General features: G+C 72.2%; 82 protein-coding genes, 1 tRNA gene and 6 pseudogenes (1 of these 89 running past the window's edge). 51 read left to right on the top strand and 38 right to left on the bottom strand.

The genetic code is table 11. The features are described 5' to 3' along the window. The 6 genes from ACWEFJ_RS02740 to ACWEFJ_RS02715 form a co-directional block, all read right to left on the bottom strand. Window positions 1-1,308: the 5' portion of a VWA domain-containing protein gene (locus ACWEFJ_RS02740; RefSeq protein WP_449712706.1), read on the bottom strand. Its footprint begins 99 nt before the window's first position; the window shows 1,308 of its 1,407 coding nt (coding positions 1-1,308); its start codon is at window positions 1,306-1,308; its stop codon lies beyond the left edge, outside the window. 29 nt (window positions 1,309-1,337) lie between these two features. Next, window positions 1,338-3,464: a tetratricopeptide repeat protein gene (locus ACWEFJ_RS02735; RefSeq protein ID WP_449712705.1), complete on the bottom strand. Its 2,127-nt coding sequence runs from the start codon at window positions 3,462-3,464 to the stop codon at window positions 1,338-1,340. Window positions 3,465-3,628: 164 nt separating this feature from the next. Next, window positions 3,629-5,248, bottom strand: coding sequence for a trypsin-like peptidase domain-containing protein (locus ACWEFJ_RS02730; RefSeq protein ID WP_449712704.1), 1,620 nt, complete (start codon window positions 5,246-5,248; stop codon window positions 3,629-3,631). Window positions 5,249-5,588: 340 nt separating this feature from the next. After that, on the bottom strand, window positions 5,589-7,418 hold the full coding sequence (locus ACWEFJ_RS02725) for a non-ribosomal peptide synthetase (RefSeq protein ID WP_449712703.1): 1,830 nt from the start codon (window positions 7,416-7,418) through the stop codon (window positions 5,589-5,591). Further along, window positions 7,415-8,698 (bottom strand): condensation domain-containing protein, encoded by a 1,284-nt coding sequence (locus ACWEFJ_RS02720; RefSeq protein WP_449712702.1) that lies wholly within the window; start codon window positions 8,696-8,698, stop codon window positions 7,415-7,417. The genes ACWEFJ_RS02725 and ACWEFJ_RS02720 overlap by 4 nt, the downstream gene beginning before the upstream one ends. A 33-nt stretch (window positions 8,699-8,731) precedes the next feature. Then, a complete protein-coding gene (locus tag ACWEFJ_RS02715; protein ID WP_378087285.1) occupies window positions 8,732-9,238 on the bottom strand; it encodes an FBP domain-containing protein in 507 nt (168 codons plus the stop codon). Between the two features lie 326 nt (window positions 9,239-9,564). Here ACWEFJ_RS02715 and ACWEFJ_RS02710 point away from each other — a divergent pair, with 326 nt between their 5' ends. From ACWEFJ_RS02710 to ACWEFJ_RS02650, 13 genes are read left to right on the top strand one after another with little or no spacing between them, the layout of a single operon-like run. Then, entirely contained in the window at window positions 9,565-11,418 is a 1,854-nt protein-coding gene (locus ACWEFJ_RS02710) for a non-ribosomal peptide synthetase (RefSeq protein WP_449712701.1), read from the top strand. Between the two features lie 14 nt (window positions 11,419-11,432). Next, the gene (locus ACWEFJ_RS02705) at window positions 11,433-11,678 is read left to right on the top strand and encodes an MbtH family protein (protein WP_378087281.1); all 246 of its coding nucleotides are present in this window, start codon (window positions 11,433-11,435) and stop codon (window positions 11,676-11,678) included. Beyond that, window positions 11,675-13,135: an argininosuccinate lyase gene (locus ACWEFJ_RS02700; RefSeq protein ID WP_378087279.1), complete on the top strand. Its 1,461-nt coding sequence runs from the start codon at window positions 11,675-11,677 to the stop codon at window positions 13,133-13,135. Before ACWEFJ_RS02705 ends, ACWEFJ_RS02700 begins: the two co-directional genes overlap by 4 nt. A 26-nt stretch (window positions 13,136-13,161) precedes the next feature. After that, window positions 13,162-15,438 carry a pyridoxal-phosphate dependent enzyme gene (locus ACWEFJ_RS02695; protein ID WP_449712700.1) on the top strand — a complete coding sequence of 759 codons (2,277 nt, stop codon included), beginning with the start codon at window positions 13,162-13,164 and terminating at the stop codon, window positions 15,436-15,438. Then, window positions 15,435-16,475 carry a GntG family PLP-dependent aldolase gene (locus ACWEFJ_RS02690; protein ID WP_378087275.1) on the top strand — a complete coding sequence of 347 codons (1,041 nt, stop codon included), beginning with the start codon at window positions 15,435-15,437 and terminating at the stop codon, window positions 16,473-16,475. Before ACWEFJ_RS02695 ends, ACWEFJ_RS02690 begins: the two co-directional genes overlap by 4 nt. Then, window positions 16,472-21,835, top strand: coding sequence for an amino acid adenylation domain-containing protein (locus ACWEFJ_RS02685; protein WP_449712699.1), 5,364 nt, complete (start codon window positions 16,472-16,474; stop codon window positions 21,833-21,835). Before ACWEFJ_RS02690 ends, ACWEFJ_RS02685 begins: the two co-directional genes overlap by 4 nt. Beyond that, window positions 21,832-22,731, top strand: coding sequence for a GHMP family kinase ATP-binding protein (locus tag ACWEFJ_RS02680; protein ID WP_378087271.1), 900 nt, complete (start codon window positions 21,832-21,834; stop codon window positions 22,729-22,731). The genes ACWEFJ_RS02685 and ACWEFJ_RS02680 overlap by 4 nt, the downstream gene beginning before the upstream one ends. Further along, window positions 22,731-23,414, top strand: coding sequence for a hypothetical protein (locus tag ACWEFJ_RS02675; protein ID WP_449712698.1), 684 nt, complete (start codon window positions 22,731-22,733; stop codon window positions 23,412-23,414). Before ACWEFJ_RS02680 ends, ACWEFJ_RS02675 begins: the two co-directional genes overlap by 1 nt. 28 nt (window positions 23,415-23,442) lie before the next feature. Continuing rightward, window positions 23,443-25,137 carry an amino acid adenylation domain-containing protein gene (locus tag ACWEFJ_RS02670; RefSeq protein WP_449712697.1) on the top strand — a complete coding sequence of 565 codons (1,695 nt, stop codon included), beginning with the start codon at window positions 23,443-23,445 and terminating at the stop codon, window positions 25,135-25,137. After that, entirely contained in the window at window positions 25,134-26,420 is a 1,287-nt protein-coding gene (locus ACWEFJ_RS02665; RefSeq protein ID WP_378087266.1) for a cytochrome P450, read from the top strand. The genes ACWEFJ_RS02670 and ACWEFJ_RS02665 overlap by 4 nt, the downstream gene beginning before the upstream one ends. Continuing rightward, entirely contained in the window at window positions 26,395-27,183 is a 789-nt protein-coding gene (locus tag ACWEFJ_RS02660; protein ID WP_449712696.1) for a thioesterase II family protein, read from the top strand. The genes ACWEFJ_RS02665 and ACWEFJ_RS02660 overlap by 26 nt, the downstream gene beginning before the upstream one ends. Next, window positions 27,165-29,114, top strand: coding sequence for a carbamoyltransferase C-terminal domain-containing protein (locus ACWEFJ_RS02655; RefSeq protein ID WP_378087262.1), 1,950 nt, complete (start codon window positions 27,165-27,167; stop codon window positions 29,112-29,114). Before ACWEFJ_RS02660 ends, ACWEFJ_RS02655 begins: the two co-directional genes overlap by 19 nt. Further along, window positions 29,114-30,397, top strand: coding sequence for an MFS transporter (locus ACWEFJ_RS02650; RefSeq protein ID WP_378087260.1), 1,284 nt, complete (start codon window positions 29,114-29,116; stop codon window positions 30,395-30,397). The genes ACWEFJ_RS02655 and ACWEFJ_RS02650 overlap by 1 nt, the downstream gene beginning before the upstream one ends. A 57-nt stretch (window positions 30,398-30,454) precedes the next feature. Here ACWEFJ_RS02650 and ACWEFJ_RS02645 read toward each other — a convergent pair whose 3' ends face one another. From ACWEFJ_RS02645 to ACWEFJ_RS02630, 4 genes are read right to left on the bottom strand one after another with little or no spacing between them, the layout of a single operon-like run. Beyond that, a complete protein-coding gene (locus ACWEFJ_RS02645; protein WP_378087258.1) occupies window positions 30,455-31,993 on the bottom strand; it encodes an AMP-binding protein in 1,539 nt (512 codons plus the stop codon). After that, on the bottom strand, window positions 31,990-32,649 hold the full coding sequence (locus ACWEFJ_RS02640) for an FMN-binding negative transcriptional regulator (protein WP_378087256.1): 660 nt from the start codon (window positions 32,647-32,649) through the stop codon (window positions 31,990-31,992). The genes ACWEFJ_RS02645 and ACWEFJ_RS02640 overlap by 4 nt, the downstream gene beginning before the upstream one ends. A gap of 10 nt (window positions 32,650-32,659) precedes the next feature. Then, window positions 32,660-33,928 carry a lysine N(6)-hydroxylase/L-ornithine N(5)-oxygenase family protein gene (locus ACWEFJ_RS02635; protein WP_449712695.1) on the bottom strand — a complete coding sequence of 423 codons (1,269 nt, stop codon included), beginning with the start codon at window positions 33,926-33,928 and terminating at the stop codon, window positions 32,660-32,662. A gap of 25 nt (window positions 33,929-33,953) precedes the next feature. Further along, window positions 33,954-35,135 carry an NAD(P)/FAD-dependent oxidoreductase gene (locus ACWEFJ_RS02630; RefSeq protein ID WP_378087252.1) on the bottom strand — a complete coding sequence of 394 codons (1,182 nt, stop codon included), beginning with the start codon at window positions 35,133-35,135 and terminating at the stop codon, window positions 33,954-33,956. Between the two features lie 454 nt (window positions 35,136-35,589). Here ACWEFJ_RS02630 and ACWEFJ_RS02625 point away from each other — a divergent pair, with 454 nt between their 5' ends. Both ACWEFJ_RS02625 and blsG read left to right on the top strand, forming a co-directional pair. Next, entirely contained in the window at window positions 35,590-40,629 is a 5,040-nt protein-coding gene (locus ACWEFJ_RS02625; protein WP_449712694.1) for an amino acid adenylation domain-containing protein, read from the top strand. 14 nt (window positions 40,630-40,643) lie between these two features. After that, window positions 40,644-41,792 carry an arginine 2,3-aminomutase gene (blsG, locus tag ACWEFJ_RS02620; protein ID WP_449712693.1) on the top strand — a complete coding sequence of 383 codons (1,149 nt, stop codon included), beginning with the start codon at window positions 40,644-40,646 and terminating at the stop codon, window positions 41,790-41,792. Window positions 41,793-42,180: 388 nt separating this feature from the next. Here blsG and ACWEFJ_RS02615 read toward each other — a convergent pair whose 3' ends face one another. The 4 genes from ACWEFJ_RS02615 to ACWEFJ_RS02600 form a co-directional block, all read right to left on the bottom strand. After that, window positions 42,181-42,405: a hypothetical protein gene (locus tag ACWEFJ_RS02615; RefSeq protein WP_378087245.1), complete on the bottom strand. Its 225-nt coding sequence runs from the start codon at window positions 42,403-42,405 to the stop codon at window positions 42,181-42,183. Between the two features lie 4 nt (window positions 42,406-42,409). Beyond that, complete coding sequence (locus ACWEFJ_RS02610; RefSeq protein ID WP_449712692.1) at window positions 42,410-42,622, bottom strand: hypothetical protein; 213 nt, start codon at window positions 42,620-42,622, stop codon at window positions 42,410-42,412. A 255-nt stretch (window positions 42,623-42,877) separates the two neighbouring features. Next, window positions 42,878-43,606: a class I SAM-dependent methyltransferase gene (locus tag ACWEFJ_RS02605; protein WP_449712691.1), complete on the bottom strand. Its 729-nt coding sequence runs from the start codon at window positions 43,604-43,606 to the stop codon at window positions 42,878-42,880. Then, window positions 43,603-44,823: a riboflavin synthase gene (locus tag ACWEFJ_RS02600; RefSeq protein ID WP_449712690.1), complete on the bottom strand. Its 1,221-nt coding sequence runs from the start codon at window positions 44,821-44,823 to the stop codon at window positions 43,603-43,605. The genes ACWEFJ_RS02605 and ACWEFJ_RS02600 overlap by 4 nt, the downstream gene beginning before the upstream one ends. A 425-nt stretch (window positions 44,824-45,248) precedes the next feature. Between ACWEFJ_RS02600 and ACWEFJ_RS02595 the strand changes: the two genes are divergently transcribed. Further along, window positions 45,249-45,977 carry a hypothetical protein gene (locus ACWEFJ_RS02595; RefSeq protein WP_449712689.1) on the top strand — a complete coding sequence of 243 codons (729 nt, stop codon included), beginning with the start codon at window positions 45,249-45,251 and terminating at the stop codon, window positions 45,975-45,977. A gap of 172 nt (window positions 45,978-46,149) precedes the next feature. On the opposite strand, the gene ACWEFJ_RS02590 is transcribed toward ACWEFJ_RS02595, so the two are convergent. After that, on the bottom strand, window positions 46,150-47,310 hold the full coding sequence (locus tag ACWEFJ_RS02590) for a S1 family peptidase (protein ID WP_449712688.1): 1,161 nt from the start codon (window positions 47,308-47,310) through the stop codon (window positions 46,150-46,152). A gap of 287 nt (window positions 47,311-47,597) precedes the next feature. Beyond that, window positions 47,598-49,565 (bottom strand): tetratricopeptide repeat protein, encoded by a 1,968-nt coding sequence (locus ACWEFJ_RS02585; protein ID WP_449712687.1) that lies wholly within the window; start codon window positions 49,563-49,565, stop codon window positions 47,598-47,600. A gap of 690 nt (window positions 49,566-50,255) precedes the next feature. Between ACWEFJ_RS02585 and ACWEFJ_RS02580 the strand changes: the two genes are divergently transcribed. Beyond that, window positions 50,256-52,079 carry a DEAD/DEAH box helicase gene (locus ACWEFJ_RS02580; RefSeq protein ID WP_449712686.1) on the top strand — a complete coding sequence of 608 codons (1,824 nt, stop codon included), beginning with the start codon at window positions 50,256-50,258 and terminating at the stop codon, window positions 52,077-52,079. 310 nt (window positions 52,080-52,389) lie between these two features. Here ACWEFJ_RS02580 and ACWEFJ_RS02575 read toward each other — a convergent pair whose 3' ends face one another. Both ACWEFJ_RS02575 and ACWEFJ_RS02570 read right to left on the bottom strand, forming a co-directional pair. Continuing rightward, complete coding sequence (locus ACWEFJ_RS02575; RefSeq protein WP_449712685.1) at window positions 52,390-52,872, bottom strand: hypothetical protein; 483 nt, start codon at window positions 52,870-52,872, stop codon at window positions 52,390-52,392. 48 nt (window positions 52,873-52,920) lie between these two features. Beyond that, window positions 52,921-53,970 (bottom strand): hypothetical protein, encoded by a 1,050-nt coding sequence (locus ACWEFJ_RS02570; RefSeq protein ID WP_449712684.1) that lies wholly within the window; start codon window positions 53,968-53,970, stop codon window positions 52,921-52,923. Window positions 53,971-54,498: 528 nt separating this feature from the next. Here ACWEFJ_RS02570 and ACWEFJ_RS02565 point away from each other — a divergent pair. The 6 genes and pseudogenes from ACWEFJ_RS02565 to ACWEFJ_RS02540 all read left to right on the top strand — a co-directional run bounded on the left by ACWEFJ_RS02565 (window position 54,499) and on the right by ACWEFJ_RS02540 (window position 59,349). After that, window positions 54,499-55,197, top strand: a complete 699-nt coding sequence (locus ACWEFJ_RS02565; protein ID WP_449712683.1) for a hypothetical protein — start codon at window positions 54,499-54,501, stop codon at window positions 55,195-55,197. A gap of 34 nt (window positions 55,198-55,231) precedes the next feature. Then, window positions 55,232-56,116, top strand: a pseudogene (locus ACWEFJ_RS02560) (RICIN domain-containing protein); the annotation flags it as partial. A gap of 350 nt (window positions 56,117-56,466) precedes the next feature. Further along, entirely contained in the window at window positions 56,467-57,099 is a 633-nt protein-coding gene (locus ACWEFJ_RS02555) for an FG-GAP repeat domain-containing protein (RefSeq protein WP_449712682.1), read from the top strand. A gap of 101 nt (window positions 57,100-57,200) precedes the next feature. Beyond that, window positions 57,201-58,691 (top strand): NHL domain-containing protein, encoded by a 1,491-nt coding sequence (locus ACWEFJ_RS02550; protein ID WP_449712681.1) that lies wholly within the window; start codon window positions 57,201-57,203, stop codon window positions 58,689-58,691. Next, on the top strand, window positions 58,670-59,056 hold the full coding sequence (locus tag ACWEFJ_RS02545; RefSeq protein ID WP_449712680.1) for a hypothetical protein: 387 nt from the start codon (window positions 58,670-58,672) through the stop codon (window positions 59,054-59,056). Before ACWEFJ_RS02550 ends, ACWEFJ_RS02545 begins: the two co-directional genes overlap by 22 nt. Then, a complete protein-coding gene (locus tag ACWEFJ_RS02540) occupies window positions 59,053-59,349 on the top strand; it encodes a helix-turn-helix domain-containing protein (protein WP_449712679.1) in 297 nt (98 codons plus the stop codon). The genes ACWEFJ_RS02545 and ACWEFJ_RS02540 overlap by 4 nt, the downstream gene beginning before the upstream one ends. Window positions 59,350-59,458: 109 nt before the next feature. Here the strand turns inward: ACWEFJ_RS02540 and ACWEFJ_RS02535 are convergent, their stop codons facing one another. Next, complete coding sequence (locus ACWEFJ_RS02535) at window positions 59,459-60,688, bottom strand: hypothetical protein (RefSeq protein ID WP_449712678.1); 1,230 nt, start codon at window positions 60,686-60,688, stop codon at window positions 59,459-59,461. A gap of 584 nt (window positions 60,689-61,272) precedes the next feature. Here ACWEFJ_RS02535 and ACWEFJ_RS02530 point away from each other — a divergent pair. The 4 genes and pseudogenes from ACWEFJ_RS02530 to ACWEFJ_RS02515 form a co-directional block, all read left to right on the top strand. After that, window positions 61,273-62,577 carry a hypothetical protein gene (locus ACWEFJ_RS02530; RefSeq protein ID WP_449712677.1) on the top strand — a complete coding sequence of 435 codons (1,305 nt, stop codon included), beginning with the start codon at window positions 61,273-61,275 and terminating at the stop codon, window positions 62,575-62,577. A gap of 28 nt (window positions 62,578-62,605) precedes the next feature. Further along, window positions 62,606-62,779, top strand: coding sequence for a hypothetical protein (locus ACWEFJ_RS02525; RefSeq protein WP_378095140.1), 174 nt, complete (start codon window positions 62,606-62,608; stop codon window positions 62,777-62,779). 365 nt (window positions 62,780-63,144) lie between these two features. Continuing rightward, entirely contained in the window at window positions 63,145-63,297 is a 153-nt protein-coding gene (locus tag ACWEFJ_RS02520; RefSeq protein ID WP_449712676.1) for a DUF6307 family protein, read from the top strand. 356 nt (window positions 63,298-63,653) lie between these two features. Further along, window positions 63,654-63,926, top strand: a pseudogene (locus ACWEFJ_RS02515) (DDE-type integrase/transposase/recombinase); the annotation flags it as partial. A 437-nt stretch (window positions 63,927-64,363) separates the two neighbouring features. Here the strand turns inward: ACWEFJ_RS02515 and ACWEFJ_RS02510 are convergent. Both ACWEFJ_RS02510 and ACWEFJ_RS02505 read right to left on the bottom strand, forming a co-directional pair. Continuing rightward, the gene (locus ACWEFJ_RS02510; protein WP_378095162.1) at window positions 64,364-64,555 is read right to left on the bottom strand and encodes a DUF397 domain-containing protein; all 192 of its coding nucleotides are present in this window, start codon (window positions 64,553-64,555) and stop codon (window positions 64,364-64,366) included. A gap of 173 nt (window positions 64,556-64,728) precedes the next feature. Then, window positions 64,729-65,571, bottom strand: coding sequence for a helix-turn-helix domain-containing protein (locus ACWEFJ_RS02505; protein ID WP_449712799.1), 843 nt, complete (start codon window positions 65,569-65,571; stop codon window positions 64,729-64,731). Between the two features lie 175 nt (window positions 65,572-65,746). On the opposite strand from ACWEFJ_RS02505, the gene ACWEFJ_RS02500 reads away from it, so the two are divergent. Continuing rightward, on the top strand, window positions 65,747-67,390 hold the full coding sequence (locus tag ACWEFJ_RS02500) for a hypothetical protein (protein ID WP_449712675.1): 1,644 nt from the start codon (window positions 65,747-65,749) through the stop codon (window positions 67,388-67,390). A 2-nt stretch (window positions 67,391-67,392) separates the two neighbouring features. Here ACWEFJ_RS02500 and ACWEFJ_RS02495 read toward each other — a convergent pair whose 3' ends face one another. After that, the gene (locus tag ACWEFJ_RS02495; protein ID WP_449712674.1) at window positions 67,393-69,483 is read right to left on the bottom strand and encodes an NB-ARC domain-containing protein; all 2,091 of its coding nucleotides are present in this window, start codon (window positions 69,481-69,483) and stop codon (window positions 67,393-67,395) included. Window positions 69,484-70,361: 878 nt separating this feature from the next. On the opposite strand from ACWEFJ_RS02495, the gene ACWEFJ_RS02490 reads away from it, so the two are divergent. Further along, window positions 70,362-70,754: a hypothetical protein gene (locus tag ACWEFJ_RS02490; RefSeq protein ID WP_449712673.1), complete on the top strand. Its 393-nt coding sequence runs from the start codon at window positions 70,362-70,364 to the stop codon at window positions 70,752-70,754. A 3-nt stretch (window positions 70,755-70,757) separates the two neighbouring features. Here the strand turns inward: ACWEFJ_RS02490 and ACWEFJ_RS02485 are convergent, their stop codons facing one another. Next, on the bottom strand, window positions 70,758-73,310 hold the full coding sequence (locus tag ACWEFJ_RS02485; protein ID WP_449712672.1) for an ATP-binding protein: 2,553 nt from the start codon (window positions 73,308-73,310) through the stop codon (window positions 70,758-70,760). Window positions 73,311-73,988: 678 nt separating this feature from the next. On the opposite strand from ACWEFJ_RS02485, the pseudogene ACWEFJ_RS02480 reads away from it, so the two are divergent. Next, a pseudogene (locus ACWEFJ_RS02480) lies at window positions 73,989-74,316 on the top strand (transposase); the annotation flags it as partial. A 387-nt stretch (window positions 74,317-74,703) separates the two neighbouring features. Here ACWEFJ_RS02480 and ACWEFJ_RS02475 read toward each other — a convergent pair. The 4 genes and pseudogenes from ACWEFJ_RS02475 to ACWEFJ_RS02460 all read right to left on the bottom strand — a co-directional run. Next, a pseudogene (locus tag ACWEFJ_RS02475) lies at window positions 74,704-74,997 on the bottom strand (HNH endonuclease); the annotation flags it as partial. A gap of 486 nt (window positions 74,998-75,483) precedes the next feature. Next, window positions 75,484-75,798, bottom strand: coding sequence for a DUF6247 family protein (locus ACWEFJ_RS02470; RefSeq protein ID WP_449712671.1), 315 nt, complete (start codon window positions 75,796-75,798; stop codon window positions 75,484-75,486). 192 nt (window positions 75,799-75,990) lie between these two features. After that, window positions 75,991-77,583 (bottom strand): 5,6-dimethylbenzimidazole synthase, encoded by a 1,593-nt coding sequence (gene bluB, locus ACWEFJ_RS02465; protein WP_449712798.1) that lies wholly within the window; start codon window positions 77,581-77,583, stop codon window positions 75,991-75,993. A gap of 506 nt (window positions 77,584-78,089) precedes the next feature. Next, entirely contained in the window at window positions 78,090-78,641 is a 552-nt protein-coding gene (locus ACWEFJ_RS02460) for a hypothetical protein (RefSeq protein WP_449712670.1), read from the bottom strand. A gap of 667 nt (window positions 78,642-79,308) precedes the next feature. On the opposite strand from ACWEFJ_RS02460, the pseudogene ACWEFJ_RS02455 reads away from it, so the two are divergent. The 5 genes and pseudogenes from ACWEFJ_RS02455 to ACWEFJ_RS02435 form a co-directional block, all read left to right on the top strand. Continuing rightward, a pseudogene (locus ACWEFJ_RS02455) lies at window positions 79,309-79,491 on the top strand (transposase); the annotation flags it as partial. 50 nt (window positions 79,492-79,541) lie between these two features. Then, on the top strand, window positions 79,542-79,856 hold the full coding sequence (locus tag ACWEFJ_RS02450; protein WP_449712800.1) for a hypothetical protein: 315 nt from the start codon (window positions 79,542-79,544) through the stop codon (window positions 79,854-79,856). A 106-nt stretch (window positions 79,857-79,962) separates the two neighbouring features. Continuing rightward, window positions 79,963-80,265 carry a hypothetical protein gene (locus ACWEFJ_RS02445; RefSeq protein ID WP_449712669.1) on the top strand — a complete coding sequence of 101 codons (303 nt, stop codon included), beginning with the start codon at window positions 79,963-79,965 and terminating at the stop codon, window positions 80,263-80,265. After that, window positions 80,243-80,578 (top strand): hypothetical protein, encoded by a 336-nt coding sequence (locus ACWEFJ_RS02440; RefSeq protein ID WP_449712668.1) that lies wholly within the window; start codon window positions 80,243-80,245, stop codon window positions 80,576-80,578. The genes ACWEFJ_RS02445 and ACWEFJ_RS02440 overlap by 23 nt, the downstream gene beginning before the upstream one ends. Further along, on the top strand, window positions 80,568-81,125 hold the full coding sequence (locus ACWEFJ_RS02435) for a hypothetical protein (protein ID WP_449712667.1): 558 nt from the start codon (window positions 80,568-80,570) through the stop codon (window positions 81,123-81,125). The genes ACWEFJ_RS02440 and ACWEFJ_RS02435 overlap by 11 nt, the downstream gene beginning before the upstream one ends. A 233-nt stretch (window positions 81,126-81,358) precedes the next feature. Here ACWEFJ_RS02435 and ACWEFJ_RS02430 read toward each other — a convergent pair whose 3' ends face one another. Beyond that, window positions 81,359-81,742 (bottom strand): helix-turn-helix domain-containing protein, encoded by a 384-nt coding sequence (locus tag ACWEFJ_RS02430; protein WP_449712666.1) that lies wholly within the window; start codon window positions 81,740-81,742, stop codon window positions 81,359-81,361. A gap of 167 nt (window positions 81,743-81,909) precedes the next feature. Between ACWEFJ_RS02430 and ACWEFJ_RS02425 the strand changes: the two genes are divergently transcribed. The 6 genes and pseudogenes from ACWEFJ_RS02425 (at window position 81,910) to ACWEFJ_RS02400 (ending at window position 87,344) form a co-directional block, all read left to right on the top strand. Beyond that, the gene (locus ACWEFJ_RS02425; protein WP_449712665.1) at window positions 81,910-82,104 is read left to right on the top strand and encodes a helix-turn-helix domain-containing protein; all 195 of its coding nucleotides are present in this window, start codon (window positions 81,910-81,912) and stop codon (window positions 82,102-82,104) included. Beyond that, a complete protein-coding gene (locus tag ACWEFJ_RS02420) occupies window positions 82,101-82,430 on the top strand; it encodes a WhiB family transcriptional regulator (RefSeq protein ID WP_449712664.1) in 330 nt (109 codons plus the stop codon). The genes ACWEFJ_RS02425 and ACWEFJ_RS02420 overlap by 4 nt, the downstream gene beginning before the upstream one ends. Then, window positions 82,427-82,753 (top strand): annotated as a pseudogene (locus ACWEFJ_RS02415) (hypothetical protein); the annotation flags it as partial. The gene ACWEFJ_RS02420 and the pseudogene ACWEFJ_RS02415, both read left to right, overlap by 4 nt. Before the next feature lie 2 nt (window positions 82,754-82,755). Beyond that, complete coding sequence (locus tag ACWEFJ_RS02410) at window positions 82,756-83,484, top strand: hypothetical protein (RefSeq protein WP_449712663.1); 729 nt, start codon at window positions 82,756-82,758, stop codon at window positions 83,482-83,484. Beyond that, window positions 83,379-85,445, top strand: coding sequence for a cell division protein FtsK (locus ACWEFJ_RS02405; protein ID WP_449712662.1), 2,067 nt, complete (start codon window positions 83,379-83,381; stop codon window positions 85,443-85,445). Before ACWEFJ_RS02410 ends, ACWEFJ_RS02405 begins: the two co-directional genes overlap by 106 nt. Window positions 85,446-85,583: 138 nt before the next feature. Next, the gene (locus tag ACWEFJ_RS02400) at window positions 85,584-87,344 is read left to right on the top strand and encodes a recombinase family protein (RefSeq protein WP_449712661.1); all 1,761 of its coding nucleotides are present in this window, start codon (window positions 85,584-85,586) and stop codon (window positions 87,342-87,344) included. Here ACWEFJ_RS02400 and ACWEFJ_RS02395 read toward each other — a convergent pair. Further along, window positions 87,326-87,408: transfer RNA gene (locus ACWEFJ_RS02395), tRNA-Leu, on the bottom strand. The two genes, ACWEFJ_RS02400 and ACWEFJ_RS02395, sit on opposite strands and share 19 nt — an antisense overlap. Window positions 87,409-87,743: 335 nt before the next feature. Between ACWEFJ_RS02395 and ACWEFJ_RS02390 the strand changes: the two genes are divergently transcribed. After that, complete coding sequence (locus ACWEFJ_RS02390; RefSeq protein WP_449712660.1) at window positions 87,744-90,734, top strand: family 16 glycoside hydrolase; 2,991 nt, start codon at window positions 87,744-87,746, stop codon at window positions 90,732-90,734. Between the two features lie 46 nt (window positions 90,735-90,780). On the opposite strand, the gene ACWEFJ_RS02385 is transcribed toward ACWEFJ_RS02390, so the two are convergent. Continuing rightward, on the bottom strand, window positions 90,781-93,558 hold the full coding sequence (locus ACWEFJ_RS02385) for a BTAD domain-containing putative transcriptional regulator (protein ID WP_449712659.1): 2,778 nt from the start codon (window positions 93,556-93,558) through the stop codon (window positions 90,781-90,783). Next, on the bottom strand, window positions 93,483-94,286 hold the full coding sequence (locus ACWEFJ_RS02380) for an arginine deiminase family protein (RefSeq protein ID WP_449712658.1): 804 nt from the start codon (window positions 94,284-94,286) through the stop codon (window positions 93,483-93,485). Before ACWEFJ_RS02380 ends, ACWEFJ_RS02385 begins: the two co-directional genes overlap by 76 nt. A 138-nt stretch (window positions 94,287-94,424) precedes the next feature. Between ACWEFJ_RS02380 and ACWEFJ_RS02375 the strand changes: the two genes are divergently transcribed. Further along, window positions 94,425-95,345 carry an MBL fold metallo-hydrolase gene (locus ACWEFJ_RS02375; protein ID WP_449712657.1) on the top strand — a complete coding sequence of 307 codons (921 nt, stop codon included), beginning with the start codon at window positions 94,425-94,427 and terminating at the stop codon, window positions 95,343-95,345. A gap of 318 nt (window positions 95,346-95,663) precedes the next feature. On the opposite strand, the gene ACWEFJ_RS02370 is transcribed toward ACWEFJ_RS02375, so the two are convergent. The 3 genes from ACWEFJ_RS02370 to ACWEFJ_RS02360 all read right to left on the bottom strand — a co-directional run bounded on the left by ACWEFJ_RS02370 (window position 95,664) and on the right by ACWEFJ_RS02360 (window position 99,977). Then, window positions 95,664-96,869 (bottom strand): hypothetical protein, encoded by a 1,206-nt coding sequence (locus ACWEFJ_RS02370; protein WP_449712656.1) that lies wholly within the window; start codon window positions 96,867-96,869, stop codon window positions 95,664-95,666. A 79-nt stretch (window positions 96,870-96,948) separates the two neighbouring features. Then, on the bottom strand, window positions 96,949-98,403 hold the full coding sequence (locus ACWEFJ_RS02365; protein ID WP_449712655.1) for a class I adenylate-forming enzyme family protein: 1,455 nt from the start codon (window positions 98,401-98,403) through the stop codon (window positions 96,949-96,951). Window positions 98,404-98,453: 50 nt separating this feature from the next. Beyond that, complete coding sequence (locus ACWEFJ_RS02360) at window positions 98,454-99,977, bottom strand: glycosyltransferase (RefSeq protein WP_449712654.1); 1,524 nt, start codon at window positions 99,975-99,977, stop codon at window positions 98,454-98,456. Between the two features lie 408 nt (window positions 99,978-100,385). Between ACWEFJ_RS02360 and ACWEFJ_RS02355 the strand changes: the two genes are divergently transcribed. After that, window positions 100,386-100,997, top strand: coding sequence for a hypothetical protein (locus ACWEFJ_RS02355; protein ID WP_449712653.1), 612 nt, complete (start codon window positions 100,386-100,388; stop codon window positions 100,995-100,997). 9 nt (window positions 100,998-101,006) lie between these two features. Here the strand turns inward: ACWEFJ_RS02355 and ACWEFJ_RS02350 are convergent, their stop codons facing one another. Both ACWEFJ_RS02350 and ACWEFJ_RS02345 read right to left on the bottom strand, forming a co-directional pair. Continuing rightward, window positions 101,007-101,687 carry a glycoside hydrolase family 11 protein gene (locus tag ACWEFJ_RS02350; RefSeq protein ID WP_378082976.1) on the bottom strand — a complete coding sequence of 227 codons (681 nt, stop codon included), beginning with the start codon at window positions 101,685-101,687 and terminating at the stop codon, window positions 101,007-101,009. A 370-nt stretch (window positions 101,688-102,057) separates the two neighbouring features. After that, window positions 102,058-103,206, bottom strand: coding sequence for an IS701 family transposase (locus ACWEFJ_RS02345; RefSeq protein WP_378082975.1), 1,149 nt, complete (start codon window positions 103,204-103,206; stop codon window positions 102,058-102,060). 508 nt (window positions 103,207-103,714) lie between these two features. On the opposite strand from ACWEFJ_RS02345, the gene ACWEFJ_RS02340 reads away from it, so the two are divergent. From ACWEFJ_RS02340 to ACWEFJ_RS02315, 6 genes are all read left to right on the top strand, one after another. Beyond that, entirely contained in the window at window positions 103,715-104,887 is a 1,173-nt protein-coding gene (locus ACWEFJ_RS02340; RefSeq protein ID WP_378094941.1) for a 3-deoxy-7-phosphoheptulonate synthase, read from the top strand. A gap of 83 nt (window positions 104,888-104,970) precedes the next feature. Then, on the top strand, window positions 104,971-105,630 hold the full coding sequence (locus tag ACWEFJ_RS02335) for an isochorismatase family protein (RefSeq protein ID WP_378094943.1): 660 nt from the start codon (window positions 104,971-104,973) through the stop codon (window positions 105,628-105,630). Beyond that, window positions 105,627-107,540 carry an anthranilate synthase family protein gene (locus ACWEFJ_RS02330; protein WP_449712652.1) on the top strand — a complete coding sequence of 638 codons (1,914 nt, stop codon included), beginning with the start codon at window positions 105,627-105,629 and terminating at the stop codon, window positions 107,538-107,540. The genes ACWEFJ_RS02335 and ACWEFJ_RS02330 overlap by 4 nt, the downstream gene beginning before the upstream one ends. 235 nt (window positions 107,541-107,775) lie before the next feature. Beyond that, window positions 107,776-108,636, top strand: a complete 861-nt coding sequence (locus tag ACWEFJ_RS02325; RefSeq protein WP_378094947.1) for an ABC transporter substrate-binding protein — start codon at window positions 107,776-107,778, stop codon at window positions 108,634-108,636. Between the two features lie 74 nt (window positions 108,637-108,710). Further along, entirely contained in the window at window positions 108,711-109,658 is a 948-nt protein-coding gene (locus ACWEFJ_RS02320; protein WP_449712651.1) for an amino acid ABC transporter permease, read from the top strand. Window positions 109,659-109,668: 10 nt separating this feature from the next. Further along, window positions 109,669-110,433: an amino acid ABC transporter ATP-binding protein gene (locus ACWEFJ_RS02315; protein WP_449712650.1), complete on the top strand. Its 765-nt coding sequence runs from the start codon at window positions 109,669-109,671 to the stop codon at window positions 110,431-110,433. A gap of 16 nt (window positions 110,434-110,449) precedes the next feature. Here ACWEFJ_RS02315 and ACWEFJ_RS02310 read toward each other — a convergent pair whose 3' ends face one another. Beyond that, a complete protein-coding gene (locus ACWEFJ_RS02310) occupies window positions 110,450-112,399 on the bottom strand; it encodes a helix-turn-helix domain-containing protein (RefSeq protein ID WP_449712649.1) in 1,950 nt (649 codons plus the stop codon). Window positions 112,400-112,623: 224 nt separating this feature from the next. Next, the gene (locus ACWEFJ_RS02305) at window positions 112,624-114,048 is read right to left on the bottom strand and encodes an MFS transporter (RefSeq protein ID WP_449712648.1); all 1,425 of its coding nucleotides are present in this window, start codon (window positions 114,046-114,048) and stop codon (window positions 112,624-112,626) included. 360 nt (window positions 114,049-114,408) lie between these two features. Between ACWEFJ_RS02305 and ACWEFJ_RS02300 the strand changes: the two genes are divergently transcribed. Continuing rightward, window positions 114,409-114,885, top strand: coding sequence for a MarR family winged helix-turn-helix transcriptional regulator (locus tag ACWEFJ_RS02300; RefSeq protein ID WP_378094959.1), 477 nt, complete (start codon window positions 114,409-114,411; stop codon window positions 114,883-114,885). The last annotated feature ends 458 nt before the right edge of the window (window positions 114,886-115,343 follow it).

The following is a 115,343-nucleotide window of genomic DNA, read 5'->3' as shown; positions in this document are numbered from 1 at the left end:
CGACGCGAAGACCGGGTCGGCGGTGGGCCGGCGCGGTCCGCCGACGCCCGACGGGGCGATGAGCACGCTGCCGACGGCGCTGCGCGTGACGTCGGGACGAAGCCGGACGTCACCGGTGTGCGCGTCGCGGATCTCCACGATGCGTGCCAGGCGTGCCAGGTACTCGTCGTTGTGCTGCTCGGTGGCCAGTCGCACGGCCTCGCCCCAAGCCCGCTCGGCCGCGTCGAACCGGCCCTCGCCGTAGGCGTCGCCGCCGTCCGCCATCGCCGCGTTCAGCTCGGTCCGCGCCAGGTACCGGCTGACCACCGGGTTGACGATCGTCGGCTGCACCGGGTCGTGCGTCCAGCGGCCGACCACGGCGACCGTCCCGGAGACCGCGCCGTCGGCCTCCAGCTCCGCCCACGCCAGCTGGCGGTCGACGTCGTAGCTGGCCGGCGCGTCCGGGTGGAGGTCGAGGCACAGGTGGTAGTCCTTCGACTCGTCGGCCGACCACGAGCCCAGCGACAGCACGTGCTCGTCGTCGCCCTCCCGGCGGACGCGGTCGGTCAGGTCGTACTCGTTGGGCATCACCTGGGTCACGAACCGCACCCTGCTGTAGGGCATGGTGCCGACGCGCAGCCGCACCTCGGGCAGCACCTTCGTCAGCGCCCGCTCCACCAGCCGTCGGAAGTCGGCCGCGAGCAGGTGGTCCTCCACGACGGAATCCGCCTCGCCGCGCAGCACCTTGACGATCTCGGCCAGCTCCCGGGGGTCCCAGCCCTCCCCGATGCCGCGCGCGTCGCAGACGAACCGGCCTTCGCAGGCGTTCAGCTCGGCCACCAGGGCCTGGTGGCTCTCGGACTCGTTGTTGCCGTCGGTGAGCAGGATGGCGTGGCGCACCGCGTCCGGGTGGGCGGCGAACAGGAGCCTGGTCTTGGCCAGCCACGTGCCCATCGCGGTACCGCCGTACGCGCCGAGGCGCGCGACGGCCTGCTGCGCGGCCCGCCGCGTCGCGTCCGACGCGACGACCAGGCCGTCGTGCGCCGGGTAGACGACCCGCGCGTCCTCCGCACCCCGCACGACGCCGAACAGCGCGCCGTCGGGGAGCACCGCGATCGCGGCGGCGGCCGCCCGTTTCGCCTCCTCGATCTTCGTGTGCGGGTGCCGCATCGAACTGGAGCAGTCGATCATCAGCACCTCGGCCGAGCGGGTCGGCGGCGTGGCGGCGCCGCCTCGTGCGCTGGCGGTCAGCACCGCGTGCATCGCGGTGTCCCCCTGGGCCAGGAACTTGTTCTGGTGCACCGTCAAGCCCAGTTCCACCCCGGTCATGGCGTCCCCTCTGCGGTGCCCGGCTGGGATCAGACCAACGTGATCGGGCGTCGCTCGTTGGCCAGGTCGATCAACACGTCGTGCTCCTTCCTGCTCGACGCCCGCCACGCGAGACGGCGCAACGTCTTCTCCAGGCGATCGCGCAGCCCGCGTTCGGTCGGCCGGTCGCCCAGCAGCGCCCCGGCCGGCGGCGTGACGTCGTGCTCGACGCACTTCAGCGCCGTGCCCAGCACCGCGGCCCGCAGCCGGTCGGCCCGGATGTCGTCCACGCCCAGCGCCGACATCCGCTCCTCGGCCTCGGCGAAGTCGTCGGGGTCCGGCAACAGCACCTCGCCACCGGACCCGCGCAGCGGACCGGTGAGCACCCGGACACCGGCGATCCGCGCGGCCTCGTCGTGGCGGGAGAACTCGGGCACCTGGTCGAGCACGCGGACCGCGCCGGCCCGGTCGCCACCGCGCAGCGCGACCCTGGCCAACCCGAACGCCGCGCTGACCTGCGCGCGGTGCAACCACACCGCGCCGTAGTAGCGCCCGGCGTCCTGGTCGAGGTGTTCCAGGCACAGCCCGAGCGCCAGTTTCGGCGTCTCCTCGCCCGGGATGTCGTGGTGGACGGAGGTGAACTTCCCGACGGCCGCGGCCACGCGGCCGGAGGCCAGTTCGACCAACCCCTCGTGCCAGCGGACCCGCCAGTCGTGCGCGGCCCGCCCGCCGAGCAACCGGACGGCGTCGCGCACGCTCGCCGTCGCCGCGGCCACGTCGGCCACCTCCAGGAACGCCCGGCAGCGGCGGAACGCGACCTCCACCGACGGCGCCGCCTGCGCGAGCTTCTTCAGCAGCCGGGCCGCGTCGGGGGCGCGGACCGTGCGGAGGAACGCGACCTGCTCGTCATCGGGGTCCTCGCGCGGCGCCGGCAGCCCCAGGGCGATCTCCCGCGGTGAGGGCCCGCGGACGAGCGCCGACACGTCGTCCGCGATCAGGTCGCGCACCGACGGCACGTCACCCAGACCGGCGTCGACCAGAGCGGTCGGCTCCGCGAACAGCGTCGAGAACGCCGGCCGGGAACGGCCGTCGCGCAAGGACAGGATCTCGTTGAGCACGCCGTCGAGCTGCACCAGCATCTCGTCGGCGCCGGCGAAGCGGCGCTCGTACGGCGCGACGGCCCGCCGCAGGACGTGGACGAACGACTCGATGCCGAACGCGGCCGGGTGCGCCGGGTCGACGGCGAGTTCCGCGGTGCCGGGCCGCCAGCCGTCGCTCGCGTTGTACAGCTCCCGCAAGGTCATCCCCACCGTGTGGATGTCCGACCGCACGGTCAGCCCGCGCTCGTGCACTTCCGCCCGGCGTGCCCGCGGATCGTCGGTGCCGAACTGGTAGTGCTCGGTGATGACCCACGGGCTTTCCCGGTCGCCGATGCGGCGGATGCCGCCGAAGTCGATGAGCTTGACCCGCCGGTCGCCGTGGATCACGTTGTCCGGCTTCATGTCGCAGTACAGCAGGCCCTGCCCGTGCAGGTAGGACAGCGCGGTGAGGATCTCGCGGCCGTAGGCCACGACGTGCTCGACCAGCAGCATGCCCCGCTCGGGGCCGAGGCTCGCCCGGCCGCGGTTCTTCACCTCGCGCAGCGACAGCCCGTCGACGAACTCCATCACGATGTAGCGGGCGTCGTCGTGCGTGACGACATCGAGGATCCGCACGATGTTGGGGTGCCCGAGCGCGATGAGGACCTGGCTCTCGTTCTCCGCGATCCGCACGGCCGCGGTGTTGTTGACGTCGATGAGCCCTTTGAGCGCCACGTGCTGACCGAGTCGGACGTCCTTCGCCAGGTACACGAACCCCAGCCCGCCGCGCGCGATGCAGCCGCGCACCTCGTAGCGCCCGGCCACCACGTCGCCGGGGCCGAGCTTCGGCCTGAACGAGAACGGGGCGCCGCACTCGCCGCAGAACCCCTCGTCGCGCGGCGGACCGCCGTCGACCGACCGGCCCACGGCCGCGCCGCAGCCCTGCCTGCCGCAGAACCGCTCCTCTTCCGCGACACCGGGGAGCGGCCGGACGCGGCTGTCCGGCTCGGGCAGCTCGACCACCGGCAAGGGCACGTGCGCGCCGCCGCTGCCCTGCCCGGTGGTCTGCGGCGGCCGGGTGGCCGCCGTGCTCGTCACCCGGGTGGGGCGTTCCCCGGCGGGGTCGGGGCGTGCCGGCCCGGCGGCCGGGCCCCGGGAGCCGACGAACGCCGTGGCGGGTGTCTTCGGCGGGAGGCCGCACCGGCGGCAGTACCCGCTCCGCGCGAGCGTGCCGGTGCACCCGTCACGCTCGCACGCGGTCATCACCGACCTCCGATCCCGTGGCGCACCGCGTTCATGTAGTCGACGACCGCCCGTCCGGCGGCCGCGATGTCGCACGGGCCGTCGTAGAGCAGCCGCCACGCCCGGCCGTACGCCTCGTCCAACCCGCGCTCCTCGACCAAGCCGTGGTCGCGCGCCATCTCGGCGTAGGAGTCGAGCCGGGCCCGCAAGGCGGCGCGCCGGTCCACCAGCTCGTCCAGCGCGGCGCGGTGCCGCCTGCCCTGGTCGAGCGCCGCGGTCACCGCGCGTTCGCACCCCCCGGCGTGCCGCTCGGCCCACGCGGTGTCGCCCGCCGTCCACGCCGACCGCAGCTGGTTCACCGCGCTGCGCAGGCGCCTCGCCCGCGGGGGCAGCAGCACGACACCGGCGAACCGGGGTCCGACGGCCAGTTGGTGCTCCTCGATCGCGGCGAGGTCGGCGACCGACCTGTCCAGAACCGCGAGGCGGCCCGGGAAACCGGGTTCGGCCGGCGTCCCCGCCCCGGACGTCGCCCGCACGACGCCGGCCTGCGGCGAAGTCTCGCGCCGGAACCCGAGGACCAGCCGGTCGCCCAGCTCCGCCGCGCGGTCGGCGAGCGGGAACAGCACGTCCTCGACCAGCCGGTCCGGTTCGGCGGCGTCGTCGATCCCGTCGACCACCACGGTGCGGCCGGCCGGGGCGCCGACCGCGAACCGCTCCTCGATGCGCCGCCGGACCTCGTCGGCGGTCTTGCCCGACGCGTCCACGGCGAGGTCCACGCTGCCGACGCGCGGCCGCTCGTCCACCCCCTCGGGCAGGCCGGGCAGCCGCACGGACCGCTCCCGGTCGGCGGAAGCCACGACCAGCCGCAACGCGCGCGCCGTCGCCGACTCGTACTCGCCCGTCACCACGACCCACACCGCGCCGGCCCCGGCGGTCGCGAACCACCGGGAGAGTTCCCGTGCGAACGGCACGTCGACCGCGTCGGTGCGGTGGTCGACGAAGCTGTCGTCGACCGCCGGGCCGTCCGGGACCCACTCGGCCAGGCGCGGCAGGTGGCCCAGCATCGTCTCGACGGGGATCATCCAGCCCACGCGGCCACCGTCGCCGGTGTAGCGGCTGACGACCATGCCGATGACGTAGCCGGTCGCCTCGTCGAGCACCGCGGTGCCGCTGTAGCCCTGCCCGATCGGCTCCGCCTCGCCGGTGCGCTGCAACTGGACCCACTCACCGGCCGGTCCGCCCTCGCCGACGAGACGGGCGAGGGTCCACATGCCGTCCTCGGCGCCGAACGGGAAGCCATAGGCGCGGACGAGTTGGTGGTCGCGCAACGGCATGCGGTGCAGCGGCGCCCCGTGCGCCGCGGGTTCGGGCTTCTCCAGCCGCAACAAGGCGATGTCGCCCCGCTCGTGCTCGGTCGGCGGCACCCAGCCCTCGTCCACGACCGACGCGACACCGGGTGGCGCGTCCGCCATGCCGACGAAGTCGACCACGACCTTCCCCCGCGGCCCGTCGATGCCCTCGACCACGTGCGCGCAGGTCAGCAGGTGCCACTCGTCGAGCATCGTGCCTGCGCCGAAGACCCGCCCCACGTCGTCGGACAACCGAACGCGCCAGCGTCGCCGCTCGCGTTCGAACCCCATTGAGCGGATGCTACGCGGATCACCGAGGCGGCCGACCGCACTTCACCGGACCGATCCCGGTCCGTCCGTGATCCCACCCGATCGGCGCAACAGGCCACATCCGGGGCCCGCCACCCGGCTGTTCGTGGTCCAGGTCGCCGAGCCCGCGCGCTCCTTCGCGCTCGACCGGGCGCGGTCGCAGGACGACTGCGGCCGTTACCCGGGCGGAGCGGTAATCGCGTCGGGTGAAGTGGATACCGGGGCCGCCGCGGGTCGAGCGGGTGACGGTTCCGGGTGAGCAGCGGTCGCCGGCGGTGGTCGGGGCGGCGTCCGGTCCGCCGGGCCGCGCGATCCCACGGGGTCAGGGGAGCGTGCGCGCCTCCACGACTTCGGCCAGCAGGCGCGGGGTCGGGTGGTCGAAGACGTCGCGCACCCCCAGGCGCACGTCGAAGCGCTGGTTCAGGCGCGAGAGCAGGCGGACGGCGGTCAGCGAGTCGCCGCCCAGTTCGAAGTACGACGAATCGGCGTCGGCGTCGGCGTCCAGGACCTCGCGGTAGGCGGCCTCCACCTGGGCCAGGACGTCGGGCGCGTCGGCGGTGGCCGAAGGGGCGGGCGCCCGCGCGGTGAAGGTCGCGCGCAGGGCGTTGACGTCGACCTTGCCGGTTGCCGTGAGGGGCAGCGACGGGCGGGGGTGGACGTGGTGGGGGAGCATCGCGCGGGGCAGGCGGGCTTCGAGGGCGCGCAGGACGTCGGCGGGGTCGGCCGGGTCCGTCGCGGACGGGACGTAGACGCCGACGAGGGTCGGGTGCTCGCCGTCCACGGCGAAGACGGCCGCCGTCGCCACGCCGGGGCACGCGGTCATCGCCCGCTCCACCTCGGCCGGTTCGACGCGCACGCCGCGGATCTTCAGCTGGCGGTCCGCCCGGCCGAGGAAGGTCAGGCCGCCGTCCGGGCGGACGCGCACGACGTCCCCCGTGAGGTAGGCCCGCCCGCCGGGCACGGGCACGAAGCGCTCGCCGGTCAGGTCGGGGCGGTGCAGGTAGCCCCACGCGACCGTCGGGCCGCCGACGGCCAGCTCCGCCGTGCCGTCGCCGCGGTCGGTCAGGATCTCCCGGATGTGCGGCAGGGGGTGGCCGATCGGCACGTCGTCGGTGTCGCGCAGGGACCGGCCGGCGAGGCCCCCGACGTCGGCGGCGTGGGTGACCATGACCGTCTCGGTCTGGCCGTAGGCGTTGATCAGGCGCACGTGCCCGGGGACGTGCTCGGACCACAGCCGCACGGTGCGGGCCCTGGCCTCCTCGCCGCCCATCACGACCACGCGCAGGCTCGACGGCAGCGGACGGCCCGTGGTGACCAGGTGGTCCACGAGTTCGTTCCACAGGGCGGTGGCCAGGTTGACCACCGTGACGCCGCGGTCCTCGACCACGTCGAGCAGCGTGGCGATGGACGGGTCGGCCGTGCGGTCGTCGCACACCAGGGCCGCGCCGCCGAACAGGGTCGCGTAGATCTCCTCGCCGCTGGTGTCCCAGATGAGCGGGGTCAGGTTGAGCACGCGGTCCTCGTGCGTGATCCCGTACCGGTCGCGCAGCGCCGTGCCGGCGGTCAGCACGGCGCGGTGCGGCACCAGCACGCCCTTCGGCACGCCGGTGGACCCGGAGGTGAACATCAGGTACGCGAGGTCGTCCGGCGAGACGGCCGGGGCGGACCCGCCGGCGGAACCCCCGGCCGGCAGTGGCACGCCGGCGACACCCTCGGCCGGCAGTGGCACGCCGGCGACTCCCTCGGCCGGCAGCGGCACGGCGGCGAAACCCTCGAACGGCAGCGGCACGGCGTCGAGGCCCCGGAGGGCGGGGCCCAGCGCGGCCAGGGTGGCTCCCCGGCCGAGGACGGCGACGGCTCCCCCCGCGGTCAGCACCGACCGCACCCGGTCCTCCGGGTCGCCGGGCGACACGGGCAGGTAGGCCGCCCCGGCGTGCAGCACGCCCAGCGCGCCGGCGATCGTGGTCCAGTGCCGGTCGGCCGGGACGGCCACCCGCGCCCCGCGGGGCACGCCGTGCGCGGCCAGACCAGCCGCGACCCGCGCCACCTCGGCCATCAACTGCCGGAACGTCAGCTCGCGGTCGCGGTCGAGCAGGGCGGGGGCGTCCGGCGCCGCCGCGGCGACGCGGGCCAGTTCGGCGGTGATGCTCACCGGAGTACCCCCAGGTGCTCGTGCAGCGAGGTCAGGTAGTCCTCGGCCAGCGCGGCGGCCGTGGCGCGGTCGAACAGATCGGTGCTGTACGCGACGAAGCCCACGAGGCCCTCGCCGTCCCACGCCAGTTCCAGCTCCAGCTCGAACTCGCTGGTCCGGCTGGGCAGCGGCACGGGGGTGGCGGTCACGCCGGGCAGCCGCAGGTCGTCCTCGGCGAAGTCCTGCACGGTGAACACCACCTGGAACAACGGCGTGCGGGACAGGTCGCGCGGCGGCGAAACCGCCTCCACCACCTGCTGGAACGGCACGTGCCCGTCGTCGTAGGCGTCGAACGCGGTCGACCGCACCCGGCGCAGCAGCCCGTCGAACGACGGCCGGTCGGACAGGTCGACCCGCAGCACCACGGTGTTGGTGAACAGGCCGATCATGGCCTCCTCGTCCGGACCCTCCCGCCCGGACAGCGGCACGCCGACGCTGAGGTCGCCGACGCCGGACCGCCGGGCCAGCACCGCGAAGAAGTTGGCCAGCAGCACCATGAACAACGTCGCGCCGTGCCGCCGGGCGTGGTCCCGGGCGCGTCGGACCAGGTCCGCGTCCACGGTCAGCGCGACGCGGGCGCCGTGCGGCGACCGGATCCGCGGCCGCGGCCGATCGGTGGGCAGGGCGAGCGGCGGCGCGCCGCGCAGGCGTTCCCGCCACCGGGCCAGCGCCTCGGCGTCGGGTGGGCGGGCCAACGCGCGCCGCACGTGCGCGGTGTAGCCGACGGGCAGCGGCGGCAGTTCCTCACCGCGGTAGAACGCCGCCAGGTCGGCGCTGAACACCGGCAGCGACAGGCCGTCCGCGCAGATGTGGTGGATCACCACCGTGAGGATGTGGTGGTCCTCGGCCATGCGCAGCAGGAGCACCCGGAACGGGTCTTCGGCGTCCAGCCGGAAAGGCCGCAGAACGTGATCTTCGTTTTCCCGGGCGGCCGCGGCCTCGGCCTCGGGATGCGTGGACAAATCGACCCGTTTGGCGGATGCCGGCCCGGGGGAAAGCACCGACTGTCGCGGTTCGCCGGTGCTCAGGTCGACCCGGGTCCGCAATGGTTCATGCCGTCGGACCAACGCCGTCAACGCGGCGTCGAGCGCTTCGGCGTCGAGCGGTCCGCGCAACCGGTGGGCGAACGAGATGTGGTAGAGGCTGGTCGGTCCGGCGAATTGCTCGGTGAACCAGATGCCGTGCTGGGCGGGGGACAGCGGAGCGGTCGTGGTGGCTGTCCGGATTTCTTCCTGCGTCACATTCCCCCCGCGGTGATGCCGTCGGAATCCGCCTCAGGCGAGGACTTTCTCGACGAAGTGGTTGATGTTCGTCAGCATCCGGGCGATCCGCTCGTCGTCGTCCAGCGTCTCGGCCGGCTGCGGCGCCGAGGGCCGCCGCTTGCGCCGCACGTACGCCGAACAGGCCAGGTCGGCGCACACGTACGTGCCGACGGTGTTGCCCCGGCGTCCGGCCGCGCCCGCCTTGGGGGCGACGAACATCCCCACGTCGGACAGCACGTGGTTGGTGAGGCAGAACGCGCACGAGGACGACCGCAGCGCGCTTTTCGGCGGGGTGTTCGCGCGCAGCACCACGCCCACCACGCCCTCGTCCCGGGGCAGCACGAGGTAGGCGTTGTTGACCGCGCGCGGATCGATCCAGCCGAGGAAGTCGGTTTCGGCCCAGTTCCTCGAATCGAGGTCGGCCGGCAGGGTGAGCTTCTTCGCCTCGCCTTTCGAGCAGTTGACGAACGACTTCCTGATTTCCTCCGCCGGGGTCGGCCGCACCCTTTTGCCCTTCATTTCGATCACGTGCCGTCGTGGCCAGTATGCCCGACCTCCGGTCCAGGTCAAACAAGTGTCCGCGTGGTACTTCGACTACACGCAGAGCCGCGTCCGCGCAAGGGGCTACCTGGCTGGAGTCGGCGCGCGCTACGGTCGTTGCCACCCCGGGAGGGCCTGTGCTAGGAAGAGTCTGATCGCACTTGCCGGAAATCGGCGGGAAGGTTCTGGGGAGCTGAGCGGGGCGGTTGACGCGCATTCCGCGTTGACCGATCACATTCTTGGGGAACGGTGGTGGCCGACGGCTGCCCGGCCCCGGTCTGTCGCGGTGAGGGGGCGGGTCGAGCGTGCCTGGGAAATGGGATCCGACCGACGCGGACTTCCCGGCCCACCGGGGGTTGCACGAGTTGGTCGAGGACCGCGTGGCGGATTGCGCCGAGCGCGTCGCCGTCGTCTTCGACGCCGAGCAGGTGACGTACGCCGAGCTGGACGCGCGGGCCAACGGGCTGGCCCACCGGTTGGTCGAGGCCGGGGTCGGCCTGGACGACGTGGTGGCGCTGTGCGTGGACCGGTCGGTGGAGATGGTGGTCGCGCTGTTGGCGATCCTGAAGGCGGGCGGCGCGTACCTGCCGCTGGACCCCGAGCTGCCCGTGCACCGGATCGCGCAGATCACGCGGGTCGCCGGGGCGCGCGTCTGCGTGGCCGCCGACGGGTACCGCCCGCTGCTGCCCGAGGACGTGACGGCCGTGCCGCCGTCGGCGCCACCGCGGACCGACCGGCCCGACCGGCGTGCGTGCGGCGCGAACCTGGTGTCCGTGTACTTCACCTCCGGCTCCACGGGCGTGCCGAAGGGCGTGGCGAGCAGCCACGAGGGCTGGGTGAACCGGATGACCTGGTCGCAGCGCCAGCACCGGCTGCGGCCGGGCGACACCGTGCTGCACAAGACGACGCTGACGTTCGACGACTCGGCGCTGGAGCTGTTCTGGCCGCTCACGGTCGGCGCCCGGGTCGCCGTGCTGGAACCCGGCCTGCACCGCGACCCGCGGGCGATCCTCGACGCGCTCCACGAGCACCGCTCGGTCTACCTCCAGGTGGTGCCGAGCATGCTCACGATGCTGCTGGACGAGATCGAGCAGCGCGGCGGGTGGGACCTGTCGGCGCTGCGCGACGTGACGTCCAGCGGCGAGGCGCTGCCGCCGGCGACGGTGAGCCGGTTCCTGGCGCTGCTGCCGTCCGTCGGCCTGCACAACACCTGGGGCGCGACCGAGGTGTCGATCGACTCGACCAACCACACGTGCGGCCCGGCGGACGCGGCGGACACCGGCGTGGTGTCGGTCGGCCTGCCGTTCGACAACAACCGGGTGCACGTGCTCGACGCCGACTTCCGCGAGGTCCCGCCGGGCGAGGTGGGCGACCTCCACATCGCGGGCGTCGGCCTGGCGCGCGGCTACCTCGGCGACCCGGCCGCCACCGCGCGGGCGTTCCTGCCGAACCCGTTCTCGCCCGGCGAACGGCTCTACCGCACCGGCGACCGCGGCTACCGGCGGCCCGACGGCACGGTGAAGTTCGTCGGCCGCGACGACCACCAGGTCAAGATCCGGGGCATGAGGGTCGAACTGGGCGAGGTCGAGTCGGCCCTGCGCGGCTCGCCGCTGGTGCGCGACGCGGTCGTGGTGCTGCGCCGCCTCGGCGAGGACGACCACCTGGTCGCCTACACCACTCCGGCGCGGGCCGACCGCGCGCCCGACCCCGAGGACCTGCGCGACCTGGTCGCCGACCGGCTGCCCAAGCACATGGTGCCCTCGGTCGTCGTCGTGCTGGACTCGTTGCCGCTCAACAGCAACGGCAAGGTCGACCGCAAGCGGCTGCCCGCACCGGAGCGCCCGCGCGGCGGCGACGCCGAGTACGTGCCCTGTGAAGGGCCCGCCCAGGAGGCCGTCGCCGAGATCTGGCGCGAACTGCTGGGGCTGGAGCGCGTCGGCGCGCGGGACGACTTCTTCGACCTCGGCGGCCACTCGCTGATGGCGACCCGCTTCTCCGCCAGGGTGCGGCAGCGGTTCGACGTCGACCTGCCGGTGCGCGCGGTGTTCAGCACGCCCACCGTGGCGGAGCTGGCCGGGGAGATCGAGCGCCTGCTGGTGGCGAAGATCGACGACATGTCCGAGGACGAGGTGCGGGCGCTGCTCGGGGGCGCCGAGTGACCGCCGAGGGCCGGATGACGACGGAGGAAGGGGTGGACGGCATGGCCGATCGCGAGGACGAGGACACCCGCGCCTACGCGGTCGTGGTGAACGACGAGGAGCAGTACTCGGTGTGGCCCGCCGACCGGGAGGTCCCGGCGGGGTGGCGCGCCGAGGGGGTCACCGGCACGAAGGACGCGTGTTTGGCCCACATCGCCGAGGTCTGGACGGACATGCGCCCGTTGAGCCTGCGGCGGAAGATGTCCCAGGGCGTGGCGTGACGGCGCTGACCGGTCGGCTGGCCGCGAACCCGGCCGACCTGCTCCACGACGAGGTGCTGCGCCCGCAGTTCGAGCGGGAGGTCCGCCACCTGCTGCCGCACTACGTGGCGGTCGAACGGGTGCTCGTGGCCGAGTACCGGCGGATGGGGGTGCTCACGCCCGCGCAGGCGGACGACGTGGACGCGCTGCTCGCCGGGATCGGCCCGGACACGCTGACCGCCGACCCGCGGGTGAACCTGTCCGACGTCGCCTTCGCCGTCGAGCGGCACGTCGAGGCCCGGCTGTCCCGGCCCGTGCCGCACTGGCACGTGGACCGCAGCCGCAACGACCTCCAGGCGTGCGCGCAGCTGATGTTCGCCCGCGAACGCCTGGTCGACCTGGGCGAGGGGTTGCTCGGGCTCACCACCGCGGCGCACGACCTGGCCGCGGCGAACCTGACCAGCCCGATGCCGGGGCACACCCACTACCAGGCGGCGCAGGTGATGACGCCCGGCTTCTACCTGGCCGCGCAGTCCGGCCGCCTGCTGCACACCGGCCGCCGGCTGCTGGCCACCTACGACGGCATCGACGCCTGCCCGCTCGGCGCGGGCGCGATGACCGGCCAGAACCTGCCGTGGGACCGCGACCGGATGGCGCGCCTGCTCGGGTTCGCCGGGGCCGGGCGCAACGCGCTCACCGACGTGGCGTCCCGGGCGTGGGCCGCCGAGATCACCGCCGAGCTGTCCCTGTTCGGCGTGGCCACGAGCCGGTTCGCCACCGACCTGATCACGTGGGCCGGCGCCGGGTTCGGCTTCGTCGACCTGCCCGACGAGCTGAGCGGGATCTCCTCGGCGATGCCGCAGAAGAAGAACTTCCCGGTGCTGGAACGCATCCGGGGTCGCACCGCGCACCTCACCTCGTGCCACGTGGACGCCGTGCTGGGGCAGCGCGGCACGCCGTACACGAACCTGGTCGAGGTGTCCAAGGAGGCCGGCGCCCAGCTGTACGACGCGCTCGACACGGCCCGGTCCGTGGTGCGGCTGCTGACCGCCGTGCTCCGGCGGTTGGAGTTCAGGGCCGACCGGATGCGCGCGGCGTGCGAGCGGGAGTACCTGGGCGGTTTCGCGCTGGCCACCTCGCTGACCCTGCACGCGGGCGTGCCGTGGCGGCAGGCCCAGGTGCTGGCCGGCCGGTACGTGGTGGCGGCGCTCGACGCGGGCCTGCCGCCGACCGAGCCCGACGCGGCGCTGCTGACCCGCATCGCGACCGAGGCCGGGTACGTCGTGGCCGAGCCGGGCGGGTTGCTGGCCGAGGCGTTCGACACCGACCGCAGCCTGCGGGCCACGCCGACCGCCGGGTCCGCGCACCCGGACGCCGTCGCGGCCGAACTCGACGCGCAGGCCGTGGAGCACGCCGCGCTGGAGGGGGAGTGGGCGGCACGGCGCGCCAGGCTCGACCGCGCGCGGGACATCGGGTAGCGGCGGAACCGGGGGAGCAGCCGAGAATGATCTTCGACGACATCACCGACGCGATCGGCCACACGCCGCTGGTGCGCCTGCGCGTGCCCGCGGCCGAGGGGGTCGAGGTCTACGCCAAGCTGGAGCTCCAGAACCTGTTCGGCATGAAGGACCGCGTGGCCGCGAACATCGTGCTGGAGGCCAAGCGGGTCGGCGCGCTCGCCGACGGCGCGCACATCGTGGAGAGTTCGTCGGGCACGATGGCGCTCGGCGTGGCGCTGGTCGGCACCGCCCTCGGCCACCCGGTGCACATCGTCACCGACCCGCGCATCGACCGGATGACGCTCGCGAAGCTGCGCGCCCTCGGGTGCCGGGTGCACGTCGTGGAGGCGATGACCTCGCACGGCTGGCAGAGCGCGCGCCTGGAGGCGTTGGAGCGGTTGATGGCCGACCTGCCCGGCGCGTTCTGGCCGCAGCAGTACAGCAACCCCGACAACCCCGGCGCCTACCGCAAGCTGGCCCGCGAGGTGCTGGACGACCTCGGCTCGGTCGACGTGCTGGTCGGGTCCGTCGGCAGCGGCGGCTCGCTGTGCGGCACGTCGCGCGCCCTGCGGGAGAGCCTGCCGGACCTGCACGTGGTGGGCGTGGACTGCGTCGGCAGCGCCCTGTTCGACCAGCCCGACGAGCCGCGCCGGCGGCAGAGCGGCCTGGGCAACAGCCTGCTGCCCAAGAACCTCGACCGCACCCTGGTCGACGAGGTGCACTGGCTGAACGACCACGAGGCGTTCGCGGCGACCCGGGCGCTGGCGGCCGAGCAGCAGATCTTCGCGGGCAACACGTCCGGCTCGGTCTACCGGGTGCTCACCGACGTGGCGTCGCGCGCCGAGCCGGGCACCCGCATCGTGGGCATCTTCCCCGACCGCGGCGACCGCTACGCCGACACCGTCTACAGCGACGAGTACTGGGCCTCGTCCGGGCTGGCCGACCTGGCCGTGGCCGACGCGCCCGAGCAGGTCGACTACGGCACCGAGGTCGACCGGTGGTCCCGGTCGGTGAACAAGAGCGGCCGGGACTTCGACCGGCACCTGGTGTTCGTGGAGGCCAACACCACCGGCACGGGGATGCTCGCGCTGGACCTCACCGCCGGCCTGGGCCTGCGGCCGGTGCTGCTGACCGGCAAGCCCGAGCGGTACGCGGGGCTGGCCGCCACCGGAGCCGAGGTGCTGGTGTGCGACACGAACTCGCCGAGCGCGCTGCGCACCGCCGTGCAGGACCGGTTCCGGCGCGAGGAGGTGGCCGGGGTGGTGAGCACCAGCGACTTCTACGCCCCCGCCGTGGCCGACCTCGCCGCCTGGCTGGGCCTGCCGCGCAACCCGGTGGACGCGGTGCGCACGTGCCGCGACAAGTCGCTGCTGCGCCGCCGCCTGGCCGAGGAGGGTGTGCCGCAGCCCCGGTTCGCGGTGCTGGACGAGCCGGTGACGGCGGACGCCGTGGCCGCGGCGGTCGCCGGGGTCGGGTTGCCGTGCGTGGTGAAGCCCGTGGACGACTCCGGCTCCAACCTCGTGGTGCTGTGCCACGACACCGCGCAGGTCGCCGTGGCGGCCGAACGCGTGCTGGCGGTGCGGGAGAACGTCCGCGGCCTGCCGACCGCCCGCCGCGTGCTGGTCGAGCAGTACGCGCGCGGCCCGGAGTTCAGCGTGGAGCTGTTCGGCTGGGCGGGCGAGTCGCACCTGGTCGGCGTCACGCGCAAGTCCGTCACCGGCGGGCCGCACTTCGTGGAGCACCGGCACCTCTTCCCCGCGCCGCTCGACCCCGCGGACGCCGACGCGCTCGCCGACGCCGCCCGGCGGGCGGTCGAGGCGGCCGGGATGACGCTGGGGGCCACGCACACCGAGGTCGTGCTGACCGAGCGCGGCCCGGCCGTGGTGGAGGTGAACCCGAGGCTCGCCGGCGGCATGATCCCCGAGCTGATCCGCCTGGCCACCGGGGTGCAGCTGCTGGAGCAGCAGTTGCGCGTGGGCGCCGGCCTGCCACCGGAGCTGGCCGCGGGGGACACCGGGCACGCGGGCATCGCGTTCCTGCTCGCGCCGGAGCACGGCGTGCTGCGCGGGGTCGACGGGGTGGCCGCCGCCCGCGCCGTGCCCGGGGTGGTCGAGGTGACCGTCACCGCCCGGGTCGGCGCGACCGTGCGCCCGCCCGCCAACGCCTACGACCGCCTGGGCTACGTCATCGCCCGCGCCGCGAGCCCGGAGGAGGTCGACGCCGCGCTCACCGCCGCGCTCGGCCGGATCGACACCCGCATCGAGTCGGAGGGCGACCAGTGATCGAGCTGCGCAGCGACACCTTCACCCTGCCCACCCCGGACATGCTCAAGGCGATGGTCGCCGCGCCGCTGGGCGACGACGTGTACGGCGAGGACCCGACCGTGCGCGAGCTGGAGGAGCTGGCCGCCGCCACGCTCGGCAAGCAGGCGGCGTGCCTCACGCCCAGCGGCACCATGGCGAACCTCACCGCGATCATGGCGCACGCCCCGCGCGGCGCGAAGGTGCTCGTGGGCGACGAGTCCGACATCCACATCTACCAGGCCGGCGGCGCGGCCGTGGTGGGCGGGGTGGTCTACGAGCCGGTCCGCACCGCCGCCGACGGCACGCTGGCCCTGGACGACCTGGCCCGCGGTTTCCCCGACGACCCGGACGACCCGCAGTTCGCGCTCCCCGCGCTGATCTGCCTGGAGGACACGCACAACCGGGCGGGCGGCAAGGTGCTGCCACCGGGCTACCTGGCGGAGGTGCGGCGGTTCGCCGACGAGCGCGGGGTCGCCGTGCACCTGGACGGCGCGCGGGTGTTCAACGCCGCCGTGGCGTCGGGCGTGCCGGTCGCGCGCATCGCCGAGCACGTCGACTCCGTGCAGTTCTGCCTGTCCAAGGGCCTGGGCGCGCCCATCGGCTCGATCGTCGCCGGCCCGGCGGAGTTCATCACCGCGGTGCGGCGGCTGCGCAAGCTGCTGGGTGGGGGGATGCGCCAGGCCGGGGTGATCGCGGCGGCGGGCATCCTCGCCATCACCAACGCCCACCGGCTCGCCGAGGACCACGCCAACGCCCGCCGGCTCGCCGAGGGGCTGGCCGGTGTGGACGGCGTCGAAGTGGACCCCGCGCAGGTGCAGACCAACATCGTGATGTTCCGCGTGCACGGGTTCAGCTGGCAGGCGTTCGTGGCCGCCGCCGCGGCCGAGGGCCTGGCCGTGGGCGAGCTGGGCCACGGGCGCATCCGCGCCGTCACGCACTCCGGCGTGACGGAGGCCGACGTGGACCGGGCGGTGGCGGTGGTCCGCGCCGTGGTGGAGCGAGGGCCGCGCGGATGAGCACCGACCGGATGAGCGCCGACCCGGGTTCGACGGCGGGCGTCTACGTGTTCCCGGCGTCGCGGGCGCAGTACCAGATGTTCTTCGTGCAGCAGGTGGTCGGCGACGCGCCGACCTACCACGTGCCGCTGTGCTACCGGCTGACCGGTGACGTGGACGAGGCCGCGCTGCGCCGTTCCGTCGCCGACGTGGTCGCCCGGCACGAGGCGCTGCGCACCCGCTTCGCGCTCGTCGACGGTGAGCTGGCGCAGGTGGTGGACCCGGTGGCGGAGCCCGAGTTCACGGTGGCGCGGCCGGGTGCGGTCGACGGCCCCGGCTGGGCCGACGACCGGGTGGCCCGTGAGGCGGCGCGGCCGTTCGACCTGGAGCGCGGGCCGCTGTTCCGGGTCGCGCTGCTGCGCCCGGGCAGGACCGAAGCGGTGCTGGTGCTGACCATGCACCACATCGTGTGCGACGGCTGGTCGGCCGACCTCGTGTTCCACGAGGTGGTCGAGGGCTACGCGGCGCACGCCTCGGGCCGCGAGCCCGACCTGCCCGAGCCCGAGTTCCAGTACGCCGACTACTCCGGCTGGCAGGACGAGTGGCTGGCCGGGCCCGCCGCGGCGGCGCAGCTCGCGCACTGGCGCGCCGTGCTGGCGCACCCGCTGCCCGTGCTGGAGCTGCCCGGCGAGGGCGCGGGCGGCCCGCCCTCGGGCGCGGACCTGCCGTTCGACCTGCCGACCGGCGCGGTGGAGCGGCTGCGGGAGCTGGCCGCCGAGACCGGGGCGACGCTGTTCATGGTGGGGTTGGCGGCCTTCCAGGTGCTGCTGCGCGAGCTGTCCGGCGTGGACGACGTCATCGTCGGCACGGTGTCGGCCAACCGCGCCCGGCCCGAGTTCGCGGGCACGGTCGGCTTCCTGGTCAACACGCTCGCGGTGCGCGTCCGGCTGGACGACGACCCGACGTTCCGCGATGTGCTCCACCGCGTGCGCGACACCGCGCTGGACGCCTTCGCCAACCAGGACGTGCCGTTCGAGCTGGTGGTGGAGGAGGTGAAGCCGCCGCGCGCGGGCGACCGCCACCCGGTCTTCCAGGTGCTGTTCACCTTCTTCGAGCCGGGGGACGGCGCCCGCACGGCCGCCGGGGTCGGCTTCACGCCGTTCCTGCTCGACTCGGGCACGGCGAAGTTCCCGCTCACCCTGGAGGTCACCGACCGCGGGCGCGGCGCGGGCGCGAACTTCGAGTACCGGTCGGACCTGTTCACCGCCGAGCAGGTGGGCCGGTTCGCCGAGCGCTACGCCCGGCTGCTGGAGGAGGTGGCCGCCGACCCGGACCGGCCGCTCGCCCCGGCCGCCGGCCGCCCGCGGCAGTCCGAAGTGGACGACTGGGACGAGCCGGCGCCGTACGCCGCGCCGACCAACGCGGTGGAGGCCGTGCTGGCGGGCATCTGGGCGCAGGTGCTCGGGCGCGATCCGGTCGGCATCGACGACAACTACTTCGAGCTCGGCGGCGACTCGATCCGCAGCGTGCAGCTGCTGGCCCGGGCCCGCGAGCACGGCCTCGGCATCAAGGTCACCGACCTCGTGCTGCACCAGACGATCCGCGAACTCGCGCCGCGCACCACGCTGGTCGAGTCGGGCGACACCGCCGAGGACGGCCGCCTGGACCTGCTCACGCCCGCCGACCGGGAGCTGATCGGCGACGACGTGGTCGACGCCTACCCGCTGTCGGCGTTGCAGGCGGGGATGCTCTACCACAGCGAGTCGGCCGACTCCGAGCAGCTCTACCACAACGTCGCCACCTACCACCTGCGGGCGGAGCACTCCGAGGCCGCGTGGCGCGAGGCCGTGACGGCCCTGCTCGCCCGGCACGAGGTGCTGCGCACGTCGTTCGCGGTGGCCGGGTTCACCGAGCCGGTGCAGCTCGTGCACGCCGACGTGCCCACCCCGCTCACGTTCGAGGACCTGCGCGGCGCGGTCGACGTGGAGGCGGCCGTGGCCGCGCGGTTCCGCGCCGAGCGGGCCAGGCCGTTCGACTGGACCCGCCCGCCGCTGATCCGCTTCCACGTCCAGCGCCGCGCCGACGACGAGGCGCAGCTGTGGATCGTCGAGCACCACGCGATCATGGACGGCTGGAGCGGCCGGTCGCTGTTCGCCGAGCTGCTCACCCTCTACGTCCGGGCGCTCGGCCACGACCGCGAGGTGCCGCCGCCGCCCCGTGCCCGCTTCCGCGAGTTCGTCGCCCTCGAACGCGCCGCGCTCGCCGACGACGCCCACCGCGCGTTCTGGACCGACCTGCTCGACGACGTCACGGCGGGCGCCCTGCCGCTGGGCGGCCCCGCCACGGCCGAGCCGGACATGGCCATGGCGGAGTTCACCGTGCCCGCCGAGGTCGGCGAGGGGCTGCTGGCGCTGGCCAACCGGCTCAAGGTGTCGGTGCGCGTGGTGCTGCTGGCCGCCCACCTGCGCGTGATGTCGCTGCTGTCGGGGCGGGACGACGTGGTGACCGGCGTGGTCTACCACGGCCGCGGCGAGCAGACCGACGGCGACCGCGTCCTGGGCCTGTTCCTCAACACCGTGCCGTTCCGGTTGAGGTTGGCCGACGGCACGTGGGCCGACCTGGTGAGGCAGGTCGCCGGGACGGACCTGGCGATCCAGCCCCACCGCCGGTTCCCGCTGGCCGAGCTGCAACGCGCGCACGGCGGCGAGCCGCTGTTCGAGACGTTCTTCAACTACACGCACTTCCACGTCTCGCGCGACCAGCCGTCCGGCGACGTGCTGGAGCTGCTGGACGAGGACAGCGTGGTGCCGACCAACTTCCCGTTCGGCGCCGAGTTCTTCCGCGACGCCGAGACCGGCGAGATCGCCATCGGCCTGCGGCACGACCGGACCCGGCTCGACACCGGGCAGGTCGAGCGGGCGCGCGACTACTACCTGGCCGCGCTGCGCGCGCTCGTCGCGGACCCGGACGGGTCGCACGTCGACGCGGAGCTGCGGCCGGAGCGGGAACGGGCGCAGCTCGCCGCGTGGAACGACACCGACCGGCACTACGACCGGCCGCACCTGCTGCACGCCCTCACCCGCGGCGAACCGGACGCGCCGGCCGTGCGCTTCGAGGACACCGTGCTGACCTACCGCGAGTTCGAGGCACGCGCCAACCGCCTCGCGCACCGGCTGGTCGCGCTCGGCGTCGGCCCCGGCACGTTCGTCGGCGTGAGCGCCGCGAGGTCGGTGGAGCTGGTCGTCGCGCTGCACGCGGTCGTGCGCGCGGGCGGGGCGTACCTGCCCCTGGACCCGGACAACCCGCCGGCGCGCATCCGCGAGATGGTCGACCAGGCGCGGCCGGTGGTGCTGCTGGCCGATGGGGACCTGCCCGGCGCGCACCGCCTGGACGTCCCCGCCGACCAGCCGGACACCCCGCCGGAGACGGCGGTGACACCGGACGACCCGGCGTACCTGATCTTCACGTCCGGCTCGACCGGCCGGCCCAAGGGCGTCGTGGTCTCGCACCGCGCCATCGCCAACCGGCTGCTGTGGATGCAGGACGAGTACCCGATCGGGCCGGACGACCGCGTGCTGCAGAAGACGCCGTACTCGTTCGACGTGTCGGTGTGGGAGTTCTTCTGGCCGCTGATGACCGGCGCGTGCCTGGTCGTCGCCCGGCCGGACGGGCACCGCGACCCCGCCTACCTGACCCGACTCGTCCGCGAGGCCGGGGTGACGGTGCTGCACTTCGTGCCGTCGATGCTGCGGGCGTTCCTGGACGACGACGGCGTGCCCGCGTGCACGTCGCTGCGGCGGGTGTTCGCCAGCGGCGAGGCGCTGCCGCACGACCTCCAGCAGCGGTTCTTCGCCACCCACCCGGCCGAGCTGGTCAACCTGTACGGGCCGACGGAGGCCGCGGTGGACGTCAGCCACTGGCGGTGCCGCGACGACGGGCGCGCGGTCGTGCCGATCGGGCGGCCCATCGCCAACGTCCGCCTGCACGTGCTGGACGCGCGCCGCAGGCCCGTGCCGCTCGGCGTGACCGGCGAGCTGCACATCGGCGGCGTCGGCCTCGCCGACGGGTACGTGGGCCGGCCCGACCTGACCGCCGAGCGGTTCGTCGACGGCCTGTACCGCACCGGCGACCTGGCCCGGCGCCTGCCGGGCGGCGAGCTGGAGTACCTGGGCCGGGCGGACGACCAGGTCAAGGTGCGCGGGTTCCGGGTCGAGCCGGCCGAGGTGGAGGCGGTGCTGGGCGGGCACGACGGCGTGCGCGAGTGCGCGGTCGTGGCCCGGGACGGCGCGCTGGCCGCGTTCTTCGTCGGCGACGCGGACCCGGCGGCGCTGCGGGCCTTCCTGCTGGACCGACTGCCCGAGCACATGGTGCCGCAGCTGTGGCAGTCGGTGGACGCGATCCCGCTGTCGCCCCACGGCAAGGTGGACCGCAAGGCACTGGCCGCCGTCGAGGTGCGACGGGACCGGCCGTCCGCCGTCGAGCCCGCGACCGAGGCCGAACGCGTGCTGCTGGAGCTGTGGCGCGACGTGCTCGGCGTCGAGGACGTGGGCGTGCTGGACACGTTCGGCGAGCTGGGCGGCCACTCGCTCAAGGCCCTGCGGCTGCTCACCGCGGTGCGCAAGCGGTTCGGCCGGGCGCTGCCGGTGACCGAGCTGCTCGACGGCGGCACGGTCCGCTCGATCGCGGCCCGGCTCACCGACGGCGGCGCGGGCGTGGACGACCGGCCCCGGCTGCACCTGCTGCGCCCCGGGCTCGACGGCACGCCCGTGGTGCTGGTGCACCCGGCGGGCGGCACTTTGCTCGCCTACCGGGCGCTGGTCGAGGCGATCGACCCGCGCCACCCGGTGCACGGGGTGTCGGCCGCGGCCCGGCCCGCCGCGAGCGTCGGGGAGACCGCCGCCGCCTACCTCGACCTGCTGCGCGACCTGCCCCGGCACCACCTGGCCGGCTGGTCGTTCGGCGCGGTGGTGGCGCACGAGATGGCGGTCCGCGCGCCGGACCGCGTCGCCTCGCTGACCATGGTCGACCCGTCCTACCCGGGCCAGTACGACCCCGACGACGCGGACGGCGCGGACCTGGCCGAGCAGCTGCGCCGGGAACTCGGCGACGACCACGGCCGGGACGCGGACGCGCTGCTCGCCGTGTTCGAGGCCAACGTGCGCGCCCACGCCCGGCACCGGCCGGGCCGCCACGGCGGCGACGCGGTGTTCGTGCAGGGCGAGGAGAACCGCGAGCACGACAGCGCGGGGCACTGGGCACGGCACGTCACCGGCCGTTTCACCGTGCACGACCTGCCCGCCGACCACTTCTCGCTCGTGCGGCCACCGCACGCGGCGGCGGTCGCGGCGCTGCTCGACCTCGACGGGGGAGGCCGCGCGTGACCCGCATCGGCCACGGCCGCGCCTTCGGCACGTTCGGCGAACTGCTCCAGGGCGTGCTGCCCGAGGAGGAGCGCGACTTCCTGGTCACGCTGCCGATCACCGAGTACTCGTCGGCGCGGTTCGAGCTGACCGGCGAGCACGACCCGGTGGTCGTGACCCCGCCGAACAAGGACAAGTCACGGCTGCTGGTGGAGCGGATGCTCGCCACCGGCGGCCACCGCGGCGGCGGCGTGCTCGAACTCGCGGGCAGGCTCCCCGAGGGCAAGGGCCTCGCCAGCTCCTCCGCCGACCTGGTGGCGACCGCGCGGGCCGTGGCCGCCGCGCTGGAGCAGCCGCTCGACGCCGTGGCGATCGAGGGGTTCCTGCGGCACATCGAGCCCACGGACGGGGTCATGCACGACGGGATCGTGGCGTTCTACCACCGCGAGGTGCGGCTGCGGGAACGCCTGGGCTGCCTGCCGGTGCTGACCATCGTCGGGGTCGACGAGGGCGGCCAGGTGGACACCGTGCGGCACAACCGGGTGCCCAAGCCGTACTCCGCGCGGGACCGGGCGGAGTACGCCGAGCTGCTGGACGCGCTGACCGCGGCGGTGCGCGGGCACGACCTGGCCGCGGTCGGCGCCGTCTCCACCCGCAGCGCCGAGCTGAGCACGAAGGTCCGGCCGCGCCCGCTGCTGGCGTCGCTGCGGCGCATCGGCGCGGAGGTGGACGCGCTCGGCCTGGTGATCGCGCACAGCGGGACGGTGATCGGCGTCCTCATCGCCGACCACGACCCGGCCCGCGAGGACAAGGTGCGTTTCGTGGTCGAGCAGTGCCGCGGCCTGTCCGGGACGGTGTCGTTGCACACGTCGCTGTGCGTCGAGTCGACCTGCGCGCCGCAGAGGGTGGGTGCCTGATGGAGGTCACCATCCCGGCCCGCTTCAACGGGCCGCCCGACTCCGGCCAGGGCGGGTACGCGTGCGGGCTGCTGGCCGGGCTCGCCCCGCCCGCCGCCGGGCACGCCGTGGTCACCCTGATCGCGCCGCCGCCGTTGGACACGCCGATGCGGCTGGAGGCGGGCGCGCGCCGGTCGCACCTGTGGCTGGGCGACCGGCTCATCGCCACGGTGAGCGGGGCGCGGAAACCCGTCCCGGTGGTGGAGCCGGTGTCGCCGGACGAGGCGCGGCGCGCCTCCGAGGGCTACCTGGGCCACCGCGACCACCCGTTCCCGACCTGCTTCGTGTGCGGCCACGACCGGGAGGACGGGCTGCGGCTCGCACCGGGCCCGGTGGCCGGGCGCGACGGCGTGGTGGCGTGCGGGTGGGTGCCCGAGGAGGCGTCGACCGAGGTGTTGTGGGGCGTGCTGGACTGCCCCGGCGGCTGGACCGCCGACCCGCGCGCGGACCCGATGGTGCTGACCCGGATGACCGCGGAGGTGGTCCGGCCGCCGCGGCCCGGCGCGCCGCACGTCGTCGTCGCGCGCCGGGAGGAGCGGTGGGGGCGGACCGCGGTGAACCTGACCAGCGTGTACGGGCCGGACGGCGACCTGGTCGCCACCTCGACCGCCCGGTGGACCGCGCTCGACGCCGGAGGGGCCTGACATGGGGACGAGACCGAGGGGGTGTGACATGCGGACGATCCCTGCGTTGTTCGCGCGCCAGGTCGCGGCCGTGCCGCGGCGGACCGCCGTGAGCGGGTCCGGGCAGCGGCTGTCCTACGCGGAGCTGGACGAGGCGTCCGCCCGCCTGGCCCACGCGCTGGGCGGGCGCGGTGTCCGGCGCGGGCACGTGGTGGCCGTCCACCTGGCGCGGTCGCCGCTGCTCGCCGTCGCGTTGCTGGGCATCCTCCGCGCCGGGGCGTGCTACCTGGCGCTGGACCCGAACGACCCGCCGGAGCGGCGGGCCGCCGTGCTCGCCGACGCGGGGGCGTCCGTCGTGCTGACCGAGGACGACGTCCTGGTCGACGGACCGCGCGGCCGGGACGTCGAGGTCGGCGCGGAGGACCTGGCCTACATCGCCTACACCTCCGGGTCCACCGGCACGCCGAAGGGCGTGTGCGTGCCCCACCGCGCCGTGGCCCGGCTCGTGCACGAGCCCGACTTCGCCACGTTCACCGCGGACGACGTGGTCCTCCAGCACGCCCCGATCGCGTTCGACGCCTCCACGCTGGAGGTGTGGGGCGCCCTGCTCAACGGCGCCCGCCTGGCCGTGGCGCCGCCGGGCGACCTGTCGCCCGCGGAGGTCGCGGAGGTCGTGCGCGCCGAGGGCGTCACCGTCGCGTGGCTGACCGCCGGTCTGTTCCACCAGGTCGTCGACACCGCCCCGGCGGACCTCAAGGGCGTGCGGCAGCTCATCGCCGGCGGCGACGTGCTGTCACCGTCCCACGTGGACAAGGCGGTGGCGCTGCTGCCGGACACCGTCCTGGTCAACGGCTACGGTCCGACCGAGAACACCACCTTCACCTGCTGCCACCCCGTCCGCGGCGGGCTCACCACGGCGACCGTGCCGATCGGCACGCCGATCCGCGGCGGCGCGGTGCACCTGCTCGACGCCGACCTGCGGCCGGTGCCGGACGGCGAGGTCGGCGAGCTGTACGCGGCGGGCGAGGGCCTGGCGCACGGTTACCTCGACCGGCCCGCGCTGACCGCCGAGCGGTTCCTGCCGGACCCGGCGACACCGGGCGGGCGCATGTACCGCACCGGGGACCTCGCCCGCCGGCTGCCCGACGGCTCGTACGAGTTCGTCGGCCGCGCCGACGCGCAGGTCAAGCTGCGCGGGTTCCGGGTGGAGCCCGGCGAGGTGGAGGCCGCCCTCACCGCGCACCCGGACGTGGCCGACGCCGCGGTGGTGGCGCAGCCCGACCGGTCGGGCGGCAAGCGGCTGGCCGCCTTCTACACCACCGAGGGCCTGGTCTCCGTCGCCGAGCTGCGGCGCACGCTCGCCGCCGCGCTGCCCCGGTACATGGTGCCCGCGACGTTCAGCCGGCTGCCCGCGCTGCCGCTGACCCCCAACGGCAAGGTGGACCGCGCGGCCCTGGCCGCCACACCGGTGCGCGCGCGGCCCGACCTCGACACCGACTACCGCGCTCCGGACGGCGAGCTGGAGCAGTGGCTGGCCCGGCTGTGGGCCGATGTGCTGGAGGTCGACGAGGTCGGCGTGGACGACGACTTCTTCGAGCTGGGCGGCCACTCGCTGCTCGCGACGGTGATCACCACGGAGATCGCCAACGAGCGCGGCACGTTCGTCCGCGCCCGCACGTTCTACGAGAACCCCACGATCGCCGAGCTGGCCGAGCACCTGGACGCGGCGGGGGAACCCCGATGAGGCTGAGCGCACCGACCGGCCACGAGGCGGTCGACCTCGACGCGGTGGACCTGTTCGACGCCGCCACCTACTCCGACGGCGACCCGCACGTGGTGTGGCACGCCATGCGTGAGCGCGCGCCCGTGCACCGCCAGGTGCTGCCGGACGGGCGCGGGTTCGCGTCCGTGACGCGGCACGCCGACGTCAGCGCCGTGCTGCGCGACCACACCAGGTTCACCTCCAGGCGCGGCACGCTGCTGTCCATCCTCGGCGGCGTCGACCCGGCGGCGAACAAGATGATGGCCGCCAGCGACCCGCCCGTGCACACCGCCATGCGCGAGCCGATGGCCAAGGCGCTGTCGTTCGCCGCCCTGCGGTCCCGTCACCCCTCGGTGCTCGCCGTGGTGCGGCGGATGATCGCCCCGCTGGCGGGTGGCGAGCCGTGGGACGTGGCGCAGGCCGGCACGGGTTTCCCGATGGAGTTCACCGGCGCGCTGATGGGCCTGCCCGAGGCGGACTGGCCGGAGCTGGCCCGGCTCACCACGATGGCCGTCGCGCCGGAGGACCCGTCGTTCGGAGCGGAGGCCGGGCACGGCTCGCTGGTCGCCGCCCACCACGAGCTGTTCGAGTACTTCGCCGAGCAGGTCCAGGGCCGCGGCGAGCGCGACGACCTGATCGGGTTCCTCAAGGCGATGGACCTCGGCGGTCGCGGGATGCGCGCCGACGAGCTGGTCTACAACTGCTACAGCCTGCTGCTGGGCGCCAACGTCACCACACCGCACGCCGTGGCCGCGACCGTGCAGGCGTTCGCCGAGCACCCCGACGAGTACGCGCGGCTCACCGGCGACCGCGACCAGACGTCCCTCGCGGTGGAGGAGGGGCTGCGCTGGGCGTCGCCCGCGAACCACTTCATGCGTTACGCCGTGGTCGACACGGAGCTGAGCGGGCAGCCGATCCGGGCGGGCGAGGCGGTCGTGGCCTGGCTGGGTTCGGCCAACCGCGACGAGCGGGTCTTCGCCGACCCCTACCGGTTCGACGTCGCCCGCACGCCCAACCGCCACGTGGCGTTCGGGTTCGGCCCGCACTACTGCATCGGGGCGCCGCTCGCGCGCATCGCCCTGCGCCTGCTGTTCGGCGAGCTGGTGCGGCTGGTCGAGCGGTTCGAGCCCGCCGGCCCGGTGGCGCACCTGAGGTCCAACTTCGTGGCGGGCATCCGGAGCATGCCGGTGCGCGCCGTCCTGCGGCCCGGCGCCGCGGCCGAGCTGGAGGGAGGATCCGATGTCGTCCCCGCCGCGTCGAGGTAGGTGGTTGCTGCGGCGGCCCGACCCGGACGCCGCCGCCCGCCTGTTCGTCTTCCCCTACTCCGGGCTGGGCGCGTCGATGTACGCCCGGTGGCCGGCGCGGGTCGGATCGATGGAGGTCTGCGCGGTGCAGCCACCCGGCCGGGAGAACCGCATCCGCGAGCCGCACTACGGTGGCTACACCGACCTCGCCGAGGCCGCCGTGCCGCCGCTGCTGCCGTACCTGGACCGGCCGTTCGCGTTCTTCGGGCACTGCGGCGGCGCGCTCGCGGCGTTCGCCACCGCCGTGCGGCTGCACGAGACGGGCGGACCGGCGCCCACCGTGCTGTTCATGTCCTCCCAGGTGGCCCCGCACGACGGGCCGTACGGGCGGTTCCTGTCCATGACCGACGCCGAGCTGGGCGCCGAGCTGGCCGGCCTGACCCGCGCGATGGGCGGCGACCCGGACCCCGACATGATCGACCTGGGGCTCGGCGTGCTGCGCGCCGACATCGGCGCGAACCAGCGCTACCGGCTGGACGAGCCGATGACCCTGTCGAGCGCGGTGTGCGCCGTCGGGTGGGCCGACGACGTCGAGATCCGGCCCGAGCAGATGGGCGGTTGGCGCGAGTACGCGCCGGACGGCCGGTTCTCCGCGCCCGTGCTGGCCGGGGGCCACCACGCGTTCCTGTCCGCGCCCGACCACCTGGTGACCGAACTCGACCGGACGATGACCGAGGCACTCGCCGCACAACCAGGGGGACGAGCGTGGCCGAGTACGTCCTGAGCTGTTACCTGACCCCGCCGGGCGAGCACGCCGTGCTCCGACCCCGGCACGACCAGAACATCAGCCTCTGGCGGCGCACCGCGACCGCCGTCGAGCTGGTCCGCCTGTGGGAGCTGGAGCGGTTCAGCGGGCAGAAGCACCACTACTGGCCGCTCTACACCCCCGAACGCGCCGAGGCCGTGCTGACCGAACTGCTCGCCGCGGAGGGCCTGACCCTCGCCGACGTCGGCGCCACCTGGGGCACGCCGGGCCTGCCCGCCGCGCGGGACGTGCCCCTGCCGCCGGGCACCGAGGACTACGCCGTGCACTCGCTGGCCCACCTGTTCAGCGGGCTGCTGATGGACAGCGACGTCTTCGCCGAGGGCACCATCGTGGCGATGGCCGTGGACGCCGCGCCGGACTTCGTGCTGGAGCGCGACGCCAAGCCCTACTGGTACGCGGGCGCGGTGTCGCGGCGGGGCCGGATCACCTACGCGCCGGTCGACTCGCCCGCCCCGCTGTACTCGGCGGCCGAGCAGCTGTTCGGCAAGGAGCCGGGCACGCTGATGGCGCTGGCCTCCGCCTCGACCGTCGACATCGAGTTCGACGTCGAGCGCGTGACCGCGCTGGACCTCCGCGGCGGCCGGGTGCACCCGGTGTCCGAGGCCGTCCCGTTCGTGGAGTCGATCGTCGCGGCCGCCCGCGGGCAGTTGGCGCGCCGGGAACCCGACCCGGACTTCACCGAGGAGGAGAACCTCCAGAGCGCGGTGATGAAGGTCGTGCAGCGGGCGTGCGAGCTGGTCGCCGTGCGCAACGTGCGCAGCCTGCTCGACCTGACCGGGGTGGACCCCTCGACCGCGTACCTGTCCATGAGCGGCGGCTACGCGCTCAACTGCCCGACCAACACCGCCCTGCTCGACCGGTTCGGCTTCCGCGGCCTGCTCACCCCGCCGTGCGCCAACGACTCGGGCCAGTCCTACGGCCTGGGCCTGCTCGGCTTCTACGCCGGCGGCGCGTTCGACACCGCGCGGCACCGGCTGGGCACCGCCTACCACGGCGCCGAGGTCACCGACCTGGACGAGGCGCTGGCCGAGTTCGCGCCGTGGGTCGAGGAGGTGGACGACTTCTCGCCCGACCGGTTCGTGCTCGACGTGGCGAGGGCGCCGGTGGCGTGGGTGGACGGCGCCGCCGAGATCGGGCCGCGCGCCCTGTGCCACCGCAGCCTCCTCGGCGACCCGCGGTCGGCGAAGACCAAGCAACTGCTCAACGAGCACAAGCAGCGCCAGTGGTGGCGGCCCGTCGCGCCGGTCGTGCTGGCCGAGCACGCGGGCGAGTGGTTCGCCACGGACCGCCCGTCGCCGTTCATGCTCGAAGCGGTCGCCGTGCGGCCGGAGGTGCGCGACCTGGTCCCCGCGATCCTGCACCTCGACGGCTCGGCCCGGCACCAGACCGTGACCGCCGCCGACAACCCGCTGCTGCACCGGGCGCTGCGCGCGTTCCACGACGCGACCGGCGTGCCGGTGCTGTGCAACACCTCCCTCAACGACCGCGGCGAGCCGATCGTGGACACCGCCGCCGAGGCGCTGACGTTCTGCCTGCGCAAGGGCATCGCCGTGGCGTACGTCCTGGGCAGGCGGATCGCGCTGCGCGTCGACGCCGCGGCGGCGTCCCTGCCGCCGCGCACCCGCGACGAGCGGTTGTTCGCCGGGCAGGAATCCGATCGCGACGCCGCGTGGCACAAGTGGGTGGCCGCCGGCTACACCGAGGCCGCCATGTACCTGATGACGCAGATGCCCCAATTGGGGACCGAACCGGAACCGGACGGCGCCGAGGACCTGAATGGGTTGGCCGAGTATGTTGGATCGGTCGACCCGGCGTTCCAATTCTGGGTGGACGAGTTCCGACGCGACCAGGGACCCGGCGTCCGGTTTCCCTCCGGAAGGCACACGTGATGAATGGCCAGCCCGGCAGTTTGTTCCGGCAGGCGAATTTCCGCAACCTGTGGTTCGGGCAGACGCTGTCGTTGTTCGCGGCGGAGATCACCGCCGGTGTGATCCCGTTGCTCGCCGCGCTCACCCTGGACGCCAGCGTGCTGGAGATGGGCGTGCTGTCGGCGGTGTCGTTCCTGCCCTACCTCGTGGTGAGCCTGTTCGCGGGCGTGTGGTTGGACCGGTTGCCCAAGCGCCCGGTGATCATCGCGGCGGACCTCGGGCGGGGCGTGCTGCTGCTCCTCGTGCCGCTGGCCGCCGTGCTCGACCTGCTCAGCATGCCGTTCCTGCTGGTCATCGCGGTGCTGATCGGCGTGGGCACGGTGGTGGCCGACATCGGCAGCGCCTCCTTCCTGCCCAGCGTGGTCGGCCGGCGCGACCTGGTCGACGGCAACGGCAAGCTGGAGATCAGCAACAACGCCTCCCGCATGGCGGGCGAGGCGGTGGGCGGCGCGCTGGTGCAGGTGCTCACCGCGCCGTTCGCGCTGCTGTTCAACACCGCGGCCTACGCGCTGTCGGCGGTGTTCACGCAGCGCATCAAGGTCGATCCGCACGCCGAGCCCGAGGACGAGGACGACGAGGAGCAGCCCGACGCCCGCAAGCCGGACTTCTGGCGGGAGGTGGGGGAGGGCCTGCGGTTCGTCTTCGGCAACCCGATCGTGCGCACGCTCGCCGTCACCGCGCTGCTGTTCAACCTGTTCACGTTCTTCATCGAGCCGGTGTTCCTGATCTTCATCACCCGCACGCTCGCGCTGGAGCCGATCTACATCGGCCTCATCCTGTCCTCGTCCGGCGTCGGCGGCGTGGTGGGCGCGGTGATCTCCGGCTGGGTGTCGCGCAAGCTGCCGCTGGGCACGCTGCTGGTCGTCACGCAGTGGCTGGCGGGCGGCGCGTCCCTGCTGGTGCCCGTGGCCACGCTGGTGCCCAAGCCCGCGGCGGTGGTGCTGATCATCGTCATGCACTTCGTGGACGCGGTGATGGTCATCGTCTACAACGTCAACCAGCGCAGTTACCGGTCCGCGGTCACGCCCGACGCCCTGCAGGGCCGGATGAACGCCTCGATCCGGATGATCGTGATGGGCGTCTGCCCGCTCGGCGCGCTGCTCGGCGGCGTGGTCGGCAACGTGCTCAGCGCCACCACCGCGCTCGTCATCGGCTCGATCGGCATCCTCAGCTCCGGCGCCTACATCGCCTGCACCCGCATCCGCTCGGTCAAGGAGATCCCGACCGAGCAGCCCGCCGGCTGACCGGGCGACGACCAGGAGGGCCACCCCGCGCGGGGCGGCCCTCCTCGCCGTCGCACTTCAGAGCATCGCGGCGAGCGCCGCGGACACCGCCTCGCGGTCGACCTTCCCGCTCGGGGTGCGCGGCAGCGCGGGCAGCACGGCGACCGACTGCGGCACGGCGTGCTCGGGCAGCACGCCCTCAAGGGCCTTGAGCAGGCCCGGCACGTCCAGCTCGGCGCCCGCCTTCGCGGTGACGGCGGCGCGCAGGCTGCGCGCGCCCTCGCCCGCCTCCACCACGACGCACACCGCCGCCGCGACCCCCGGCTGCTCCAGCAGCCAGGCGTCCACCTCCAGCGGGTTCACCCGGTAGCCGCGGATCTTCACGTCGTGGTCCAGGCGGCTGAGGAACCACGCCACCCCGTCCGCGAACCGCACCAGGTCGCCGGTGCGGAACGCCCGCGTGTGGCCGTGCGGGGTCCGCGGCACCTCCACGTAACGGCGCTCGTTCAGCTCGGGCTGGTTCAGGTAGCCCAGCGCCACCGGCAGGCCCGCCACCAGCAGCTCGCCCACGTCCGGCACGTCCGGGTCGGTCGGGTCGAGCAGCAGCTCGCAGCCCGGCAGCGGCACGCCGATCGGCGGCAGCGCGGGCCACGACGAGGGCGGCCCGGTCAGCACGTGCGAGCTGACCATCGCCGACTCGCTCTGCCCGTAGTGGTTGGTCAGCCGGCACCCCGGCAGCCGCTCGAACAGCTCGCGGATCGCGGGCGTGCACACCAGCTGCTCGCCCGCCGTGTTGACCTCGACCAGCGCCAGGTGGTCCAGGGAGTCCTCGGCGGACGCCGCCACGGCCAGCATGGTCAGCGCCACGTTGGGCAGGAACAGCCGCTCCACCCGGTGCTCGGCGAGCCAGTCCAGCAGCTCGAACGGGTCCTGCCGCAGCTCCTCGGGCACGATCACCAGCGTGCCGCCGCCGCACAGCGTGCCCAGCACCTCCTGGAACGACACGTCGAAGTTCAGCGGCGCGAACTGGGCGGTGCGCAGGTCCGGCCGCGGCGAGTGGGTGCGCTGCCACTCGGCCATGCCGTCCAGGCAGCTGTGCGGGAGGGCGACGCCCTTCGGCCAGCCCGTCGAGCCGGACGTGTAGATCACGTACACCGGCAGGTCGGGCGAGCACGCCACCACGTCGTAGGCCGCGCCGGGACCGGGCGGGGGCACGGCCACCGGCACGGCGGGCGAGTCGAACGCGGGCCGCGCGCCGGCGTGCAGCAGCAGCGACGCGCCGCTGTCGGCCAGCATGTGGGTCAACCTGCGCTCCGGGTACTCCGCGTCCAGCGGCACGTAGGTGGCGCCGACCGCGGCCACCGCCAGGAACGCGGTCACGACCTCGGCGCTGCGGGCGCCCGCCACCGCGACCCGGTCGCCGGGGCGCACGCCCCGCTCGTGCAGCAGGGCGACGACCTCGCCGACCCACCCGTGCAGCCGGGCGTAGGTGAACGAGCGGTCGCCGTCGACCACGGCGACCCGCTCCGGGTGCTCGCGGGCCGCCCGCACCAGGGAGTCGAGCAGGCACGGCGGTCGCGCCGGGCCGCCCCACAGGGTCGGTGTCGCAGCGGTCATGTGCCCTCCACTTCGTCACGCCCCAGCCCGTGCAGCCGCATGATCCGGCACAGCTCCAGCGCCGTGCCCCGGCCGGCCTCGCCCAGGCTCGCCATGATCCGGGCCTGCACCTCGGGGGGCTTCTCCTGGCTGAGCTTGAACATCGAGTCCACCGACTCGACGTGGAACCGGAACGCACCCACGCCGCCGACGATCCGGCCGAAGTACTCGTGCGACGACTCGGCCACCCACCCGTCGCCGAACGCGGCCTCGAACACCTCCGCCGTCCGCTTCACCACGTCCAGCGACTCCTCCCGGCTGTCCAGCGGCTCCACCCGGCCGTGCAGGTGCACGGAGACGAAGTCCCAGGTCGGGGCGGCCGGCGAGGTGCGGTAGGTGGTCGGCGTGATGTAGGAGTTCGGCCCGGTGAAGATCAGCACCGCGGCCGGGCGGTCGGCCAGCGCGCGCCAGTGCCCGTTCGCCCGGTTGAGGTGGCCCCACAGCGTGGCGCCGACCAGGTCGCCGTCCTGCGGCGCGTCGGGCGGCCGGACGACGGGCAGGTGCGTGGCCAGCGGGGTGCGCGGCCCGTTGGTGACCAGCGTGGCCAGCGGGTAGTCCCGCACGATCGCGCGCGGCCACTCGTCGTGGGTGGCTCGGTACAGCGGTGGCACGTACATGGCGACCCCCTCACCGTCCCTGGCCGACGATCGACCGGACGATCTCCCCGGCCCGCACGGCCGTGGTCGACAGCAGGCCCGCGGACAGCCCGTGCGACGGCTCGGCGACCGCGCCTTGGAGGTAGATGCCGCAGTGCACGGAGTCCGAGGTCACGACCCGGTAGTCCCGGTCCAGCACCGGCCGGCCCGTCGCGTCGAGCTTGGCCAGGCCGCGCAGCATCGGCGTCGGGTCCGCGGGCCGGTAGCCCGTCGCGCACACCACGGCGTCCACGTCGAGCGCGGACACGGCGCCGGTGGGCAGGTGCTCGACCCGCAGCGTCACCCCGTCGTCGGTCTCGACCAGGTCGTGCAACCGGGAGGCGTTGACGATCCGCAACCGCGACGTGCCCAGCACCTGCTCCCGGTAGCGCGTCCGGTACAGGTGCGCGGACAGGTCGGCGTCCACCACCGAGTAGTTCGTGTTCGCGTGGTACGCCAGCAGCTGGGCCCGGGTGTTGGGCGGCGCGTCGAAGAACAGGTCGACCGCTTCCGGGTCGAACACCGCGTTGGCGAACGGGCTGTCGTCGGCCACGCTGTAGCCGTACCGGGAGAACACCGCGAGCACCTCCGCGCCGGGCAGCGCGCGGTGCAGGTGGTCGGTGACCTCGGCGGCGCTCTGGCCCGCCCCGATCACGGCCACCCGGCGCGGCTCCAGCGCCCCCAGCGCCTCCACCCGGTGCAGCAGCTCGCCGCTGTGCCAGACGCGGGCCGAGTCGCGCACGCCGGGCGGCAGCACCGGCACCAGGCCGGTGGCGATCACCACGTTGCGGGCGCGGTGGGTCGTGACCAGGCCGTCCCGGCGCACCAGCACGTCCAGGTGCTCGACCGCGCCGTCCTCGGCGACCGGTTCGATGCCGACCACCTCGCTGCCGTAGGCGACGGCGTCGGCGAAGTGCCCGGCCACCCACTCCAGGTAGTCGTGGAACTCGATCCGCAGCGGGTAGAGCGTCTTGCTGTTGATGAACCCCGGCAGCCTGCCCCGGGCGTGCAGGTAGGCCACGAAGCTGTGCCTGCTCGCGGGGTTGCGCATGGACACCAGGTCCTTGAGGAAGGACACCTGCATCGTCGCCCCGTCGAGCAGCATCCCCCGGTGCCAGCCGAACCGCGGCTGGCGCTCGAAGAAGCCGGCCGTCAGCGTGCCGACCTCCTCCAGCGCCACCGCGAGCGCCAGGTTCGACGGTCCGAACCCCACGCCGACGACGTCGGCAGCCGTGGTGATCCCGCGCGGTACCGCAGCCAAATCGCTCCGCCTCCCCAGTGGCGCGTCAGATTGAGTCGAGCAGCTCCTCGGTCAGGAGGTCCTCCATCGGCATGATCCCGGCGACGACGGCGAAGTAACCCGAGGTCAGCTCGGGGTCCGCGGCGATCGCGCGCAGCATCGCCAGGCGGGCGTCGGTGACCTCCAGCCGCGCGAGCCCCAAGGTGCCGTGGTAGCTCTCGACCAGCTCGTCGTCACGCCGCGCGGCCCAGGCGCGCAGCCCGGCGGCCCTCGCGCCGGGGTCGCGCAAACCGTCGCCGAGCGCGTCGGTCAGCAGCTCCGCCTGGAGGAAGGCGTTCGAGATGCCCTGCGCCGTGATCGTGTCCCGGTGGTGGCCCGCGTCGCCCACCAGCGCCCAGCCGCGACCCGCCGCCCGGCGGAAGAAGTTGCGCTGGTCGCCCGTGCCGACCAGCCTGCCGACCTGCTCGCCGCCCGCCAGCTGCCCGAACACCTCGCCCGCCGTGGTGGCCAGGGCGTCCAGGTGCGCGGCGCGCGGGTCGGCGCGGACCTCGTCGAACCGGTCCTGCGGGAAGTAGGTGGCGAGGACGGTCGCGCCGTCGTGCGTGGGGATGGTGGCGACCCAGCGCCCGGTGCGCTCGTGGAACCCGAAGCCGGTGTCGAGCCCGGTCCACAGCGAGTAGTACACGCAGCTCAGGCGCGGGTCCTCGACCTCGACGGGGGCCGCGACCAGCTCGGCCACCCGCGAGCGCATCCCGTCCGCGCCGACGACCAGGTGCGCGGGCGCGGCGACCTCGGCGCCCGAGGGCGCGCGGAACCGCACGCCCGTCACCGCGTCGCCGTCGCTCAGCAGCCCCCGCACCGACGAGCCGTCGGAGAACTCCGCGCCCGCCGCCACGGCCGCGTCGACCAGCACCTGGTCCAGCACGTGGCGGCGGGGGCCGTAAGCCGTGTCGACGCCCTCGAACGCGGGCGCGCGGCCGTGCAGTCGCACGTCGCCGACCGTGTAGGTGACCGTGTCCAACCGCGGCGCGCCCGAGGAGGCGATCGCGTCCAGCACACCCCACCGGGCCAGCCTGGCCACGCCGGGCTGCTGGATGTAGAGCGTGGACATCGTGTCGGAGGGGAACCTGGCGCGGTCGAGCAGCAGGACCCGGTAGCCGCGGCGCGCGAGCAGGAGGGCGGTGGCCGCGCCCGCGACCCGGGCGCCCACCACCACGGCGTCGTGCATGCCCGCCCCCCTCGACCGCCCGACCGGCCTATCCGGCACGGTGGTGACAAATGTGGATAAAGCGATCGGTAAACGGGTCCGGCTAACTGCGCGGAATATCGCTTATCCCATCGCAACGTAACTCATCTCCGGACGGAGCGCAACGGGCCGAAAAAGCCTGTGCTGGCTTGGGAAAACGCCCGGAGTTCGCTCCCTTGACAACCCCTGGGGTGACTGCTGTAGTGGCCAGGGGAAGCGGCAAGCACTGGGGGTGGAGATGCCGCGAAGTTCGTCGCAGTAGTCGGGTGGATTAGGCCGACCGGGTGTTCCACGACCTGTTCGGACCTGTACGTAAATGCGGGTGGTGGCGCACCGGAAATCTCCCGGCGCCCCGGTCGGGTCGCACCGCGCGATGACGCCGTGCCGCGCTCCGGGGCGGGCGCGTCCGCATGCCCGCGAACGGAGGGGACTGACGATGGCCGACAGTGTCGCGCAAGCCAGGCGGGAGCTCCTGCGCCGGATGCTCTCCTCCGGGGCGCCCGCCGCCGGGTCGCTCCCCTCCGGGGGACGCGCGCCGGCCGGGCCGGTGCGGACTACCGAACGACCCGACCGCGTCCCGACGTCGGCCGCGCAGAACCGGCTGTGGTTCCTCGACCAGCTCAACGGGCCGAACGCGGCCTACAACGTGCCGTTCGCGCTCCGGCTGCGCGGACCCCTGGACGAGGACGCGCTCTGGGGCGCGCTGGACGACCTGGTGGCGCGGCACGAGGTGCTGCGGACGACCTTCGAGGTCGTGGACGACGAGGTCTACCAGGTGATCGGCGACCCGTGGGCGCTGCCGCGCGACGTGGTGGACCTGCGCGCGCTGCCCGCCGCCGAGCGCGAGGCGGCGGTCGAGGAGGCCGTCCGGTCCGCCGCCGCCCGACCGTTCCGCCTGGACGCCGAGCCGCTGCTGCGGGCGTCGCTGCTGCGCGCGGACGACCACGAGCACCACCTCGTGCTGAACCTGCACCACATCGTCACCGACGGCTGGTCCGAGGGCGTCCTGTTCCGCGAGTTCGGGCAGCTGTACTCGGCGCGCACGCGCCACGTGCCCGCGGACCTGCCGCCGGCCGCCCAGTACGCCGACTACGCGGTGTGGGAGGCGGGGCAGGCGGGCGGTCCGCTGTTCGAGGCGCAGCTCGCGCACTGGCGCGAGCGCCTGTCCGGCCACCTGGGCGAGGCGGGCATCCCGGCCGACCGGCCGCGCCCGGACGGGTCGAGCACGCGCGGCGACAACGTGCCCGTGCCCGCGCCGGCGGACCTGCGCGCCCGGCTGGGCGGCACGTCCCTGTTCACCGGCGTGACCGCGGCGCTCGCGGTGCTGCTGCACCGGTACGGCGACCAGGACCGGGTGATCATCGGCGTGCCGGTGGTCAACCGCACCCGCTCGGACTGGGAGAGCGCCGTCGGGTTCTTCGCCAACACCGTGGCGCTCCGCGTGGACCTGTCCGACAACCCGACGCTGGCGCAGGTCGCCGAGCGGGTCACCGCGGAGGTCCTGGACGCCCTCACCCACCAGCACGTGCCGTTCGACCGGGTCGTGGACGCGCTGGACGCCCAGCGCGGCGCGGGCATGAACCCCGTGTTCCAGGTGATGTGCTCGGTCAACGCCACCACCCCGCCGCCGGAGATGGCCGGGTTGGACGTGCGGCTGCGGGCGATGGACAACGACACCGCGAAGTTCGACCTCGAACTGGCCGTGGAGTACGACGACCACGGCGTCGAGTGCCGCTTCGAGTACGCCACCGACCTGTTCGACCGGCCGACGGTCGAAGCGTTGTCCGCGCGCTACCTCCTCGTCCTGGACGCGCTGCTGACCGCCCCGGGGACCCGGGTGGGCGACCTCGCGCTGGCCGACGAGGCCGAGGCGACCGTCGTGCTGGACGGCGTGCCGGCCGTGCTGCGCGACCGCTACGGCGCGCCGGTCCCCGTCGGCGTGCCGGGTCGCGTGTGGGTGGACGGCCGCGAGGACGGTCGCCTGGCCCGCGTCCGCCGGGACGGCGTCGTGGAGGAAGTACGGTCCGAAGCGGACGGACCCGCCCGCCCGGAGGAGTTCCTCGAACCGGCCACGCCGGTCGAGCGCGAGCTGGCCGCCATGTGGGCCGAGGTGCTCGGCCGCGGGCGGGTGAGCCGGGACGAGGACTTCTTCCGCGGCGCGGGCGGCGACTCGATGCTGGCGACCAAGGTCGTGGTGAGGGTGCGGCGCAAGTGGGGCGTGCGGATCACCGTGCGGCAGATGCTCCGGTTCCCCGTGCTGAAGGACCTGGCCGCCCACCTCGCGCCGCTGCTGACCGGGGCCGCGCCGGACGACGCGTCGGTGATCCGCGCCGACGCCGCGGCGGAGGACGTGCCGCTGTCGTTCGCCCAGCAGCGCTTGTGGTTCATCGACCAGCTCGAACCCGACAGCGCCGCCTACAACATCGCCGAGGTGCTGGACCTCACCGGCCCGTTGCGGGTCGACGCGCTGGAGCGCGCGCTCAACGCCGTCGTGGCGCGGCACGCGGCGTTGCGCACGTCGGTGGCCGTCGTGGACGGCGTGCCGATGCAGCGGATCGCGCCCGCGTTGGAGCTGACCGTCGCCGTGGTGGCGGGGCGGTCGCCCGAGCAGGCGGTGGCCGAGGCGTGGCGCGAGGCGGACCGGCCGTTCGACCTGACCTCCGGGCCGCTGCTGCGCGCCGCGGTGTACCCGACGGGCCCCGACCGGCACCTGCTCGCGTTCACCTGGCACCACCTGGTGTTCGACGGCTGGTCGCAGGACCTGTTCATCCGCGAGCTGACCGCCTTCTACGCCCGCGAGACCGGGCGCGACGTGGCCGTGCCGCCACCGCCGGTGATCCAGTACGCCGACTACGCGCGGTGGCAGCGCGCCTCCCTGCGCGACGCCGAGCTGGCGCGGTTGCAGGACTTCTGGTCCACCACCCTGGACGGCGCGCCCCCGCTGCTGGAGCTGCCCACCGACCGGCCCCGCCCCGCGGTGCGCGGCACCACCGGCGGCAGCCGGTTCCACGACCTGCCGCCCGACCTGGTCGACGGCCTGCGCGGGGTCGCGGACCGGCACGGCGTCACGCTGTACCTGGTGCTGTTCGCCGCGTTCAACGCGCTGTTGGCCCGCCACACCGGGCAGACCGACATCGTGGTCGGCGGCACCACGGCCAACCGCGCCACCGAGGAGACCGAGGGCGTCATCGGCCTGTTCGTCAACACCCTCGCGCTGCGCACGGACGTGTCGGGCAACCCCGCGTTCGGCGAGCTGGCGGCCCGTGCCCGCGACACCGTCACGGCCGCCTACGCCCACCAGGACCTGCCGCTCGAACAGGTGGTGGAGCTGCTGCGGGTGGAGCGGTCGTCCAGCCGCACGCCGCTGTTCCAGGTGCTGTTCGACTACCAGGAGGGCAGCTGGTCCGCGCTGGAGCTGGACGGGCTGACCGTGCGGCGGCTGCGCGGCGAGGACAACGCGGCCATGTTCGACCTGACGTTCGTCGTCGTGGTCGACGCCGGCGGACTGCACTGCGACCTCCAGTACGCCACCGACCTGTTCGACGGGGCCACGGCCGTGCGGCTGCTGGACCGGTGGGAGACGCTGTTGCGCGCCGTCGTGCGCGACCCGGACGCCCGCGTGCACGACCTGGACGTGCTGCCCGACGCCGAGCGCGAGCTGGTGCTGCGGCGGTTCGGCGCGCCCCGCCCGGCCACCGGCAGCCGGCGCCCGGTGCCCGCCCGGATCGCGGCGCAGGCCGCGCGACGACCCTCGGCGACCGCCCTGGTGCACGGCGACCGGCGCACCTCGTACGCGGACCTGGACGACCTCTCGGCCCGGCTCGCCGCACACCTGGTGGCGCTGGGCGTCCGTCGCGGCGACCGGGTGGTGGTGTGCGCGCCGCGCGGGATCGAGTACGTGATCGGCTCCCTGGCCGCGATGCGCGCCGGCGCGGCGTACGCCCCCGTGGACGCCGCGTTCCCCGCGGCCCGCGTGGCGCAGGTGCTCGCCACGGCCGGCGCGGCGGCGGTGCTGGTCACGGGGGAGACCCGGCACCTCGTCGAGGGCTTCGCGGGCCCCGTCGTCGCGGTGGACGAACCGCGCGACCCCGCGCCCGCCCCCACCGTGCCGATCGGCCCCGACGACGCCGCCTACGTCATCCACACCTCCGGTTCGACCGGGCAGCCGAAGGGCGTGCTGCTCGACCACGGCGGGCTGGCGCTGCGCGTCGACTGGTACAACGCCGACTGCGCGACGACCGAGCACGACCGGATGACGCAGATCGCGGGCACCGGGTTCGACGTGTCCGTGCTGGAGATCTGGTCGGCCCTGGCCGCGGGCGCCGAGCTGCACCTCGCCGACCCGGACACCACCGCCTCCGGCGAGCACGCCGTGCGCTGGCTGACCGAGCACCGCATCACGATCGGGTTCCTGCCCACGCCGCTGTGCGAACTCGCGCTCGACGTGCCGTGGCCCGCCGACAGCCCGCTGCGGGTGCTGACCACCGGCGGCGACGCGCTGCGCAAGCGACCCCCCGCCGACGCGCCGTTCACCCTGCTCAACATGTACGGCCCGGCCGAGGCCACGGTGGTCACCACGAGCTGCGACGTGCCGGCGACCGGGTCGCGGGTGCCGCCCATCGGCATCCCGCTGCCCGCCACCCGCGTGCACGTGCTCGACCGCCACCTGCGCCCGGTGGGCGTGGGCGTGCCCGGCGACCTGCACGTCGGCGGGCCGGGCGTGGCCCTCGGCTACGTCGGCCGGCCCGACCTCACCGCGGACCGGTTCGTGCCGGACCCGTTCGGCTCCGGCGAGCGCCTCTACCGCACCGGCGACCTCGTCCGCTGGCTGCCCGACGGCTCGCTGGACTACCTCGGCCGCCTCGACACCCAGGTCCAGGTGCGCGGGTTCCGCGTCGAGCCGGGCGAGGTCGAAGCCGTCCTGCTCGCGCGCCCCGACGTCACCGACGCCGTCGTGGTGGCCCGCGACGTGCCGGGCGTCGGCCCGCTCCTCGTCGCCTACGTCGTCGGCGACGCGGACCCCGAAGCCCTGCGGGCGCACCTGCGCGATCGGCTGCCGGACTACATGGTGCCCGCGACGGTGCACCCGCTGCCCGCGCTGCCGCTCAACCGCAGCGGCAAGGTCGACCGGGCCGCGCTGCCCGAACCGGACCGCGCGGGCGGCGAGGAGCACGTCGCGCCGCGCACGGAGCTGGAGAAGGCCGTCGCGGCGATCTGGTGCGAGCTGCTGCGCGTGGACCGCGTCGGCGTGCACGCGAACTTCTTCGCGCTGGGCGGGCACTCGCTGCTCGCCACCCAGGTCGTCACCCGCCTGCGCGCGCAGTTGCACTGCGACCTGCCCGTCCGCCAGCTCTTCGAGACACCGACCGTGGCGGAACTGGCCGCGGTCCTGACGACGGCCACGACCGCCGGACCGGTCGAACCCGCGGTCGTGAAGCGGGAACGCCGCCTTCAGCAGCTCCCAGCCACCTCCTGAGCAACGGAGAACACATGTCGGAGTCATTCGCCGTGCCCGCTTCGGCGCCGGGCTCGCCCACCCCCGAGCAGTGGTCGGACTGGCGCTGGCACATGCGCAACCGCGTCACCAACCTCGACAAGCTGCGCGAGTGGGTGAAGGTCAGCCCCGCGGAGGAAGAGGCGATCGCGGAGACGGCGGGCAAGTACCGCTGGAGCGTGACGCCGTACTACGCGTCGTTGATGGACCCCGAGGACCCCGACTGCCCGGTCCGGTTGCAGGCCGTGCCGTCGCACGGCGAGCTGCTGGAGTTCCCGGACGCCGACGTGGACCCGGTCGGCGACATGTTCTACCGCAAGACCAACCGCATCGTGCACAAGTACCCCGACCGGGTGATCATGTTGATCACCGAGTCGTGCCCGGTGTACTGCCGCCACTGCACCCGCAAGTTCCACACCACCGACGTGGAGGGCACCTACTTCCGCGACAACGAGGGCGGGGACTTCGAGGAGGACTTCCGCTACATCCGGGAGCACCCGGAGATCCGCGACGTCCTGCTCACCGGCGGCGACCCGCTGTCCTACCGGGACGAGAAGCTGGAGACCATCATCTCCGGCCTGCGCGCCATCCCGAGCGTCGAGATCATCCGCATCGGCAGCAGGTTCCCCGTGCTGCTGCCGCAGCGCATCACCGACGAGTTCTGCGAGATGCTGTCCAGGTACCACCCGGTGTGGCTGAACACCCACTTCAACCACTCGCGGGAGATCACGCCCGAGGCGGCCGCCGCCGTGGACCGCCTGCTGCGCCACGGCGTGCCGGTCGGCAACCAGACCGTGCTGCTCAAGGGCATCAACGACGACGTGGACACGATGCGCAAGTTGATGACGGACCTGCTGCGCATCCGGGTCCGGCCGTACTACCTCTACCACTGCGACAACGTCACCGGCGTCTCCCACTTCATGACCTCGATCGAGAAGGGGTGGGAGATCATGGAGGGCCTGCAGGGGCACATGACCGGCTTCGGCGTGCCGCAGTACGTGCTGACCACGCGGATCGGCAAGATCCCGGTCAGCCTGCCCTACCACGAGGTGGTCGAGGACGGCTTGGCGCTGCGCAACTACCGGGGCCAGACGATGACCGTGACCGGCGAGCACTACCGGGTGAGCAAGCCGCCGTCGGACTGACACCGCCCGTCCCCGACATCGGGATCGGAGCTGATCGAAGGGGCGCACCGCACACCGGCCGACGGGTTCCGCGCAGGCACGGAACCCGTGACGGGGTCACGGCCTTGACCGTGCCCCCGTCGTCGGCGGGCGGTGGCCCGGACGACGCGCGCCGACGAACCCGGTCGTCGGTGGCGCGGTCGGCCTGGTGGTCCGGACGTTCCACGAACCTCCGCACGGCGTGCACCCACGGCCGGCACCTGCCGTTCGCCCCGCCACCAACCAGGATCACCGGCAGGTCGAGCCGGGATCGGACGGCCCGGGATCGTCAGCCGGCGGTGGGCAGCCGGTGGTGAGCAGCCGGTGGTGAGCAGCCGGTGGTCGCCCGCACCGGGGGCGAAACCCGGCACTACGGGTAGTAGACGGCGTAGAGCGCGTAGGTGCCCGACCCGTCGGGACGGCACTCGTAGTCCCACCAGCCCTCGTCACCCTGCTGCACCGCGCCGGCCACCACGCAGTCGTCCAACGACGGGTAGCTCGCGACGTACCGCGTCCGGCCCGCCGCCTGGGCGGGCGCACCGACGACCACCGCCACCACCGCGGCGAGCGCGACGGCGAGCTTCACGCGCGCCACGCGGTCACACGCCGTTCGCGAAGTAGAACCACGCGAACACCCGCGGCTGGCACACCTGGCCCGAGCTGCGGGTGTCCTGCTCCCGGTCGGCCTCGCACTGCTCGAACACGTCGTACGGCCCGACCCACTCGCCGATCTCCGTGGCGGACGCGGGCACGGTCACCCCGCCCACCACGACGGCCACCGCCGTCACGAACCCCAGCAGGGCACCGCGCATGTGCGCCTCCTCCTCGGACCACGTGCCCCCACCGTGCCGGCCCGCTCCGCCCGCCGTCGACAGCCGACCCCCGAGTGGCCGATACGGCATACCGATCCCGACCGCCGGCAGCCGCGTCGCCGCTCATTGGGTGACGTCGCCGCGATCGCCCCGACCGAGGACCGGCGTGCCGGGGCCGTGCGGGACCACCCTCGGCCGCCGCTCCGGGTCGTCATCCCGCGCGACCACCACGTCGGAGGCGCCGCCGACCCGCGTTCACCCCTCACCGCGGCGGGCGGCCAGCACCAGCACCGGCGGTCGCCGCAGGTGCTCGGCCAGCCCGGGGTGCGCCGCGACGTCCGGCACCGGCTCGTCAACGGCGGTCAGCTCCAGGCCGGCGGCGAGGAGCGCACCGATCAGCGTGCTCACCCGCCGGTGGTGCTTGCGCACGCCCTCGATGATCCAGTCCTGGGTCCGCGGGCCTTCCGCCGCGTAGTCGTCGACCGGCCACACCGTGCCGTGCTCCGTGCGCAACCACCCGGTCATGGGGTCGGCCGCGGTGCAGACGGGGTGCTCGACCGAGAACGCGAACCGCCCGCCCGGCCGCAACCAGCGCGCGACCCGCCGCACCAACCCCGGGTAGTCGGCGACGTAGTGCAGGGCGAGGCTGCTGACGACCACGTCCGCCGAGGACGGGGGCAGCGCGAGGTCGTCCAGGTCGGCGCGCAGCAGGCGGACCCGCGGGTGCGGGGTGGACAGCGCCAGCATGCGCCGGGACGAGTCCACCGCCAGGACGTCCGCCGCTCCCGCGTCGGCCAGCCGGCGTGCCAGAGCGCCGGTTCCGCAGCCCAGGTCGACCACCGCCGCCCCCGCCACGGGAGGCAGCACCCGTGCCAGGGCGGGGACCTCGACGGCGTCGTTGATCGCGGCGGCCGAACCCCGCAGCAGGCGGTACCCCTCGAAGAACCGGTCGTCGTCGTAGAGGTCGCGTCCCGCCGTGCTCACAGGTACTTCCGGAGGTCGTCCACGTCGACCAGCGGCAGACCCCAGCGCAGCGCGGCGACCTCCAGGTCGGCGGCCCGCGCCATGGTCCCGTCCGGGTTCATGACCTCGCAGCACACCCCGACCGGGGGCAGGCCGGCCGCCACGCACAGGGCCACGGTGGACTCGGTGTGGCCGCCGCGCTCGGCGAGCCCCCCGGGACGCGCGGCGAGCGGGAAGACGTGGCCCGGCCCGATGAAGTCGCCCGGTACGGCGCGCGGGTCGGCGAGGCGGCGGACGGTGGCCGCGCGCTCGGCCGCGGACACCCCGGTGCCGGCGCCGGCGGCCAGGTCCACCGGGACGTGCGCGCGGGTGCCGTGCCGGTCACCCGGTCCGGGGATGGGACCGATCCCCAGCCGCTCCAACACCTCGGGCGCGCACGGCACCGTCGGGTGGCCGCAGACCTGGGTGAGCAGGAAGGTGAACGCCTCCGGCCGCAGGTTCGCCCCCGCGAACACCACGTCGCCCTCGCCCTCCAGGTCCGGGTCCCACACCACCACCGCACCGCCCGCGGCGAGCTGCGCGACGGCCTCCTGCACACCACGCGCGCCCGAGCGGCGTCCCGCCCACGGCAGCGCCGCGACCGCCTCGGTCACCGCGCGTCCGGGGTCGGCGGGCCAGCGCCGCGCCAGGCGGGTGAGGAGGTCTGGTTCCAGGTTCACGCGATCACCGGCCGCCAGGTCGCCGAGGGTGGTGTTCGCCACCGTGACGGGGACCAGTGCGACGGAGAAGCGGTCGCGGGACACGTCGGCGACGGTCAGGCTGACCCCGTCGACGGCGATCTGTCCTTTCGGGACGACCAGCGGGAGGAACCGCTCCGGCGGCTTGATCCACAACCGCCTGGCGGTCGTCTCGTCGTCGACCCGGACGACCTTGCCCACGGCGTCCACGTTGCCCTGCACCAGGTGACCGCCCACCCGGTCGCCCAACGCCAGCGGCGCCTCCACGTTGACCCGCGCGCCGGGCGCGATCGAGTCCAACGTGGACCTCCGCCGGGTCTCCGGCGACAGCGCCGCCGCCAGGGCGCCCGACCCCCGCTCGTCGGGGACGACGGTGAGCCCGACGCCGTTCAGGCAGATCGAGCCGGGGCCGGCGATGGCCGTCCCGGGCGCGCTGACCGCGATCCCCGTCCGGTCGACGGCCAGCACCGTGCCGACCTCGTGGATGTGTCCGGTGTACATGTGACTCCGCCTCTCGACCGCGGGAGGTCGGTCCTCACCGCGCGCGGGAACAGGGGCCGCGCCAACGGGCCCGAGCAGAGGCGGGGTCTCACCGCGTGGCCTCGGAATCGCACCGAGTCGTCCCGCCGTCACCGGCGGAACCGGTGGGCTCTCACCACCGCACCTTGGAATCGCACCGAAACCCTTATACCACCGCCCGGTGGTCGGGATCAACGTGGCCGAAGGCCCGCCCCACGCCTCCGTCGACCGGCAAGATCACGGGGTTGTGGTCCGGCCTCCGGCGGCACCCTCCCGCAGTCCCACTGCCGGAGGTCGGTCGGGGCGCAGATGTCGGTCGCCGTGACGCGTGCATCAGCCGTGGTCGTACACCCTCATCGGGAAGTCGCCCGACGCGGCCGGCGCTGTCTGGTATCGATGGTGACCGGATGCGGTCGATGGGGGGCAAGGTGGCGAGCGGCGACGAACCGGGACCGGAGCGGATCGACCAGGTGGGCAGCGCGGCGAACGGCTCCAACGTCAACCAGGCCGGCCGGGACGTCAAGGTGTACGGCGTGGACCTGCACGTCCCGGGTTGGGCGTGGGTTGCGGTCGGCGTGTCGGTGGTGGTGGCGGCAGCAGCCGTCACCTGGGCGACCTGGAACGGACCGACCACCGGATCACCGGTGCTCGACGCAGAACGCCCCGCGACCACGACCACGGCGACGACCACGACGTCGCCGGCCCCGCCGGAAGCATCCACTGCAACCACCCGACCGCCGACCGCCACGACGACGCCGTCACCCGCACCTGCGACCGTCTGGTGGACGGGCAACCTGGAGCTGGGCGGCTACGGCGGCCCGGGCGGCGGTTGGTGGCTGGACCAGAGCCCGCCCGGCCCGGCCGTGACCGGGGACCTCTACTACGGGTCGGAGAACGAAGTCGCGGGCGTTGCCGTGGTCGAGTGGGACGGAGCGATCCCCCCGGACCTGGCGCAGTGCGCGAACCTGCTGGACACCAACCTCGGCCGGAAATGGACAGCCGTCCGCCGCGGCACCACCGCGTGCCTCCGAACCCGTGACGGCCGGGTCGGCTACTTCACCGTGACCCGAACCCCCGGGCCCAACGAACTGACCCCGTCGATCAGCGTGACGGCCACCGTGTGGGACCTGGAGTAGGGCCCACGGGCGACCGCCCCCGACCAAGGCGTGCTCGACCGCGCCTTCGTGCTGGACGAGCGGTCGTCGCCGGCTGCGGCCGCGAACGCACCCGACAACCGGGCCGACCCGACCGGCTTCCGGGCAGAGGAGGAAGTCCGGTCGGGTCGACGGATGGGGGACGTGTCGGCGATCAGGACAGGATCAGCGACAGGCCGTAGGCGGACAGGATCGGGTTGACCTCCTGGTAGTACGTGGTTCCGCCGGTCGAGCAGTTGCCCGAGCCGCCCGAGGTCACGCCCTGGGCCTGGTTCGAGCTGAGCCACGAGCCGCCGGAGTCGCCGGGCTCGGCGCAGACGTTCGTGCGGGTCAGGTTGTAGACGACGCCCTGGGGGTAGTTCACGGTCTGGTTGCGGGCCTGGATGTAGTTGCACCACATCCCGGTGGTCGAGCCCGAGCGGCACACGCCGGAGCCCACCGGGACCTGCGCGGAACCGCGCACGTAGTACCAATAGCCGTTGTAGCCCTCCATGTAGCCCCACAGGTTCACGCCCGCGACGGTCCGCACCCACGCGTAGTCGTAGTAGGGGAACGTGGAGCCGGCGAAGTAGCCGTAGAGCGCGCCGTACTGGTCGGTGGCCTGGGAGCCGGGGGTGCCGCAGTGGCCTGCGGTCACGAACCCGCCGTACACGGCGAAGCCGATGGAGCACCGGCCCGCGTTGTTGATCCAGTACGGCCAGCCGCCGACGACGTCGGCGTAGGGCACGGGGGAGTGGTCCTCCTGCACCACGCGCACGGCGTGGTGCAGGGACTTGGCCCCGTCGACGAACTCCGTCACGGCGGCGTCGACCTTGTGCCGGTTGACGGTGACGACGACCGTGTTGGTCTGCACGTCGACGTACCAGCCGTTCACCCCGGCGGGCGCGGCCTTGCCGGCCAGCCGGTCGAGCGCGGTCTTGGTGGCGTCGAGCTGGGCGTAGGTGTGCGCGACGGGCACGACGGTCACGTCGAGGCCGGTCTTGTCGGCAGCGGCGTCACCGGCCACCGCGACGGCGAGCTTGCCGGTCGCGGGGTCGAACCAGCTGCCCGCGTAGGCGGCGCCGTAGACCTTGCGGGCGACGACCTCGACACCACGGGCCTTTTCCTCCTGGGCCAGGCGTGTTTGCACGCCCTCGGCGGTGAGGCCGAAGTCGCGCTGCATCGCCTCGGCCATACCGAGGGAGACGCGCGGTGCGGAGGTGGAGGACGTGGTCGCCACACCGCTGGGCGCGGCGACCGCGGGCAGGGACGGAATGGCGAGACCGATCGCGAGGACGACCGCACCGGCTAATCGGACGATACGCGGAGAACTCACTGGGCAACCCTTTCAGGCGAGGGTGCAGGGAAGCGCCGATCGGTCACCCGAGAGGTGCGAGCGGAGCTCGGGAACCGATCGGCAACGCCGTTTATGAACCCGGCGGATCCGAAACGATACTTTCCGGTCCGGCATGCCCATACCGCCGAGCCGGTGGCGTTCGATGATTGTTTTGGCAGGTCAAGGGCGCGTGGAATCGTCCACATGTGTCGAGCGTGTTACCGAAACGGCCGATTCGGCATTCCGTAGTGACACGGCTCGACGCGTCAACCGGAGAACGGCAGGCGTCATTCGTCGGTGTCGGCGTCCTGCCGCTCCACCACTTCCCGCCAGTGGGCGAGGTTGCCGCGGGTGGTGCGGGTGTCGGGGTGGTCGGGTCCCAGCACGCGCAGCAGGTCGGGCTCCAGCGCCTCCAGTTCGGCGACCGCGCCGGCCGTATCCCCGGCCTCACCCCGCCAGTGGGCGAGGTTGCCGCGGATGGTCAGGGTGTCGGGGTGGTCGGGTCCGAGGATCCTGAGCTTGTCCTGCAGCAGCGCTGCCAACTCGGTGACCGCGCCGTTCGGGTCCCCGGCCTCGCCCCGCCAATGGGCGAGGTTGTGCCGGGCGGTGAGGGTGCTGGGGTGGTCGGTGCCCAGGACGCGGAGCCGGTCGTGCAGCAGCGCCTCCAGTTCGGCGACCGCGCCCGCCGGATCGCCCGCCACACCCCGCCAGTAGGCGAGGTTGTGCCGGGCGGTCAGGGTGTCGGGGTGGTCGGGGCCCAGCCGGGAGCGGATGTGGTCGTGGAGGGTGTTCCAGTAGGTGACGGCGGCGTGGACTTGGCCGCTGCCGCTCAGAGAGCTCCCCGCGCGTTGGAGCACGTCGTGGAGCGCGGGAGTGAGCAGGGCGGGGGTGGTGTGGGTGTGAAGGGTGGTGGTGTTGGAGCGCAAGGCTTGGGCGAGGTCGGGGTGGGTGGTGTCGATGGTGGGCCAGATGGTGCGGAGGGCGTCGGCGGTCGTGCGGGCGAGGGTGTGGAGCCGGTCGGGGTGCACGGTGTCGCGGACGGCGCGTTGGACCAGGGCGTGCACCGCCACCGCCCGCGCCGGGCGGTCGGGGGTGAGGGTGATCAGGTTGAACCGGTGCAGTCGGGTCAGTCCGTCGTGGACGTCGTCGTGACGGACCGGCCGACCGGTGAGGGTGGTGAGGTGGCCCAGGACTGGCGGGGCGGTGAACACGTCGAGGGGGATGCCGTTGGGGTCGAGCAGGGCGGCGATCTCCAGCAGCGGGCGAGCCAGGCCCGCCCCTCCCGGCCGGGTCGGGTTGTCGACGCGGTCGGCGCGGTCGATGGACACCGACCAGGTCGCCGCGATGATCCGTTGGTGTTCGGGCAGGGCGTGTTCGGGTGGGCTGAGTTCGGCCAGGGTGCGGCGCCGGTCGGCCAGCACCTCCCGGTAGGCGGTGACGGTGAGCAGCGGCTGGTCGGCCAGGTACGCGGCGGCCTGGCTCAACGCCAACGGCAGCCACCCCAACTCCTGCGCCAACCCCGCCAGCCGGTCCCGGTCACCGCCGTCGGCGGTGCCGGCCAGGGCCTCGGCGAGGTAGGTCAGGGCTTCGTCGGGGGCGAACACGTCCAGTTCGATCACCCGGTGCCCGCCGCGCCCGGCCGCCGCGTCGCGTCGTCGGCTGGTCACCACCACTTGCCCGCCCGGACCGGGTGGCGGGTCGAGGCCGCGCAGGTCGGCCGGGTCCTGCACGTCGTCCAACACGATCAGCCAGCGGCGCGTCGTGCCGGCCAGCCACTCCCGGAACCGCTCCGCCGCTTCGTCGGGTGGCCGGTCGGCGATCCGGGGGTCGTCCTCGACCAGCACCCGTGCGGCGGCCTCGGCGTAGGCGGTCACGATCGCGTCGCGGGACAGCGCCGACACCCACACCGCCAGATCCAGCTCCGGGTCGCGCCACACCCGCCAGGCGTGGTGGGCGGCCAGTTGGGACTTGCCGACCCCGCCCAGCCCCGACACGACCACGCCCGCGCGCCGCCCACCGCCGACCAGCACGGCCGAGTGCCCGGCGGCCAACGCCTCCACCAGTTCGGTGTGGGCGTGGCGTTGCCGGTAGTGGTCGGCCGGTGTGTGCGGCAGCCCGACCCGCACCGGCCACGCCACCCGCGCCGGGTGCCCTCGGTGGACGGTGACCGTGGCGTCGCGACCGGCCTGCACCACCACGGCGTTCCCGGACGCGGTGGCGTCCTGGCCCGTCTTCGGCACCTCACCGCCACCCACGGCATCCTCGATCGTCGCGCGCGCACCCCGCCTCGACCGAACCACGGACCGGCTGTCCTGGCACCTTGACGTCCCACGGCCCCCGCGGGGACCGCCGGATTGCGGAGCCCGAAGAGGTCGCCCTGGACGTGGACGCCTGGTCGAGCGGGAGCTGCGTTTTTGACGGTCCTGCGCGCCCTGTGGCAGCGCCAGTGCTCAGCACGTGCCCGGAGGGCCATCCCACCCGGAGACCGGGTTGTGGGACGCGAAGGTCGAAGCTGTGTTGGAAAGTTGAGGGTTCGTCGGGACCGGTGTGCGTCCGGAAGGCTGACACCCGCATGACCGATGCCTCGTCGTCCCCCTCCGGTGGACACTGCTGAAGTGGGGCGGAAGGGCGCGGCGGGCACATCGGTCCGTGGACGGGCGAGGGAACTGCTCGGACAAGTGGACCGCCTGGTCGAAGCCGGGGCAGCTCATGCCGCGCGTGCGGAGCACCTGCGGAGTGATGGCCGGGCGCAGGTCGCCCGACTGGTCGAAGCCGAGGTCCACGCCCGGTTGGCCGCACGTCCGGTGACGGACCTCCGCCCGTGGGTGGATGAGCGGACGAAGCTCAGGGCCTTGGTGGAGGCCGGGTACAGGAGCGTGGCCGAACTCCTGCCCCACGACTCCGAGACCTTGCGGCAACACCACGGCGTCGGTCCGCACACCGCGGTGAGAGCCGCTGAGGCGGCGCGGGAACTGGTCGAGGAGACCCGCCGCGGGGTCCGGATCCGCTTCGACCCGGAGCGCCGTGATCCCGCCCACACCGACCTCCTGTGCGTCATCGCCGCCCTCCGGCAGGCCATCGCCACGCGATCGGCGGTGCTGGCACGCTCGGAGCGCTTCGCCGAGCGCGTGGGGTCGGTCGCCCGCGCCGTCGCCCCGGCGCGCAGTTGGTGGCGCATGGCGATGACGTGGGGGTCGAGCAGGCAGCGCGTGCTCGACGCCTTGCTGGACCTGGACGGCGTCCTCACTTCCCCGGAGACGCGCGACTTCCGCGCCGAAGTGGAGCGGTTAGCCAGGGCGACGACTCCCGCCGTCCACGCCGACACCGCATGGGACTCGTACTCGGAAGACAAGGCGGGCTTCGACGCGTTGCTGGCCTCTCTCGGCGGCCGGGGCGACCTCGACGAACGCGAAAGCGCTCAGGGGTTCCTGCCGCAGGCCGCGCGGAACGAGGTCGGCTCGGTCGGCTTGGACACCACGGGCCTGAAGACGACGTTGTTCGGCTACCAGCGGTTCGGAGCCCGGTTCGCCGTCCTGCGGCGCAGGTGCATCCTCGGTGACGAGATGGGCCTGGGCAAGACCGTGCAAGCCCTGGCGGCCATGGTCCACCTGGCGGCGACCGGGCCGCGCCGCTTCCTGGTGGTCTGCCCGCTGACCCTGATGGGCAACTGGGTGCAAGAGATCGCCAAGCACACCGACCTGACCGCGTACACCCTGCACGGGCCCGGACGAGCCGACGCGACGCGGAACTGGCGGCAGGCGGGCGGCGTCGCGATCGTCACCTACGACACCGTCCGCAACGTGCGCGACCTGACGTCCCTGGTCGCCGACATGCTCGTCGTGGACGAGGCGCACCGGGTGAAGAACCCGGACGCCAAGCAGTCGAGGCAGATCCGCGAGCTGGCGAAGAGGACCGACCGGGTCCTGCTGCTGACCGGCACGCCCATGGAGAACACCGTGTCGGAGTTCCGCGTCCTGGTGGAGCACCTCGACAAGGACGCGGCCGCACGCCTGGCGGTTGGGGGTGCGAGCGTCGACGCCGAGGAGTTCCGACGCCGGGTCGCTCCGGTGTACCTGCGGCGCAACGTCGAAGACGTCCTCACGGAGCTGCCGAACAAGATCGAGATCGACGACTGGGTGCTCCCGAGCGCGCGAGACCTCGACGCCTACCGCGGAGCCGTCGCGACCAGGGACGCCATGGCGATGCGCCAAGCCACCTTCGATCACGGGTCGGAGAAGCTGGAGCGGCTGGAGGACATCGTGAAGGAGGCCCGGGACGACGGGCGCAAGGTCATCGTGTTCTCGTACTTCCACCGCGTGCTCGACATCGCCTCCGCCAGGCTCGGAGACGGGGTCGTCGGCCGGTTGGACGGCAACACGCCGGCCGCGCGGCGGCAGGGCCTGATCGACGACTTCACCGGGAAGGCCGGGCACGCGGTGCTGCTGGCGCAGATCGAGACCGGCGGCGAGGGGCTGAACATCCAGGCCGCGTCGGTCGTGGTCATCACCGAACCGCAATGGCGTCCGTCCAAGGAGGAGCAAGCCGTCGCCCGGGCACACCGGATGGGCCGGGTCGGCGTCGTCCAGGTCCACCGACTGCTCGCCAAGGACACCATCGATGAGCGCATCCGGGAGAAGCAGGCCGAGAAGATCGCGGCGTTCGACCGGTACGCGCGCCCCAGCGACACCAAGGACGCCGACCCGCGGGCCATCGACCCGGCGGAACGGGCGGAGATGGTCGAAGCCGAGTACCGGCGCCTGGGGCTCTGACGCGTCACCTGCCAGGTGCAGGAGCACGGCTCGGCCGCCACGACCTCGGCGTGGCGGCCGCCGCCCAGGACTTCCTCGACCGCCGCCGCCCCCGTCTTCGCGCATTTCCCCGATCCGACCAGGCCGCCGCGCCGGCGCGAGGAACCCGGGAACCGCCGGTCCCGGACCGGTCCGGCGAGGCCGCGAACCCCGCGTTCCGGGCGGTCGGCGCCGCGGCTCGCGGATCAGCTCGACCATGTGGTCCGGCAGCACGGGGTGACGACCGGGACCGGTGGGAGTCGGTACCCGGGACGCCGGTCGGCCCGTCCGGTCATGCGTCGGGGTTGGCGGTCCCGGGCGGTGTCTTGGCTTTCGCCTCGGGCGCTTCGGGGGCCTGGGCGAAGTCGCTCTTCTTCGGCCGGTTCTCCAGGTCGGGGTCCTTCTTCAGGTCGCTGTTGCCGGTCACCGTCGTGCTGGAGGCGGTCATGCCGGCCGAGGCCACGTCGGACATCGACTGCGGGTTGGCGGCGTACCGGGATTGTGCGGCGGCCGAGGTCTGGGCGTTGGCGATGAAGGCGCCGAGGAAGCCCAGCACCGCTCGTGCTTCGGGCGATTGTTCCTGCACGACCTTGGCGCGGTCGGACGCGCCGTGGATCCCGCTGCTGAACAGGCTGCCGTGGGAGTCGTCGTAGGTGTCGTCGTCGGCGTCCTCGAAGTCGACGTTCCCACCCGGTCGTGGTTTCGTCCCGTCGCGGTCGACCGAGAAGATCCCCGCTCCCGCGTTGGCGAAGTTGAAGATGTTGTCGAACACCATGGTCGTCACCTCTGGCCGTGTTCTCGTCGAGTGGTGGGCATCGCCCGGTCACGGGCCCTTGTAGAGGGCTCGGGGGCTGTAGGTCAGGGTTTCGCTCTCGAACACCGTGTGGTCGACGTCGAGCGCGGACACGACTTCTGCCACGCCCTTGACGCGGAAGGTGCCGTTGCCGGTCAGGTCGATGTCGCCGATGTCGCGGGCGACGACGTGGGCCTGGGCGGGGTTGCCGGGCTGCGGGGGCGACAGGACGTCCACCGGCACGGCGTAGCGCACGGCGAGGAAACCGTCGAAGGTCACCGGGATCTCGTAGGTGTACTGCTTGCGGCTGCGCCGCTGGGTGGCGATGGTCTGCACCCGGGAGTTCGGTCTCACGTCACCGGAGACCTGCGAGGACGACCCCCAGGTCGTGGTCAGGGTGCCGCTGACGGAGGCGGTGATGCCGAACATCAGCTGGGCGTGCAGCTCGGCGCTGCCGGTCGCGCTGCCCTGCACCGTGAACGTCGTCCCGTTGGTGATCCCGTTCGTCGTGGCCGACTCGGTGTTGTTGGCGTTGTCCACGCCGATGTTGTCCTTGCTGTTCTTGTTGGTGACGGTGTTGGCGTTCTTGTTCTGCATGCTGTTCTGCAGCTGCAACTGGAGCTGGTTCTGCAGCTGGAGCTGCAGCGACGCGCTCGCCTTGCCGCCGAAGGTCAGCTGGGCCTGCCCCTGCAGGTTCCAGGTGACCGCGTTGGCGACGGTGAAGTTGACCGTGTCGGTGAACTTCACCGCGGACGTGTCGCTGCGGTTGACGTAGGAGCGGGAGGAGAACGTGTCGGGCGGGGGTTGGTCGACGTTGCCGCGTTCCTCGATCAGCGGCTCGCCCAGGTGCAGGTAGGCGAGCCAGCCCAGGTCGTTGGCGGTTCCGTCGAAAGTGCCGAAGCTCGACTTGTTGATGGAGAACCCGATGGGCCTGTGCTGCGCTCCGGACTGGTCCACGTAGATGAGGTTGGGGTGGTTCAGGACGGACTGCCAGGACTGCGCGATGTTGAGTTCCCGCAGATTCCGCTTGGTCAGCGGATGGCGTTTTACCCGTTCCAGGTTGTACGTGTTCGCAGGCATTCTTCGACCTCGCCCGATGTGTGTGACCGTGCGGTGGACCGTGCTGGGGGAGGTAATTGCGGTTCACGTACCCGCACTCGAACCCGGCACGGGTCGATCGCGACGCTAGCACGGTGTGTGACGCGGGATCCAGGACCTCTCACGCCGCACCTGTTCAGGGTAAAGGGCTGGTGGCGGCCCTTCTTGGTCGCTCCTCCGTTGCACGCGCCGTCACCCTGCGTCACTCCGTTGACGGCCGACGGGCATCCCCCCGTGGTCATTCACACACGTCCGAAGGGTGGTCCGGGTAGATCCACCGCAGCATTGCGGCCACCGGGGTCGACTTCGGTATCGGGTGACGTTCTGGTGGCCGGTATCGCCGTGCGGTATACCTGGTGACATCTGTTCCAGCGCGTCACGCTTTCGCGGGTCGCATCGCGTGAAGTCGTGGACGTGTCCCCACTTGTCCCGCATCGAGTGTTCGATGCGTTTCGCCCCACGTTCAGAACAGGTGAGGTGTCAGCGGTGTACACCCAGGAACGCACTCCGATGTCGGATCTGGTGGTCGGCGGTCCGGTGCCGGTGAACAGCTACGACAACGCCATCGTGGCCGCGTTGGTCGAGAACCGGCCGGTGATGCTCGTGCACGCCTTCAACGGCGGGTACCTCAAACCCGCCGAGCTGGAGGAGAACAGCCACGACAAGGGCGTCCAGTTGGCGACCACGCTCGACCCCGCCACCAAGGAGCGCAACGGCCACCTCTGGTACATCACCCCCGGCGGCTTCTTCGGGCAGAGGCCCCTGTACTTCATCGAGAGCGCCGCGGGGCAGGCGCCGGACGATCCCGCGGGTCCCGGCGCCGCGGGATCGTCCGGCCGCGGCGACGACGGTGCGCCGAAGCCGAGGCGCCGGCGGATCACCGTCCACCAGGACGCCCCGAAACCCCAGTCGGACGGCGTCCAGGTCGGTCTCCCGACCAAGGTCGGCGAGAAGTGGCGCGGCAGGAACGGCTCACCCGAGGACACCCAGTTGTGGGTCGTGACGGTGACGCCGTGGGGCGGTGTGACCTTCGTGCCGATCACCCACCCGGACACGATCCTCGGGTTCAAGGACCACGCCGTGACCGCGAACAGCGAGGCGCGCGTGACCTACAACTGGGGTGGCGACTTCACCGGCACGGTCATCAACACCTTCTACCCCCGGTTGCCGAACGAGTGGGGAGTCCCCTACCACCACGTCTTCACGTGACCGCGCCCGCCGCAGCGCGAACCCGCCAGTGCCAATGGCCGTACCGCCCGGAAGGGGCAGCAGGGTGCCCGTGCCCATGCAGGATCTCAAGGTCGGAATAGTCAACGCCGCCACGAAGAAGGCGATCGGCGCGCAGGAGCCGCCGGCCGCGGACGGGCACCTCGTCGTCCGCGACTTCCCCGACGGCGGCCCGAGCCCGGCGCGGTGGCAACTCGTGCCCGTGCAGCCGGCGTCGGGGGATCAGGCGTACGTGATCCGCGACGCGGGCAGCGGCGAAGTGCTCGACAACCCCTCCGCGGCGGACGGGAAGGTTCACCGGCGGACCGCGAACGGCGGCCAGGCCCAGCAGTGGCGCGTCATCCCGGTGGACGGCGAAGCGGACCTCTACCGCATCGAGTGCGTCCGCGACGACGTCGTCCTCGGTCTGACCGATCCCGAGCACCCGGACGGACCCCGCCTCGTCCTGCGCGAGCACGACGAGGACGACGAGAGCCAGCGGTGGCGGTTCGTCCCGGCCGCGCCCGAACGCACCTCCGACCCCGTGCTGCGGTGGACGCCGGTAACCCACTGGAACGGTCGGCAGTCCTGGCGACTGGTCCGCTCGACCGCACTGCGGCCGGCGCCCGACGCGACGCCCTCCTTCAGCGACCCGCGGTTGGTCCTCGGGCGGTTCGGCAGCCGCCCGGACGCCGGGGGTTGGGAGAGCGACCCGGCCGCCCGGCCCCCGAGCGGTGACCCGGGCTGGAAGGCGGGGGCCGCCCCGCGTTTCGTCGCCGACCTCACGGGGCAGGGGCGGGTCGACCTCGTCGGGATCAAGCCCGGCAAGGGGATCGTGACGTCGTCCGGGAGGGGCGACGGCACGTTCGAGGAGACCGAGCGGGTCCTGCACCAGGTCGCGGGCTCGAACGACGCCTCGCGCCGCGAGGACGTCTTCTCCCTCGTGGACCTGACCGGTGACGGCCGGCTCGACCTGGTCGTGTTCGACGGCGACGGCGTCCGGGTGTCGTCGCAGGACGCGAACGGCGCGTTCCCGCCGATGGGTGGCGAGCCGGTCGTCCGCGCGTTCGGCCACGGCCGGCAGGCGGGGGAGTGGCGTGCCGACAGGCACCCCCGTTTCCTGGTCGACACGACCGGTGACGGGCGGGTCGACGTCGTCGGCTTCCACGACGACGGCCTCCGGGTGTCACGGCAGGGCCAGGACGGGCGGTTCACGCCGGCGGACGCCGAACCGATCCTGCCGGCGTTCGGGTACGGCGACCGGGCCGGCGGGTGGCGGGTCGACAGGCATCCCGCTCCCTGGTCGACACGACGGGTGACGGCCGGCTGGACGTCGTCGGGTTCCACGACGACGGCGTCTGGGTGTCGCTCCAGGACGAGGAGGGGGTCTTCTCCGAACCCGTGTTCACCCTCGACGACTTCGGGGTCGACAAGGGATGGCGTTCGGTCGAGGAGCACCCGCGGTTCCTGGTCAAGACCACCGCCGACGGCACGGTGGACATCGTCGGGTTCGGCCCGCAGGGGGTCGTCCTGTCACGCGGGCGCGGAGACGGCACGTTCGAGGAAGCCCGTCTCGTCCTCAACGACTTCGGGGGCGCCCAGGGGTGGACGGGGCGCAAGCACCTCCGACTCCTCGCCGACACGACCGGCGACGGGACCCTCGACATCGTCGGCTTCGGTGACGAAGGAGTCTGGGTGTCCCACGGCCGCGGCGGTGGGTTCGGGGCCGCTCAACTCGTCTGCCGGGGATTCGGGCACGACGAGGCGGCCGGGGGCTGGCGGGTCGACCACCACCCCCGCCACCTCGCCGACGTCACCGGCGACGGACGCCTCGACATCATCGGGTTCGGCGGCCCGGGGGTGTACGTCGCCCGCAACCTGTTCCGCCGCTTCATGGCCCGGTGAACACCGGCGCGACGCCCGCCGCCGGTCGAGCAGGTGCCGTGCGGGCGGGCGCGACGACGTCACCCGCGGCAGGACCGAACCGAGGAACGTGAGGAACCGCGATGAGCTCCCCCGGCGCCACGACCACGCAACCCCCCTCCTACACGGCCACCGTGGTGGCGGGGAACGGGACCCAGGGCGGGGGTGGCGACGGCGGTCCCGCGACCTCCGCCCAGCTGAGCTACCCGGCGGGGATCGCGGTGGACGCCGGGGGTTCGCTCTACATCGCAGGGTGGCACAACCACCGGGTCCGGGTCGTCGCGCCGAACGGCGTGATCACCACCGTGGCGGGCACCGGTGTCGGCGGGTCCGACGGTGACGGCGGCCCGGCCACCTCCGCCCGCTTGAGCTACCCCGTGGACGTGGCGGTCGACGGCGCCGGGTCGCTCTACATCATCGACCTGGACAGCCACCGGGTGCGCAAGGTCTCGAACGGCGTGATCACCACGGTGGCCGGGACCGGGACCGCCGGGTTCGACGGTGACGGCGGCCCGGCCACCGCAGCCCGGCTGTTCGGCCTGCGGAGCATCGCCGTGGACGGCGCCGGCAACCTCTACATCGCCGACACCGGCAACTACCGCGTCCGGAAGGTCGCGGCCGACGGGGTGATCACCACGGTGGCCGGGTCGGGGACGTCGGGAGGCGGCGGCGACAACGGTCCGGCCACCGCCGCCCAACTGTCCCACGCGATCCAGCTGGCCGTGGACGGCGCCGGGACCCTCTACATCTCCGACTCGGTGCACCACCGCGTCCGCAAGGTCGCCGCGAACGGGGTGATCACCACGGTGGCCGGGACCGGGACCGCCGGGTTCGACGGTGACGGCGGCCCGGCCACCTCCGCGCGCCTGAACTGCCCGGTCGGGGTCGAGGTCGACGGCGCCGGCAACCTCTACATCGCCGATTCCAGGAACGACCGGATCCGCAGGGTGAGCCCGAGCGGGGTGATCACCACGGTGGCGGACAACGTCACCTCCTGCTTCAACCGCGCCAACGACCGCACCTTCGACACGCCCAGGTTCTTCGACGCGATGGCCATGGACAACGCCGGCGACCTCTACCTCGCCGGCAGGGACAGGCAGCAGGTCGTGCGGATCACCCTGGCCGAGGACCCCGCTCTCCCCGCCTCGGGCACCGTGGTGTCCTGGATCAACCGGCGCAGCAGCCTGCGGCTGGGCGTCCGCAACGAGTCCTCCGCCGAAGACGCCCAGATCCACCAGAGCCCAGGCGGTCTCAAAGCCCACCGGCGGTGGCGGCTCACCGTGGTGGCGCAGGACCGGGGCGTCGACTACTACACGATCGAGAACATGAAGAGCGGCAAGGTGGTGGAAGCCGTCGGCACGAGCGTCGTCCAGCGCACCTACGCCGGCGCACGGCACCAGCAGTGGCAACTGCTCCCCGTGACCTCCGCGACCACCGGCGCTCCGGTGTACCGGATCGCGAACCGGGACAGCGGCCGGTTCCTGCACGTCGACTCCCGCAGCTCCGCGTCCATCGAACAGCGCGGCCCGCAGCCCGGCTACGACGGCCAGGAGTGGGAGCTGGAACCGGCATAGGGGCGCGTACGCGCGAAAGTCGCGCCTCGGAACGCAATCGCCTCCAACGCGCCGGCGCCATCGCCGAACTGGCCGAGGCCGCCGCCGCACTGGGCGGTGAGGCGGCCGACGAGGCGCGTCGCCACGTCGCCGAACTCGCCCGGCTCGCCCACCGCGTGCCGGGACCGCACGTGGTGGCCGGCCTCGCCGCCGCGCGGGCGTTCCTGGCCGAGGAACCCGACCAGCTCACCGCCGTCGAGGACGCGCTCGCCGCGACCGGCACGCGGTTCCCGGTGCTGCACGCGCGGCTGCTCCTCAAGGGCGCGCGTGCAGCACCGGAACCGGTACGTCGCCGAGTCGCGGGCCGCGCTGCGGGCCGCCCGTGACGCGTTCGACGCCCTCACCCTGCGCCCCTGGGCAGAACGCGCCCGCGCCGAACTGCGTGCCGCCCGGCGAGCAGTCCGAGCGGCCGTCGGCGCGGGCACTCGACGCCCTCACCCCGCAGGAGCTCCAGATCGCCCAGCTCGCGGCGGAGGGCAACTCCAACCGCGAGATCGGGCAACGCCTGTTCATCTCCCACCGCACGGTCGGCTACCACCTGCACCGGATGTTCCCCAAGCTCGGCATCACCTCCCGCGCCCAGCTCGCCGGCATCATCCCCGATCTCGTCCCCACCTGATCGCTGTGCCCAGGTGGTGCTCGAAGACCTCCATGCACATCCCCGACGTCGGCGGGGATCGGCCTGGACGCCGCCGAGGTGATCCGACGGCGCCCGGCCGGTCACCGCGTCAGCCGACCGTGATCTGGCTCGTCCAAGCGTTCAAGAGCGTCTGGACCGGCGTGTAGGTGCAGTTCCCGTAGGCGTCACCGCCCGCGATGATGCCGACCGCGATCACACCCCCCTGCCCGTCGTGCGCGAACACGGGCCCGCCACTGTCGCCGGGTTGGCACAGGCTGCCGCTGGCCGTGGGAGTGACCATCTGCTGACCGCAGTTGATCTCCCCGTTGAAGTTCTCATAGCTGTAGCACCGTTCACCCGGACCGTTCAGGAATCCCGTTTGCAAGCCGCTGAACGATCCGTTGAAGATGACCCGGCAACCCTGGCACGAGTAGGAGGTGCCGCGCACAGCGAGGGAATAGTCGCCGTCGTCGAGGAGATTGCCGTGGGCCCACATGCGGCCGCCGTAGTCGACGCCACCGATCAGGCCGCCGTCGAGGCCGCCGCCGCCGAACCTCCGGAACTGCATCGTTCCGAAGTTCGTGTAGCCGACGCCCCGGTTGCGGGTTCCCCCTGAGGACGTCATAGCCGCGTAGGTGGTTCCCACCTGCCCGCAATGGCCGGCTGTGAGAGCGTAACGCGTGCCATGGGCATTGGTCACGGAGAAGCCGTAGGTGCAAGCGCCATCCACGTTGCCGTAGCGGATGCCTCCGTAGAACGGCGAACTGTCGTTGAACCTTCCGGACATCCCCTTGAGCCGCTTCTCGACGTGGAGCGACACCGCGTCGCCGAACTCGGTCCGCACCGCCGACTCCACCTCGGCGGTCAGCTCGGTCACGCCGACGGTCACCCGGTTCGTCGCCGGGTCGATACCGTAGGAAGCCAACGTGGATGCCAGCGCCTCGGTGCCCGGGATGGCGTCCGCGACCTTCTTCAGGTCGGCGGTGCTGCGCTCGGCGGGCACCACCTTCGCCGCGATCTTCTCCAGGCTCGCCTCATGCCTGAGGGCGCCGGTGTCGGCGTTCGCCTCACGGCCCTTCACCACGTGGATCGTGACGTCGGCGGGGCCGTTCGTGCTGATGCCCGCGAAGACGTCCGGCCGGCTGTCCACCCTTGCCCTGATGCGGTCCAACGCGGCGAGCCGCCGTGCATCCTCCTTGTCCGCCTCCGACCAGGCGTTGGCGTCGATGACGTCCCGCACCGGCGCGACGCCTTTGTCCGGAGCCGGTGCGGCGACAGCCGACGCGGTGCCGGAAACGAGCGATATGGCAACCAAAGCGTAAAGTGCCGACCTCTTCACAGATCCACCCGATCTCGACTGGAGAATGGGACAGTATGAGGTCCGGACCCCTGCGCGACGCTATACCAGTGCCTTTCCCCGGTCAACGAAATCGTCCGGCGGTGAGTCGTCGCGGTCTCGCGGGCGGGACACGGCCACGGCCGCAGACGTGGCCGTCCACCTCTTCCGAGAGGTGTCGCCGGCGGCATGTCCCGCCGGCGGTACCGCCGGTCAATGCGGGAGCAGACACGACTTCAGGGTCTGCGCCGTTCGAGCGCATCTGGAAAATAGTGTTCGCGTTCGCAGCTCCATCCCTCTAGAGTCCCTCTCGGGAGGATGGGGCGGCCGATCCGGGGGTGTCCTTTTTCGGGGGTGGCTTCGGCGTGTGCGTGTTACGTGCCATCCCGTCCACTTACCCGTGACGCTGCCACCCACCCCGCATTCGGCATGCACAGAGATGGGCAGTGAGAGGGACAAACAAAATACTTTAGTCGCTGAACCGTTCCCTGGTAAGCAGATCGCCGCACACCCGCCCGGTTCGGCGTGCCACTGCGTCGAAGCCGCCGACGGCCGATCCCGTCGGAACGCGAAACAAGGGAGGAACTGTGTTGCACAGACGCGCCTTCACCATCGTCACGGTAGTTGTGCTCGGGTTGACCGCGCTCGTACCGGGTGCCAACTCGGCGCCGGCCGAGATGCAGGACGAGGCCACCTGGGTCTTGGCGGAAGAGGACGCGGGCGCGGTCCGCGCGTACGTGGAACAGCACCCGCAGGACTTCTCGGGCTTCTGGCTCGACCGGACCCGGAACAGGTTCGTGGTGGCCGTCCCCGAAGGGCTCGACGTCGCACCGCGGACCGGTGCGCTGCGGCGGTTGGCGCCTGTCCGGGCGGCCTCCGCCCACGCCGCGCCGGTGGAGGTCCAGCGGCGGCCGGCATCGCTGGCCGTGCTGAACGACGCCCTCGCCAAGGTCGGCGACAAGCTGAGGGAGGTCGCACCGGCCGCGTCACCGGTCAACTCCTGGTACGCGGACGAGCAACTGGGCAAGGTCGTGGTCAAGGTCAGCGAAGACGTCGCCGGCGCCACCGCGTCCGTTGCCGGGTTGGTCGACGCCGACCTGGTTTCGGTCGTCCCGGAGAAGGGCCGCAACACCACCCACAACGCGGTCGTGTCGGTGCAGGAGCCGGTGAAAGCGGTGCGGGTCACCCGAGCCCGGGTGGACGAGCTGAACGCGATGGCCTACCCCGGCCCCGACCGCGAGTACGACCACCTCCCGTTCTACACCGGCAACAGGATCATCCGGTGGGACGAGGGCCGGGTCAGCTGGTGCAGCAGCGCCGCGGTCAACTACGCGCGGACGCACATGTACACGGCAGGGCACTGCTTCGTCGTCGGGGAGGAGATCCTCCAGGGTTACTACGACCAGCCCACCAACACGGTCTACTACTCCGACGAGATCGGCCCGGTCGTGTCGTCGCAGTGGGGCAACAACCGCATCGACGCCCAGTCGGTCAGCACGACCAAGTACACCAACCGCCAATACCACGGGACCGTCACGACGCCGACCAACCTGATGCAGTTCAAGGACACCTCCTCCTTCGTCGGGATGCGCGTGTGCGGCAACGGCTCGGTGAGCGGGACGCGGTGCGCGGGCGAACTCGTCCGGACGAACGTCTGCGTCTCCTACCCGGACGCCGGCGTCAGCCCGTGCGGCATGTCCGTCGCCCAGTCCCTGACCAACACCCCGCTCAGCCAGCCCGGCGACAGCGGCGGCCCGGTGATCCGGGACAGCACCGGGACCGGCGCGCAGGTGGTCGGCATCATCTCGGGAGGGAACGAGGCGCAGCGCACCTTGTTCTACTCGCCCATCGCTGCGGCCTGCGCCCAGGTCAGCCCGTTCACCTGCGACTGAGCCGCCACACGGGGATAGGATCGAGACCATGGCCCGAACCGTCCCGGTCCGCCGATCAGCCGTCGTGATCACCCTGGCGCTCCTGGTGGCCGCCACCGGTTGCCGCGACGTGGAAGAGGGGAAGACCGTGCCCCCGGGCACGGCCTCCAACCCGTCGATGACCATCTCCCACCTCCCCCCTCCCACCAAGACGAGCCCTTAAGCGGTGGGCCAGGCTCGACGCGGTTGCGTTGAGCAGACAGCGCTCACGGCGGCCTGGTTGTGCGGTGCGGGTCGGCGTTGGGTGCGCTCCGAGGCCGGTCCGCACCGCGCCCGGGCGTCAGGACGACTCGGATGGAGGCGTCCGGGCGGACGGTGCCGGGGCCGGCGGTTGGCGTGCCGCGGGCGACGCCCGCCAGGCATGTCCTCCGTGGTTCTCCACGCCGGTCGCCGTCGAGCGGCTCACCGGGGTGCAGCGTTGTCGTCATCGGGTCGACTCGTTCGAGTCCGCCCGGACACCCCGCGTCGTGAGACGGCTCCGACATCGTTCGCGTTGAGCCCCGATGGCGTGGAGAAGGACGGAAACCCATGTCACCCCAGTACGTTTCACGGTACGAAGCACGGGTCGATCTCGTGCGGGCCACGTTGCAGGAGTTGTCCGATCTGGACGCGAAAACCGCGCACGACGTCGCGGTGCGCGTGGTGCACGTGTTGGACCACCTGCCGGAGAGCGTTCGGTGATCGTGGACGGGTTGTTCAGCCATCCAGAGGTCCGGCAGCCGGTCCCGTCGGCCGATGACGAGCACGAGCCGCTGCTTCTGGAGCCCGGGACGAAGGCGGGTCAGGCGTAGTTCGGTGGGCGGTGGCCTTGGTGGGCGGGTGCGGCCGAGGTCGGCCGGGCGCAGGCGGAACACCTGGAGGTCCAGGTCGAAGTACCTGCGGGTCTCGCCCACCCAGGGCATGTCGGCAGGGACGCGGTCGAGTTGGTCCGTTTGTCGGACCGGCCGTTGCGGCAGGTCGCCGACGACGGTCACTGACCAGGCCCGATGTGGTCGCGGCGCCGGCGTCGGACCTGATCGGCCGAGACTTCACCGCCCCGGCACCGGGCCGCCGACATCACCTACCTGCCCACCCGCCAAGGCTGTCTTTACCCGGCCACCGTGATCGACCTGCACACCCGCGAGGTCGTCGGGCACGCGATGGCCGAGCACATGCGCGCCGAACCGGTCCGCGACGCCCTCGACCTCGCCGCCGGTCGCGGCCTGACCGGCGACGACGCGATCTTCCACGCCGACCGCGGGACGCAGTACAGCTCCGGGCTGTTCCGCGGCGCGCTCACCGGTGACGGCATCCGGCCGTCGGCGGGGCGGGCCGGGTCCTGCTTCGACAACGCCGTCGCGGAGTCGTTCTTCGCCACCCTCAAGACCGAGATCGGCACCACCGTGCGACCACGCCCGACGCGACGTGTTCGCCCATATCGGCTACTACAACCACGACCGCCTACATTCCGCACTCGACTACCGCGCCCCGCACGAAGCCCGCGTCGGCTACCGTCAAGCACTCACCCTCGTGGCAGGAAATCCGGTGTCCGGTTCTCGGGGACAACCTCAGGGGAGTCCGGCAGCCGTGCCATGTTCCAGGTGGGTGAGCGGCGGGTTGTGCTCACCCACCGGGCGACCGGCGTAGGTGTGTCGCTATCGGAACGTCCACGTGGGCGTGGACGTGCGCCCCAGAGTGGTCGTGGTTCTGTGCCGTCGATGTGCACTCCGCCTGGTCGGAGGCGGGTGCGCCGCGGCTCCGCTCGGAGTCAGCGCGGGTGTTGGCCGAGGGGACCGGTCTTGACCGCCGACAGGAAGGTTTGCCACCGGTCGAGCGGGAATGCCAGGTGCGGCCCGTTGCGGTTCCGCGAGTTTCGTACGAAAGCAAGGCCTGTCATGTGTGCGAGCTCCACGCAGTCACCTTGCTGTGGGCCGGAGTTGGAACTCTTGCGCCAGACCATCCCGAATGGGGCCGGCCTGGTGAACTCCGAGTTTGCTCGCTGCTGCACACGTGCCCCCTCCGCTGCAGGCCAGCCGGGTCCCGACTGATGCTATCGCGGAGTTCCAATCGCCTTCTACCGCCGACCGAGGGACATCGGTTGCTCCGTTGTCAGCAGTGGTGGTTCGGGCTCGATCAGGTTGTTCCTCCACTGAAAGATTCGGCCAGGATGCGGTCGATGAAGGCATCCAGTTCGTCCGGTGGGGTGGCTACCTCCTCCAGTTTGATGAACGCTTCCACGTAGCGGCTCGCGTCTTCGGGGCTGTTCTGGATCAGGATGCTCTGAGACTTCCCGGCCTGATCGATGTAGATGGCGTGGTCCTGCTCGTCACCGGGGAACTCGAACACGGTGAAGGCGCTCTCCATGCCCTGGTGCACACCCTTGTCGAAGCCGATGACCTGGATGGAGATGAACGGCAGCCGGTTGATCTCCTTCAATCGCTCGAGCTGCCTCCTCATTGCCTGCGGGCCGCCGATCTGTCGACGCAAGGCCGCTTCGTCCAGGATGAAGAGAGCGCGCTGATCGCCCCGCTTGTAGAACCTTTCCTGGCGCTCCATGCGGATTTCGACGCCGCGTTCGACAGCGTCCTCGTCATGCGGGTTGTAGAGGCTGACGACAGCGCGCGCGTAATCTTCGGTCTGGAGGAGTCCGGGCACGAACAGCGGCTGGAACTGTCGAATCAGCGACGTCGAGTCCTCCAGCCCCAAGAAGGTGACGAATGACTGTACCAGTCGAGGGCGATACCGGTCCCACCATGCTCGCTGCTTTCCGGACCTGGCCATTTCGACCAATTCATCGATCCGGCCCTGGTCGCTGACCCCATAGAGCTGCAGTAGTGCGCGCAGATCGGTCACGGAAATTCCTACTGCGCCCGTCTCAATCCTGATCAGCTTGGACAAGGACCAGTCCAAGGAATCTGCCGCGCCCTTCTGGGTCAAACTTGCGGCCTCACGGGCCGTGCGTAGTTCGGCCCTCAACTGGCGTTGTTGGGTGACTGGGTTCCGTCCTTTGTCGATCAAGGGTGCGTCCTCCCGAGGGGCGGGCGGGTGGCACTGGCCACCAAGCCGTATGCTTCCTAGCCAGGCGACACCTGGCTACCATCTGACTGGCAGAATGCTACATGGCAGGTTGCGAGGTGGCGGGGAGGTGGTTGTGAAGATCGACACCGCCCATCCACCCCCGTCACCGCGTCCTCGGCTGCTGCTCGTGGCCCGGAACCTCACCTCGCTCAACCGCATCGGCACGGTGCTGCTGACGCTGATGGGTACCCCGTGGTCGATCGACGCCGTGATCGACGAGGGGTCCAAGTACGCGGACGGCCTGGAGGAACGGCTCCGCGGGCTGCACTTCCGCCGGATCGACTGGGAGCAGGCACGGGCGATCCGATGGGACGCCATCCTCGCCGCCCACGTCAACGGCAGACTCGCCGAGCTCCAGGGACCCATGCTGGTGGTGGCGCACGGTGCGGGCTACAACCGCCGGCTCTTCAGCTCGACCCACGACGAGACGGTCTCCGCCGGGCTGTCCTGCCACGAGCTCCTCGCCGGCGGGAAGGTGTTCGCCAGGGTGATCGGCCTGTCACACGAGGAGCAACGCGCGCGCCTGTGCTTCGCGGCGCGGTCGCGTGCCAAGGAGATCGGTGACCCGCTGTTCGACCAGATGGTGAGTTCACGTGGGCGGAGGAAGCGGTACCGCAAGATCCTCGGTGTCGGTGACGAGCGCTGCCTGGTCGTGATCAGCTCGACCTGGAACGACCACTCGCTCATGGCCACCCGGGAAGACCTCGTGCGCAGGCTCGTCGCGGAACTGCCTCGCGATCGGTTCCAGGTGGTGCTGGTGCTGCACGTGAATATCTGGGCCGAGCGCACGAGAGCCGCGATCGAAGTGGCCTACGGGAAAGAACTGGCTGCGGGAATGCTGATCATCGCACCGGACGACAGCTGGCAGGCCGCGGTGATCGCGGCGGACGTGCTGATCGGCGACCACGGTTCGGTGGTCTTCTACGCCGGCAGCCTCGGCGTGCCGCTCCTGCTCGCCGCCGACGGCTCCACCGAGGTCGACCCGGCCTCGCCGATCGCCGCGCTGCGGGACGAGGCCGACCGGCTCGACGTGTCCGCCGACCTGCGCGTGCAGATCGAGTCCGCGATGCGGCGGCGTGACGAGAACAGGTTCGCGGCGGCAGTCAACCGGATGTTCGGCAACCAAGGTCGGTCGTGGGGGACACTCCGCGACACGCTCCACGACCTGGCGGGAATCGCCCCTCCCGACGGGGAACCGCTCATGGTGCCGATCCCGGATCCGAGCCCGATCCGCGGTTCCTACGAATCGACGGCCTTCAGGGTCAAGACGATCATCGACCCCACGCCGTTCGACCGCCACCTCGAGGTGGAGCGATTCCCCGCCATCCTGGCATCCCCGGACACCAGCCCTCACTCGGTGCTCCTGATCGACACCGAAGAGGTCCACCAACCCTTCATCGAGAACGCCGAGATCGTGGTGAACAGGGACGCTGGGCACTACCGCGAGGCCCGGCAGTGGCTCGTCGACGGCCAGCACGACTGGCCTGGAGCCGCTCTGCTGGTGGCCGTGACGGGCGAGTTGGTCCTGATGCGCTTCACGCCCGACAGCCTGGTGCTGCAAGCGCCTCGCGGCGATCCGGTCCTGCTCGGAGCCGCCATCCACCAGTGGCGCGTGGAAGGATTCCAGATCAACGACGCGGTCGAACTGCGGATAGGGACGAGCGGGGCGGTCCACGTGACCGTGGTGCGGCCGCTGTTGCCGCTGCGGTCGGCCTGAGGTCAGTTCGTCCAGTCCGGGCGCCGTCCCCGGTCGATCCACTCCTGCACGTCGGCGCTGCGTGGGCTCCCGGCGTCGACGTACAGTTCCAGCAGGCGCCGCGCGGCCGTGCGGAACCGAATGGTGTCGTGGTTGTCCTGGGCGACACCGACCAGGACCTCGAGCGCCTGTGCCTCCTTGACCGGTTGCTCGCGCTCCCGCGTGGTGACGATCGCCGCCTCCAACTCGGCCGTGGCCTCGTGTTGACGGCGCAGCCTGTGATAGGCCCGCCCCAGGGCGATGTGCACCCTTGCCGCCGCCATCTCGTCACCGAGGCGTTCCATCGTGCGCAGTGCCTCTTCCAGCACGGGTACCGCGCGTTCTTCGAGGCTTGCCCGCACGAGCACGTCACCGAGTTGGTAGGACTGCAGTGCATAAGAGCGTTCGTCGCCGAGCGCGCGCTGCTTGAGCACGAGGTCCTCGAAGACGTCCACCGCTTCCGCGTACCGGCCCTGGTCCCGGTACAGCAAACCGGTCGATTCCAACACCACCGACGTGGCCTGCGGATCGTCTCCCGCCAGTCGCCGCGCGATCTCCAGTTGCAGGCCCGCGGCGCCGAACTCGTGGAGCTCGATGTGCGCACGGGCTAGTTGGTTGCGCATGCGGACTTCGGCGGTCACGTCATCGCACCGCTGTGCCGCACGCACCCCCAGCTCATGCGATTCGATCCAGTCCGCGTAGTTCTTGTGGCTGTGGTAGAGAGCCCAAAGCGATTCGCACATCTTCCACACGACGTCGTGCGAACCGAGTTTGTCCGCGGCGCGCATGGCCGCCAACAAATTCGTCCGTTCCACGACCAGCCACGCCATTCCGGACGCGGCGTCGAATCGCCCCGACCACCCGGTGAGGTCGTGGCTGCCGCGACGCCACCTGTTCCCGAGGACAGCCCGATCAGCCGCGGCGGCACCGGTGGCGTACCAGTCGACGAATCGGTGGAGCGTGGCCTCGCGCTGCTCGGCCGGGTCATCCGTTTCCGCCCGTCCGCGGGCGTGCAGGCGCACGAGGTCGTGGAACCGGTAGCGATCCCCGTCCAACTGCTCCACCAGGTTGGCGGCGCACAGCAGCTCCAGGTCCGCCTCGGCGGAGAACGCCGGTGTCGCGCCGGCGACCACGGCGACGTCACCGCCGAACTCGGGACCGGGGTGCAGGCCGAGGCGCCGGTACAGGATCTGCGCGGACTCGCGCAGGTCGGCGTAGGCGGTGTCGAACATGTGCTTCACCGGACTTCCCCCCGGATCGATGGTCAGGCGGTCGAGCCGTTCCCGGTCGTCGGAGAGGTGGCGTACGAGCCCGGCGGGTGACCAGCGTGGTTGTGCCAGTCGGGCCCCGGCGACGCTGAGCGCCAGCGGGAGACCCTCGCAGAGGCGCACGAGTTCCCGGATGCTCGCCTGGTCCTGCTCGGCCGCGGGGGACATCAGTCGGGTTACGAGGCGCTCGCCCTCATCGGCGTTGAACGGCGTCAGGTCGATGAACTGGGCACCGTCGATGGCCAAACCGTTGAGCCTGCGCCTGCTGGTGCCGACGATCACGCTGCCGCGCCCGGCGGGTGACAGGGCGCGCACCTGCGCCGGCTCGTCGATGTCGTCCAGCACGACGAGCAGGCGGGCGTGGGCGGTCAGGCTGCGGAACAGCGCCACCCGCTCCGGGTACTGGGTCGGGAGGTACTGCTGGTGCACCCCGAGCGATCGCAGGAAGAACGCGACGATCTCGCCCGTGGCGACCCCGTCGCGATGGCGGTACTCCGCGACGTTGGCGTAGAGCAACCCGTCGCCGAACCTGGAGTGGTTGGTGTGAGCCCAGTGCAGCGCCAGGGCCGACTTGCCCACGCCGGCCATGCCGCTGAGCGCGAGGATTGTCGGCCTGGTGCCCCCGCGGTCCACCGCCTCGTCCATCAGGCGCAGTTGGACGGCACGGTTGACGAAGGCGTGCGGGGCGGGTGGTAGCTGCATGGGCGCGTGGTGCGGTGCCGATGTGACGATGTTCAGTTCGCCTATGGACGAGGCCTGGATGACGTTGCCCACCGACGATCCGGTGACATCATTGCGTGGGGCCATGTGCCCACCCTCCGACTGGCCTCGCCGACAGCCGAGGAGCGGCACGACGTCCACGCCTCGACAGAGGTGCGGATGAGTATGGCATCAGATGACACTCGCCGGGAGCTTTTCCGGTCAAGAGAGCACCCGGAACAAGTTCACCCGTCCGGTGGTGTAATGGTGTGACTGAGGCGAAAGTTAACATAGATTACACCTCATTTGTGGGCAACTGTCACCCAGTGAATCGTCCAGTCGATACAACGTGTTGCGCAACTCCGCCGAGTCGAGCCACATCACCTGTTCGGGCAGTACCGATGCCCGGTCGAGTGACTGAGCCCTCGTGATACCGAACCGTCCGAGTCCGCACTAGTGCGACTTCTCGTCACGGGTCAGCAGCGAGGTGCGCTGTCGGGCGCACGACCGCCGGGTCACCGGAACGGGCCCCGCCCGCGATCGACGTGCGCGTGCGGAAGCGAAGGTGCGTCAGGTACCGGCGGCAACCGGATCCTCCGGTCGGACCGCACTGCGGGCACGGGTCGGATGTCGTCCCGGGCGGAACGCCGACGCCCGCATTTCCCGGGACGCCCGACGAACTGCCGGTACGGGCTGCGGGACCGACGGCGTCATCGGTCGAACAGACGGCCAGGCATAATACCTCAGCTCCGACCTCGGGACAGAGGCAGGGCGCTGGCTGGTGGATCATCTACGACGACGTGACGTGCGACGGCCTCACGTCCTGATCTTGGCCGGCCATGAGCACACGGATCGGCAGAGCTGTTGTGCAGAGCGCTTACGCGCCAGTCTCGCCCCGTCTTCGTCACCATCGACGACACCTGCGATTTCAGCCGCTCAGCGCGTACAACGCGGCTCAGGCCCACGACCGATCAGCCTTCGCACGGGTGGCTCGCCTGGACGCCGTGTTCTGTACCAGCGACGACATGGCACTGGGCGTCGTCGGCGCACTTCGTGAGACCGCCTCGTCGAACACCGAGGAGACCATCGTCATCGGCGTCGACGGAATCCCGAAGACCTTGAACATGATCGCCACCGGCGGCAGTCCTCTGTGGGTGACAATCCCCCCGGGACTCCCACCGCCTCGCGGAAAGCGCTGTCGAAATCTCCAAAGGATGGTCGACGGTCGCACAACGATGAAGCGCGCCATTCTCAAGCCGAGGGTGTTCGAGGCATTTGAAGAGTTGCGTCCGCGGGCGGCCGAACTCGACGTGGGGGCACTCCCCGGTTGCGCGGAGGATTTGTTCTCCGGCCTGCGATCCAGCGGTCGCACGCGATGACCTTCAGCCGTCTTCCAGCTTGGCGCGCAGGTCGTCGGCGGCGGGGTCGCCCAACGACTCGAAGACCTCCAGCGCCTGCTGCCACGCCTCACGCGCCGCCCGGACGTCGCCCGCTGCCGCGTGGATGTCGCCCAACTGGGTCAGGGTCTTGGCCCGGTGCGAGTCGTTGCCGGATTCCCGCCACAGCTCCATCGCCCGGCGGTGGTAGGCGATGGCCTCGTCGTGCAGACCCAATCCCGCCTTGGCGAAACCCATGCTGTCGAGAGTGTCGGCCTCGCCCTGCCGGTCGCCCAACGCGTGCAGCAGCTCCAGCGCTCGGCCGCACTGCTCCAGCGCGTGGTCGTAGTGGCCCAGGCGCGCCTCGAACCACCCGATGGCGCTGAGCGTCCTGGCCTCCACGGTGCGGTTGCCCGTCCGACGGTAGAGCTCCAGCGCTTCGTGGGCCCGGTCGATCGCCTCGGCGGGCATGCCGAAGCGGTCCAGGACGACGGCCGTCGAGTAGCGCGCGATGGCTTCGCCCTCCACGTCGCCGATCTCGTGGAACGCCGTCGCGGCCCGCGTCAGCTCGGCCAGCGACTCGTCGCGTCGCCCGAGGTTGGCGTAGGCGTTGCCGAGCAGGCGGTGCGTCACCGCCCGGGCGGCCACATCGCCGAGCCGCCGCGTCGCGGCCATCGCGGTGCCCAGGCACGCGACCAGGTCACGCCAATGGCCGTACCAGTACAGGTACGACGCGAACGTCCACGGCAGCTGCCAGGCGTGCACGTCCAAGCCGGTGGTCGTGGCGCGGTCGACGGCGGCCAGCACGCAGGCGTACTCGGTCGTGAACCACGTCGCCGCCTGCCGCCGCGACGGGATCGGCCGCACCACCGCGCCCGGCACCGGCGGCGCGAGCGTGACGGGGTGGCGGAACGGCTCGATCGCCAGCGACGCGGTGAACCCCGTGTGCAGGTAGTGGTCCAGCACCCGCAGGACGGCGGCGTCACGGTCGGCCGGATCCTCCTCGGCCAGTTCCGCCGCGTACGCGCGCAGCAGGTCGTGGCACCGGAACCGGCCAGGCTGGTGCTCCTCCAGCAGGTGCGCCCGGGTCAGCTCGGCCGCCACCCGCCGGGTGGACGACACGTCAACGCCGATCAACGACGCCGCGGCGTGCAGGCCGGTGTCCGGCCCCGGCGCCACGCCGAGCAGCCGGAACAGCCGCGCGGCCGGCGCCGAGAGCGTGCGGCAGGACCAGGAGAACACCGCGCGCAAACTGGTCCGCGGGTCGCCGGCGTCCAGCACGTCCAGCCGATCCTGCTCGTCGCCCAACTCGTCCGCGAGGGCCCGCAGCGGCACGTGCCGCGCCGCGCCCGCCCGCGCCGCCGTCACGGCCAGCGCCAGCGGCAGCCGCGCGCACCGCTCGACCAGCAACCGGACCGCCTCCGGCTCGGCCGACGCCCGCTGCTCGCCCAGCCGCAGCGCGAGCAGTGCCTCTGCCTCCTCGTCGTCGGGCACCGCCAGGGGCACGGCGTGCGCGCCTTCCTCGGTGACCAGGCTGGTGAGCCGATCGCGGCTGGTGACCACCACCCGGCTGGGCGAGTCCCCACCGGGCAGCAGCGGCCGCACGTGCTCGGCGTCCGCCGCGTTGTCCAACACGATCAGCATCCGCCGGGTCGCCACCCGGCTGCGGTACAGCGCCGCCTGGGCGTGCAGGTCCACCGGGATCGAGTCGGGCGGCACGCCCAAGGCGTCGAGGAACCCGCGCACCGCCTCGGCGGGCAGCAACGGCGCCGAGGTCGGGTCGACCCCGCGCAGGTTCACGTAGAGCTGCCCGTCGGGGAAGTGCCCGGCGTTGCGGTGCGCCCAGTGCAGCGCCAGAGCGGTCTTGCCCACGCCGGCCATCCCGTCGATCACGGCCGTCGGCGTGTCGTGCAGCAACACGTCGAGCGCGTCCAACTCGACGTGCCGCCCGCTGAACCGCGGGGTGTGCGCGGGGAGTTGGCGCGGCACCGCACCGTCCTCCGGTGGGCGCGGCTCGCCCGGCACACGCACCCAGGCCGTGCCGGTGGTCTCCTTGACCGTGAACCGGACCCGGCGGAACGCGTCCGGCTCGCTGGCCGGGCTGTGCCGCACGACCTCGTCGTGGAACCAGTCCGAGACGACCAGCACGAGCGGTGCGGCCGACTCGCCGAGCGCGGCCTTCACCGGTGGGGCGTCGAGCAAGCGGAACGTGTGGTTGACCGCGACCCCGACGACCCCGTGGTCGTCGAACTGCACCTCGCCCGCGTGCACCGCCACCCGCAGCCGCATCCGCTCCGCCGCCCCGCGCCCGGCGTTGTGCCCCCGCACCTCGGCGAGCAGCGCGTCCGGCAGCACCTCGGTGAACAGGGCCTTCACCACGTCCGGCGGGGCCAGCACGAGCACACCGTCACCCCGGTCCTCGTGGTGGCACGCCTCCCACGGGATGCCGCACTCCCGGAACGCCGAGAGCAAGGCCGAGTACAGCCCGTCGCGCACCGCGACCCGGTCACGGTTGGAGCGGCCCTGATCGCCGAAGCCGGCGACGTCGACAGCCAGCACGGTGCGATGGACGGCAGGCTTCACACCCACGCTATCGGCCCGAACGGGTACTACGTTCCCCCGCGACGAGACACTGTTCGGCCGCCTGCCGATCACAGCACGGCAGCCGGCGGCCCCAAGCCCGTCCGCCGGCATCGCTGATGGACCGGCCTCACTCGGCGGCTGGTCCTGGCGGAGCCGGGACCAGCGCACGGACGTGGACGGATACCCAGGGTGGCCCGGTGCGGACGTGAAGCCCGGTCAGGATGGCTGGTGGACCGACTGGAAGGACATCAGCTGCTCTGCGAGGAGTTCGGTGCGAGCCACGGCGCGAAGTGGCCGAGGCCCGGCAGTTCGCGGTGGACGTGACGCTGGAGTTCAGGGCGAACGAACAGTGCAACCTGCGCTGCCAGAAGGCCAAGCCCGAAACCTTCTACGACTGCACCTGAGCCTGTCTGGCTGCCAACGACGGCGGCGTCGGCATGGGCTTGGACTCGTTGCAGGTCGGCGAGACCACGCTGATCAACCCGGAGGTCAGGCGACGGCGGAGTCCGGCACCGACAGCACCCGCCGCGGCAGATCGGCACGCATGGCCACCACACTTGCCCTGGGTTGCGAGGACGGGGTGATCGTGTCCCCGGTCGTGGTGAGGGCCGCGGAGGATGCGGGCGCGGTGGAGCACAGGACGAGCGGTTCACCGAGTTCGTCGACGCCTGGGGCGCCCGCTACCCGGCGATCGTCAGGTTGTGGGACAACGCCTGGGCCGAGTTCGTGCCCTTTCTCGCCTTCGACGTGGAGATCCGGCGGGTGATCTGCTCGAGCAACGCCTTCGAGAGCGTCAACGCTCGCATCCGCCGCGCGGTCAAGGCCCGGGGCCATTTCCCCAACGAGCAGGCCGCGCTCAAGTGCGTCTACCTCGCGGTGAGCAGCCTGCATCCGACCGGCACTGGCCGCAAACGCTGGATGATGCGCTGGAAGCCCGCCCCTCAACGCTTTCGAGATCGCCTTCGACGGCCGCCTGGCCGCTAACCCCCTTCAAGCCCGAGTTGCACCGAGCTGGGGCGCAGCTCGTAGACGGTGTGCGAGTCGAGCACGTCGGGCGGGAGGCGGTTGATGTCGACGCTTCCCGAGATCGAGAATGCTCGCCGGGGAGTGCCCGCAGGTCGATCTCGAACTCGTCGGCGCCGCGCAGGACCCAGTCGGGGAATCGGTTGCGGGCCAGCAGCGCGGTGGTCACGCTGGCGGTGTTGAGCTCGACCGGCCTGCCGTGGATGTTGCCGACCACCCGCAGCACCGTGGTGCGGTTGTCGTGGTTCAGCCCGGTCAGTCGGCGGATGCGCTCCTCGTGCCGACGCTTCATCGCCCGCAGCGTGTCGACGTCGAACAGCTCCCACAAACTCTTGTGGTCGATGACCCGGTGCTGGTCGTGGCACAGCAGCATCAGGTTCTCCGCCGAGTTGCGCTGCCCGACAGGAAGTTCATGGTCCCCACGCGGCGAACCGGCGGCGGTCGACCAGCCGACGATGTGCGCCAACTGCCCGATCGACACCTCCTGCCCGGTGACCGGATCGGCCAACAGGTACCGGTTGCAGATGGTGCACCGTCGACCGGCGGCCACCCACACCTGCCGCGCCACAGTCTCGGACACGGCCCGAGTCTCGCCTCCCGGCCCCACCGCCCTGGTGGCGGACACGGTGCCACCGGTCATGTGCATCACCCTCCGATCGACCCCACTCGGGGACTTCACGGAAGTGTGCAACAGGGGACCGACAAATCCGGGACGTCAGGAGCCGTACCCACTGAAACCGAGCGTTCCTCGACGAAACCGTCCATGGTGAACCGGGCCGACACACCATCTGTTCGATTCCTGAAGTGGTTCGGAACCTCGAGGGAAGGTTTGTTCGTCAGATAGCTGTCACCGCGTCGGTGGTCAGCCGAGGTCTTCCAGCCAGAGCACGCGTTCGATGACGACCCGCCGCTGCTGTTCGAGGATGACGTAGACGACCAAGCCGTGGCCGAAGCCGTAGATGAGTTGGCGTAGGGCTCCGTCGGGGTTGGCGCGGTGGTAGGGCTCGCCGGGTCAGGGTTCGTGGGTGAGCAGGGTCATCGCTTCGGTGAACGGGGTGTCGGCTTCGGCGGGCAGTGCGTGGACTTGGTCCCAGACCTCGTCCGGGAATTCGATCGTGTAGGTCACCTACAGGCCGCGTTCCGTTCGCAGTTCGTCCCAGGTGCGCAGCCGCGGCGGGGTCTGTCCGGTGAGGGTCTGGTCGACGCGGGCCAGCATCCGTCGGTGGGCGGCAGGGTCGCGTCGGGTGACGGTGGCGATGCGCCACCAGTGGTCGAGCACGTCGCGAACCGGTTGCGGGCTGGAGTGCTCCACGGCGTGGCCGAGGGCGTGGCGGCAGTCGGCGTCGAAGGCGTCGCGTTCCTCGGGCAGCAGCGCCGCGCGGATCGCCTCGGGAGTCTTGGCGATCTCCGGGGGCGGTTCGTGTGCGGCGGCTGCGGTCACACCGACACCGTAGCGCCACCGCCAGGGTGCGGCGCGGCCTACCGGCGAAGGATTGCTCGCTGTAACGCGAGCACCTCCCCGAGACCGGGTCGGCGCACTGGAACCTCGACGAACTCCACTCCTCCGGCCGCGATCGCCACCGCCCGGGGGCGGCCGTGGTCAAGCTGGCGGCGGGTACGACTCCCGCGGTGGTCACTGTCCAGTCCCCGTCGTCGCGGAGAGTTCCGCAGTCTGTTCGTGCTCCTCCACCGCGGCGCGCAGCGCCGGCAGCACGGCGGCCGCCGCACCCGGCCCGGACAATCCGTCACGGGACCGGAGTGATGGCACGGGCCGGCCGAGGAACCGGTACGGATCGGGAACCCCGGAGGGGATCTCCGCAACCGGGAAACAGGCCGCCGCCGCATCAGGTGCCAACGCACACGCCGTGAGTGCCGCGGCGGCCGCGGCCGGGCCGGCGAGGAGCACCGGCGCCCGCACGGCCCGCGCGCCGAGGATGAAACCGGCCAAGGACGCGATGGCGAGCCCACCGCACGCGGCCAGGATCTCCAGCGGATCCCCTTCGGCTTCCCCGCTACGCCGATCCGCCGCCGCGCGCGCACCCGGCTCGTCCAGTGCCGCGAACGCCTCCGGCGCACAGTTCATCAGGCGCGCCAGGACTGCGACAGCACAACCGTCGTCACCGTCGAGCACGTCACCGACGAGCCACCCATGGCCCGTGGCGTAGTAGTCCCGCGCCATCTCGATGCCGGTCTCCACCGCCTGGACCATGTCGTCGCGCCCGAGCCGCGCCGGACCGTTCGCCGGCTTCCTCGACAGCAGCCCGGACAGTCGCGGCAGGCTCTCCCGGACGCCGACGTCCACCACGCACGCCTCGACGCCGGTCATGGACATCAACCGTTCCCCGGCGCCGCCGCCGAGAAATTCCCGCACGGCCGGTCCGGCTCTCCCGCAGGAAAAGTCCGTGTCCGCCGCGAACAACGCCAGCACGCCGTAGGGCGGCAACGTCCGTGGTCCGGTCAACGACATCACAGCTGACACCACATCCGCTGCCCCGGTGGGATCGGCCGCCTCTAGCGTGGGGAATCCGGCGATCGTCTCCTCGAGCAAGTGCACCGGGGCCCGCCCCGGCAGTCCGCGCTGCCCGAAAACCTCATGGTGGATCACCCACGCCAGCGGTCGACCACGCACCCACCCGGTGTACGCCAGCCCAGGCCGGACCGGGAATCGCTCCACATAGCCCAGGCACAAGCACGCGATGACCTCGAGATTGCCGGGCAGCCCCAGCACCCGACCCATCTCGGCCACATCGAAGGCCGCGACGAAACAGACCCCGACACCCTCGGCCCTCGCCGCCAACCACAGGTTCTCAATGGCGTACCCCACCGAGCGCACCAGCGGCTCGGATTCGTCCGGTGTGCCCAGCGTGTACCAGCCACCTCGGGTCGCGTCACACGTGACCACCACACACAACGGAGCCCGCTCGATAGCGTCGATTCGCAACCGTGCGAATACAGCCGCCCGGCTCGGCGGCAGAGATTCCGCGAACTCCGCCTGCGTCCGACTGACCAGCTCCTGCAACCGAACCCGCTGAGCCGGCGACCGGACAAGCACAAAATCCCACGGCTGTGCCATACCCACACTCGGCCCCGCATGCGCCGCGCCGAGCACCCGGGTCAACACCTCATCAGGAATCTCGTCCGGCAGAAACCCGGTACGGATATCCCGCCGCTCCGCGATCACTCGATAGATTGCCTCGCGATCCGAATCAGAATACGACCAGTCCACGGCACCCAACCTCTCTCCTCAACGCAACCCGACCACAACCCCACGTCAACTCACCGTTCGCACACCTCCGCACCCGGAACAATCCGTTGAACCGCCTCCGGCACGAGCCACTACGTGATTCATGATGGTGGACAGACGCGCACCGCCACATGATCAACCATCGAGAACCGGTCGACGATCGCGATTCCTGCTCGACGCGTCAGATCGAGTCCTACACGGAGGTACGCCCACGTTTAAATACTTGCTTGACCATATGTCGTTTCGGGACGAGCGTTGAGAGACTCCACGCGTTACAGCAACCCCCTGACACTCCACACCCCAGCGTCCACTAAACCGGTGCAACGCCACCAAGATCAAACGCGCGCTGGAAGGGTGATCAACGAAACGAGGATGGCTCAGGGGCGCCGGGTGGTGGGCTGATACCGACGGCGCGGACCGCCGGTCGGTGACCGGCGGTGGCCTGGGGCCCTAGCCGCGAATACGCCGTCCCTTCGCTCTGACGATGGTCAGGGTGACGTGATGGTGAGGGTGACGACGCCGGTCTGGGAGGTGACGCCGGTGGTCAGGCAGTCGAGGGGGTTGAGGGCGGGGTAGGTGACGACGCGGATCGCGGTGTCGCCGGCGAACTGGCCGGCGGTGATGGTGCCGATGCGGGTGATCACGATGTTGCCGCCGACGATGGCCGTGGTGGCGTTGAAGGCGAACGTGCTGGTGTTGCCGTTGTTCCAGTTCAGGACGAAGGTCCCGGAGGAGGCGTCCGGCAGCATCAGGCAGGAGCCCGGCGCGGTGAAGGTGGACCCGCTGACCGCCGCGGTCACGGTGGGATCGCTGGACACGCACGGGCTGTAGATGAGATTGGTGGTGACGGTGACGTTCTGGGTGGCGTATTTCAGGCCGGGTGAGATGGTTTCAGTGGCGGTGCCGACGCAGGTGACGTCCTGCTGCACCGCACCGGCCGGTGCCGCGCCGAACAGCATCAGAGGTGTCGTGATCACCAGCGCCAGTACGGCAGCGCCGATTCGACGGATCATGGACAGCGGAGTTTTGCCGATATTCATGGGATGACCATTTCTGAACGGTAGTCGGGTGCGGCGGATTGCGCGTCCACCGCGAGCAGGCCCGTCGACACCAACGGCACGCTCGCGACCAAGGCCGCTCTACGTCGCCAACCGGATCTGTGACGTGACTCCTGCGATAATACGGTATCCATTGTCCGATCCGTTCTTCGAAAGTCCGCAACAGCCCCGAACTGCCCATGCGCGGCATGAAGGGATGTGCGGACACCACCGCGAAACCGGGACACCGACACCATAAATCGTCGGTCGCCGAGTCGGCAGCGTGAACGGGCAACTCGCAAGTCGGACCCCGGGTACCCTCTCCGTTTACATCGTCGAATGTCCTCCGATCGCCCTGCTCGATGATTCGTGCACACTGGACGGCCAGCAATTGACCACTGTGTGGATACATCCTCTGCACTGCGGCGACAAGCGTCAAGCGCGGTGCACGAAGCAAACGAGTGAACCGTGGCCTGTGAACGGGTGACAGCAGTGCGCAATAATAAGGGCTCGCGTGGCGGCCGAGTAGAGCACCGGGAGATCCTGCGCTGGTGCCCGTTTCCGGGCTTGGGCTGGTTGAGGGACTTCGGTCGGCAGACGAGGGAACTTCTGGTAGTTCGGACGTTGTCGAAGCGCCGCTCTGCCAGGAGTTCCGTTGTTGTCGTGCCCGATGCCTGTGGACGGGTCCACTGCGGGTGCCCCTTGCTGCCGCCTGGCCGTCTCCCACCAACCCACCGTGCGGACGGCCCGGTATCCCACCGACGTCACCGATGCCCGGTGGGCCGAGCTCGATCCGCTGCTGCCCGATCCCGCGTGCCTGGCCGGTCGCGGTGGGCGGTGGGAGAAGCACTGCCGCCGGGTGATCGTGGACGCGGTTCTGTACGTGGTCGACAACGGCATCAAGTGGCGGGCACACTGCCCGCCGACTTCCCACCCTGGCCCGCGGTCCACAAGCGTTTCGCCGCCGGGGAGAAGGTCGGTGCGACGCAGCGGCTGCTCGACGAACTGCGCGACCGTGTCCGGCTCGCGGATGGCCGGGTGGCGGTGCCGTCGGCGGTGGTCATGGACTCGCAGTCGGTGCCTGCCGCCGAGACCGTCGGCAGAGCAACCCGCGGTTGGGACGTCGGGAAGAAGATCGCGGGCCGCAAGCGCCACATCAAACGTGCTCGTTTGGTCGCTAATGAGCAAGGTTGGATTGATAAGGTCGTCTGGCCGTGAAATACTCGAGAGTGATTGTCGTCCGTGCTGTAACGCCGATTGGTGTTGTGCGGAGATTGTGGTCCGAATCTACTCCTGCTTCACTGCTTGCTGACTATGACCCAGGTTGACTTTCTTAGGTCAGCCGGAGGTCATTCACCTCGACTGGACCGCTGGTCAAGCTGTTGTCAGCGGATCGTCTGAGGTGGTGATGGTCGTGGTGTGGAGTGAGTTGGCGAGTGATCTCGGCGGCGTCGTGCTGTTCCTGGTGTGGCTCGTGATCCCTCTGCTCTACCTCGTCGCTGTCGATAGGCGGTACGTGCGGCAGTGCCGGGAGAACGCACAGGCGGCGGTTTGGGCGTGCGATGAGGTGCGCCTGGTCCGTGAGGAACAGAGGGAAGGCAGCCATGACGTTGTCGTTGGTGAGTGACGGGGACCAGGGAGAAGGTGGGGAGAAGCCTGCTTCATTGTTCGATGATCCGAAGATCGTCGGTGAGGTTCAGGAGTTGGTGGACGACCAGGCTCCACGGCTGTTCGCGGTCGTGCAGGAGACGTTCGGGCCGCCGGAGGACTTGCAGATCGTGGCCTGGGGGATGACCACCAAGACCGGTGTGGAGGTGGTCGGGGTCCACAGTGGGGCGCGGATGGGGTTGCAGTCGGCGGAGAACGCGCTGATCTTCTACCGGGCCGGTGGGCGGGCGATCCTGCGGATTTTCTGGGTCGGTGGTCAGGGTGGGGAGTAACGGGCTGCAGACGGCGTTGGAGTGCGTCGGGCGCGGGTGGCCGGTGGTTCCGGGGGCGCTGTGGGGCGACGGCACCTATGTCGACCCGGTGACCGGGGCCGAGTCCGATGCGCTGGCCTTGTCGGCTCCGGCGTTGGCGACGTTGGACCCGTACGAGGTTCGGCGGCTCTGGCCGGTCGTGGACGACGGGGTGACGCGGTCGGCGTTGGCTGTCGTCGGGACGTTGATGTCCGCCGTGGTGGTGGATGTCGAGGCGGCTCGGCGGGTGGTCGCGTCGGAGTCGTTCAGGAGTTCCCCGACGCCGGTGGTGATGCTGCCGGTGCCCGTGGTCGGCGTGATGGTCGAGTCGGCGGTGTTCGTGGTGTCGTCGGCGGAGGGACTGGACAAGAGGTTCGTCTTCCCCACGGGTGGTCTGTTGCCGCTGCCGCCGGCGGTGGTCGAGGGCTACGAGACGCAGTGGCTGGTGTCGCCGGTCGAGGCTGACGGGCTCATGAGCGGACCGGAGCTGGCGAGCCTGTTGGCGCTGGAGGTCTCCAGCGGTCGTTGATCGCGAATGGCGGTTTGGCGTGAGGTGCCCTCGCCTGGCACCTGTGGGACGGGACGGCCGCGTGTGAACCATCCTTTTGGATGGCGTCGCACGCGGCCGTTTCGCGTGTGCGGGACGGGTTGGCTTGTCCCGTCCCAAGAGGCACTTCGGTGTGTTCTGCTGGTCACCGAGGTGCCGAGGTTGTCCCGGCCGTCGTGACGAACAGCTCGCTCCACCAGCGGAAATGCATCGGGCTAGCGGCGGTCGCGGACGTGTTCGATCACGGTCGAGAGGTCCGACTTGAGGTCGTCCAAGCGGTCCGTGATGTCGTTGAGCCGCTGCTCGAAACCGTCCAAACGGGACCACAGGCTGTCGGTCGGGTCGGTGATCGGCTCGTCGGCCTCTGGTGGCCTTCGGCCGTGCAGCACGGCGTCCAGGTGCTGCGGGTGCCAGCCGAGGGCTGTCGACAGGGACTCCAGGGTCCGCGGGCTGCGTCGGCGCTCGACTGTGTGGTGCTGGATCTCGCGGACGATCGCCTGCGAGACGTGCGAGCGTTCCGCAAGCTCGCGTTGACGCCAACCCAGCTCATTGACGCGCTGGTTGATGGCCTTGGCGACTGCCGCCCAATCCTCCGACACGTATTCCTCCGCGCTCCGCCTCAGCGCTGAGATTAGCCGTCTTCCGCTGTTCCGTGACGTGACCCGGCGCATTTCGCGCCGGGTGCGATCAAACGCGCCTTCCGTTGCGCTGAAATCGGCAATCTAGAGCTGAAATCGTCAGCCCGATTAGTCGAAGGGCATTTCTGATGCGTACTTCTCTGCCTTCTTCCGGCTACACCGTTCGTCAGGCCGCGTGGCTGCTCGGTGTCGAGCCGAGCACGGTGCACCGCGCGGTTCGGCTCGGGCGGCTGCCGCTGGTGCGGCGGCGTGGCCGGTTCGTCGTCCCGGCGAACGTGCTCGTGCTGTTGCTTGGCGAGCCCCGTTCGGGAGGCACGCCGTGAACCTGGTCGCGATCGCGTGGGAGTTGGACCGGCTCCGATGGGTGCCGAGTGAGGTGTTGGCCGAGGTCGTCGGGCGTGACGGGCTGTGCATGTGGGCGTTCACGGACTCGCCACCGTGGGCCGATGAGGAGTTGACCGACCGCGAGTTGGCCTCGCGGATGTGCGCCGGCTGCCCGGTGCGGGACGAGTGCTTGGAACTGGAGTTGCGCACCGCCGGTGAGAACACCGTGGGGGTGTGGGGTGCGCTGGCTGCCGAGGATCGGCGGGAGCTGCATTCGCACTGGCTGAGACGTGGTGAACGGGTGGAGAGGGGGCCGCGTTCATGAACGCTCTCAGTCTCACTCCTACTCAGGTGCTCGCGGGTGTCGGCGTGGTACTGGTGTTGCTGCTCGTCTGGCGGGCTGGTGCTCGGCGAGCGAAGGCCGCCGCGAATGCGGCACAGACGAGTGCACGGCTGGTGTCGCTCGCCGGTCGGGTGGCGCTGAACGCGGTGTTGATCGTGCTTGTTCAGTGGGTGGTGATCACACATCGCGGTGACGGGTGGCTGCTCCTGGCGGTGCTCGTCGTGCCAGCGCTATTCGCGTCCTACACGTTGACGCGGGCGCTGACCGTGACGACGTACGAGCCGTCTCGGCGTCGGGGTGAGCGGCGATGGGCGAGTCGGTCGAGCGGGTGGCTCGGCAGGTCGACCGGTTGTGCTGGACGGGGATCTTGCTCGGGTTGGCGTTCACGATGACCAACGTCCAGCAGTTCGCGGCGGCTGGTGCGCCGGTGTGGTCGCTTGCCTGGTGTGCGGCGTGGCTGCTCGACCCGATGGTGTCGCTGGTGCTCTTGGCGATCCTTCGGGCCGAGCAGGTCACCGCTCGGTATGGCGTCCGGATGGGTGGATGGGTGCGAGCGGCGAAGTGGTTCACGCTCGCGGCCACGTACGTCATGAACACCTGGAGTGCGTTCGTGGCCGGATCGGCGGCGCTCGTGGTGCTGCACTCGGTGCCGCCGTTGGTGGTGTTCGTGGCGGCGGAGGCGGTCACGGAGTTGCGGGACAAGCTCGGCGCGGCCGTGAACGCCGCGCCGAGCGCTCCGCCGGCACCGGTGCCCACCGCTCCGCGGACGTCGTTCGCGGACTATCTCGCCGTGGCTCAGGCGGCGCGGACGCCGGACGTGAAGGTCACGCCGGCGTGGGTGCGGGAGGTCACCGGGTGCTCGCGTGGCCTGTCGTCACGGCTTGCGGCGGCGCTCACGGAGGATGGGGGTCGTTCACGAACGGCGACCTGGTGCCCGCTGAGCCGGTGCTCGATGGCGAGTTGGTCGGTGAACCGAAGACGCTGGTTCGGCGGTTGGGGAGCGGCTGGCGTCGGGCCGGCGAAACATCACAACTGAAGTCATCACGATTGCTTCAGTGTTGGTTGAAAGAAGTCACCACTTGGCTTGTGCGTCTCCCTGGCCGGTTCGTCGGCGGAATTGGCAGGGGAGCACTGGTGGCAGCTCGGGCGTGGCGGCGCTGGGTTCGGGTGCGGGACTACCGGGAGGCTGCGGAGCAGTCCGAGAAGTTGGCGGACAAGTTCGTGGAGATTCGCGCCTTGACGCTGTTCCGGTGGAAGGTGACCGGTGCCCTGGTTGGAGCTGTCGCGGCGGCATTGCTCGTGCTGTACGTGCTTTACGGCTCGGTTGCCTTGTGGAGCGCGGCTGGGTTGGCGTCGGTGGTGCTGGCGATCGTGGGTCGGCGGAAGGACGGATCGCCGGGGCGCAAGGCGGTGTTGGGCGGACCGCGGACGCTGGCTTGGACGATGGACTCGCAACTCCTGGTCGACGCGTTCCGGGACGCGAAGCTGATCGGCAAGGACGAGACCTTGCGGTTGGTCGAGCGCGCGGTACGAGTAGGGCAAGGCTGGGCGGTCACGGTCGATCTTCCGGCCACGCGGAAGGCTGCCGACGTCATCAAGCACCGGGACGCGCTCGCGTCGGCGCTGGCGGTGGACGAGGTACAGCTCATCGTGGAGCGGGTCCGCGGTCGGGGCGGGCACGCGGGGCGGGTGGCTCTGTGGGTCGCTGACGAAGACCCGTACGCCAGTCCGCCGTTGCGGACGCCGTTGCTCGACGTGGAGCGGTGGGACGCGTGGCGGCCGGTGCCGTTCGGGCGGGATGCGCGGAACCGGCGGATTGATCTTCCGTTGGTGTGGACGTCGTTGCTTGTCGGTGCGATTCCCAGACAGGGCAAGACGTTCGCTACTCGGTTGGCGGCTGCTGGGCTTGTGCTGGACCCGTACGCGCGGCTGTACGTGTTCGATGGGAAGGGCGGCAAGGATTGGGAGGCTGCCGAACAGATCGCCTACAGGTACGTGTGCGGTGATGAGCTTGAGCACGCGTACGCCGTGCGGGATCACCTGGTGGAGTTGGTTGCAGAGGTGCAAGCTCGATATGCCCGTATGGCCACTTTGGACGATGAGATCTGTCCAGAGTCGAAGATCACCTCGCGGGACATGGACCTCGGGATGCCGATCACTGGAGTGGTGATCGATGAGGTTCAGGTGTTCCTGGAGACCGCGGCGCGGGAGCAGGTTGGCGGCAAGAAGACCACGCTCGGCGCGTACATCGCCGACCTGTTGACCTACCTCGTGCGGAAAGGGCCGGCGGCCGGTGTGGTGGTCATCCTGGCCACTCAGCGGCCGGACTCGAACACCATCCCGTCGCGGTTGCGGGCGGTGCTCGGCTCGCGGTTCGCGTTGCGGGTGATGGACTGGCGCGACTCAAACATCGTGCTCGGCGAGCAGATGAACACCCGTGGGTATGACGCTTCGACCCTGCTGCCGAGTCACAAGGGCGTCGGCATCCTGCGGCCGGACGGCGAGACGGACGCCGGCGCGGACATGATCGCCATGACCGTGCGGACCTACTACATGCCCAACGCCGAGTGGCGGGTGATCTGTGCGCGTGGTCGATCGCTGAGGGAAGCCGCGGGCACGCTCGCCGGTCATGCCGTGGGTGACGATGCGCCACGTCCGATCGACTCGTCGTCGGTCGTCAAGGCACTGGGGAGCGGGACGGCTGACAGGTGGGTGGTGGACCTGCCGGAACCGTTGGCTTCGGTCGTGGACTACCTCGGTGAGGAGCTGGATGAGCGGGAGTTCGTGCCCACGTCGGAGTTGGTCGAGGCGCTGGAGGTCGAGGCGGTCACGTTCGCTCGCGAGATGAGCGAGCTGGGGTGCAAGCCGCTGCGGCAGTACGTGTCCGGCGGCGACGGATCGCGGCGTGTGCGGGGATACCTGACGGCGGACATCCGGGCGGCTGTCGAGCGGGCGGCGGCTGATGAAATCGGCTCGCAGGCCGGTGATCAGGCATGACCGATGACGGCCGTGTCACCGTGCGCCTGCCGGATGAACTTCCTGTGCTGACGACTTCTACCAGCCGCATACTGCTTGCCATACTGGTCGAACTGACCGAGGTGGAGGTCTTGGACGGACCTCCGGGAGGGGGTGACGATGACTGTTGAAATCAGCCGAGACCCGTGGGCGACACTGGACGAGCTGCTGGGCGTCGAGGTGGTCGAAGCGGTCGAGGACGGTATCGGGCCGGTAGCGGTCTACGGGCGGTGCTCGACCGAGGACAACCAAGATCCGGAGACGTCGCGCGGGTGGCAGTTCGGCAACGCGCGGAAGTTCGTGGAACCGCTCGGTGGTGTCGTCGCTGAGGAGTTCTTCGACGTGGGGCAGTCGAGGTCCGTGCCGTGGGAGCGACGGGAGGAGGCGGCTCGACTGCTGGCGGCGCTGAAGAACCCGTATCGCGGGTGGAACGCCGTGGTGGTCGGTGAGGGCACGCGGTGTTGGTTCGGCAATCAGTTCTCGCTCGTCGCGCCGAAGTTCGCCGCGTACGGCGTCGATCTGTGGGTGCCGGAACTGGGCGGGAAGTTCGACGCTCGGAACCCCTCCCACAAGATGCTGATGAGCGTGCTCGGCGGTATGAGCGAGTCCGAGCGTCAGCACGTGCAGGCTCGTGTCCGCGCGGCCATGGATGCGCAGGTCGTGAACGAGGGGCGGCACCAGGGCGGCCGCGCGCCGTACGGGTACGTCGTGGTGGACGGTGGTCCGCACCCGAATCCGCGGAAAGCGAGTGAGGGCTACCGGTTGCGGGTGCTGGCGATTGACGAGCCGTCTGCCGAGGTGGTGCGGCGGATCTTCGCCGAGTACGTGAGCGGTCGAGGTGATCGGGCGATCGCAACGGGCCTCAACTGTGACGGGATTCCGTGCCCGTCTGCTCGGCGGCCGGATCAGAACCGGCACCGGCTGGCCGATGGATGGCAGGGCAGCACGGTCCGGGCGATCCTGGACAACCCGAGGTACACCGGGTTTGCGTTCTTCGGGCGGTGGGCGCGGCAGGAGATGCTGCTCGACCCCGACGACGTGGCAGCCGGGTATGTGATCCGGTTCCGACGAGCGAGCGCCGATCGGATCGTGCGTTCTCGCAAGCCTGCGCACCCGGCGATCGTGAGCGTCGAGGAGTTCACGCAGGCGCACCTGCTGCGCAAGTCGAAGTCCGCCGGTGGGCTGAAGACGGCACGTAAGACCGAGCGCGCCGAGCGGCCAACAAAACGGCCGTACCTGTTCCGGGGCATCGTCCGGTGCACAGCCTGCGGTCGGAAGATGGAGGCCAGTCCACGGGCGCGCGGTGTGTACTACCGGTGTCCGGCTCGGACACTCGCGCCCGGATCACCGGCGCTCGCCACGCATCCGCCCACGGTCTACCTCCGCGAGGACGTTCTTCAGGAAGCGGTGAACGGGTGGCTCGGGCGATTGTTCGCGCCGGAGAACCGGGACCGCACCGTCGCCGCCCTGGTCGAGTCGCAGGGAACGAACGGCGCAGCGAACGGCAGGGAAGCGGCGAAAGCGCGGCTCGTCAAAGCGGAGGAGCAGTTGAGCCGGTTCCAAGAGGCGATCAAAGCCGGAATCGACCCGCTGGCACTGGTCGAGCCGATGAACGAGGCGCAGGCGGTTCGAGCTGCCGCGCGGGCGGAACTGGAGGGGGCACCGGCCCCGGACGCCCTGAGCGCCGCCGAGGTGCACGCGATGATCGACTCGCTGGGTAACGTCGGAGCGGCACTGGCCGGTGCTGACATAGAGAGCGTGGCGGGCCTCTACAGGGCGGTTGACCAGCAAGTTCGTTACACGCACACGGCCCACGAGGCTGATGTGATCATCAAACCCGTGGGCCGTGTGAATAGTGCGCGTGTCCGAGGGGGGACTTGAACCCCCACCCCCTTGCGGGGACTAGCACCTCAAGCTAGCGCGTCTGCCATTCCGCCACCCGGACTCGGCTCTCGCCGTGGTGTGTGCATAGATTACATGATCGTCTTCCGTGGTCCAAATCGGGGTCGGTTGTTGGGGTTCCGGGTGGGTTTTTGCTGGTAGCGGAAGTGTGAGTGGATCATGGGTCGGGTGGTGGCGGGGTGGGGGGTGGTGGGGGTGGTTGATCAAAGGGGTGGGTGGGGCGACTTATGCTTGAACTGGACAAAAGTTCGGTCAGATTTGACGAAAGTTCTGGACTTGCCTGGTCAGGGGCCCCTAGCGTTCATGCTCCCTGCAACACCGTGCGACGACGACGTCGGTCACGGCGTGGTCGTCCCTGTCCCTGCCAGGAGCATGGATATGAGATGGACAGCGCGATGGACGCGGACCTCGGGGTTTGGGCTCTTAGCGGCATCTTTGGTGATCGGCGCGACGCCGGCGGTGGCGGATCCGCGCAGTGATGTGGTTCCTCCGCAGGAGCCCGGGGTCACCTTGAGGGTGTTCGACGTGCAGGTCGGGTTGGATCGGCTCTGCACGTTGAAGCCCGCGCAGACGCCCAACGTCGACAAGCTCATGCCCACGATCGACTGGACGACGACGGAGCAGTTCGGGTTCGCCGATCGGTTCGTCGTGCAGGTCACGGGCAACCTCAACGTCACGCAGGCGGGCGCGTACACGTTTCGGGTGCTCAGTGACGACGGGTCTCGGCTGAGCGTCGACGGCACCGTGGTGGTGGATCACGACGGGTTGCACGGGCCGGATCCGAAGGACGGGACGGTCAACCTGTCGGCCGGGTACCACTCGTTGTTGATCGATCACTTCGAGCGGGACGGTGGTCAGCAGCTGACTTTGCAGTGGAAGCCGCCGGGGGCGTCGGGGTTCTCGGTGGTGCCGAACTCCGCCCTGAGCACGGATGCCGGGGTGGTTCGGGTGACGGCCCCCGGACGGAAGGACTGCGCGACGACCGGTGATTCGCCCGGTGACGGGTTGCCGCTCAACGCGGTGCACCCGGACTTCACGTTGACGAATTTGCGCCCGTCGGGGTTCCAGCCGCGGGTCAGTGCGATGGATTGGCTGCCGGACGGCCGGTTGGTGATCGCGACCTGGGACGGCAAGAGCACGGACACCGGTGAGTTGTGGGTGCTCGGGAACGTCACGGGGGCGACGTCGCCGGATCGGGTCACGACGAAGCGGATCGCGACGAACCTGCGGGAGCCGATGGGGGTGAAGGCGCTCGACGGTCGGCTCTACGTGTCGCAGAAGCACCAGCTCACCGAGCTGACGGACACCAACGGCGACGATGTGGTGGACCAGTCGCGGGCGGTGGCGACGTGGCCGTACGGCGGGAACTTCCACGAGTTCGCGTTCGGGTTGCTGTACCAGGACGGGTTCTTCTACCTGAACCTCTCGGTGGCGATCAACACCGGTGGGGCGACGACGAACCCGCAGCCGGCGGTCAACCGGGGGACGACGGTGAAGGTGAACCGCTCCACCGGGCAGGTCACGTACCTGGCCGGTGGCCTGCGCACGCCCAACGGGATCGGGTGGGGGCCGGAGGGCGGCATGTTCGTCACCGACAACCAGGGCGGTTGGCTGCCCGCGTCGAAGTTGGTGCACGTCAAGCAGGACCGGTTCTTCAACCACTACACGAACCCGGCCGGGCCGTTCGACGCGAACCCGGTCACGGCTCCGGTGCTGTGGTTGCCGCAGAACGAGATCGCGAACTCGCCCAGCACGCCGGTGCACCTGACGACGGGTCCGTACGCGGGGCAGATGGTGTTCGGCGACGTCACGTACGGCGGTCTTCAGCGGGCGTTCCTGGAGAAGGTCAACGGGGAGTACCAGGGTGCGGTGTTCCGGCTGACGCAGGGCCTGGAGGCCGGGGTGAACCGGATCAGCCTCGGCCCGGACGGCGCGATCTACGTCGGCGGCATCGGCGACGGCGGGAACTGGGGCCAGGACGGCAAGCTGCTGTACGGGTTGCAGAAGCTGACGCCGAACGGCGGCCGCACGTTCGACCTGCTGGCGGTGCGGGCGATCGCGGGCGGGTTCGAGTTGGAGTACACGCAGCCGTTGTCGGCGGAGACGGCGGCGGGGTTGGCCGGTCGCTATCGGGCGACGCAGTGGCGGTACGCGGCGACGCCGTCCTACGGCGGCCCCAAGGTGGACCAGGAGAGCCTGCGGGTGGCGTCGGCGGCCCTGTCGGCGGACGGGCGGAAAGTCACGTTGAAGCTGGACGGGCTCAAGGCCGGGCGGGTGGTGCACCTGCGGTCGCCGCGGCCGTTCACGTCGAGCACCGGGGTGCCGTTGTGGAGCACCGAAGCCTGGTACACGGTGAACAACCTGGTCGGCAGCGCGCCGTCGCCGACGCAGTTGTTGGAGGCGGAGAGCGCGGCGCTGTCCGGTGGCGCGGGGGTCAACACCGATCACACCGGCTACTCGGGCGCGGGGTTCGTGGACGGGTACGGCACGCAGGGTGCGACCACCCGGTTCGCGGTCAACGCGTCGGCGGCGGGGGCGCACACGGTCGGGTTGCGGTACAGCAACGGGCCGAACCCGTCGTCGGGGACGAAGACCGTCAGCGTGTACGTCAACGGCGCCAAGGTGCGGCAGGTCGCGTTGGCGGACACGGGCAACTGGGACACGTGGGCGACGCACACCGAGTCGTTGACGTTGCGGGCGGGGGCGAACACGATCGCCTACCGGGTCGACAGCGGCGACATCGGGCACGTGAACCTGGACTACCTGACGGTCACGCCGGCGCAACGGGTCGTGCTCTACAACGGCGGCGGCACGGAGCAGTGGCGCAACGCCGACGGCAGCGCGCCGTCGTGGCCGGTGGCGAACGGGTCGATGGAGGCGTTGGGCGGGGACATCCGCAGCCGGCAGGTGTTCGGCGACTTCCGGCTGCACCTGGAGTTCTGGCTGCCGAACCTGCCGTCCAACGTCACCGGGCAGCAGCGCGCCAACAGCGGCGTCTACCTCCAGGACCGCTACGAGGTGCAGATCCTGGACAGCTACGGCAAGCAGCCGTTGGCGGCCGACGACGCGGCGAGCATCTACCTGAAGCGGGCGGCGTCGCCGAACGCGGGCACGGCGCCGCAGACGTGGCAGACCTACGACATCACGTTCCGGGCCGCGCGGTACGACGGCTCGGGCGTGAAGACGGAGAACGCGCGCGTCACCGTGGTGTGGAACGGGGTCACCGTGCACCAGGACTTCGCGATCGACGGGCCGACCGGCGGTGGCGCGGCGGAGGGGCCGAGCGCGGGTCCGCTGCGGTTGCAGGACCACGGCGATCCCGGTGAGAACGTGCGGTTCCGCAACATCTGGGTGGAGCCGCTGAACTAGCGGCCGGCGCGTCCCGGGTCGTCGTGGCGGACGGCCCGGGGCGCGGTCAGGTCGTGCCGAGGTCGCCCAGGCGTCGCCGGACGCGGTCGACGTCGGCGGCGCGGCCTTGGTCGCGGTACAGCTCCAGCGCTTCCTGCCAGGCCGCGCGGGCCCGGTCGGTGTGGCCGAGGGCGGCGTGGGGCTCGGCCAGGTGGTCGAGGGTGCCGGCCACGCCGACGGCGTCGCCCAGGTCGCGGAACAGGGCCAGTGCCCGCTCGTAGTGCCCGACGGCCTGCCGGTGGCGGCCGGCGTGGTGCTCGATCCAGCCGAGGCTGTGGTGGATGTCGGCCTCGCTGGCGGTGCTGTGGTGGCGGCGGTTGGCGGTCAGGGCGGCCAGGCAGTGCTCGCGGGCGGTGTCGTAGTCGCCCAGGCGGACGGCGTACCAGCCGACCTGGTTGAGCGCGCGGACCTCGCCGACGGTCTGGTCGAGCGCGCGGTAGAGGTCCAGGGCCGCGCGGGCGTGGGCCATGGCCCGCCGGTCGTCGCCGCGGCGTTCCCAGGTCCACGCGAGCTGGCGGTGGGTGTTGGCCTGCTCGGTCGGGTCGCCCTGCCGTTCGGCCACGGCGAGTGCCCGGTGCAGGTGGTCGGTCGCCCGGTCGTGGTGGCCGAGGTAGGCGTGGGAGACGCCGAGGTGGCGGTGCACGAGGGCGGGCGGGTCGGGCAGGCTCGCGGCGAGCGCCGCCTGCCAGAGCGCCAGGTTCTCGTGGGTGTGCCCGCGCCGGTAGTGGAACGTGTAGAGGGTCCACGCCAGTTGCCACACGACGTCGCGCCGCCCCTGGGCGGCGGCGACCTGTTGGGCGGCCAGGACGTTGGCGTGCTCGGCGTCCAGCCACGCCATCGCCTCCGGCAGGTCGGCCGGTGGCCGCGCGGGGACGCTCGGCGGCGGCAACGCGACCGGTTGCCGGTCGGGTTCCAGGAGGCGGTCGGCCGCGGCGGCGGTGTGCAGGTAGAAGTCCACGACCCTGGTCAGGGCCGCGTGCCGCGTCGGATCGGGCAGGTCGCGGGCGGTGTCGGCGGCGTAGGCGCGGATCAGCTCGTGCATGCCGTAGCGGCCCTGCGCGTCGCGGTGCAGCAGCGAGGCGTCTTCGAGGGCGAGCAGCGCGCGGCGCGTGTCCGGCACGGGCAGGCCGGTGAGGGCGGCGGCGGCGAACAGGTCGGTGTCGGCTCCGGGGGCGATGCCGAGCAGGGCGAAGACCTCGCGCCGGTCGTCGGGCAGGGCGCGCACGGACCAGGACAGCACGGCGGGCAGGCTGGCGGTCGGGTCGCCGGTGTCGAGCGCGTCCAGGCCGAGGTCGCGCAGCTCGGCGGCGAGCACGGCCAGCGGCAGCCGGGGCCGGGTGTGGGCGTGGGCGGCGACGACGCTCAACGCCAGCGGGAAGCCGCCGCTGAGCTTGATCAGGTCGTCCACGGCCTTGGCCTCGCTCTCGACCCGGTCCACGCCGAGGCGGGCGGTGAGCAGGGCGCGGGCGTCGGCGATCGGCAGCACGTCCAGCGCGAGGTGGTGCGCGCCGTGGCCGCTGATCAGGCCGGGCAGGTGGTTGCGGCTGGTGACCAGGACGGTGCACGTCTCGCTGCCCGGCAGCAGCGGGGTGACCTGGTCGGTGTCGGCGGCGTTGTCCAGCACCAGCAGCACCCGCCGGCCCGCGACGAGGCTGCGGAACAACGCGGCCTGCGCGTCCGGGTCGGCGGGGCGGCGTCGCGGGTCCACGCCGAGGGCGTCGAGGAAGTTGCGCAGCACCGCGGCGGGCGTGACGCGGTCGCCGGTGGGGCCGAAGCCGTTCAGGTCGGCGAAGAGCTGCCCGTCGGGGAAGCGGTCGCGGTGCGCGTGCGCCCAGTGCAGCGCCAGCCACGTCTTGCCGATGCCGCCCGCGCCGCCGATCGCGGAGATCAGCACGGTGGCGGCGTGGTCGGCGACCTTGAGCGCGGTGTCGAGGCGGTCCAGCTCGTCCAGGCGGCCCACGAACGGCGCGGGCGCGGCCGGGAGTTGTCGGGGGACCGGTGTGCGGGTGTCGCCCGGGGCGGCGACGGGCTCGGTGGTGAGGATGCGCTGGTGCAGGCGTTGCAGTTCGGCGCCGGGGTCCACGCCCAGCTCCCGCGCCAGGCTCGTGCGCAGCCGCCGGTAGTGCTCCAGGGCGTCGGCCTGGCGACCCTCGCGGTACAGCGCGAGCATCAGCCGGGCCGTCACGCGCTCGTCCAACGGGTCTTCGGCGGCCCGCGCGGTCAGCGCCGGGATCAGGTCGCGGTGCCGGCCGCACGCCAGCGCCCAGTCGACGCGGTCGGCCTCGGCGGCGGCGCGGTCGAGCCGTAATCGCTCCCGCACCGACCGGGCCCAGGGCGTGTCGCTCTCGGCCAGCGGCTCGCCCCGCCACAGCGCCAACGCCCGCTCGACCAGCGCCAGGGCCTGCTCGGGGTCGTCGGTGTCGCGCGCCCGGGCGTGCAGGCGGGCGAAGCGGTCCACGTCCACGGTGTCCGGGTCGACGGTGACGACGTAGCCGGTGTCCCGGCGGGTGATCGTGATCGGGGTCGGCGCCAGCGCCCGCCGCAGGTTGGACAGGTAGGTGCGCAACGCCGCCCGCGCCCGTCCCGGTGTCCGCCCGCCCCACACCCGGTCGACCAGGGTGTCCGCCGGCACCGGACGGTTGCGGTCCACCAGCAGCGCCCCGAGCACCGACCGCTGCCGGGCGTGCCCCAGCGGCACCGGCACGCCGTTCAGCCGGACCTCGACCTCGCCCAGCACGCCGACCAGGACATCGCGCGACCCCCCATGACCGCTGTTGTCACCCACCACTCCTCTTTACCGAAAGCGGCGAAGCGGATCAACGACGGTGGTGCGCCCGCGGGACGGGGGCCGCTCAGCAGTCCACCGGTGTTGCCGCTGTCCCACTGGCCGCGTTCGGCGGCGTAGGCGTCACCGCCCGTCTCCACGACGCGCAGCCCCGGCAGGTTCAGCGCGTCGGCGACCACGTCGACGAACGACAGCTTCTCCTCGGTGACCTCGATCGGGTCGCCGGGTCGCAGGGTGAACGTGTGGATGCCGTCCACGATGTTCGGGAACGTCGTCACGCAGTCGCGGTCGGCGAAGGTGAACACCGTGTCCAGGCGCATGGCCGCGCGCGGCTTCGGCATGCCCGCCACGATCACGCGCTCGGCGGCGCCGCGCTCGAACAGGGTGGCCGCGAGCTGGGTGATGGCCTGGCGCGACGACCGCTCGCTCATCCCGATCAGCACCACGCCGTTGCCGACCGGCATCACGTCGCCACCCTCCAACGTGGACAGTCCCCACGAACGCTCGGGGTCGCACCACCTCACGGTCGAGCCGACGAAGTCGGGGTGGAACTCGTAGACCGCCTTCATCGGCAACGTCTCGTCGTGCCGCGCGGGCCAGTACAACGGCCCGAGCACCGAGACGATCAGGCCCGCGCCGATGAACGCCGAAACCCACGCGCCCATGACCGACTCCAGCACGCCCATCATCGACGGCTGCCGCAGCCCGGAGAGGTCTTCCTTGCCCAACGCGCCGTAGGACAGATCCGGCCCGGCCCGGCCACGGTAGGTCGGGGTCGGCGGACCCTCAGGGCCACGGCCGGGGCCGACGCCCACTCTCCCCGTTCGGGTGATGGGTGTGCGCGGCGGGGCGCTAGATTGCCGATCATGACGACGGAACCGAGCCTGTGCGAGCTGGCGCCGGGCGTGCACGCCTGGGTCCAGCCGGGCGGCACGTGGTGGATCAACAACGCGGGCGCGGTGCACGCCGGGGGCGACGTCGTGCTCGTCGACACCTGCGCCACCCGCCGCCGCACGCGGCTGTTCCTCGACGCCGTGCGCGACGCCACCGACGGCGCGCCGATCCGGTCGGCCGTGAACACCCACCTGCACGGCGATCACGTGTACGGCAACGCCCTGCTGCCCGACTCGACCGCGATCGTCGCGCACGAGCTGACCCGCCAGGGCATCCTCGCCGACTTCCTGCTGGCCGACACCCCGCCGCTGTGGTCGCCGACGCCGGACTGGGGCGTGGACGCGGTGCGCCCGCCGACGGTCACGTTCCGCGACGAGCTGACCCTGCACGCCGGGGACAAGCCGGTGATCGTGCGCCACCCCGGTCACCCGGCGCACACGGCGGGCGACGCGGTCGCGTGGCTGCCGCAGGACCGCGTCCTGTTCGCCGGCGACCTGGTGTTCAACCGGGTCACGCCGCTGATCGTGATGGGTTCCGCCGAGGGCGCGCTGCGGTCGCTGGACTGGCTGCGCGCGTTCCGCCCCGAGCACGTCGTGCCCGGCCACGGCCCGCTGGTCACCGGCGCGGAGTTCGACGCCGTGCTCGACACCCACGCGCGTTACTACCGGTTCGTGCTGGCCACCGCCGAGGCGGGCATGGAGCGGGGGCTGACCCCGTTGCAGGCGGCGCGGGAGGCGGACCTGGGCGAGTTCGCCGACCTGCCCGACGCGGAACGGCTGGTGCTCAACCTGCACCGCGCCTACGCCGACGCGGCCGGGCGCGAGCTGGACGTCGTGGCCGCGTTCGGCGACGCCGTGGCCTACCACGGCGGGCCGCTGGCGTGCGCGGTGTGACGGTCACCAGCGGGTGGTGACCGGCCAGGTCGTGCAGAGCACGGAGGCCGCCACGAACGCGCCGCCCTCCCGGCGGCTCGACCGCCGCCGGGTAAAACGACGGCACGCACACCAGCGCGGTCGCCACCGTCGGCACCGGGCCCAGGGCCGGCCACCATGGGGATCGGGCGCGGGCCGGCGGTCGGCTCGCGCCCGATCGTCGGCAGCCGGCCCGCCCCCCCCGCAACCGGGACGTCGGGTCGGCCACCGGGTGGGGGAGTGGGGCGAACCCCCGCGCGGGGAGGGGCGATCCGCCGGTGGGCGGAACGGTGGTCGGGGTCAGAGTTGGCCGGTCGGGAGGCGTCCGGCGGCGAGGGCGGCGACCTGCTCCGGGGTGAACGGCGGGTCGAGCAGGTCGGCCCGCTGCGCGTGGCAGCGGAACATGTCGGCGATGTAGTGCATCCGGTCCGGCAGGTCGGCCCAGTCGCGGGCGGCCGTGTCGAGCAGGCTGTCCGGGGTCGGGTCGACCGTGCGCAGCAGCGCCAGCAGGTCCGGGTCGACCAGTTCGGCCAGCAGCGGCGGGAAGGTGGCGCGCAGGTCCTCGGCCAGGTCGAGCAGTTCGCCGCCGGGCAGCGCGAGCGTCATCAGGTGCCGGGTGACCGCGCGGCGGGCCAGCGCGCGGGCGTGGTCGGCCAGCCGTTCGGCGGCGACGCGCACCGGCGTGCGCCTGCCCAGCACGGTCAGCAGGGCCAGCCGCAGCCACTTGACCACCCGGTTGCCCGGCAGGAGCAGGTCGAACAGGCGGCGTTCCAGGTCGCGCGGGTCGATCACGGGCGCTTCCAGGGCGGCCGCGATCTCCGGTTGCAGCCGGGTCTGCTCGTGCAGGCCGACCTCGACGTTGGCCAGCAGCAGCAGTTCGGCCCGCTCCTTGGCGTCCGCGGTGAACCGGGCGCGGTGGTAGCGGGTGAACGCCTGCCGCAGGTAGCGCTGCCCCTCCGGCGGCTCACCGGGGCGCAGCCCGTCCACGAACCGCGTGATCCGCTCCTCGTCGTAGGCCGGGGCGTCGGCGAACTCGGCCAGGAAGCGGGCGAACTCGCGGGCGATCTCCTCGAACACCTTGAGGTTCCCGCGCGCCGCCGCCGCACCGGCCGCCTCCAGCCGCGCGGTCGTCACGACGGCCTGGCGCACCAACCGCTCGACGCCCTCGACCGCGTGCTTCGGCACGGCCCGGCGCAGGCCGCCGGCCACCAGGTCCACCGCGGCGGCGGCCTCGGGGGAGGACCGCAGCAGCCGGTCCAGCACCCGGGCCAGGTCCTCCTGCCGGATGGTCTGCCCCACCTGCTTGGACGCCCACACCGCGAACGTGCACCAGTTGGCCCACCCGCCGGTGGTGCCGGCCAGCGCCCGGGACAGCTCGTGGTAGCAGTGGGTGATCCGCAGGTTCCGCACGACCGGGTCGCCGTCCGCGGCGATCCGGTCGACGTCGGCGACGGTCGGCGGGACGCCACCGCCGAGCCCGTGCAGGTGCCCGCTGGTCTGGGTCATGGACGCGGCCTTCCTCCCCCTGGGGTGTACACGTGGTTGGTCGTCGCGGACGCGACGAATGTGACACCCCGGGGTCGGATCAGGGCCGCCAGGTCCGCACCACGTGCCGGCGCAGCTTGCCCGAGCCGGTCCGGGGCAGCGACGGCACGAACACCACCTCGCGCGGCACCTTGTACGCGGTCAGGTGGGCGCGGACCAGCGCGATCAACGAGTCCGCGAGCGGCCTCTCGATCTCCGGCGGCCCCTCCTCGCGCACCACGTACGCGCACAGCCGCACCGACCCGTCGTCCAGCGTCACGGCGCACACCGCCGCCTCGCGCACCATCGAGTGCCCCAGCAGCAGGTGCTCGACCTCCAGCGGGTGCACCTTGATGCCGCCGACGTTCTCCAGGTCGTCCAGCCGCCCGGTCACGCGCACGTAGCCGTCCGCGTCGATCGAGGCCAGGTCGCCGGTGGCGTACCAGCCCCGGACCCGCCGGGCCCGGCCGTCGAGGTCCACGCCCGCCGTGACGGTCGGGCCGCGCACCTGCAACCGGCCGAGCACGTCCGGCTCCACGGGCTCGCCCGCGTCGTCCACCACCCGCACCTCGAACGGCGGCAGCGCCCGCCCCACCGTGTTGAACCGCCGCGCGGACCGCGTGTTGTGGGTGAACGCCTGACCCACCTCGGTGCTGCCGATCCCGTTGAGCAACCGGTCGCCGAGCAGCTGCGTCAACCGCTCCTCCAGCGCCGGCGCCAGCACCTCCCCGCCGGTCGCGGCGAGGCGGAGGCGGGCCAGCCGGTCGCCGCCGGGGTGGTCGACGAGCCTGCGGTAGAACGTGGGCACCGCGAACAGCGCGGTGACGTTGTACTTGTCCAGGATCGCCAGCACGTCGTCCACCAGCGGCGGCTCCGGGTTCAGCACCACGCGGCTGCCGCTCATCAGCGGGAACAACAGCGAATTGCCCAGGCCGTAGGCGAAGTGCATCTTCGACACCGAGTGCACGACGTCGTCCGGGCCCAGCCCGAGCGCGGCCACCGCGAACGACCGGTGGTGCACGGCCGGGTCGCCGTGCAGCTGCGGGCACAGGCGCGGCACGCCGGTCGTGCCCGAGGTGAACGTCGCGTACACCTGGTCGTCCGGCGCGCGGGGCGCCACGGGCGCCGGGGCCGCGCCCTCCAGCTCGGCGAACGTGGTCGCCGGGGACCCGGTGTCGGGCGGCACGTCGCGGTGGCGGCGCACGACCAGCGCGGGCCGGGCGGCCACGAGCACCCGGCGCAGCTCGTCGGGGTGCAGCCGCGGGTTGACCGGCACCGCCACGCCGCCGGCGTGCACCGCGCCGAGGAACGCCAGCACGAAGTCCGGGCCGTCGTCCAGCACGAGCGCGACCCGGTCGCCGGGCCGCACGCCCCGGTCGACCAGCGCGCCGGCGATCCGCGCGGCGCCGTCGTAGACGTCGGCGTGCGTCAGCATCGCCCCGTCGACCTCGTAGGCCGGGCGGTCGAGCCACCCGCCCGCGTCGGCTCCGGCGCGCAGCGCCTCGACCAGGTTCATCCCACTGCTCTCCCTGCTCCCGCCCGCCCGTGCCGCCGGGCGGGGACGTGTCACGAACCCGCGCCGGACCGGTCCGGCGCGGCGACCTCCGAACGCCACCCGCGCACCAGGCCGAACACCCCGGCGACGGCCGCCCACCCGGTCAACGGCGGCGGTCCGCCGCGCCGCGCGCCCACGAAGTCGGAGTACGCGCCGCCCACCGGCGGCACGTCGAGGTCCGCGACGCCCTCGACCGACACGCGCAACCGCGGCGCGCCCCGGCCCAGCTCGACCGTCCCGGCCACCCCGCCCGCCACCGCCTCGGCCCGCACGCCGTCACGGGTCGCGGCGACCGTCCGCACCGCGGTGACCGGCACGCCCAGCACCCGTTCGACGGCGTCCAGCGCGTCCGCGCCCAGCTCCGCGACCAGGTCCGCGTCGGGGTGCTCGACCCGCACCGCGAAACCGCCCGGCACACCGCCGCCCTCGCTCACCGCCTTGCGCAGCGCGGTCAGCTCCGGGTGGTGCGCCCAGGGCAGGTCCACCGAGCACCGGTCGGTCGCCACGTCGGCCAGGTCGACGGCCGCCTTCCTGCCCGGCAGCACCGGCAGCCCGCGCCGCGACGCGGTCGCCACCGCGGCGGCGTCCGGCAACGCCACCACCACGCCCTCCGCGAGCACGGTCTCCACCAGCCGCACGGCGTCCCGCAACGCCCACGGCGCGCCGTGGGCGCGGGCGGCGGGCAGCAACGCGCGCACGTCCGGATCGGCCACGCCGACCACCCGCACCCCGTCCACCACCCGCACCCCGTCCACCACCCGCACCCCGTCCACCACCCGCACCCCGTCCACCACCGGCACGTCCCGCGCGCCGACGAGGACGACCCGCACGTCGGCGGGCTCCGCCGAGGCCGGCGCCCGGTCGCTGGCGAAGAAGCTCACGTCGGTCGCCCCGGGCTCGGCGGCCACCCACGCGCGCGGCCGGTCCAGGTCGGAGTGGTCCTTGTGGACCGGCACCCACTCCGGGTCCGCGGCGGGGTGCGCCGGACCGGCCGCGAACACCTCGCGCCACCGGCTGCGGATCACCCTCGTGTGCCGCTTCCAGATCGGCAGCTTGTCGTCGGCGCTCAGCGGCTGCCCGCGCCCGGCCGGGCCGATCCGCCCGTCCGCCGTGGACACGCCGCCCGCGCACTGCGCCAGCGCCCCGTCGCCGGGGTAGAGCAGCAGCGGCGACACCGCGCCCAGACCCGGGTCGGCGGCCGGCTCGGCGGCGAGCACCTCCACCACGTCGAGGTCGTCCACCAGCACGTCGTTGTCCAGGGAGAACAGGAACTCGCCGCGGGCCGCCGCCGCGCCGACGTTGCGGCGTTCGCCGCCGCCCCGGTCGTCCTCGTGCCGCAGCACGGTCAGCGGACGGGGGTACGCCGGCCGGGTCAGGTGGTCTGCGGTGCCGTCGTCGGACCCGTTGTCCACCACGACGACCTCGAAGTCGCCGGAGGCGCGGGCGAGCGAGGCCAACGCCCGGCGCGTGCACTCCCGGCGGTTGCGCACCAACATGACGACCGAGACCAGGCCCGGTACCGGGGTCGGGTTCACGCCGCGCCCTTCAGCGAATGGGAGTCGTCCTGCCGCGCCACGCCGCCGCGCTTCGTGGGCACGACGTGCGGCGGGGTGTGCCCGCGGCCACGGCGGCACCGCCGGTCGCCCGGTCCACCGCGGTGGGCACGGACCGCGACGGATACCGCGATCGTGCGGAAGAATCCCCGGGCACCACCCGCCTCCCGGCGGGCCGGATCGTTCCAGGCGCCGATCGTAGGGATCGGCCCGGACCCGCGCCAGACCGGGAATCGGATTCCCGAAGGGAAGACCGTGGACCACACCGCCGCACCCGCGACCCCGTACGGTCCCTACCCGATCGGCGCGCCGGCACGACCGGCAGCGCCCATTCGGACGGCGTTGTTCTGCCACGCTGCGGGTTCTACCGGTCTCGTGTGGCGCTCGTGCGTGAACAAGCTGCGCACCCCGCTGCGCGCCGCCGCGCTGGACTTCCGCGGCCACGGCTCCGCGCCGCCGCTCGCGCCGGACGCCGACTGGGGCGTGTTCGCCGACGACGTGATCGCGGCGGCCGGTGCGCTCGCCCCCGGACCGGTGACCGGCGTGGGCCACTCGCTCGGCGGCACGGCCCTGCTGCTCGCCGAGGCGGCGGCCCGGCGGCGGGCGGTGTTCCCGTCCCGCGCCGAGGCGCTGGCCCGCTACTCCACCCGGCCGCCGCTGTCGCTGCTCGCGCCGGACGTGCTGCTCGACTACGTCGACTCCGGCCTGGCCGACGAACCGGGCGGCGGCGTGCGCCGAGCTGCCCTCCGGCCGGTACCGGGAGGTGCCCGACCTCGACCACCTCGGCCCCCTGGTCCGGCCCGACGTCGTCGCCGACGTGCTCGACGCGCTGTTCGCCGAGAACGAGGAACGGTCCGCTTGACGGTCCTCAGTGGACGACTCGGGGCGCGACGACCCGGCGCGCGACGACTCACGGCACGACGGGTCGGCGCACGACGGGTCAGGGCACGCCGAAGTGGCGCGGCGGGACGCGGTGCCGCCGCGCCACGGGGCGCGCTGTAGACCGGAGGGTCAGCTCACGGTGATGTTCGAGCTGCCGCTGCTCTGGTAGCCCTCGGTCGCCATGATCATGTAGTAGCGGAAGCTGCCCAGCTGCATGCCGGCCCGGCTCCACGCGTCGAAGTGGTTGCCGGTGGTGATGGTGCCGCCGACCCGCCTCTGCTGGCGGACGCTCCAGAACTGGGGGAACGTCTTGGTGCCTTCCACGGACGGCGCGTTGTAGCGCATCGTCTGGTAGATGTCGTACGTGCCGCCGTCGCTGGTGACCGTGCCCTTCCACGTGCCCGTGGGCCGGTAGTTGCCCCAGCTGTCGACGATGTAGTACTCGACGAGCGGGCCGGAGGTCCAGCCGTACAGGCACAGGTAGCCGTTGCCCGACGGGCTGAAGCTGCCCGAGTAGCGCACGGTCCGGCGCGACCCGGTGCTCCAGCCCTTGCCGCACACGAAGTTGCCGGTGTTCCGCCACGAGGTGCTGTACTGCCCGCCCGACCCCATGGTCATGGAGACGGTGCCCTGGGCGTCGGTCCAGAACGAATAGTAGTAACCGTTGTGGTTGCCCGTCTGGTTCGTGGTGACGGTCTGGGCGTGGGCGGTGCCGGGCAGGATCAGCCCGGAGCTGACGGCCAGGGCTCCGGCGCCGCCGATGAACATCCTGCGGCTGATGGCGTGCGGCGCAGGGGTGTTCTCGTCCATATGCGTGCTTCCTCCTCGTTGAGGCCGGCGAATGGCCACTCGGCGTGGTGCGACACCGGCGCGACGGCGGCGGGAGCGCTCCGGGATCGCACCCGGCGCGGTGGGGCGACCGCCGTGGCTCAACGGTCGGGCACCCGGTCCGCGGTGGGTGGCCTGGTCGACCTTCGGTCAGGGTCGGTCGACGCAGACAGTGTTCGGCCGGTCGCGGTGAGCTGTCAACGATTCTCGTAACCTTGCGAAAACGTTGCGGGGAGGTTGCGGGAACCGCTCCGGGAGTCGGCGGGCGGGCGTCGGCCGCGGTCCCGCGCCCGAGCGGGGCGGAAGTGCTCCGGAAACCGTCCGATGTGGACGAGAGGTGCCGTGGGGCGGGTCAGCCGACCCGGCGCACGGACGCGGTGTCGGTCAGGGCCAACACCGCGTGGGCCGCCGACGCGAGGGTGACGTGCCGGTGCCAGCCCGCGAAGGACCGGCCGATGAAGTCGCGCACGCCCACCGGGTCGGCGAACCGGGCGAAGTCGTGGTCGACCCGGTCGGCGAGCCGGGCCAGGTGCGCGAGCGTCGCCACGTCGACGTCCGGCCGGTTGGACAACCACAGCGCGGCGGGCCAGGACCGCGACGCCGGCCCGACGCCCAGCAGCACCAGGTCCACCGGACGGCCGACCGCGTCGGCGATGCGCACCGGCACGGTCGCGGCCAGCAGCGGCAGCCGGCTCGCGACCGGCTTCCGCGCCACCCGTGCCGCGGTCATGATGTGGTGCGCGGGCCGCGGCTCGGCGCTGCGCCGCGACGCCGTGGGGTCGACCGGCCGCAGGAGCTGGCCGCCGCCGATGCGGACGAGCAGCGGCGTGCGCGGGTGCAGGCGGGCGACGACCGTTGCGACGTCGATCCTGGGCACCTCCACCACCACGGGCAGGTCGGGGAAGTCGGCCCGGGCCGCGGTGGCGAGGAACGCCTCGATGACGCACTCGGTCTCGGGTTCGGCGCGCACGCCGTCGGGTAACGCCGGCCTGCTGCGGCTGCCGACCTCCCGTAACCACGACTGGGACAGGTGCAGCCGCCAGTCGACCGGCACGGCCAGCTCGTCCGACGCCGCCCAGACGCCCATGGCCTGCTGGGCGTTGAGCGTCTGGCCCCGGTCGGGGCAGAACCGCCTGCCCACGCCGACCGAGTGCTTGCCCGTCTTTGGTATCACCATGGGCCGCACCACCCACGCCTCGGGCGCGACCGCGCCCCGGACGTACCCGCCCAGGGCGCGGCGGACCGGCTTCCAGTCCCACGTCGAGTCGTTGATGAAGTGGTGCAGGTACTGCTCGGTGGCCTGACCACCGACGGCGTGAGCGATGTTGCGGATGGACTTGCGCCCGTTCGCCCGGAGCAGGCCGCGCAGGTACTCGCCGCCCTTGCGCCGCTGGTCCTGTCGGGCGAAGGAGGCGAACAGCGTGGTGCTGAGGTCGGCGACGACCAGCTCGCGCGGGCTGTCCGCGGTGATCTGGGCTATGGCGTTGCCTCCGGCGGGCATTGTGCCTCTTTTCGTCACGTGACGTCAGTGTCGTATTCCAACCTGGCTCGGAACGCCGGGACTGCCTAGGTACGGGGAGCACCTACCTGCCGGGTCCGCAGGTGTGCGGACGCTCCCCCCGCGGCGAGCGGCCGGCGGCCGTTCCGGGTGCCGTGGAATCGGGTGTGCTCCAGCCACACCTCCGTTCAGCCCAGCGGGTTGTCCCGGGCGAAGGTCGCTCACCGGGAAAGGCGCAGGTCACCGCGTCGGCGACGGCGTGCCGCGGCGACCCCGACCAGCGGCCGGCGCGCCGTGCCGCGCCGGCGAAGCCGAAGGGCCCTCGCCACCGCGGGCGGGTTCGCCGCCCGGCCCGCGACCTGACGGATGCGGCGTCGATTCTTTGCCCGCCGTCGCGCCGCGCCCCCACGATCACGGTGTCGACGAAGTGGTGTTCAGCCCTGAACTGAGCCGTACGACCGCGCGGCTTCCGCTTGCGCTCGTGCCGAGTCCCTTCGTGATTGGAGAGTCCGTGAACATCGCCGGGCGCGTTCGTCCGACCGGGGTTGCCCTGCAGCAACCCGACTGGGACGACCGCGAGTCCGTGAACCGGGTCCGGGACACGTTGGCCGCCCGGCCGGGCCTCGTCGCCGCGGCCGAGGTGGCACTGCTGCGCTCCGCGCTGTCGGCGGTGGCCGCGGGCCGCGCGCAGGTCGTGCAGGCGGGTGACTGCGCCGAGGACTTCGCCGAGTGCGAGGCGGGCTACGTCGCGCGCAAGGTCGGCCTCCTCGACGTGTTGGCGGGCACGATGAGGATGGCCACGCACCGGCCGGTGGTCCGCATCGGCCGCATCGGCGGCCAGTTCGCCAAACCCAGGTCGAGCCCCACCGAAGAGGTCAACGGCGTGGTGCTGCCCGCGTTCCGGGGCCACATGGTCAACCGGCCCGACCCCGACGCGGAGCGCCGCAGACCCGATCCCGAGCGGATGCTGATGGGGTACGACGCGGCCGCGACCGTCAGCGCGCTGCTCGGTTGGGGCGGCGCGGCGCGCCGGCTGGTCGACCCTCCCGTGTGGACCAGCCACGAGGCGCTGCTGCTCGACTACGAGATGCCGTTGCTGCGGCAGGACGAGCGCACCGGGGCGACGTTCCTGGCGTCCACGCACCTGCCGTGGATCGGCGACCGCACCCGCCAGGTCGACGGCGCGCACGTCGAGCTGCTGGCCGGGGTCGCCAACCCGGTCGGCTGCAAGGTCGGCCCGTCCACGACCGCCGACGAGCTGCTGGCGCTGGCCGAACGCCTGGACCCGCGCCGCGAGCCCGGCAGGCTGGTCCTGATCGCCCGCATGGGCGCCGGCCTGGTCACCGAGCGGCTGCCCCGGCTGGTGGCCGCCGTGCGCACGGCCGGCCACCCGGTGGTCTGGCTGTGCGACCCCATGCACGGCAACACCACGCGCACCGACGAGGGCCTCAAGACCCGCTACCTCACGACCGTCGTCGCCGAGATCGAGCTGTTCCAGCGGGTGCTGCGCGCCGAAGGCGGCGTCGCCGGCGGCCTGCACCTGGAGACCACGCCCGACGACGTCACCGAGTGCGTCGTGGACGAGTCCGAGGACCGCCACGTCGGCGACAAGTACACGAGCTACTGCGACCCCCGGCTCAACCCGGAGCAGGCGATTACCGCCGTGGCGGCGTGGACCGGCTGACCGCGCCGGCCACCGCGACCCCACCGTTCGGACCCGGGCACGGCGACACAGCGCCCGGGGCGCGATCGTCAAAGGAGCGACACATGACCGGTATCCCCCCGATCGCCACCTACCCGTTGCCGACGGCGGGCGACCTGCCCCCCAACACCGCGACGTGGACGGTGGACCCGACGCGGGCGGTGGTGCTGATCCACGACATGCAGCGCTACTTCGTCCGGCCGTTCCCCCGACCCGTGCGCGACCGCGTCGTGGCCAACATCGCGGCGGTGCGCGCGGCGTGCGCCGACCGCGGCGCCAAGGTGGCCTACACCGCGCAGCCCGGCGGCATGAGCGAGCGGGACCGCGGTCTGCTCAAGGACTTCTGGGGACCCGGCATGCGGGTCGACCCCGAGGACCGCCGCATCGTCGACGAACTCGCGCCCGCCGACGAGGACCGGGTGTTCACCAAGTGGCGCTACAGCGCGTTCTTCCGCTCCGACCTGCTGGAGTGGATGCGCGCGGACGGCCGCGACCAACTGGTCGTGTGCGGCGTGTACGCGCACGTGGGCGTGCTCGGCACGGCGCTGGACGCCTACGCCAACGACATCCGCGCGTTCCTGGTCGCCGACGCCATCGGCGACTTCACCGAGCAGCACCACCGCATGGCGGTCGACTACGCGGCCCGGTGCTGCGCCGTGGTCGCCACCACCGACACCGTCCTGGACCAGGTCCGGGCGGCGCACGAGCAGAAGGCGGCGCTGTGACGGGCAACGGTGACCTGCTGGACCGGATCCTCGCCGCGCCGCACCGCCCGTTCGCGCTGCTGCACCGCGCCGAGGCGGGACAGGGCCGGGTGGACGTGCTGGTCGGCGAGGTGTCGACGCCCGACACGCTGGCGGGCATCGCGCTGCCGGACGGCCCGGTGGCGCACGACCGGCACGACGTGCTGGCGATCGTGCCCTACCGGCAGATCGGCGAACGCGGCTACGCCCACCGCGACGACGGCGAGCCGCTGATCGCGCTCACCGTCGCCGACCAGGACGCGCTGCCGCTGGACGACCTGCTGCGCAGGCTGCCCGACGTGCCGCTGGAGCTGGACCGGGGCCGGTTCGAGCCGGACGACGAGACCTACGCCGGGATCGTCCGCCGGATCGTGTCCGACGAGATCGGCCGGGGCGAGGGCGCGAACTTCGTCATCCGCCGCACGTTCGTCGCCGACGCCGCGGGCTTCTCGCCGGTGTCCGGGCTGTCGTTGTTCCGCAGGCTGCTGCGCGACGAGACCGGCGCGTACTGGACGTTCGTCGTGCACACCGGCGACCGCACGTTCGTCGGCGCGACACCGGAACGGCACATCAGCGTCACCGGCGGCACGGCCGTGATGAACCCCATCAGCGGCACCTACCGCTACCCGCCGTCGGGGCCCTCGCTGGACGGCGCGCTGGAGTTCCTGGCCGACAACAAGGAATCCGACGAGCTGTACATGGTCCTGGACGAGGAACTGAAGATGATGGGCCGCGTCTGCGAGGGCGGCGGCATCGTCCACGGGCCGTACCTGCGCGAGATGGCCAGGCTGGCGCACACCGAGTACTTCATCACCGGCCGCACCGAACGAGACCCGCGCGAGATCCTGCGCGAGACGATGTTCGCGCCCACGGTCACCGGCAGCCCGCTGGAGAGCGCGTGCAAGGTGATCGGCCGCCACGAGCCCGACGGCCGCGGCTACTACAGCGGCGTCATGGGCCTGATCGGCCGCGAGGCGGGCGGGCGGCGGTCCCTGGACTCGTCCATCCTCATCCGCACGGCCGTCGTGGACGCCGGGGGAGAGCTCCGCATCGGGGTCGGCGCGACGCTGGTGCGGCATTCCGACCCGGTCGCGGAGGCCGCCGAGACCAGGGCCAAGGCCGCGGGGCTGCTGGCCGCGCTCGGCTCGTCCGGCGGAACCGGGCGGGCCGACCGGGTCGGCCTGGCCGAGCACCCCGACGTCCGGGCGGCGCTGCGCTCGCGCAACACCGACATCGCCGGGTTCTGGTTCGCCGCCGACGACTCCCGCGACGCGCCGCACCCCGACCTGGTCGGCCGGCGGGTGCTGATCGTGGACGCGGAGGACACGTTCACCTCGATGCTGGCGCACCAGCTGCGCGCGCTCGGGCCGGAGGTCGTCATCCGCCGCTTCGACGAGTCCTACGACCTGGACGGGCACGACCTGGTCCTGATGGGGCCCGGACCCGGCGACCCCCGCGACCGGCACCACCCGAAGATCGCCCACCTGAGGTCCGCGGTGGGCACGCTGCTGGCGCGCCGGCTGCCGTTCCTGGCGGTGTGCCTGAGCCACCAGGTGCTCAGCGCCGAGCTGGGGCTGCCGCTGGTCCGCCGCGAGGTGCCGAACCAGGGCATCCAGCTGCCCGTCGACCTGTTCGGCACGGTCCGGCGCGTGGGCTTCTACAACACCTTCGCGGCCCGCAGCGCGGAGGAGGTGCTGCACCACCCGCGGGTCGGCGCGGTCGAGATCAGCCGCGACCCGGTCACGCACCAGGTGCACGCCCTGCGCGGGCCGCACTTCGCGTCCATCCAGTTCCACGCGGAGTCGGTGCTGACCCAGCACGGCCCGGCGATCCTCGGCGACCTGTTCGCCGGTCTGGTCGCCGGCCTGCCCGTGGGGAGCCGTGCGAGGTGACCCACGACCGCGGGGCAGGAGGGCTGGCGGACACGGCCACGCTGGCCGGGTCGCGGGGAGCCGTGCGACTCGACCGGTCGGGCGGTCCGGCGGACGCCGCCGCACCGGCGTGCGCACGGGGAGCGGCGTGGCGGACCCGGCCGCCGGAACCGGTCTCGCCGGGCTGTTCGAGGGCAGCCGCACGCCGTGACAGGCCGGGCGGTCCGGCGGAGACCGGCGACGAGCGGGGAGCGCCATGAACCACCACCGACGATTCCGCCGGTTGCTGGCGGCGACGGCGCTGGCCGCCGCGGCGGGCCTGACCGCCGGGTGCGTCTACGTCGGCGAGGCGTCCGGCCCCGGGCCGGCCACCCGGCCGTCCTCCGGGGCTCAGCCGCTCAAGGTCGCCGTCTTCAACAACTACCCGCCCGCCGAGTACGTGGAGAACGGCGAGCTGACCGGGTGGATGATCGAGATGCTCGACCCGCTCGCGCGGGAGACCGGGCTGACGTTCGAGATCGTGCAGGTCACCAACTTCAGCACGCTCATCCCCGGCCTGCAGAGCGGCCGGTTCGACGCGGCGGCGGCGAACCTCACCGTGTCGGCGGAGCGCACCGAGATCATCGACATGGTCACCGTCGACGCCGTCGGCACCGGCTTCTCCACCGCCAACGGCAGCGGCATCGAGGTCCGGTCCGCGCTCGACCTGTGCGGCCGCGACGTCGGCATCCTCTCCGGCTCGGTGTTCGAGCCGCAGCTCCGCGCGATCAGCGACGAGTGCACGGCCGCCGGCGCGCCACCGGCCCGCGCGCACCTCTACCCGGACAGCAGCTCCGCGGTCCTGGCCGTGGGCAACCAGCGGGTGAACGTGTTCATGGGCTCCTACTCCGAGGTCGTGCACTCGGCCAACCAGTCCGGCCGGCTGACCGTGCAGCCCTACCAGTTCGCCAAGCTGCCGGAGGCGATCGGGTTCCCCAAGGGCTCGCCGCACACCCGCGCCGTCCTGGACGCGGTCAACAAGCTGATCGCCTCCGGCGAGTACGAGGCGCTGCTGGCGAAGTGGAAGGTGCCGGGCATCGCGATCACCGAGTCCCGGCTCAACCCCGAGGTCCCCTGACCACCACGTCCCCGACCACCGCCGCCCCTTACCACCGGCGTCCCCTGACCACCGGCGTCCCCGACGGAGAACCCATGTCGCGCAGGCACACCCCACGGGCCGAGGACGACCCGACCCCGGTCGGCGCCGGGCGGCGCGTCCGCGCCCCGGTGCACGTCGGCTGGTGGATCGTCACCGCCGTCGTCGGCCTGACGCTGCTCAACATCGTCGGCGCGATGGCGCAGAGCCCCAACATGGACTGGGGCGTGGTGTGGGACTACTTCCTGTCCACCGACGTGCTCGCCGGGCTGCTGCGCACCCTCGAACTGACGGTCATCGCGATGGTCTTCGGCATCGCCGGCGGCGTGCTGCTCGCGGTCATGCAGCTGTCGCCCGTGCCGGCGGTGGTGTGGTTCAGCAAGACCTACGTCTGGTTCTTCCGCGGCACGCCGCTGCTCGTGCAGATCCTGTTCTGGTACAACCTGGCGGCGCTCGTCCCGTCGATCGGGCTGAGGGTGCCGTTCGGCCCGGTCCTCTTCCAGGTCGACACCAACGACCTGATCACGCCGTTCCTCGCGGCGATCGTGGCGCTCGGGCTCAACGAGGCCGCCTACATGGCCGAGGTGGTCCGCGGCGGCCTGCTCGCGGTCGACCACGGCCAGCACGAGGCGGCGCGGGCGCTGGGCATGAGGCACGGGCAGACGCTGCGGCGGGTCGTCATCCCGCAGGCGCTGCGGGTCATCGTGCCGCCGACGGGCAACCAGGTGATCAGCATGCTGAAGGCGTCGGCGCTGGTCAGCGTCACCTCGACGCCCGAGCTGCTGTACTCCGTGCAGATCATCTACAACACCACGTTCGAGACGATCCCGCTGCTGGTCGTGGCGAGCATCTGGTATTTGATCGTCACCAGCGTCCTGCACGTGGTCCAGCGGTACGTGGAGCGGCGCAGCGCACGAGGGGAGCACCGCCCGTCCGCCGCGCCGCCCGCCCGGTCGCGCGTGCGCCTGCGACCGCCCTTCACCCGCCGCACGCCGTCCGAGTAGGAGGAGCACCGTGCCCCAGACCGTCCTGCGCATCCGCGACGTGCACAAGAGCTTCGGCCGCACCGAGGTGCTGCGCGGCATCGACCTCGACGTGGCCGCGGGCGAGGTGGTGTGCCTGCTCGGGCCGTCCGGCTCGGGCAAGAGCACCCTGCTGCGCACGATCAACCACCTCGAACCCCTCGACCGCGGCGCGGTGTACCTCGACGGCGAGCTGATCGGGTACCGGGAGTCCCGGGGACAGCTCGTGGAGCTGTCGGACCGGCGGCTGTCCCGGCAGCGGGCCCGGTTGGGGATGGTGTTCCAGTCCTTCAACCTGTTCCCGCACATGACCGTGCTCCAGAACGTCGTCGAGGCCCCGATCCGGGTCAAGGGCGAGGACCCCGCCGCGGCCCGGTCCCGCGCCCTCGACCTGCTCGACCTGGTCGGGCTCGCGGACCGGGCCGCGGCCTACCCGCGCCGGCTGTCCGGCGGCCAGCAGCAGCGCGTCGCCATCGCGCGGGCGCTGGCCATGAACCCGGCGGTGATGCTGTTCGACGAGCCGACCTCCGCGCTGGACCCGGAGCTGGTGGGCGAGGTGCTCGACGTGATGAGACGGCTCGCGTCCGAGGGCATGACCATGCTCGTGGTCACCCACGAGATCGGGTTCGCCCGCGACGTCGCCGACCGCGTCGTGTTCATGGACCGCGGCGTCGTGGTGGAGGAGGGACCCGCCCGGGAAGTCCTCGACCACCCGCGCCACCAGCGCACGCAGAGCTTCCTCGCCCATGTCCGGTGACCGCTCCGCCGGCCGCTCAGCGGCCCTCGACCGCGCCGGCCCCGGGTCGCGCGCCGACCAGCTCGCGGACCCGCAGCAACCGCAGCGCGAGCTGGATCTCCAACGCCCGCGCCGGTTGCTGCCAGTCCGGGCCGAGCAGCTCCTTGATCCGGTCCAGCCGCCGGGTGACCGTGTTCGTGTGCACGTGCAGGCGTTCGGCGGCGTAGGTCGGGCTCGCGCCCGCGTCGAAGTACGCCTGGAGCGTGGGCACCAGGTCGGTGAAGCGCTCCCGGTCGTACTCCAGGACCGGCCCCAGGACGTCCTCGACGATGCCCGCGACATCGTCGTCACCGGACATCAGCGCGCCCACGAACCCCAGCTCGCGCATGGACGCCGCGCCGCCGCTGACCCCGAGCGCCACCACCGCCCCCAGGCACCGCACGGCCTCGCGGTACCCCTCCCGGATCGACTCGGCCCCGGTCAGCGGCCCGGCCGCGCCGACCGAGAGCGGACGGCCCAGCGCGGCCGCCACCGCCGACGACACGTCCCGCGCGACGATGCCCGCGTCGCTGCCGGGCAGGAGCATGATGAGGTGGCCGTCGAGGGTGCTGCGCAACCCGCCCATGCGCCGCGCGTACATCGCCGCCCACGCGTTGGCCCGGCACTGCACGCCGCTCTCCGGTCTCGCGACCACCATCAGGTACGGCTTGGTCAGGTCCAAGCCGATCCGCCGCGCCCGTTCGGTGAGGTGGCGCGGCACCCGCTGGTCGTCGCTGAGCGCGTCGTGCAGCAGCCGGTCGCGCGCCTCGTCGTCCGCCCCGGCCGCCCCGTCGCCCCGCCGGATGAACAGGACCGCGACCTGGGAGACCAGGCGCAGCTGGGCGCGCCCGGCGGCGGGCAGGTCGCCGGGCGCGGACAGCACCAGCGAGCCGACGTAGTCCTTGCCGATGCACAGCGGGGCCACCCACTTGCCGTCCCTCGACTCGGCGTCCTGGCTGGTCATGGTCGCGGCCATGGCCACCTGGATCGTGTCGTCGCCGTCGTCGGGCCCCGCGCCCGCGGTGACCAGCACGTCGCCGGACGCGGTGTAGGCGGTCACCCGCCCGCCGAACGCGTCGGCCGCGGTGGCCGCGAGGGTGTTCAGGTCGCCGCCGGTGAGCAGCATGTCCACCAGCGCCGTCTGCAGGTGGTGGTACTCGTGGAACTTCTCCGCGCTGGTGGAGACCTGTGACAGCCGCCGCTCCAGCTCGGCGGCCCGCGCCTCGGCCTCCAGGCGCAGCCTGGTGGTCTGGAGGTGGATGCTCGCCAGGATGCCCAGCGACACCAGCAGCGACCGCTCGTCGGCGGTGAAGTGGTGCACCTTCCGGCTGGCCACGTACAGCCGTCCGCCGGAGGTGTGGGCGTGGGGGTCGCCGTGGCTGAGCGGGACCGCGATCAACGCGTGCAGCCCCTCGGCGCGGACCATCTTCTCGAACGCCGGCGACAGCGTGACCCGCTCGTCGGTCCGCACGTCGTGGGAGGCGAACGGGGCGGCGTCGGTGCGGCCCGCGGCGGTGATGTGGTCGTCGGCGGGCAGCAGCAGGCCCACGCTCAGCTCGGAGGTGTGCCCGTCGGCGGCGAGCACCCGCACCTGGTCGTTCTCGCCGTCCGGCAGGGCGACGAAGGCCATGTCCATGCTCAGCAGGTGCCGGGCGCGGCGGGCGATGGCGTGCAGCAGGGCGTCCACCGAGTCGTAGGGGATCGCGAGGTCCCGGGTGGCGTCGATGAGGGCGGTGAGCCCCGCCTCGCGGGTGCGGCCGCGCTGGATCTGGGCGTGCACCCGCAGCGCCTGCCACACCGACGCTTTCACGTCGGTGTCCGCCATGCCCGAGATCCCCGACCTGCGCATGTCGTCCAGGAAGTTCGCGAACGCGTCGACCGGCGCGCCGGTGGCGAGCAATTCGAGTAACTCCTCAATGCCGCCGGCCGCCGTCCGCTGCGAAGGCACGAAGGTTTCCATTCCCAGAACACCCCCAGTGTGTGCGGCGCGATCACTCGATCGCACCAGGAATTTCGTTCGGCAATCACGCTCTGTGAACGGCCCCGGCAAGCCTTCCCAGTGTATCCAGTGGATGAAAGAGATGCCGATCACGATCCGCGAGTGGGCGGAGGCGCGCTCCGCCCACTCGCGTTGAAATACTTCCCTCCGGGATCAACCGAATGGCGGCTCGGTCAGACCTTCTTGCGCAGCCCTTGGGCGAGCAGCGTCACGACCGCGAAGCCCAGGATCAACCAGATGCCGGGGTAGAGGTCGCCGAGTTGGACCGCCGGCACGATCACCGCGGTGACGAGCGCGAGACCGAACGCGCCACCGACCTGGAGCGAGCTGTTGATCATGCCCGCGGCCAGGCCCTGGTCCTCGTCGCGCACGCCGTTGGTGCCCGCGACCATGAGCGCGGCGAGGCTGAGCGCGAAGCCGATGCCCCAGATGACCGACACCGGGACGAGCACGGTCCACAGCTCCGGCTCCGGGCCGATGCGCAGCATCAGCAGGTAGCAGGGGATGAACGACACCAGGCCGACCATGAGGACCTTGTTGACGCCGAACCGGTCCATCAGGTAGCCGAGCTTCGGCCCGATGATGACGACCATCAGACCCGCGGGCAGCAGCACGAACGACATGTGCCACGGCTCCCAGCCGTTCATGTTCTGCAGGTACAGCGCCAGCACGAACTGGAACGCCATCGCGCCGCCGTACAGCAGGAACGAGCTGACGTTCGCGGCCACCAGGTTGTGGTTGCGGAACAGGTCGAGCCGGATCAGCGGCTCCCGGACCTTGCGCTCGATCATCACGAACGCGATCAGCAGCAGCGCGGCCACGACGAACCCGCCGATCGTGCGCGCCGAGCCCCAGCCGACCTCCGGCGCCGTGACCACCGTGAACACCAGCAGCAACATGCCGAGCAGCAGCGTCAGCGCGCCGCCGACGTCCAGGCGCGCGGACTCGGTGCGCGGCGGGTCCGGCGGCAGGAAGCGCAGCGCGCCGATCAGCAGCAGCACCGCCACCACGGACGGCAGGACGAACGTGGTCCGCCAGTTGATCGCGGCCAGCAGACCGCCGACCAGCAGGCCGGAGGAGTACCCGGACGCCTCGAAGACGTTGAAGACGCCGAACGCCTTGTTGCGCTGCGGGCCCTCCGGGAACGTCGTGGCCAGCAGCGACATGGCGGCCGGCGCGGTGAAGCCCGCGGCCACGCCCTTGACGAACCGGGTCACGATGATCAGGAAGGCGTCGTCGGCGAACGCGCCCAGCAACGAGATGGCGGCGAACACCGCCATGCCGATGACAAAGACCCGTTTGCGGCCGAACAAGTCCGCGCACCGGCCACCCAGCAGCAAAAATGCGCCGAACGCGAGGATGTACGCGCCGGGCACCCACTGCGCGGTCGCGGCGCTCACCCCGAATGCCGCCTGGATTTCGGGGATGGCGACCGCGATCATCGAGTTTTCCAACCCGTCGAGCATGATCGCACCGCTGAAGATGAACAGCAGGATCCACTGCCGCCCGCTCCAGCGCACGGGACCGGCGCCGGGATCCGGACCGGCGATGCTTTCGCTTTCCCGCTTCCCCTCGTTCGGGGTCAAGCCGGTGGACATTTACTACCGCCCTTCGGGTATCACTGCTCGGGCCCGGCGAGCGCCGCGGCCCGGCACAACTGTTGGTTCGGGATTGCGAAATCAGTGCCGGTCGAACGGTTGTTCGACCACGTCGGCGGTCCGCCCGGTCCGCGGAGCGGCGCCGGTGGCGTCGGCGGCCGGTCGGCTGATCGCCCGGACGGCCGGCTGTCGCGGTGCTGGTCGTGGACGTGCGCCCGGGAGGCCCCAGGGTCTTCGAGTTCCCGGTAGCCTGGGCTGCGTACTACCAGCGTCTGCGATAGTTGCACACGCCTTATTTTGCACGGTGCTGATAATGGCGTACGCAACTAGGTGTTGCAAGTTGCAAGGAGGGGTGTCCCCGTGGAGATCGCTGACGATGCCGTCGAGACCCGTGCGCAGGGCTGGCGGACACTGGCGGCGCTGCACGCGCGCATCGAGGATGCGCTGGAACGAGCGCTGCAACGGGAGCACGACCTCTCCGTCAGCGAGTACAGCCTGCTCGACGTGCTGTCCAGGCAGAGCGCGTTCGCCGGGTGCTACCTGCGGATGACGCAGCTCGCCCGCGCCGTGGTGCTCAGCCAGTCGGCGACCACCCGCCTGGTGACCCGGCTCGAACGGCGCGGCCTGCTCCAGCGCTACCTGTGCGAGGACGACCGGCGGGGCATCTACACCGAGGTCACCGAGGCGGGCCGGACGGCGTTGGAGTCCGCGCGGTCCACGCACGACGACACGCTCGCCCAGGCGCTGAAGGAGGCCGCGGAGCTGCCGGAACTGGCGCCGCTGGTCGACGCCCTGGCGACGCTGCCGTTCGTCCCCGCGTTCCCGGTGTCCCGCTAGCGGGCGAACCGCACGGGTCCGCCGACCGGCGGACCGCGCACCACCACCGCCGTCGCGGCCTCGCGCCGTCGGCGGATCCTCGCCGGCGCACGCCCCCGTGCCGGCTCCGACGGGATGGTCCGGGGCCGTCGTGGCCGCAACCGGACTCTCCCGCTCCACCGCTCGAACCGACCGCTCCGGGTCGGCCCCTCCCGCGCCGTCCGCGCCTGCGGCGTTCACGCCCGCGCGTGTCGCGCCGCCCCGTCCGCGCCGCTCGTGCCGCTTCCTCCGCGCCTGCGCGCCGCTCGTGCCGCCACTGCGCGCGCCGCGCCGCCTCGTCCGCGCTGAGTCGCGCCGCCCCGTCCGCGCCTGCGCCGCTCGTGCCGCCGCCGCTCGTGCCGCCGCCGCTCGTGCCGCCGCCGCTCGTGCCGCCGCCGCTCGTGCCGCCGCCGCTCGTGCCGCCGCTCGTGTCGCCGCCG

This window comes from Actinosynnema sp. NPDC004786 (assembly GCF_053601135.1).
This window is presented reverse-complemented; position numbering and strand designations above follow the sequence as displayed.

Bases quoted from the DNA above. Each gene is read 5' to 3' on its own strand.
- ACWEFJ_RS02730 (WP_449712704.1), bottom strand. From the start codon at position 5,248: ATGGGGTTCGAACGCGAGCGGCGACGCTGGCGCGTTCGGTTGTCCGAC.
- ACWEFJ_RS02715 (WP_378087285.1), bottom strand. From the start codon at position 9,238: ATGAAGGGCAAAAGGGTGCGGCCGACCCCGGCGGAGGAAATCAGGAAG.
- ACWEFJ_RS02705 (WP_378087281.1), top strand. From the start codon at position 11,433: ATGACGACGGAGGAAGGGGTGGACGGCATGGCCGATCGCGAGGACGAG.
- ACWEFJ_RS02695 (WP_449712700.1), top strand. From the start codon at position 13,162: ATGATCTTCGACGACATCACCGACGCGATCGGCCACACGCCGCTGGTG.
- ACWEFJ_RS02685 (WP_449712699.1), top strand. From the start codon at position 16,472: ATGAGCACCGACCGGATGAGCGCCGACCCGGGTTCGACGGCGGGCGTC.
- ACWEFJ_RS02675 (WP_449712698.1), top strand. From the start codon at position 22,731: ATGGAGGTCACCATCCCGGCCCGCTTCAACGGGCCGCCCGACTCCGGC.
- ACWEFJ_RS02670 (WP_449712697.1), top strand. From the start codon at position 23,443: ATGCGGACGATCCCTGCGTTGTTCGCGCGCCAGGTCGCGGCCGTGCCG.
- ACWEFJ_RS02665 (WP_378087266.1), top strand. From the start codon at position 25,134: ATGAGGCTGAGCGCACCGACCGGCCACGAGGCGGTCGACCTCGACGCG.
- ACWEFJ_RS02660 (WP_449712696.1), top strand. From the start codon at position 26,395: ATGTCGTCCCCGCCGCGTCGAGGTAGGTGGTTGCTGCGGCGGCCCGAC.
- ACWEFJ_RS02650 (WP_378087260.1), top strand. From the start codon at position 29,114: ATGAATGGCCAGCCCGGCAGTTTGTTCCGGCAGGCGAATTTCCGCAAC.
- ACWEFJ_RS02645 (WP_378087258.1), bottom strand. From the start codon at position 31,993: ATGACCGCTGCGACACCGACCCTGTGGGGCGGCCCGGCGCGACCGCCG.
- ACWEFJ_RS02640 (WP_378087256.1), bottom strand. From the start codon at position 32,649: ATGTACGTGCCACCGCTGTACCGAGCCACCCACGACGAGTGGCCGCGC.
- ACWEFJ_RS02630 (WP_378087252.1), bottom strand. From the start codon at position 35,135: ATGCACGACGCCGTGGTGGTGGGCGCCCGGGTCGCGGGCGCGGCCACC.
- ACWEFJ_RS02625 (WP_449712694.1), top strand. From the start codon at position 35,590: ATGGCCGACAGTGTCGCGCAAGCCAGGCGGGAGCTCCTGCGCCGGATG.
- blsG (WP_449712693.1), top strand. From the start codon at position 40,644: ATGTCGGAGTCATTCGCCGTGCCCGCTTCGGCGCCGGGCTCGCCCACC.
- ACWEFJ_RS02610 (WP_449712692.1), bottom strand. From the start codon at position 42,622: ATGCGCGGTGCCCTGCTGGGGTTCGTGACGGCGGTGGCCGTCGTGGTG.
- ACWEFJ_RS02600 (WP_449712690.1), bottom strand. From the start codon at position 44,823: ATGTACACCGGACACATCCACGAGGTCGGCACGGTGCTGGCCGTCGAC.
- ACWEFJ_RS02595 (WP_449712689.1), top strand. From the start codon at position 45,249: ATGCGGTCGATGGGGGGCAAGGTGGCGAGCGGCGACGAACCGGGACCG.
- ACWEFJ_RS02575 (WP_449712685.1), bottom strand. From the start codon at position 52,872: ATGGTGTTCGACAACATCTTCAACTTCGCCAACGCGGGAGCGGGGATC.
- ACWEFJ_RS02570 (WP_449712684.1), bottom strand. From the start codon at position 53,970: ATGCCTGCGAACACGTACAACCTGGAACGGGTAAAACGCCATCCGCTG.
- ACWEFJ_RS02565 (WP_449712683.1), top strand. From the start codon at position 54,499: ATGTCGGATCTGGTGGTCGGCGGTCCGGTGCCGGTGAACAGCTACGAC.
- ACWEFJ_RS02550 (WP_449712681.1), top strand. From the start codon at position 57,201: ATGAGCTCCCCCGGCGCCACGACCACGCAACCCCCCTCCTACACGGCC.
- ACWEFJ_RS02525 (WP_378095140.1), top strand. From the start codon at position 62,606: ATGGCCCGAACCGTCCCGGTCCGCCGATCAGCCGTCGTGATCACCCTG.
- ACWEFJ_RS02520 (WP_449712676.1), top strand. From the start codon at position 63,145: ATGTCACCCCAGTACGTTTCACGGTACGAAGCACGGGTCGATCTCGTG.
- ACWEFJ_RS02510 (WP_378095162.1), bottom strand. From the start codon at position 64,555: ATGGTCTGGCGCAAGAGTTCCAACTCCGGCCCACAGCAAGGTGACTGC.
- ACWEFJ_RS02495 (WP_449712674.1), bottom strand. From the start codon at position 69,483: ATGGCCCCACGCAATGATGTCACCGGATCGTCGGTGGGCAACGTCATC.
- ACWEFJ_RS02460 (WP_449712670.1), bottom strand. From the start codon at position 78,641: ATGAATATCGGCAAAACTCCGCTGTCCATGATCCGTCGAATCGGCGCT.
- ACWEFJ_RS02440 (WP_449712668.1), top strand. From the start codon at position 80,243: ATGACGTTGTCGTTGGTGAGTGACGGGGACCAGGGAGAAGGTGGGGAG.
- ACWEFJ_RS02425 (WP_449712665.1), top strand. From the start codon at position 81,910: ATGCGTACTTCTCTGCCTTCTTCCGGCTACACCGTTCGTCAGGCCGCG.
- ACWEFJ_RS02410 (WP_449712663.1), top strand. From the start codon at position 82,756: ATGGGCGAGTCGGTCGAGCGGGTGGCTCGGCAGGTCGACCGGTTGTGC.
- ACWEFJ_RS02400 (WP_449712661.1), top strand. From the start codon at position 85,584: ATGACTGTTGAAATCAGCCGAGACCCGTGGGCGACACTGGACGAGCTG.
- ACWEFJ_RS02390 (WP_449712660.1), top strand. From the start codon at position 87,744: ATGAGATGGACAGCGCGATGGACGCGGACCTCGGGGTTTGGGCTCTTA.
- ACWEFJ_RS02375 (WP_449712657.1), top strand. From the start codon at position 94,425: ATGACGACGGAACCGAGCCTGTGCGAGCTGGCGCCGGGCGTGCACGCC.
- ACWEFJ_RS02370 (WP_449712656.1), bottom strand. From the start codon at position 96,869: ATGACCCAGACCAGCGGGCACCTGCACGGGCTCGGCGGTGGCGTCCCG.
- ACWEFJ_RS02365 (WP_449712655.1), bottom strand. From the start codon at position 98,403: ATGAACCTGGTCGAGGCGCTGCGCGCCGGAGCCGACGCGGGCGGGTGG.
- ACWEFJ_RS02350 (WP_378082976.1), bottom strand. From the start codon at position 101,687: ATGGACGAGAACACCCCTGCGCCGCACGCCATCAGCCGCAGGATGTTC.
- ACWEFJ_RS02345 (WP_378082975.1), bottom strand. From the start codon at position 103,206: ATGCCCGCCGGAGGCAACGCCATAGCCCAGATCACCGCGGACAGCCCG.
- ACWEFJ_RS02335 (WP_378094943.1), top strand. From the start codon at position 104,971: ATGACCGGTATCCCCCCGATCGCCACCTACCCGTTGCCGACGGCGGGC.
- ACWEFJ_RS02325 (WP_378094947.1), top strand. From the start codon at position 107,776: ATGAACCACCACCGACGATTCCGCCGGTTGCTGGCGGCGACGGCGCTG.
- ACWEFJ_RS02320 (WP_449712651.1), top strand. From the start codon at position 108,711: ATGTCGCGCAGGCACACCCCACGGGCCGAGGACGACCCGACCCCGGTC.
- ACWEFJ_RS02305 (WP_449712648.1), bottom strand. From the start codon at position 114,048: ATGTCCACCGGCTTGACCCCGAACGAGGGGAAGCGGGAAAGCGAAAGC.